Source organism: Virgisporangium aliadipatigenens, assembly GCF_016863615.1.
GTDB classification, from domain to species: domain Bacteria; phylum Actinomycetota; class Actinomycetes; order Mycobacteriales; family Micromonosporaceae; genus Virgisporangium; species Virgisporangium aliadipatigenens.
The window spans coordinates 167,594-280,507 of sequence record NZ_BOPF01000012.1 but is presented as its reverse complement, the minus strand read 5'-3'; the positions used below and the strand labels follow the sequence as shown (position 1 = coordinate 280,507).

Sequence of the window (112,914 nt, the reverse complement as noted above, 5' to 3'; positions counted from 1 at the left end):
GCAAGTGCCGACGTGCGCCAGCACAAGGACGGAAAGTAGAACCAGTTTCCCCGAAGTAGACTCGCCGCCAGGGATTCACCCGCCAACACGACTTCGCCGTGGAACGACGGACGATAGATACGCTGCTTGGCGTGGTCGACGAGGGTTCGCACCGGCTTTCCCGACTCGTCGACAATTTGCACCCCAGGGTGGATGATCGTTGCGTCGGGATGCCGGTTCAGAAGGTCGAGGATCGTATCGACATAATTCGGCAGCATGATGTCGTCCGAGCCCATCATGACCATATGTTCCCGCTTTACCGAATCCAGGCACTTCTGGAAGTTCGCGGTGATACCCAGATTCTTTTCGTTTCGCTCGTAGCGCACCCTCGGATGCCCAAGGGACGCGAACCAGGTCGGCAGTTCCGGATCCTGTCCGTCGTCGATGACCGTGAGATGCCATTGGTCGCTCTTCTGCGACAGCACGCTCCGCACCGCAGCCTTGAGCAATTCGATATTGCCATAGCAGGGCAGTACGATGTCGAGACCAGTCATTCCATCCTCAGTCCGATTCGTCGCCGGTCCCCGCGGCGATAGGCAGCAGCTTATCGTAGACCGACTTTCGCAACGCCAGTCACCGATGGGGCACCGCCCGTCCCCGGCGGCACGGCCGCAACCAGGTCGCGGACGGTCTCAATAACTTCGGGATGGCGCAACAGATCCTCGCGGGACACGTCGAACCGCCGGAACGGACACCTGCGCAGCGGTTTGCGACCGCGGCAGGCCGAGCCGGGAAGCCGCGCAGAGATAGTCGAGATACCGGTCGAAGTGACCGACCAGTTCGACGCCGAGGTCCGCCTCCACGCCGAGGGCGTCGAGCGTCCTGCGGACCGCGTCCTCGTATCGTCGCGACAGATCAGCAGCGACTTCCGACAGCGGGGTGGCCATCGTGTGTGTGACATCCGGCTCTGAGGCGACGCGCCTTCCCAGCTCATGCGCCATCCGATCGACCGCGAGCCGATACTGATGACACAGGGTGACGACATCGACCGGCTCCGGATCGAACATCACCAGCGCGGGACGGCTGCCACCCGTTGTGGCGATCCGGTGAACCATCTCGATGGCGAACGCGTTGCCCGCGCAGAACCCGGCCACGGCAGCGGTGTTGCCGACCAGCCGATGTGCGACCAGGTCACCGACCCAACGGTCGAGATAGGATTCCGGGTCGACGATCGGGCCCGAGCCGTCACGCAACACCTGCCAGCTGTCGAAGTTCATTCATGACCTCCTGGGTTCTCGCGGGGGTGCGCCCACCAATCGAGCGGGACCAGCCGGCGAGTGATGTGGTCGTCCACAGCCACCAACCGAAATTCCGAGGTGTAGGTGGATCCGGCCGAGTCGGTCATCCACAGTTCGTCCGGACCCGGCAGCATCTCGCTCAATGACAACGAGCCGGACCCGTCCGGACGCTCTGTGTCGCGGCGCGCCGCACGGATGAGGTTGCGCACCAAGAGGGGGGCCCGAAGATCGACGTAGAAGGGCTTGGCCTCTGCGGAGCCACGGACAAATCAGTGTCGCGGCAGGCCCGCGTCCAACAGCTTGCTGCCCAGGACCTCCGCCGCCCGTGGTGCCGTCAACTCGATTGAGGGGACCACCCAGTTCCGCCGCTGAATCACCAGCTCGTCGAGAAGCATTCGGGGCGTAAAAGGCGCCGGGGCCATCGGATGGAACCGGTTGACCACCAGCGCGGTCAGCTGATCTCCGAGTACTTCGAGGATTGGAAGTTGTCCCGCACCGGCGGGTCCCCTTACCACCAATCCTTCCTGGTCGTCTTCGTGCACTGTAAGCACCACGGCGGGTAACGAGGGACGTCCGGACGGAGGACCCGTGTCCAGGCCGGTGGACAACGCGACATAGCGGTCGGGAAGATAGACCGCACGTGGCGGATACGTACGTGGGCTCACCTCCGGCGAATCGACCGGCGGGAGGTTCACCACTCGCCAGGCTCCGGCAAGGTCGCCGGCCACTCCCGCCGCCAGTCCCGCCGGATCATCGGATTGGGTGTGGAAGACCCGGCTCTCCAACGTGTTCAGTGCCACGTGCAACTCGCCGAGGACCCACCTGGGGCGGCCGCCATGGATACCGAGAAGGAGATCGGGGCTGTGGCATCGGGCTCCCTGCCAGGACGGGCGACGTGGCGGGAAGAGTACAGCGGCTCGCCCCGCTACCGCCCCGGTGTCGAGCGTGATGGTGCGCCCGGGTCGCGAAGGTAGAAGTTCCGCCCAACGTAACTGGAAGTCTTCCGTTACGTTGTCGATCGCCGTGCCGGGACGTCCGGCGAGGGTATCGGCGACCGCGACGTACAGCTCACTGAGCCGTATGTCAGATCGCTGCCGCCGCAGTTCGCTGAAACGCAGCAGTAGTTGTTCCCGGACCGCCTCGGCGACCTCGGCGGCCAGCCAGCGTGCGCTGTCCAGGACGAGGGCCCGCCAGGCTCCAGCCGATGCCCACGGCCGCGACCGCCAGCCACGGCACCACACCGTCCACTGTGGACACCGCCAGGTACAGCCCGGTCGCCGCCGTCACCACGGCCGGCCCGAGCGACACCGCGCGCCCGAGGAGGAGCCGTGCCGCGATCGCGCCGAGCGCCGCCGCGCCGACGGCCGCCGGCACCACCAGCAGCCGCACCGGCGCGACCCACACCGGGTACCACTCGGGGTCGTCGATCAGCCCGCCCTGGGTGGCCCGCATCGCCACCGCCTGCCCGGCGAGCCCCGCCACGAGAGCGGCCACGGCCAGGCCGGCGAACCACATTCCGGTCCGGCTCGGCAGGGCCGACCAGCCCCGGGGCCAGCCCGACGGCGGAGACGGTGCCGACGATCAGCGGCACGGCGACCCCGAACACCACCGCGTAGGCGGACGGGTCGGCCGGCGCCCCGGAGACCGAGCCGCCCACGAGGACCGCGACGAGCGCGGCGATCCCGCAGAACGTCGTCGCGAAGGGTGAGCCGGTCCGCTCCGATGCGGTCACATCCGTCAATCTACCGTGCATCACGGCAGGAACGACTCCGCCCGCAGCGCGGCCAGCGCGACGCGCGGCAGGTCCCGAGCCGCCGGGAAGCAGAGGTAACGCGGCCGCCACGTCGGCCGGTACTTGGCGTTCGCCCGGTACAGCGACTCCAGCTGCCAGTACCGCGACGCCACGCGCAGCGCCCGCGACCAGAGCCGCAGCACCGGCCCCGCGCCTAGCTCGTCCGCGCGGGCGAACACCGACCGCATGACCGCGAAGTTCAGCGACACGCGCGTCACCCCGAGCGCGGGCGCGGCCGTCAGGGCGGCCACCACCATCGACTCCACGATGCCGTTGCCGGCGGAGCGGTCGGCACGCATCAGGTCGAGCGACAGCCCGTCGTCGCCCCACGGCACGAACTGCAGCACACCACGGATGCGCCCGTCCGCCGAACGGCACGTCACGAGCACACAGTCCACATCGGACGGTCCGCCGACCCGGGACAGCGCCATGGAGAAGCCGCGTTCGACGGGGCCGTCGCGCATCGCGTCCGCGGCGGCGACGATCTCGGCGACGTCGGTGAGGGCACCACGCCGTTCGACGGTGCAGGTGAAGCCGGCCCGCGCGACCCGGCGCACGGCCTGGCGCACCGAACGCATCTCCCGGCCGTCGAGGGTGAAGCCGCGGGTGTCCAGCACCGCCTCGTCGCCCAGTTCGACGGCGTCGAGGCCGAAGCGCCGGTAGGCCAGCCCGGCGAGGCGGCCGCAGCCGAGCACCGCCGGCGTCCAGCCGTGGCGTTCGCAGTCGGCGAGCCATGCGCCGATCGCGGGCGGCCATGCCTCCGGGTCACCGATCGGGTCGCCGGCCGCGAGGCTGACCGCGCCCACCACGCGGTAGGCGACGGCGGCCTTCCCGGACGGGGACCACAGCAGCGACTTGTCGCCGCGCAGCGCGAAGTAGCCGAGCGAGTCCTCGCCGTGCGCGGTGAGGAGTGCGCGCAGTCGACGTTCTTCCGCGGGGGTGTGACCGGGACGGCGGCGGCCGGGACGCAACAGGCGGACCACGCCCACGGCGGCGGCCAGGAGCCCGAACGTCCCGGTCGTCACCGAGACCGCCGCGGCGCCAAGCGGATGCGCGAACCGCAGCGGCCCGTCGAGGCCGACCATGCCGAGCAGCACGTGCCGCGCCCAGTCGCGCAGCGGCGGGTGCCCGACGAGCCGGTTGGCGCGCACGGCGATCTCCAGCATCCCGATGGTGAAGCCGGCGCCGACGATGCCCGCGACCGCCAGCGCCGCCCGCACCGGCCCGCCCGGGTCGCCGACCGCGCGGAAGCGGTCCCGCGTGCCGACCAGCAGCGCCAGGAGCCCGGCGGAGACCGCGGCGCCGTCGAGGTCGAGGCCGTGGGCGAGTTGCAGGACGATCCCCGCTCCCGCCACCACGACCCCCATGTGGAACGCCGTGCGCCGGCCCCTGCGCAGCCCCGCACCGAGGTACACGAGCAGGACACCGGCCGCCATCGAACCGGCCCGCGCGGTCAGCATCCCGGCGACCGGCACGACGTGCGCGAGCCGATGGGCCGGCGGGAGGAGGTTGCGCAGCACCTCGAGGATCCCGCCGGCCTGCACCAGCCGGGCGATGGCGAGCCGGGACAGCGGCGGCCTCACCGGTGCGCGCGCCACAGCCGCAGGTGCAGCAGGCCGAGGCTGATCGCGGCGAGCCCGGCGTACCACCACCACGCGTGCACCGCGTCCCACGTGGCATGCAGCGCCACCACGAGAGCGAACGTCCCCGCGAACCCGAGGAACGAGCGCACCGTCCTTTGTAGACCGAAGCGCCACAGGGCGGCCACGGCGAGCCCGGTCCACGCGGCGTGCCCGGCCGGGGCGAGGATGCCGCGCTCGATGAGCAGGTGGTCCATGGCGGCGAGGTTCCCGTGCGACTGCAGCAGGGTCACGAACGCGTACCCCATCGTCTCCAGCACCGCGAAGCCCACGCCGATCGCCACCCCGATCAGGAGGCCGTCGCTCTCCCGGTGCCGCAGGTACCGCACGAACGGCACCACGGCCAGCGGCAGCAGCAGCTTCGCCGACTCCTCGAAGAGTCCGACGAACGGCGTCGGCACGCCGCCGAGGACCCGCGCGGTGCCGGTCTCCAGCACCCCCGCGACGACGGTGCCGACGACGCCGCCCCACAGCGCGTACAGGGCGACCGCGCGGGCGCTGACCCGCACCGGTCCGGCGAGGCGCGACACGTACACCGCGAACGCCAGCGGCGTGGTCGCGGCCCCCACCACGAACAGCGCCGGCAGGTAGAGCGGATCGCCGGTGGCCACGAGCGCCTTCCACACGATCCAGTAGAGAACGAGTCCGGTGGCGAGCACGCCGAGGATCTGGGGCCGCCGGTGCGGAGTGAACGTCTGAATGCTCATGCGACACACGATGCGCCGAGGAACATGACGCTTCGATGAAACGGCTACGGATCCAGCCTGTATCCCGCGCCACGAACCGTGCGGATGCTCTCCCGCCCGAACGGCCGGTCCACCTTCTCCCGCAGGTGCCGCACGTACACGTCGACGACGTTGGAACCGCCGTCGTACGCGAAGTCCCACACGTGCTCGATGAGATGCGTGCGCGACAGCGCCTCGCCCGGATGCCGCATCAGCTCGTGCAGCAGCGCGAACTCCTTCGCGGACAACACGACCGGCGTCCCGCCCCGGTGCACGGTGCGGGCGGCCGGGTCGAGCGTGAGGTCGCCGACGGTCAGCGCGGCGGGCCGTTCCGCCGGCCGGCGCCGCACCAGGGCCCGCACGCGGGCCAACAGCTCGTCCAGCGCGAACGGCTTCGTCAGGTAGTCGTCGGCCCCGGCGTCGAGCCCGCGCACCTTGTCGGCGGTGGCGTCGCGGGCGGTCAGCATGAGCACCGGCGTCCAGACCTCCGCGGCCCGCACCCGTCGACACACCTCGAACCCGTCCGGCGCCGGGATCATCGCGTCGAGCACGACGGCGTCGTAGGGCACCTCGGTCATGCTCCACACCGCGTCGGTGCCGTTGGCCACCGCGTCGACGGCGTAGCCCGCGCGGCGCAGCCCCCGGGTCAGCATGGAGGACATCGCCGGGTCGTCCTCGACCACGAGCACGCGCACGGGTGTCAGCATAGGTCTCCGCGGCGCCGGTCGCGTTCGATGCGGGCGGCCATGCGCGCGAGGTCGGCGTGCAGCCGGTCGAGGTCGCCGCGCAGCTCCTCGGCGGCGGCCCCGGCGCGACGTAGCCCGTCGACACTGCGGCGCGCGTCCCGCTCGAGGCGGCGCCGCGTCCGCCGGGCGGCGAGCAGCGCCCCGCCGGCCGCGACCAGCGCCGTCCCCGCGACGATGAGAGTCCACATGCCGCCCAGCCTGCGCGCCCGCACATGACAGGATCGTGAAGGGCGCCTCGCCGATCTTGCAGTTGTGGTGGCGACATACCACCACCGGAGCGGACACGCCGGGCGCCACAACTGCAAGATCGACGCAGAGGGGGCAGGGTGCGGGCGCGGATCACCGCCCTTTACGTTCTCGGGACGTCGCTCGTGCTCGTCGTCTGTCTCGCGCTGCTCTACCTCGCGCTGGACCAGCGGCTGCGGGACTCGTTCGACCGGGATCTCGTGGGGCGCAGCGACGACCTCGCCGCCGGCGTGGCCGCGGGTGACCTCGCCGCCGTCGCCGCGGACCCCCTCGCCCAGCTCTACGCGGCGGACGGGGCGGTGCTCGCGGGGACCCCGCGCCGGCTGTTGACGCCGGAGCAGGTGCGCGCGGTCACCCGACCGGAGACCGCCGACCACGGGAAGCTGCGGATCCGGTCCCGGCCCGTGGACGGCGGCCGCGTACTCGCCGTGGCCGTCGAGGCGGACACCGCCGACCGGGTCAGCACCGACCTGCTGCTGCTCCTCGGGTTCGCGGCGCCGCTGCTGGTCGCCGGGCTCGCCGTGGCCGGGTGGCTGGTCGTGCGGGCCGCGTTGCGCCCGGTGGACGCGCTGACCCGGGAGGCCGCCGCCATCTCCACCCTCGACATGGAACGGCGGCTGCCCACCGTTCCCGGCGACGACGAGATCGCCCGCCTCGCGTCCACATTGGACGCCATGCTGGAGCGGCTGCGCGTGGCGTTCGCGCGGGAACGGGCGTTCGTCGACGACGCCAGTCACGAGCTGCGCACGCCGATCGCCGTGCTGCGCGGCGAGTTGGACCTCGCCCTCGACGCGCTCGACGACCCGGAAGAACTCGCCCAGTCGCTGCACGCGGCGCGGGAGCAGACCGCCCGGCTGGCCCGCCTGGCCGAGGACCTGCTGCTGCTGGCCCGCGAACGCGCCGGCACCCTGGCCGTGAACCGCCTGCCGGTGGACCTGTACGACCTCGCGCTGACCGAGGCGAACACCACGGCGAAGGTGCTCGGCCTGAGCGTGCGCGTCGACGGCACACCGGAACTCGTCGAGGCCGACGCCGACCGGCTGCGCCAGGTGCTGTCCAACCTCGCCGCCAACAGCGCGACCGCCGGTGCCTCCCAGGCGCGCGTCTCCGTGCGCGGGACGACCCTGGAGTGGGCCGACGACGGTCCGGGTTTCCCGGCGGGACTGCTGAGTTCGGCGTTCGACCGCTTCGTGCGGGGCGACCCGGCGCGAAGCGCGTCCGCCGGCGCCGGCCTCGGCCTGTCCATCGTTCGCGCCGTGGTGCTCGCGCACGGCGGCACCGTGTCGCTGCGCAACGGGCCACCCCTCGGCGGCGCCGTCGTCACCGTCACGCTCCCCCGCGACTGAGCCGGGCGATCGACTCCACCAGGTCGACGCCGGCCGCCATGGTGGCGTTGCCGTGACTGAGGACCGCCACGACCAGGTCCGTCGAGGGCCCGGTGATCCGTCCGACGCTGTTGACGATCCACCTGCCGTTCTCGGTCGAACGGGCGAGCCAGCCGTTCTTCAGTGCCACTGTGTCCACTGTGGACGCCGCCGCCGAGACACCCCAGTCCTGATCGGAGTCCACTGTGGACATGAGGCCCAGCAGTTCGGCCGAGCCCGCGGGGCCCAGCGGCCCGGCCGGGTCGACGACGGCGTCCAGCAGCCGCACCTGGTCGGCGGCGGTCGTGGTGGTGAGCCCCCAGCTGCCGCTCGCCCCGAACACGGTGCCGGTGAGCCCGAACGGCGCCATCAGCGCGGTGACCCCGGAGGCGCCGCCGAGCACGTCCCACAGGGCGCGCGTGGCGTCGTTGTCGCTGCTGCGGATCATCGCCGCCATGAGCCGACGCTGCGCCGCCGTCACGTTCCCGCGCAGCAGCAGGGCGGCGGCCAGCGCCACCTTGACCACGCTGGCCGTCTCGAACGCCACCCCGTCCCGGTACCCGTAGCTCCGCCCGGTGCGCCGGTCCAGCACGGCGACCGAGAAGGGTGCGCCGGTGCGCGCATCCAGTTCGACCAGAACGTCGGTGCGGGAACGCGCGGTCACCGCGCGAACGGTACGCACCGCAAGCCCGGCGGCGCTGGTAACGGGTGCCGCGGCGGCGACGGCCGGTCCCGGGACGGGCGCGACGAGCACCGCGACGACCAGGGCCAGGATCCCGAACCGACGCATGCCCGCAACGCTCGGCGGCCCACCTGTGCGTAGCGTCGGAGGAGCTCAGGAACCCGGTGAGAGTCAGCTCGACGTCGCCACCACGTCGGCGAGCGAACGCGGCGGATGCCCGGCCACGCGCGCCACGTCGTCGGTGACCGGCAGCAGCTCACCGGCGGCGATCGCGGTGTACGTGCTGACCCACGCGTCGACCTGCCAGGACGGCGCCCCGTACACCGCCCGCGACGCGTACGCCTCCTCCAGGGTCTCCGGCCGGTAGGAGTGCGGCCGCCCGGTGACCCGGGTCAGCACCTCGGCCGCCTCGGCGAGGCTCAGCGCCTCCGGGCCGGTGAGGTGGTACGTGGCGGCCGCATGCTCCCGCGGCGCGCGCAGCACCGCGGCCGCGACGTCGGCGACGTCGTCCTGCGCGACCCCGGCCATCCGCCCGTCGCCGGCCGGCCCCCGGATCACTCCGTCCTCCCCCGCCATCATCGGCAGGAAGTCGAGGTACAGGTTGTCCCGCAGGAACGTGTACGCGACGCCGCTGCGCCGGATGTGCTCCTCGGTCGCCCAGTGGTCCCGCGCCAGCGTGAACGTGGCCTCCGGCGCCGCGCCGTAGAACGACAGGTACACCAGGTGCGTCACCCCGGCCGCGACCGCACTGTCCACGAAGGACAGATGCTGGCCGACCCGGTCCGGATGCTCCGCCCCCGACACCATGAACGCCGTCGCCACCCCGTCGAGCGCGGCCCGCACGGCCGGCCCGTCGTCGTAGGAGCACACGGCGACGGTGCTGCGCGGCAGGTCGGGTGCCCGCGCGGGGTCGCGCACGAGGAGACGCTGCGCGACCCCGGACTCGGCGAGTCGACGGGCGACCCCTCCCCCGATGCGTCCGGTGGCCCCGGTGACGGCGATTTCGCTCATCGGTACAGACTGTCAGGCCACCCAGATCCCCGCGCCCGGAAGCTCGTGGAAACGGCGCAGCGACGCCACCCCGGCGACGATGCCGGTCCACGCCGGGTACGGCGGCTCGCCCGCGAACCCGCTCTGCACCAGCGTCAGCTTCGTCTGTCCCGCGGACCCCTCCAGCTCCCAGGTGCCGACGCCCACCGGGCCCCAGTCGATGGAGATCCGCTCGTCCGGCACGAGGTCCACGATGATCGCCGCCGGCCCCTCGGCGTCGAGGCCGCCCATCTGGAAGCGCCCGCCGACGTGCGGCTCGATCCCGACCGGGTACCCGAACCACTCGCTGACCTTGGCGGAGTCCAGGATCGACGCGTAGATCTCGCTCGCCGGGGCGGCGATCGTGACGGTCGCGGCGAGGTCGCGGGAGGTGAAGTCGGTGCGCGGCGTGATCGGCCGCCCCTCGACGTGGTCGACCAGGTTGGCCAGGGCCAGCGACCAGAACGTCTGCAGCACCCCGCGGATCGACGCGCCGGTGAGCGCCTCGTTGAAGTCGAAGTGGCTCTGCGCCAGCGTGACGAGCGTGCTCTCCGGCCCCTCGTCGGTGAGGGTCAGCTCGGTGGTGGTCGCCACGCCGTCGAGGGTCCACTCGAAGCGCAGCGTGCGGTCGTCGGCGTGCAGCAGGCGCTGGTGCGGCGCGTCGCCCTCGGGCGTGTACCGCCCCCAGAACTCGTACCGCCCGGGCAGGTCGACCTCGGCGTGCTCGGCGAACCAGGCGCGCAGCTCGGCGGCGTCGGTGAGCGCGTGCTGCACGGCCTTGGCCGACGCGGCGGCACGCACCTTGAGGATCATGGGCTCGGTCATGACGGGTTTCCCTTCGGGTAGCAGGCGACCGCGAGCTTGAACGCGTCGCCCTCGGCACCGCCGTAGCGGGTGAACAGCTCTTGCAATGCGTGCTGCAGGTCGGACAGGAACTCCTGGCGCTGCTCGGGGCGCACCCGGATCTCGCCGGAGATGCCGATCGACGGCAGCTCGGGAACGGCGCGGTCGAGGCCGGCGACGTCCTGCTGGACCTCCTCCATGAGGTCGAGCAGGTGGCCGAGACTGGCCTCGTCGCGTTGCCGGCGCAGGCCGCCGATGCGCCCGACCAGCCGCGGCGACATCCAGTACGAACGCGCGCTCGCCTGGTACACGCCCTCGTGGATGCCGCGCACCTTGCGCTCGCCGACCTGGGTGGCCAAGCCGGCGTCCACGAGCCGCTTCACGTGGTAGTAGACCCGCTGCGGGGTCTGGTCCAGCCGGGCCGCCACCTCCGTGCACGAACGCGGCTCGGCCAACTGCCGCAGCACCTCGATGCGCTGCGGCTTCAGCAGGGCCTCCGCCTGCTCGATCCGTTCCAGGTAGAGCACGTCTTTCACGAAAAAGATGCTGTACGTAAAAAGAAGTTTTGTCAATGGCGGATGCGCGTGCCGTTTCGCCCCTGACGGGTGATACGTGGGAGGATGCACAGACTGGCCGGATCAGCGGCAATTCCGAGTCGACCGGTCAACTTCCGTATACTCGCCCGCGTGGGTCGATCGAGTACGGCGCGCGAGAGGTTACTGGACGCCGCCGGCGAACTGATGCAACACCGCGCCTACGGCAGCCTCGGCGTGGCGGAGATCTGCACCAGGGCGGACGTGCGCAAGGGCAGTTTCTACCACTTCTTCGAGTCGAAGCAGGCGCTCACCCTCGCCACCATCGACGCGCACTGGCAGGCCGAAGGGGCGCTCTGGGACGCCGCGCTCGACGTCGAGGCGCCCGCGCTCACCCGCCTCGGCCGGCTGCTCGCCACGCTCATCGCCGAGCAGCACCGCGCGCACCGGCGGACCGGGGTCGTTCACGGGTGCCTGTACGCCAATCTCGCGCTGGAGCTCAGCACCCAGGACCGGCTGGTGCAGACCCGCCTCGAGGAGATCTTCAACGAGCAGATCGCTCTGGTGCAGGCCGTTCTGGAGGACGCCGGGGCGGAGCACGCGGTGCCGCCGGAGAGCGCCGACCGGGCGACCGCCCGAGCCGTGCTGGCGCAGTACGAGGGCATCGTGATGTTCGCGAAGCTGGCCAACGACCCGGCCGTGCTCGACGACATCTGGGAGCAGACCATGCGGATCATCGGCGCGAAGATCCCGCTGACCCTGGGCTAGACACCCCGATGGGCGGTGGCCCACACGCCACCGCCCATCGGGTTCACGCGATCAGATCAATCAACTACGGCTGTCGCAGCAGTTCCAGGATCTGGTTCAGCAGGTCGACGAGCGTGGCCAGGATCGGCACGCCGTCGAGCAGGCCGGCCACCGCACACAACAGGTTGCCGAGCAGGTTACCGGCACCGGTCACCGCGACGATGTCCAGGATGACGCGGTTCAGGTGCACCTCCAGGCCGAGGAGGTTGAGGTCCAGCGGCCCGAGGACCAGGTTGAGGATGTCGCACTCGACCGCGGCGGCCGTGACATCCCCGCTGCCACCGGACTCCTCCAGGTTGAGCGGCAGGGTGGTCACCTGCGTGGCGGTGCCGACCGGGTTGCCGGCCGAGTCCACGAGGTTCGCGACGAGCGTGCCCGTCGCGACGACCTGGTCACCCTGCTGGGAGAAGGCGTCCGGGACGAACGTTCCGGTCACGGTGCCCTGTCCACCGCTCGCGTCGGTGAACGTGCCCTGGACCGTCGACGTCATCGTGCCGGCGGGCTCCTGCTGCTGTTGCTGCACGGGGGCCACCGGAGCGGCACCGGCCGGGGCGGCCATCGTGCCGACACCTGCGAGGGCTAGTGCGCTCGCCACGAGGACGTTACGCAGAGTCCCTTTGCGCATGGATCACTCCCTTTGTTTGGGGGACTTGAACGGGATAGGCGTGCCCCCGAGTAACGGGATCAAACGACTGAGCGTGCACAGAGGTATTCAGATACTGAAGAACATGGACAAGATAGTTAGGTTTAGGCGAACGAAGTTCATCGACGTCTACAGTGGACGCTGTGTAGCCGACCCATCACAAAAGTCTGTCCACAGTGGAGGGCGCTCCGATGGCAGCGGATCCGTTCTCGGCCGAGTTCCCGCAGGACCCGCACGCCGGGTGGGCCGCGTTGCGCCGCGCCGGGCCCGTGCACCGGTTCCTCGTCGGCGGCGAGCCGATCTGGTACGTGACGCGGTGGGAGGAGGCGCGGCAGGTGCTCGCCGACCCGACCCTCACGAAGGTGCAGCCGACGCGCGGGGACTCCGACTTCGACGCCGCCATGCTCTTCGTCGACCCGCCCGACCACACGCGGCTGCGGCGGCTGGTGGCGTCGGCGTTCACGGCGCGGCGCACGGAGGGCCTGCGGCCGCGCATCCACCGGATCGCCGACGACCTGCTCGACGCAGTGCACGGGCGGGACGAGGTCGACCTCATCGACGCGTTCGCGTTCCCGCTGCCGATCCAGGTGATCTGCGAGCTGTTGGGCGTCCCGGCCGAGGACCGCGACTCGTTCCGCATCTGGTCGAACGCCCTGACGAGCCCGACCGCCCTCGACGCCCGCACGGCGGGGCAGCGCATGCGGGAGTACGTCACCGCGCTGATCGCCCACAAGCGCCGCCGTCCCACCGACGACCTGCTCGGCGCCCTGCTCGCCGAGGCGGACGACGGCGACCGGCTCTCCGACCGGGAACTGACCGCGATGGTGTTCCTGCTGCTCGTCGCCGGCCACGAGACCACGGTCAACCTGATCGCCAACGGCGTGTACGTCCTGTGCACCCGGCCCGAACTGCGCGACCGGTTGGCGGCCGACCCGGCGCTGCTGCCGTCGGCGGTGGAGGAGTTCCTGCGCTACGAGAGCCCCGTGGCGACGAGCACGTACCGGCGCACCACCCGACCGACGAGGATCGGCGGGGTGACCGTTCCGGCCGGCGAACAGGTGATGGTGTCGCTGCTGTCGGCCAACCGGGACAGCGCCCTCGCATCGGACCCCGACGGGGTGGACCTGTCCCGGCGGGCGCAGCATCTGGCGTTCGGGCACGGGATGCACTACTGCCTCGGGGCGCCGCTCGCCCGGCTGGAGGGCCAGGTGGCGCTCGGCACCCTGCTCGAACGCCACCCGAAGCTGACCCTCGCCACGCGTGACCTCACGTGGCGGGGCGGCCTCCTGATCCGCGGCCTGACCCGCCTGCCGGTCCGGCTGTGACGGGTGGCTAGGAGATGTGGAACGGGTCCCCGTACACCCGCCAGTCCAGCGGCGTGTCGAGGTCCAGGTTGCCGGCCCGCAGCCAGACCCGCTGCGCGGTGTCCACCCGGCTCGTGTCGCTGTGCGCCTCCTCGGTCTTCATGGCGGCCACCCGCGCGTCGAGGAACGCGTTCAGGAACGCCGTCTCGTCACCGCCCTGCGACGGCGGCCGCGCCACCCGCAGCGCAGCCGCCCGGATCCCGCCGAAGGAGACGGCGTCGCTGCCCGGCCCGTGCATCACGATGGCGTCGTAGTAGGCGAACTGCCCCAGCGCGCGCAGCCCGTCGGCCTTGGCCTGCCGCACGGCCGGGTCGAAGTAGACCTCGTCGCGCACCTCGTCCTGGGTGGCCCGGAAGACGGGATCCTGCGCGGCGGTGCGCCAGTCGGCGGGGTAGTTCGGGTCGAGGCCGGCGTGCGAGTCGGTGCCGTTGACGGCGCGCAGGGCCGGCAGGTAGCCGGCGAGAACGTTGCCGGGCTTGCGGGCCGTGTAGCGGTTCACCACGTCGAGCATGTCGCCGGTGCCGGAGCAGAAGCCGATGATGCCGGCGGTGTAGCCGCGCCCGTCGTCGATGTCCTCGATGTAGCCGTACTGCGCCCGCCAGTCCAGCGAGGAGTTCTCGGCGCTGGAGACGATCTGCATCGCGATGTCCTTCTTCACCGGATCGGTCAGGTCGACCCGGGTGCGCGGACTCGTGGTGGCGCCCGGCGTCGGCGACGGCGTGGTGCCGGTCGCGCCGAAGACCTTCAGCTCCCAGAGGGAGTAGCCGTAGGGCGTTGCGCGGCCGGTGCCGTGCACCCGCACGAAGCGGGCCGACGCCGACAGGCCGGTGAGGTCGTCGGTGCCGCCGTCGCCGTTCGTGACGGTCCTCGCGACGTTCCAGGTCGATCCGTCGGTCGAGGTCTGCAGGGTGAACGCCGTCGCGTAGGCCGCCTCCCAGGACAGCTGCACCCGGCTGACCTGTGCGACGGCGCCGAGGTCGACCTGGATCCACTGCGGGTCGACGCCCTCGGCGCTGGCCCACCGGGTGGCGGTGTCGCCGTCGACGGCGTTGGCCGCCGCGAACGCCGTCCCCTCCAGCGAGGACGCGGTGGCGGGGCGCCCCTGGGAGAGCAGCGCCTCGTCGGCCGCCTGCGCGGCGTACACCAGGGCACCGGCGCCCACGAGGACGACCGCGGCGGCGGAAGCCGCGACCAACCCGAAAGTCCTTCTCATTCGCCGGACATTAATCGACGCTCACGAAAACCTCAGTGCCGTACGTCCGGATTAACGGCGTTTAAGCCGCACCTAAGCTTTCGGGCTGGTTCGCCCCGCTGAATCCCCGACGCGGCGGCCCGATCTCCCGGGTAGCATCGCGCCCATGACCTGGCGATGTTGATCCAGCGCTGAGCCCCGTGGACCCCCTACCGGACGAGCACCTCCGCGTCCGGTCGGTTCACCACGGGAAGGCCCTCGATGGCACGTCGTCTTGCCACCACGCTCTACGTCTACACGTTCCTCAGCGAGTTCGTGCTGCTGTATCCGGTGTACGCGCTGCTGTTCGCCGACACCGGGCTGTCCGACGCGCAGATCTCGTCGCTGTTCGTCATCTGGTCGACCTGCGGCATCGTGCTCGAGGTGCCCACGGGTGCGCTCGCGGACGCGTTCTCGCGGCGGCTGGCGGTCGTCCTCGCGCCGCTGCTGACCGGCGCCGGGTTCGCCCTGTGGGTGTGGGCGCCGGCGTACTGGTCGTTCGCGCTCGGGTTCGTCCTGTGGGGGCTGGGCGGCACGATGTCCTCCGGCGCCCTCGAGGCCCTCGTCTACGAGGAACTCGAACGACACGGCCACGAGGACTCCTACGCCTCGATCATCGGCCGTTCCGAGACGGTGAACGGCATCGCCCTGCTGTCCGGGACGGCCGCGGCCGCTCCGGTGATGGACGCCGGTGGCTATCCCGCGGTCGGGGCGGCCAGCGTGGCGGTGTGCCTCCTGGCGGCCCTGGTCGCAACCCGCTTCCCCGATGGGGCCGCGGCCAAGAAGGCGGCCGACGACGAGCCCGGCATGATCGACACACTCAAGGACGGGCTGCGGATGGCCCGCCGGGACGCGCGCGTGCGGCACGCGCTGCTGCTCATCCCCGGGATCGCCGCGATCTGGGGCGCGCTGGAGGAGTACACGCCGCTGCTGGCCCGCGACACCGGCGTCACCACGGCGACCGTTCCGCTGCTGCTCCTGCTGATCTCGGGCGGGATCGCCGTCGGCGGGCTGCTCGCCGGGCCGGCCGCCCGGCTGTCGACCCGGGCCGTGGCGTTCGTCATCGCGGGCGCGGCCGTCGCGCTGGGGCTCGGCGCGCTCTCCGGCCGTCCGTCGGGGATCGTCGCGGTGGGTGCGGCGTTCGCGGCGTTCACGGCGGTCGGGGTGGTCGCGGGGACGCGGCTGCAGCAGGGGATCACCGGCCGGGCGCGGGCCACCGTCACGTCCCTCGCCTCGGCCGGCACCGACGTCGGCACGATCGCCGTGTACGGGCTCTACGCCGGCCTCGCCCCGCTCGGGCACGCGGCGGTGTTCGCCCTGCTGTCGGTGCCGTACCTGGGCGTGGCCTGGTGGCTGGCCCGCCACCGCGCGGAACTGAGGCCCGAGCCGGTCGAGGTGTGACGCGAGCCCGCCCGGGCACCACCTCGAGCGAGGCCTCCGCCCAGCCGAGCCGGCCGCGCGCCGGCGAGGCGCCGCGGCCAAGCCGGCCTGCGGGCGGATCCTCAGGCCATGGAGGTGTAGGCGAGCACACCCCGGCGCACCGCCGACATCGCCTGCCTGGCCGACTCGCGCAGCGCCGGCGCCGCACCGGACGCCTCCGCGAGCTGGCCGAGCAGGTCGATCACCTGACGCGCCCAGCGGACGAAGTCGCCCGCCGGCATGTCGCCCTCGAGCCCGTGCGCGGAGGCGAGCACCTTGGCCAGGGACTCGCCCCGCGCCCAGCGGTACATCGGCCACACGAACCCGAGATCGGGCTCACGGGTCAGCGACAGCCCGCGTTCGCTCTCGTCGGCCTCCAGCTTGGCCCACATGCCGAGGGTCGCCGTGACGGCCTCGCCCAGCGGGCCGTGCGGCACCGACGCCCGGTCGTCGGACTCGCGCCGCGACTCGTAGAGCACGACCGACACGGCGGCCGCCAGTTCGGCCGGGGCGAGCCCGTCCCACACCTTCTGCCGCAGGCACTCGGCGACCAGCAGGTCGGACTCGGTCCAGATGCGGGCCAGCATGCGGCCGGCGTCGGTCACCTCACCCGAGCCGGACAGGTAGCCGCGCGCCGTGAGCAACGCGCACACCCGGTCGAACGTGCGCGCCAACGACCCCGTGCGGCTGGCGACCCGGGTCCGCAGCCCGTCGGTCTCCTTCGCGAGGCGCCAGCGGCGTTCGGCCCAGCGGGCGTGCTCCTCGCGGTCGCCGCAGCCGTGGCAGGGGTGGCGGCGCATCCGGTTGCGCAGGTCGAGCAGCTGCTCGTCGTCGGCAGCCCCGCGCCCGGCCTTGCCCCGGGCCCGGCCGCGCCCGCCACGGTCGGTCAGCCGCGCGGGCCCCGCTCCGGCGGTCGCGGCGCGCATCGAGGCCGCCAGGTCCCGCCGTGCCTGCGGCGAACGGTGGTTGAAGTGCTTCGGCACCCGCACCCGGCCGACCGGTTCGACCACGGCGGAGAAGTCCGTCGCCGGGATCCGGCCGGCCCAGCGGTCCTCGGTCAGGACCATCGGCCGGGGCTCCCCGAACCCGCCCACGCCCGGGTCGAGGATCACGGCGAAGCCGGCCCGCCGCCCGGTCGGCACCCGCACCACGTCCCCCACGCGCAGCCGGTGCAGCGAGTCCAGCGCGGCGGCGCGCTGCTGCGCCGCGCCCTGGCGGGCGAGGGCCTTCTCCCGGTCGGCGATGGCGATGCGCAGCCCGAAGTACTCGCCGAAGTCGCCGAGATGGCAGGTCGCCGACCTGTCGTACTGCGCCATCGCCTCGGTGTTGCGCTGCACCTGGCGCGCCACGCCGACGACCGAACGGTCCGCCTGGAACTGCGCGAACGACGACTCCAGCAGCTCGCGCGCCGCCGCCGAACCCACGCTGCCGACGAGGTTGACCGCCATGTTGTAGCTGGGCCGGAAGCTCGACTTGAGCGGGTACGTGCGGGTCGAGGCCAGGCCGGCCACGTGGCGCGGGTCCACCTCCGGCGCCCACACCACCACGGCGTGCCCCTCGACGTCGATGCCCCGCCGCCCGGCCCGCCCGGTGAGCTGCGTGTACTCGCCGGGCGTCAGGTCGACGTGCGCCTCGCCGTTGTACTTGACCAGGCGCTCCAGCACCACGCAGCGGGCCGGCATGTTGATGCCGAGGGCGAGCGTCTCGGTGGCGAAGACCGCCTTGACGAGCCCCCTGACGAACAGCTCCTCGACGACCTCCTTGAACGCCGGCAGCATCCCGGCGTGGTGTGCGGCGAGGCCGCGTTCGAGGCCGTCGAGCCACTCCCAGTAGCCGAGCACCTGCAGGTCCTCGCCGGGGATGTCGCGGATGCGCTCCTCGACGACGGCGCGGATCTCGGCCCGTTCCTCCGGACCGGTGAGCCGGAGCCCGGCGGACATGCACTGCTGGACGGCGGCGTCGCAGCCGGCGCGGCTGAAGATGAACAGGATCGCGGGCAGCAGGCCCTCGCGGTCCAGGCGCTCGACGGTGTCGGCCCGGGCCGGGACCACCCGGCGGCGCGCGTTGCGACCACCGGCCCCGCGCCGGTCGGTCTCGCCCCAGGAGAGCCGCCGGTGCAGCTCGCGGGTGTGCCGCAGCAGCTCGGGATGCACCTCGTGCATCTGCGCCGCTTCCTGGTCGTGGAACAGGTCGAACATCCGCTTGCCGACCAGCATGTGCTGCCACAGCGGCACGGGGCGGTGCTCGCTGACGACGACCTCGGTCTCGCCGCGCACCGTCACCAGCCAGTCGGCGAACTCCTCCGCGTTGGACACCGTCGCCGACAGCGAAACCAGCGTCACCGACTCGGGCAGGTGGATGATCACCTCCTCCCACACCGCGCCCCGGAACCGGTCGGCGAGGTAGTGCACCTCGTCCATGACCACGTAGGAGAGGCCGCGCAGCGCCGGCGAACCGGCGTAGAGCATGTTGCGCAGCACCTCGGTGGTCATCACGACGACCGGCGCGTCGCCGTTGATGGCGTTGTCGCCGGTGAGCAGGCCCACCTTGGCCGCGCCGTGCACCTGCACCAGATCGTTGTACTTCTGGTTGGACAGGGCCTTGATCGGCGTCGTGTAGAAACACTTGCGGCCCTGTCGCAGGGCCAGGAAGACCGCGAACTCGCCGACGACGGTCTTGCCGGCACCGGTCGGCGCGCAGACCAGCACGCCGCTGCCGCGTTCGAGCGACTCGCACGACTCGCGCTGGAAGTCGTCGAGGTCGAACGGCTGCGACTCGGTGAAATCGGTCAGCGCCGGGAAGCGGGCGGTCTCGTCGGCCCTCCGCCGGGCCTGTTCGTACCGCTCGGCAGGGCTGGTCATGACCACCAGGCTACGAGAAACACCCGGTGAAGCGCTCCCCGGTATCTTGGGGCCGGTGATCAGCGGCACTCTGAGCGGCGTCCTGTTCGACTTCCACGGCACCCTGGCCCAGGTGGAGGAGCCGTCCGCGTGGGTGGTCGCGGCCGCGGCCGCCTGCGGGCACGACCTCTCCTTCGAGCGTTCGGGGGAACTGGCGGAGCGGCTCATCGTGGCCGGACGGGCCGGTGGACCGTTCCCGGAGAAGGTCCCGGCACACCTGACCCGGCTCTGGGACGACCGCGACCTCGACGCGGCGACGCACCGCGCCTGTTACACCGGGTTGGCGGCCACCGTGGAGACGGGGATCGAGGGGCTGCCCGACGCCCTGTACGACCGGCTGCTGATCGCCGAGGGCTGGGTGCCGTACCCGGACGCGGTGCCGGTGCTCTCGACGCTGCGCGATGCCGGCATCAAGGTGGCGCTGGTCAGCAATATCGGCTTCGACCTGCGCGGCATCTGTGCCGGCATCGGGCTCGACCCGTTCGTGGACCACTACGCGCTGTCGTACGAGGCGGGGGTCTGCAAGCCCGATCCGGCGATCTTCCTGGGCGCCTGCGCGGCGCTGGGCGTGCCGCCCGCCGAGGCGCTGATGGTCGGCGACACCCCCGCCGACGCAGGCGCGGTGGCCGCGGGGATCCGGGCCCTGACCCTCCCGGTAGACCCGCCCGGCAAGCCCCACGGCCTGGACGCCGTCCTCCGCCTGGCCGGACTCCACTAGCCCGCCGGTTCGTCGCCGCCACAACTGCAAGATCGGCGAGGCTCAGTCGGGTCGGCGGTCGCTGACCGAGCCGCCGAGCGGGAAGTCCAGGGTGCCGCTGCCCGGCTCCAGCGAGTCGCGGATGGCGTTGACCAGCGCGATCTGCGCCTCGGCGGGACCCCGCATCGCCCGGTCGAACGCCGCCGCGTCCAACGGGTCGCCGATGGTGTCCCGGGCGGCCACGCCGAGGAAGCCGCCGACCGCCCGCCCGAACGCGTCGATCTCCCGCGCCACCCGCACCGGCGCGACGAGGCTCGCGCAGGTGAGCGCGGCGCTCCAGCGCGCCCAGTCGTAGTTCCAGCCGGTCCGGCCGTCGTGCGCCCGCTTGATGATGATCACGAACGTCGCGTACTCGCGCAGCAGGTCCTGATAGGCGGCCAACTGCCGGTCGCGCACCCAGTGCCGGTCCTGCGCCCGCCGGGTCAGCAGCGCGCCGAGCACCACGCCGACGCCGGCCGACAGGGCGCCGCCGGCCGTCGTGAGCGCCGTTTCCAGGACAGCCATGCGGTGATTGTGGTCCATCGCGCCACCGCGAGCGCGAACGGCACCGGGCCGAGGGCGTTCACCAGGCCGCGCTCGTCCGGCTCAAAATGCGCTTCCGATCATCTGATGCGCTGGCACGATGGCCACATGGATCCGACCGAGTTTCGTCGTCAGGTCGTGCGGAGGCTGCGATACGGCCTAAACGTCGTCGCCCTTGAACGCGACCTCGTACCACCTGAGGGACCATTCGACGTGGCCCTGACTAACGGACTCGCAGCGATCGTTGCCCACGATCATCCAGGCAAGGAGAAGGACAGTAAAGGCCGGATGCTACCGGCGAGCGCACTTCTGAAGATCCTCGAAGATGCCGGTGCACCCGTCGACTTTCCTGCACTTCGCGAAGCCCTTGTCGATGTCACACAACCGATGCGCCACGCGCGCGCGGACGATGAATTTCTTCTACCCACCCAGCGGCACCTTCGCGCCCTCGTCGACCTTGATTCGCACGCAGCACTGCTTGTTCTGGATCTTGCACGAGTCGCGGGCAGAGTTGAGACCCTGGTCATGAATCTTTACGAGGACGCGGCGGGTGAAGCCACGGGTATCGACTTCATGTCACCCGAAGACCGGCTTCTTCGTCCTGACCTCGAGGCCTGCGACGAATGCGGGCGTATGACGTTCTGGCCGGATGGGCACGATGAGTTCGGCGGAACTAACTCGACCGGCCGGTGCGTCGCGTGCGGCTATGAACGCACCGCCGAAGCTGCGGAGAAACTAGCCCTAGAAGCCGAATACGAACGCTATATGGCCAAGGACTGAGGTGCCATCAGAAGATGCCCACCGGACGCTGCGCCGCCTCGAACGGCACGGCCTCGTCGCGCGGCGAGGCGCTGCTGCCCGTGCTCGCCACGATCACCGCGTGGGCCGAGGCGAACGGCGCCTGATCCGGACTACGGATCTCTGCGTATGTCCCCGCGGCGGGGCCGGCCCCCATTCTCGGTTCCCTACCGATTGGAGGGCATCGACATGCCGAACACCCACACCTGGGCCGAGCGACGCAGGAAAGTCCTCGGGCTGCTGAGCGTCACTCTCCTGGCCCTGACCGTGCTGGTCACCACGGCGAACGCCGCGCAGGCGGGCCCGGGGCCGTTCTACTACATCGTGGCCGAGCACAGCGGCAAGGTGCTCATGCCGGAGAACCACTCGAAGGACCCCGGCGTGCGCATCGTGCAGATGCCGAGGGGCGGCTTCGGCGCACAGCACTGGAAGGTGCGCCACGTGGAGAACCTGTCGAACGGGCAGACCATCCGCAAGTTCGAGAACCGGCACAGCCACCTGTGCATCACGATCGTCGACCACGAACCGGGCCTGCTCACGCAGGACCAGTGCGAGACCGGCGGCTGGTACCGCGAGTGGACCGTGTCCAACTGGAACGACCTGTGGGCCGAACGCCCGGTGAAGATCTGGTCGCACGAGTCCAACCTGTGCATGGACATGTACGGCGGCTGGGTCGACGACTACACGCCGGCGGCGCAGTACTGGTGCCACAGCGGGCCCAACCAGACGTTCCGCGTGGACTACGTCGAGGGCACCTGACAACGGCGTCGCCTGGTCCGGGTGCGGGAACCGCGTCGGACCGGGCGGCGCACTACGGGCGGATCACGTAGAAGAGCGAGCCCTGCTGGCGCACCGGCCAGCCGTTCGGGGCGTACCAGCCGCACACCTCGGCGGTGGAGGCGCACACGACGGCGTCGACCGTGGACGGGTCGGCCGGTGGGCGTTTGGGCAGCTGAGACTGCATGGAGACGAGTTCGCGGCCGTCGAGGACGAGCCACCACGGGTACTCGTAGGCGTCGTTGTTCTGCACGATGCCGATGCGCCGGGCGCCGCTGTCGCGCACCGCCTGCCCGACGAGGCGGTAGTCGTCCGCCCAGTCCTCCCGCACGACGAAGAGGCTGTGCCAGCGGTCGAGCACGAACACCGACTCGGCGCCGACGAGCCGGCGCGGCCAGCCGTAGACGGCCGACCCCCACCCGGCGACCCCGCCGAGCGCGATCACCACCGCAGCGACGCCGGCGAGCGCCCGCCGCCCGCGCGACTCCCCGACCCCGGCGGCCGCGTCGTCCGAGGCGGGCGGCGCGGGGTGGCGGGCGAAGAGCCGTTCCAGCCACAGCCCGGCCAGCGGCACGGCGAGGATCAGCAGATACATGGTCAGCCGGTTCCCCCACGGCTGCCACTTCATCGTCGCGACGTGCACCAGCGCCCCGAACACCGCCAGCGCCGCCGTCCCGCGCCGCACCGCCGCCACGCCGGGCCCGCCGCCCGGCCGCAGGAGGAGGGCCACGGTGCCGGCGACGACCAGCAGCGCCTGCAGCGGCTGGGCCGACTTCCCCTCCGACGGGTACCAGGTGACGGCCGGGAAGGTCTGGTTGTCGAACGTGATCGCCGGATCCGACGGGTCGACGCCCATGGCCCGGCACATCCCGCCGACCGCCCGTCCGGCGGCCACCCCGAGCGGCAGCACCGGCGTGTCGAACATGCTGTGCGCCTGCCGCAACCCGTTGCACACCAGGGCGGCCGGATCGTGCCGTTGCAGCGTCAGGGACTGCCGCACGTACTCGTGTCCGGTGGGATTGCCGAACTCCACGTAGTTCCGCCACATGAAAGGCCCGGTGAAGGCGGCGGTGACCAGCGCGACGGCGAGGCCCGCGGCGGCGACCCCGGCGCTCGTGCGCACGCGGCCCGACGGCCACCCGCGGCGCAGCCACGCGACGAGCCACCACGCGACCAGAACCCCGACCAGCACCAGCGTCTGCGACTTGGTGACGCCCGCGAGCCCCGCCGCGACGGCCACGAACACCACGCGCGTGGGACCGGAGATCCCGTCGAGGACGAGCGTGGCCGCGGCCACCACCCACAGCGCCACGATGATGTCGGTCTGCGTGCTGCTGGCCTCGAGCACGACGGTCGGCGCCGTCCCGGCCACGAACGCCGCGATCAGCTGCGCCCGCCGCCCGCCGCCGAGCTGCGCCGCCACGCGTGAGACGGCGAGCAGGCAGAGCACGCCCGCCCCCCACGCGACCCCCGCGTAGAACCGGTCCCCGCCGGTGAGCACCCGCAGGTGGACGAGCAGGTATTCGGCGCCGGGCGGGTAGGCGACCTGCCGGGCGATGGCGATCGCGTAGGGCTCGACGGAGTGCTGCGCCACCCAGTGTTCGATGCGGGGCAGGTGGTAGCTGAGCGAGTCGTAGGTGTTCGGGGCGGAGAGGAGCGCGAGGAGCAGTTCGACCGAGACCAGACCGGCCAGCGCGACCACGCCGACCCGCTCGGCGCGGCCCAGCCCCGAGAGGCGCCCGCGGAAGGGCGGAAGGGACGGGCGCCCGCGCGCCACGGCCCCGGCCGCCGCTACGACGCACCCGCCGAGCCACACCGCGAGCACTCCGCCGAACGTCAGCCGCGTCCAGTGCGACAGCGCCTCCACCGCGACGACGGCGGTCCCGCCGACGAGCAGCGCCGCCCGGACGAGCGCGAGCCGGGTGGGCCCCGGGACGGGCCGCCGCGGCCGCACCGCGAGGGCGGTCAGTGCGAACGCCACCACGGGCAGCGCGACAAGGGCGGCCATCCCTCTCCCGTCCCCGATGTTCCCCGTGCGGTCGAGCCCGGATCATACGGTCCGGTGATCAGCCGGCCGTGCGCAGGCCGTCGACGAAGAACGCGAGGTGCCGCCGCCATGCCCCGGGCGAGGTGCGGATCACCTGGGACATCGCCTGGACCAGCGCCCCGAAGTCGTCCGGCGCGAAGTCCGCGCGCAGCTGCCCGCTCTCCTTGGCGCGGGCCAGGAGCCGCTCGACGTTGCCGAACGTGCGGTGGCACGCCTCCAGCAGCTGCGGCGAGACGGCGACCCGGCCGGCGAGGGCGTCGTTGAGGCTGCGGTCCTCGGCGTGCAGCGCGAAGAGCCCGTCGAGGAACGCGACCAGCCCGGCCCACGCGTCGGCGTGGTCGAGCGCGGCGACGGCGAGGTCGTCGAGGACGGCGAGCCGCATCGGCAGGAGCGCGTCCTGCAGCGCGTCGCGGGTCGGGAAGTGGTTGTAGAGCGTGCCGATGCTGACGCCGGCGCGGCGGGCGATCTCGTCGAGCGGGGCGTCGAGGCCGCGTTCGGCGAACAGCTCGGCCGCGGCGCCCAGGAGGCGGTCGCGGTTGCGGGCGGCGTCGGCACGCAGCGGCTTTCCCATGCGGCCATCCTACGAAGTTGAGTATGCCCTCAGGTTACTGCTACGGTTCGGCCAACCTGAGGCACCCCTCAACTTAGGAGGCACACCATGCCGACCACCGTCGTTCTCGGCGCCGGACCGGGCCTGGGCATGTCGATCGCGCACCGCTTCGGCCGGGAGGGGCACCGCGTCGCGCTGGTCTCCCGGGACGCCACCCGGCACGCCGGCTACCTCGCGTCGCTCGCCGCCGCGGGCGTGGACGCCGAGGCGTTCGTCGCGGACGTCCGCGACCGGGCTCAGCTACTGTCCACTTTGGACACTCTGACGGAACGGCAACACGCGCCCGAAGTCGTCTATTACGGCCCCTCCGGGCTGGATCCGGAGACGCCGCCGACGATGCGCGACATCACGCGGATCGACGCAGACGACGCGCGGGACGCGCTGAGCTGGCTCTACCCGGCGATCGACGTCGTCGGCGCGGTGCTGCCCGGCATGGTGGCGCGCGGCGGCGGCGCCCTGCTCTTCGCCGGCGGCGTGAGCGCGGTGACGCCCATGCCGATGCTCGGCGCCATGGCGCTGCACTCCGCCGCGCTGCGCAACTACGCCCTCACCCTGAACGCCGCCCTCGCCCCGCAGGGCGTCTACGCCGGCACGCTCACCATCGGCGGCCTGATCGCACGCGGCGACATCCACGCGCTCGTCACCTCCGACCCGCGCTACGGCGTGCCCGGCACGGTGCCCACGCTCGACCCCGACGCGCTGGCCGACACCCTGTGGGACCTCGCCACGAAGCGCGATCGCCCCGAGGCCGTCGCGAACGTCGTCCCCTGACGTTTCGCGCCCGCGCACCGGGGGCAGTTCTCCCCCGTGGTGAGCAGATTCGCGCAGTGGACACTCGACGTGCACGACGTGGAACGGATGGCTGCGTTCTGGGCGGAGGCGCTCGGATACCGGATCGATCCGGGCGCCGACGGGGACGCGCACCTGCTGCCCCCGGACGGGGTGGGAATGACGGTGTGGTTGCAGCCCACGGACGTTCCCAAGGAGGGGAAGAACCGCGATCACCCGGATCTCGTCGTCGACGGCGACGTGGACGCGGAGGTCGCGCGGCTGGTGGCGCTCGGCGCGAGACAGGCGGACGTCGGCCAGCGCGGCGACGAGGGGTTCGTCGTGCTGGCCGACCCCGAGGGCAACGAGTTCTGCCTCCTGCGCCGGTAGGCCCCTGGACGCTCAGCGCGGCTGGTCGGCGTCGGCGGCGAGGATCGCGGCGAACCGCTCGGCGCCGAGGTCCAGCTGCCGGTTGATGTGCGCGCGGACGGCCGGCGGCAGCGGGGTGTCGGGACGTTCGAGGAGGTCCCGCAGGACCGGCAGCGCGCCGGTGTACTTGCGCGCGGCGCGGGGCACCTTGGGGCCGACGGTGTGCACGATGCCGACCCCGTTGTCGGTGAAGTCGGAGAGCTTCAGCACCCGCGCCCACGGCTCGTCGGCCAGGGCGGTGGCCAGGTGGGTGACGTAGCGGCGGTTCGCGGCCTGCGGGCCGGGGTCGTCCTGCGGGGACGGCTCGGGGTTGGTGACGGCGCCGACGAGGCGGGCGACGCGGGCGTTGTAGCGTTCGGCGATCGCCGCGAAGGCCGCCTCGCGCGGGGGCGGGCCGTGGTTCGCGACCCCCGCCACGGCCCACGGCTGGTCCTCGACCGCGTCGTGCAGCAGCGCGGCGACCAGCACGTCCGGGTCGGTCACCCGGTAGTGGCACAGGATGCGCAGGCACACCCGCAGCAGGTGGTTCGCGTACGGCTCGCGGACGCGGCGCTGGTCGGCGTGGAGGCGTTCGGCCCAGTCGGCCGCGGTCCGTACGGTGTCGCCGGCCGGCAGGCGGTCCAGCTCGTCGTCGAGCCGGCGGCGCAGGCCGGCCTGCCCGTGGATCTCGGTGATGGCGTGCAGCGGCATGACCCGCAGGTGCGCGATGTCGAATGTCATGCATCCATGATGATCTCGGTTCGGCTCCGCGAAAACTATCTCTTGGCCGCCGAGCTATAGGCTCAGCCTATGGAACGGGTCTCCACCGAGGCGCTCAGCGCGTTCGCCGTCTTCGCCGAGCACCTGAACCTCACCAAGGCCGCGGCCGCGCTGCACATCTCCCAGCCGTCGCTGCACGCCAAGCTCGCCGCCCTGGCCCGCCAGCTCGACCGCGCCCTCTACGAACGGGTCGGCCGCCGGCTCGTGCTGACACCGGAGGGCGAGGCGGTGGCGAGGTTCGCCCGCGACCGCGACGAACGCCTGCACCGGTTCCTCGACGAACTGCACGACCTCCCGACGACCCGGCCGATCGTGCTCGCCGCCGGCCACTCGGCGTATCTGCACATCCTCGGCGAGGTGATCCGCTCGACGCTGGCGGCCCGGCCCGGTTCGCTGCGGTTGATGCACACGCACCGGCACCAGATGCTGAGCGCGATCCGCACCGGCCGGGCGCATCTCGGGGTCGCCACGCTGGACACGCTGCCCGACGACCTCGAACACGTGCCGGTGGCGACGTACGGCTCGGTGCTGCTCTGCCCGACCGGGCATCCCCTGGCGGAACGCGACAGCGTCACCCTCGCCGACCTCGCCGGCGCCGAACTGGTCGTCCCGCCGCCCGCCCGCCCGCTGCGCGTCACGCTGGAGAAGGCGCTGCGCGACGCGGGCGTCGCCTGGACCGTCGCCGTCGAGGCCGAGGGGTGGCCGCTGACCGTCCACTTCGCGGCGCTCGGCGTGGGGCTGGCGGTCGTGGCCGGCTGCATCGAACCGGCGCCGGGCCTGGTGGCGGTGCCGATCGACGACCTCGTCGGCGTCACGTACCACGCCACCCACCGCCCCGGCGCCCTGGACGACCCCCGCGTGGCGGCCCTCCTGACGGCGATCCTGGACCACACCGCCGGCTCCGGGGCCGGCCGCCCGCGCAAGATCCGGACGAGTGGCACGCCGGCCACGTAATGCGGCGCGGATGAGGGGCCGGCGTTCCACTCGCGGCGATCATGGGACGCCGCCGGCGACCCGGGTGCGCGACTACGATGACCGGATCGACTACGACGAGCTGTATCGCGATGCCGCCGGGAGCGGTGGGCCGCCCTGGGAGATCGGGGGGCCGCAGCCGGCGTTCGCGCCGGTGCTCGCCGGGGAGGTCAGGGGGCCGCGGGTGCTCGACCTCGGCTGCGGCACCGGTGAGCTGGCGCTCGCGCTGGCCCGGCGCGGGTTCGAGGTGACCGGGGTGGACATCTCGCAGGTGGCCGTCGGGCGGGCCCGGGCGAAGGCCGCCGCCGAAGGGCTGGGCGTGCGCTTCGAGGCGCGGGACGCGACCGCGTTGTCGCCGCAGGACGGGCCGTTCGACTCGATGTTCGACTCGGGGCTGCTGCACAATCTCGACCGGTTCGGCGGGGCCGCACGGTATCTGGCGCTGCTGCCGCGGCTCGCCGCGCCGGGCGGTGCGCTGTTCCTGCTCGCGATCGCGCCGGAGGCGGAGCAGGGGTGGGGGTTGTCCGAGGGGTACCTGCGGGCGGCGTTCGACGCTCCACTGTGGACGGACACCAGGGTCACGCCGGTCGACGTCGCCGCGCACTGGGACGGGCGGGCCCACACCCTGGCCGGCCACCTGCTGCGGACGGTGCGCGCCGCCGCATGACCACCGTCGCACCGCCGCCGGCAGCCGTCCGCCACGCCACCACGGCCACGTACGCCGCGTTCATCGGCTCCGGCTTCGCGTTCGCCAGTTGGGCCGCCCGCATCCCGCAGGTCCGGGACCGGCTCGAACTGGATCCGGCCGCGCTCGGGCTGGTGCTGCTGGCCATCGCCGCCGGTTCGGTGCTGGCGCTGCCGCTGTCCGGGCCGGTCGTGACGCGGGTCGGGTCGGCGCGCACGGTCGCCGCGATGGCGGTTCTGGCCGGCGTCGGGCTGACCACCGCCGCGCTCGGCTCGCTCGTCGGCGTCGCACCCGTGGTCGTCGGCCTCTTCCTGCTGGGCTTCGCCGAGGGCGCCTGGGACGTGGCGATGAACGTCCAGGGCACCGTCGTCGAGCGACATCTCGGCAAGTCGATCATGAGCCGGTTCCACGGCGGGTGGAGCCTCGGCACGGTCGCCGGCGCGCTGGCCGGTTCGGCCATGGTGTGGCTGCGGGTGCCGGTCGCCGCGCACCTGAGCGCCGCCGCCGTCCTGGTCGTGGCGGGCGTGGTGTGGCACACGCGGCACTTCGTCCCGGATCACGACGACGCCGCGGCGGCCGGCGGCGACAACCCGCCGCCCGGTGGCGCACTGGCCGCCTGGCGGGAGCCGCGCACCCTGCTCATCGGCCTCTTCGTGCTCACCTTCGCGTTCGCCGAGGGGGTCGGCAACGACTGGATCAGCGTCGCCGCGATCGACGGCCACCACCTCTCCCCCGCGCTCGGCACGCTCGCGTTCGCCGGGTTCCTGACGGCCATGACGGCCGGCCGCTGGTTCGGGCCGGCGCTGCTGGACCGGTACGGCCGCGCGCCCGTCGTGCGGGTCCTGTCGCTGATCGGCATCGTCGGGGTGCTGCTGTTCGTCCTCGGGCCCGCGCCCGGCTACGCCTACGCCGGCGCGCTGCTGTGGGGGTTCGGCACTTCGCTCGGCTTCCCGGTCGGGATGAGCGCCGGCGGCGACGAACCGCGCCGGGCCGCCGCACGGGTGAGCGTCATCGCCTCGATCGGCTACTGCGCGTTCCTCGCCGGGCCGCCGGCGATCGGGTTCCTCGGCGAGCATGTCTCGGTGCTGCGGGCCACCGCCTCCGTCGCGGTGCTGCTCGGGCTGGCCGTCGTCATCGCCGACAGCATCCGCCCGCCCCGGTAGGCGCCGGAGCGGGCCGGGCCGCTCAGGCCTTCGGGGTGGTCAGCAGCAGGCCGAGGCACATCTCGTCGCTCGTGCCCTCGCCCCAGACCACGTAGCGCGCCGGCAGTTCCTTGAACTGCGGGAGCTGCTTGCGCAGCGCCACGTCGTGCGTGCAGGTCACCGTGAGCGTGTCGCCGGAACGCAGTTCGACGGGGGCCGCCAGTGGGCGCAGCGACTGGTCGTCGAAGTTGTACTCCGGGATGTCCAGCAGCACACGCGCCTGCGGCGTGCCCGGGTTCAGTTCCACGGTGATCTTGCGACCGAGCAGGTGCATGTGTCCGGCGGAGGCGTACACCAGGACGTTGCCGCGGACCGGGTAGGTGCAGCTCTGCGTGCTGCCGGCGGCCGGCTTGCCGGCGGCGCAACGCTGGGCCAGCCGGCCGACCGTGCTCCCCGCCTGCGGGCCGAACCGCTTGCTGACGTCCTCGACGGCGGCCGCCCGGTCACACAGCGGGCCGGACTCGTCAGCGGCGCACGGGAGTTCGACGGGGGCGACCAGGCGCTGGGTGGTGATCGGCCGGAGGTCGGGCGACTCGCTCAGCCGCAGGCGCACGCCCGAACGGTCCGACGCCGTGCCGTCCTTCGGCAGGGCCAGGGTGTTGTAGTGGATCTGGATGACGATCCGGCCGCCGGCCTTCACCTGGTGCCCCACCCTGGCGTCCAGCAGGGTCTCGTTGGCGCCGGGCGCCCAACTGCCCACCCACTCCGCGTCGTCGACCCCGGCGTCGCCGAAGCAGCGCCAGCCCTCGCCGTCGGACTCGGCGTCGATGCGCGTGATCTCGGGAACGCCCTCCGCCGGCACCTGGAACAGGATGGCGTGGTGCACGACGTCGGCGTTCTGCGGGAGGAACTGGCTCCCGGTCAGGAACGCGGACGCGCGCAGGCCCGGGTCGAGGATGAAGCAGCGGTACTCGTCGGTCGCACCGGCGGGCGCCTGCGGGGTGTACGGCCGGGCGATCGACAGCTCGACGAAGCGTTCGCCGGCGCGCAGCGGCGCCGCCGCCGGGATCGCGCCCGCCTCGTGGCCCTGGTGCCCGGCGGGCTGGGCGGGCTCCTTGCCGTCCGATCGGCCGCACGCGGAGGCCGCGAGCAGCACGATCGCCCCGATTGTCGCGACGGTACGGAATCGACGTGTGATGCGCACGTGCGCCTCCCCCGAGGTGGTGTGACCGTTACACCACCCAACGTACGCATTGATCCGCGTCAAATTGCGATCATCGGGGATAAATCAGGTTCTCGACACTTCCCGTCGAACGGGGCGGCCGATCACCCGCACCTCGTCGACGGCGAGCAGCTGCCCGTCGGCGGCGAGCAGGCGTTCGCGGGCGTCGGCGGGCAGGTGCACCGTCGAACCGGTGGCTAGGGGCAGCACGTGCAGGGTCAGCTCGGCGCCCGGCCGGTAGCCGGCGTCGCGCAGGCTGACCGTCCACGGCGCACCGTCCCAGAACCGGTCGGTGACCGGCCGGCCGTCGAGGCGGAGTTCGGCGACGTCGCCGGCCCAGGCGATGCGCAGCAGCGCGTCGAACGCGGGGTCGGCGGCCCAGTCCGGCGGCGACAGGCGGTGGACGGCGGCCAGCTGTTCGAAGACCTCCGGGGCCGGCGCGGACTGCCGGCCCTCGTGCTTGCCGTAGGAGACCGGCACCGTGCCCGCCGCCGGCCGCACCTCCCGCACCCCGACCGCACCGTCCACAGTGGACCCGTCCACCGGGGACGCGGCCGCCCCGCCCGCCGAGGACGCGGCCGCCCCGCCCGCCACAGAAGCAGCCGCCCCGCCCGCCGGGAAAGAGGACGCGGCCGCGTTGCCTGCCACGGGAGCGGCGGCGGGCTCGAGGGGCAACGGGACGAAGGCGCCCGCAGACGGGTCGTAGACGGCGGCCTCGCCGCCGTGCACCGACACCCGCCCGTCCGAGCCCCAGGTCAGCTCCGCCGGCGACAGGAAGAGCCGCCGGGCGGGGCCGTCCTCGCAGACCCAGACCTTCGGGGCGCACTCCGGCGCGAGCACGAGCACGTCCAGCCGACCACCGTCCGATGTGGACAGTCGCACCGGCTCGGGCCACGGCCGGACCGCGCGCACCGTCACGCCGTCGCCGTCCAGGCTGTCGGCGACGGCCAGCTCGACGTCGATCCCCTCCTCGGCCGTGAGCACCAGGGTCGGCACCGCGCCGGGCAGGAACGTCAGCGCCGAGGCCGTCGCCCACTCCAGCCGCACCCCGCCGGCCTCGAGGCGGAGCGGCCAGCGCGCGAGCGTTCCCGCGGGAATGTCCACCGGGTGGGACGGGAACAGCAGCTCCGCGCCGTCCAGCGTGATCCGGAAACGGGCGTCGCGGTAGTGCGGCAGCGGCTGATGCGGCTGGTGCCACGCGATGAACAGGAAGCCCCGTTCGCCGTCGGAACGCAGCGCGTACCGCAGCGTCGACGCGTCGTCCACACCGGACGGTCGCACCGCCGGCAGGCTGGAGGGCATCTCGGCGAGCGACGCCCCGAACGCCGCCAGAAAGGCGTGCTGCCGCCGCAGTTCCGGGTGCGAACCACCCAGGGCACCGGACTCCCCCACCGGCGCGTGGAAGTCGTAGCCGAGGCGCGGCATGTCGTTCGGGTAGCCGGTGGCGTGCGACTCCTGCGCCCCGCCGGGCAGTGCCGGGTTGGTGCCGCCCGCGTACATGTAGTAGCCCTGCCAGGCCGAACCGTTGCCGATCTTGCAGTGCGCGACGGCGGCGACGTCGAGCCCGGCGGGGCGCGGCCGGCGGTGGTACGCGGTCGCCATGCCGCCGCCGAGTTCGCAGGTGGCCGGCGGGAAGTGCGGTGACGGCGTGCGCGGCTGCACGGCCGCCAGGCGCGCCTCGTGGGCCCGCCGCACGTCGGCGCCGATGCCGGGGTCGTCCCACACATGCGAGAAGAAGTAGTGGTCGCGGAAGGTGGGGTCCCACGGGGCGTCGGCGTCGACCCAGAATCCGTCGCCGTAGCCGCCGAAGAGCGGGAGCACCTCCTCGTCCGGCAGGTCGGCGCCGCCCCACGCCGTCGCCGTCCACAGTGGAGCGCTCAGGCCGGCCGCGCGCGCAAGCCGCTTCAGCGACACCAGGTGTGCCGGCTGGTCGTACAGCTCGTTCTCCAGCTGCACCGCCAGCACCCGGGCCGGATCGCAGCGGCCGTCCAGCGCGGTCGCCAGTTGACCGAACCACTCCGCCACCAACGCGAGATAGGCGGGGTCGTCGGTGCGGTGCCGGACCGGCGCGTCGCGCACCCAGTCGGGGAAGCCGCCGTTGCGCGTCTCGCCGTGGCACCACGGGCCGATGCGCAGCACCACGTCGAGGCCGGCCGCGACGCACTCGTCGACGAACGCGGCCACGTCGAGGTTGCCGTCGAAGCGGGGCCTGCCGCGCTCGGGCACGTGGTGCAGCCAGAACACGTACGTCGCGGCGACCGTGACCCCGCCGGCTCTCAGCTGGCGCAGGCGGTGCGCCCACCGTTCCCGCGGGATCCGGCTGTAGTGGATCTCGCCGGAGACCGGGATCAGCGGAACCCCGTCGCGGGTCAGGTAGCGGTCGGTCAGCGACAGCCCCGGTCGGACGTCCTCGGCGTTGCTCATCCGGGGGCGGCGCAGCGGCGCGGCCCACGGCTGGTGCGAGACGAACAGCGGCACGAGGAGGCCTCCTCAAGGGCAGGAACCTGTGATCGGTCACAGAGGCACGGACCCGCAAGATACCCCGACGTAACGGGCCGGAATCAAGCCCTTGACATCTCGGTTGAGCGGGATCACTGTAACCGGTCACAGGTACCTCGGCCGTGCACGCGCGGTCCCACCCCCTGAGGAGACCGATGAAGAGATTGGTGGCGCTGACCGCGATCCTGCTGCTGGCGGCGACCGGATGCAGCGGAACCGACGACAACGAGGGTGAGTCCGGCGGCAAGGTCGAGCTGACCTACTGGAGCTGGGCGCCGAACATGGACAAGGTCGCCGAGGTGTGGAACGCCGCCCACCCCGACATCCACGTGACCGTCAACAAGCAGGACGGCGGCGACCCGGCCGTCACCAAGCTGCTGACGGCGATCAAGGCCGGCAGCGGCGCACCCGACGTCATGCAGGCCGAATACCAGAAGATCCCGACCCTCGTCGCGGCGAACGCCATCGCCGACATCGCCAAGGAGGCCGGGTCGCTCAAGTCCAAGTTCCCCGACTCGGCGTGGAACAGCGTCACGCTCGGCCAGTCCGCCGTCTACGGCGTCCCGCAGGACTCCGGGCCGATGATGTTCTTCTACCGGGCGGACATCTTCCAGCAGCTCAACCTGCAGGCGCCGACGACCTGGGAGCAGTACGCCGACGTGGCCCGCAAGGTGCACGCCGCCAACCCGAAGCAGTACCTGGGAACGTTCTCCGCCAACGACCCGGGCTGGTTCTCCGGCCTCTCCCAGCAGGCCGGCGCCTCCTGGTGGGGCGTCAAGGGCGACGCCTGGTCGGTCAACATCGACGACGCCAACACCCGCAAGGTCGCGCAGTACTGGGGCGGCCTGGTACAGGAGGGCGCCGTGCTCAACACGCCCATGTACACCCCGGAGTGGAACGCCGCCCTGAACGACGGCACCCAGGTCGGCTGGCTCGGCGCGGTGTGGGGCCCGGGAGTGCTTTCGGGCAGCGCGCCCGCGACGAAGGGCAAGTGGAAGGCCGCGCTCCTGCCGCAGTGGGACGCCGCCAAGCCCGCGAACGGCAACTGGGGCGGTTCGGCCACGAGCGTCACGACGCAGACGAAGCACCGCAAGCAGGCGGCGCAGTTCGCCGGTTGGCTCAACACGGATCCGGCCGCGCTCAAGGCGCTCGCCCAGACCGCGAACGTCTACCCCGCCGCCACCGACGCGACCGCGACGGCGCTCACCACCCCGCCGGCGTTCTTCGCCGAACAGACGGACTTCTACGCGCTCGCCGCGCAGGCGGCCAAGGCGACCAACCCGTTCACCTACGGGCCGAACGTCAACGTGGCGTACAACGCCTACAACGACGCGTTCGGCAAGGCGGCGGAGTCCAGGCAGGCGGCCGCCTTCACGGCCGCGCTCGGCACGATGCAGACGACGACGCTGGACGACCTGAAGAAGGCCGGCTTCAAGACGGCCTGATCCGAGAGCCGGACCGATCCACGGCCGGCGGGTGCGGCACGGCCCCCAGGCGCCGCACCCGCCGACCGGATTCCACCCGCCAGGCGCGGCGCGCCCGGCCGCGACACCGAAAGGGGCGCCATGCTCGCACGGGCCAGAGCGCCGTACGCCTTCCTGGCACCAGCGCTCGTCCTCTTCGCCGCCTTCCTCGCCGCGCCGATCCTCTACACCGCCTATCTCAGCCTGTGGAAGGTCAAGGTGAGCGGCCTCGGCCTGGGACCCGACGCGCGCACGGAAGTGTGGGCCGGCCTCGGCCAGTACGCCGACGCGCTCTCCGAACCCGACTTCCTCGCCAGCGTCGGCCGGGTCGCGCTGTACGGGCTGATCGTGGTGCCGGTGATGCTCGGCGGCGCGCTGCTCTTCGCGCTGCTGCTGGACGCCGGGCGCACCCGCATCGGCCCGTTCGCCCGGATCTCGATCTTCCTGCCGTACGCGGTGCCGGCCGTGGTGGCGTCGCTGCTGTGGGGGTTCCTGTACCTGCCGCGGGTGAGCCCGTTCGTCTGGGTGCTGGAGCACTCCGGCATCGGCGCGCCCAACCTCTTCTCGTCGCAGCTCGTCCTCTACGCCGTCGCGAACGTCGCGATCTGGGGCGGCACCGGGTTCAACATGATCGTCATCTACACGGCGCTGCGCGCCATCCCGAGCGAGCTGTCCGAGTCGGCCCGCATCGACGGCGCGTCGGAGCTGCAGATCGCGCTGCGCGTCAAGGTGCCGATCGTGCGGCCGTCGCTCATCATGACGTTCGTCTTCTCGCTGATCGCGACCCTGCAGGTCTTCGCCGAGCCGATGAACCTCAAGCCGTTGAGCAACACCATCTCCACCACGTGGAGCCCGCTGATGACGGTGTACCGGGACGCGTTCACCCGCAACGACATCCACTCCGCGGCGGCCACGTCGATCATCATCGCCGTCGCGACCTTCGCGCTGTCGTTCGGGTTCCTCAAGCTGGTCGGCAACCGGGCGTTCGGGCAGGAGAGCTGAGATGAGCACTACCCGGGGGAACGGTGCCAGCCCGGCCGCGACCGTGATTCTCCTGCTCGGCGCGGCCTACTGCCTCGTGCCGGTGCTGTGGGTGCTCGTCGCGTCCAGCAAGAGCCTCGACGAGCTGTTCTCGACGTTCACGTTCGCGCCGAGCACGCACCTGCTGGACAACCTGGCCGAGCTGAGCGCCTACCGGGACGGGCTGTACTGGCGCTGGATGGCCAACACGGCCCTGTACGCCGGGGTCGGCGCGCTCGCCTCGACCCTGGTGTCGGCGATGGCGGGATTCGCGCTCGCGAAGTACGAGTTCCCGGGCAAGAAGAGCGTCTTCAACCTGGTGCTCTCGGGCGTGCTGGTGCCGGGCGTCATCCTGGCGATCCCGCAGTACCTGCTGCTGGCCGAGGCCGGCCTGACGAACACCTACTGGTCGGTGCTGCTGCCCAGCGTCATCAGCCCGTACGGGATCTATTTGTGCCGGATCTTCGCGGCGGCGGCCGTTCCCTCGGAGGTGTTGGAAGCGGCCCGGATCGACGGCGCGGGTGACTGGCGGTCGTTCGCCCGGGTGGCGCTGCCGATGATGCGCAGCGGGCTGGTGACGGTCTTCCTCTTCCAGTTCGTCGCTATCTGGAACAACTTCATGCTGCCGTACATCATGCTCGGCGACGACCACCTCTACCCCATCACCGTCGGCCTCAACGGCCTGCTCAACCAGGGTGCCAACCAGCCGGCCATGTACACGTCGGTGATCACCGGTTCGCTGGTGTCGATCGTGCCGCTGATCGCCCTGTTCCTCACGCTGCAGCGGTACTGGCGGGTGGACCTGGCGGCCGGTGCCGTCAAGGCCTGAAGGGCAGGTGACGCCTACTATGATCTCCTCCGTGCCGACCTCGCCCGGTACGGGACGCAAGCGGCCGACCATCCGGGACGTCGCCCGCGAAGCGGGAGTCTCGTACGCCACCGTCTCCCGTGTGCTCAACGGGCGGGAGTGGGTCAGCCCCGAGTCCCTCAAGGCCGTGCAGGACGCGATCGCACGCACCGGCTACCGGGCCAACCCGCACGCGCGTTCGCTGGCGACCGGGCGTTCCGGCTCGGTGGCGTTCCTGCTCACCGAGCCGCAGCACCTGCTCTTCGAGGACCCGAACTTCTCCGTGCTGCTGCGCGGCGTCGCGCAGGCGCTGTCCGACCGCGAACTGACGCTGATCCTGATGATCGCGGCCACCGAGAAGGAACGCGCCCGGGCGCTGGACTATCTCGGCGGGCGGCACGTCGACGGCGTTCTGCTGGTGTCGCCGCACTCCGGGGATCCGCTGCTGGCCCGGCTGGTGCGCGCCGAGGTGCCGATCGTGGCGTGCGGGCGGGTGCTCGGCCACGAACAGGCGATCAGTTCGGTGGCCGCCGACGACCGGGGTGGCGCGCGGGCCGCCGTCGAGCACCTCCTGTCGGTCGGCTGCCGGCGCATCGCGGCGATCACCGGCCCGCAGGACACCTCCGGCGGGGTGGACCGCCTCGGCGGCTACCTCGACGTGCTCGCCGCGAACGGCATCGAGGCCGTGCCGGAGCGCATCGCACACGGCGACTGGTCCCGGGAGAGCGGCGCGGCCGCCATGCGCCTGCTCCTCGACCGGGCGCCGGACATCGACGCCGTCTTCGTCGCCTCCGACGCGATGGCGGCCGCCACGCTGCCGGTGCTGCGCGCGGCCGGCCGCCGCGTGCCGGAGGACATCCGGGTGGTGGGCTTCGACGACACCGGCGTCGCCGCCACGACCGATCCGCCGCTTTCCACCGTGCGGCAGCCGTACGACCGGATCAGCGAGGAGATGGTCCGGCTGCTGACCGACGTCATCGGCGGGCGCACCCCGTTGGCCGTCACGGTTCCGACCACTGTTGTCCTGCGGCAATCTTCACCGGGCTAGCACTGTGTCGCCCGCTTCCTGATTGCTCTCGGCACCAATCGGCTACCGCCAACCCCCGGCGGGAGTCGTACCGACTTTCCGGTCCGAAGGAGCGACATGTCCAGAATCCTGCGAGCGCTCGCGGTCTGCGCGCTCGCCACCCCGATCGTGCTCACGACGGCGGCCCCCGCCCAGGCCGCCACGCTGAGCATGCTCGGCGCCGACGTCTCCACCCTGCAACGCGCCCTCGACCTCGGCGCGAGGTACTACAACGCCTCGGGCAGCGCCGCCGACCCGTACGACATCCTCAGGTCGGCCGGCGTCAACTACGCCCGGCTGCGCATCTGGAACAACCCGGCCAGCGGCTACAACAACAAGGCGAAGGTGCTCCAGCAGGCCCGCGCCATCAAGGCCAAGGGGCTGAAGCTGCTGCTGGATTTCCACTACTCCGACACCTGGGCCGACCCGGGCAAGCAGTTCAAGCCGGCGGCGTGGGCCTCGCACAACCTGAGCGCCCTGCAGTCGGACGTCTACACCTACACGCTCGACGTGTGCAACGCCCTCAAGGCGCAGGGCACGACGCCGGACACGGTGCAGGTCGGCAACGAGATCAACGTCGGCATGCTGTGGAACGACGGCAAGGTCGTCAACAACAACTTCGCCCCGCTCGCGTCGCTGCTGAAGCAGGGCTACAACGCGGTCAAGGCGTGCAACGCGAGCACCTCCGTGCTGGTCCACACGGCCAACGCGGACAGCCTCGCGCACGCGCGCTGGTTCTACGACGGGATCCGGGCGCAGGGCGTGCAGTGGGACATGACGGCGCTGTCCTACTACTGCGCCTGGCACGGCACGCTCACCAACCTGTACAACGTCATCACGGACATGCGCACCCGCTACGGCAGGCCGGTCGTGCTGGCCGAGACGGCGTACCCGTTCACCGGCGCCGACGCCGACTCCGAGCCGAACGTCATCAACGCCACCTGCGACGGCATCCCGCTCACCTGGGCCGGGCAGGCGCAGGAGTTCGCCTGGGTGCAGAACACCGCCCGCAACGCCGGCGCGGTCGGCGTCTTCTACTGGGAGCCCACCTGGTACGCCGTTCCGGGCAACGGCTGGGACCCGGCGAACATCAACGGCACCGGCAACGGCTGGGACAACATGGCCGTCTTCGACTGGTCCGGCCGCGTCAACCCGAACATCCGGTGGACGCCGTGAGGACGCTTCTCGTAGCGGCGCTGGCCGGCGCGACACTGGTCAACCCGGGCTTCGAGGACGGCGTGGGCCAGGATCCCGCCGGCTGGCGGGAGACCGGCCGGGCCGAAGCGAGCGTCGTGGAACCCGGCGGGGTCGACGGCGGCAACCGGCTCACCCACTGGTCCGACACCGACTACCGGGTGACCACGAGCCAGCGCGTCACCGGGCTGCGCCCCGGCACGTACACCCTGCGCGCGTCGGTGCGCTCCAGCGGCGGCCAGCGGGTCGCCCGGCTGACGCTCACCGGCTGCGGCGGCGCGGACGCGGGCGTCGACCTGCCCCGCACCGGACCCGAGTGGTGGGTGCGGGTGGCCGTGCCGGTCCGGGTGACCCGTGGCGCCTGCACGATCGGCGTGCGCTCCGACGCGTCCGGCGGCCAGTGGTCCAATGTGGACGGTGTGTCGTTCGAACGCGGCGACTCCGGCGCACTGCCGATCCGCGGCGCCGACGTCTCGCACCTCACCAAGAACGAGGAGCACGGCGCGGTGTACCGGGACGCGGGCGGCCGGCGCGTCGACCCGCTGCGGCTGCTCCACGCGAACGGCGTCAACCACGCGCGGCTCAAGGTCTGGGTCGACCCGGCCGACGGCTACAACGCGAAGGCGGACGTGCTGCGCAAGGCGGTGCGGGCCAAGGCCGCCGGGATGAAGCTGCTGATCGACTTCCACTACTCGGACGCGTGGGCCGACCCGGGCAAGCAGAACAAGCCGGCGGCCTGGGCCGGGCTGCCGTTCGACCGACTGACGCAGGCGGTCTACGACCACACGTTCGACGTGCTGTCGGCGTTGCGGGCGCAGGGCACGCCGGCCGATCTGGTGCAGGTGGGCAACGAGATCAACGGCGGCATGCTCTGGCCGGACGGCCGCTGGGACAACTGGGACGGTTTGGCGGCGCTGCTCAAGGCCGGCGCGCGGGCGGTCACGGACTCCACGCCGGGCGCGCGGATCGTCCTGCACCTCGCGGAGGGCGGTAACAACGGCGGCCACCGCTGGTGGTTCGACAACGCCGTGGCGCGGGGTGTGCCGTTCGACGTCATCGCGGTCTCGCACTACACGTACTGGCACGGCCCGCTCGGCTATCTCCAGGCCAACCTGCTGGACCTGAGCGGCCGCTACGGCAAGCCGGTGCTGGTGGCCGAGACGGCGTACGGCTTCACCACGGCCGAGGGGGACCACGAGAAGAACATCTTCACCGCCGACCTGGCCGCCACGGCGGGCTGGCCGGCGACCCCGCGCGGTCAGGCCGAGGCGCTGCGGGACCTGTTCACCACGGTGGCCGCGGTGCCGGGCGCGCTCGGCGTCGTCTACTGGGAGCCGACCTGGACGGCCGTCGAGGGCGCCGGCTGGGACCCGGCCGACCCGGGTTCGGGCGACGGGTGGGAGAACCAGGCGCTGTGGGACTACGACGGGCGGGCGCTTCCCGCGCTGTCGGTGTTCCGCCGCTCCTGAGTTCCGCCGCTCGTCAGGGCACGGCCCGCCCCGGGGTTTCTCCCGGGGCGGGCCGCATTCTCAGACCAGGCGGTGGCCGCCGTCGACGTGCAGCGTCTCGCCGGTCAGGAAGCCGTTGCGCAGCACCGCCAGGAACGCCTCGGCGACCTCCTCGGGGCGGCCGACCCGTCCGGCCGGGAGGCGGGCGGCCATCGCGCCGAGGCGTTCATGCTTGGCGGGGCCCGCGAGGGTGTCCCAGATCGGGGTGTCGACCCAGCCGGGCGAGACGACGTTCACCCGGATCGGGGCCAGTTCCACGGCCAGGCTGCGGGCCAGCGCCGGCAGCGCGCCGTTGGCGGCGGCGAGCACGGAGGAGTTCGGGCTCGGGCGGTAGGCGGCGATGCCGGAGGTGAACGTCAGCGAGCCGCCGGGCGCCAGGACCGGTGCCGCGTGCTTGGCCACCAGCCAGGGGCCGAGGAGCTTCACCGCCAGGACCGCGCGGGCGTTCTCCAGGGGGAACTCGCCCAGGGGCAGATAGGCGCCGGTGACGTCGGCGGCGGTCACGACCACGTGGTCCAGTTCCCCCGAGGCGTGAAAGAGCGCGCGGACCTCCGCCTCGTCCGCGACGTCGACCCGCGCGGTCCGCAGCCCGGTCCGGGACGCGGCAGCGAGGCGGTCCCGGGAACGGCCCGCGACGGTCACCTCGGCGCCCTCCGACAGCAGGCGCTCCGCGAGCGCGAGGCCCATGCCCGAACTGCCGCCGACGATCAGTACCCGTGTGTTCTTCATGGCGACGAGCCTGGTCGCGACGCCCGCGCCGGGGAAGATCGCGGCGGGCCTGGCCCCGGGAGGACCAGGCCCGCGGTGGCACACTCGGCGGGTGGATCAGCTCGGACCGTTCCTGCGCAGCCGGCGCGCCCGCCTGAGGCCCAAGGACGTCGGGCTGCCCGCCGGGGTCGGCCGGCGCCAGACCCCCGGCCTGCGCCGCGAGGAACTGGCGGCCGTCGCCGGCGTCAGCGTCGACTACTACATACGCCTGGAACAGGGCCGCGACACCAACCCGGGCGCGGCGGTCCTGGCGGCGCTCGCCGACGCGCTGCGGCTGGACCAGGACGAGCGGGAGCACCTGTACCGGCTCGCGCAGGCCGGTGCCGGTCTGCGACCCGCGCCGCGAACGCCCGCGCCGGCGGCCCGCCCCGGACTGGTGCGGCTGCTTTCGACGGTGCGCCCGACGCCGGCGTACGTGCTGAGCCCGGAGAGCGACATCCTCGCCGAGAACCCCGCCGGCGAGGCGCTCCTGCACGGGCTCGCCGACTGGCCGCGCGAACGCCGCAACATCGTGCGGTACATGTTCCGCGCACCGGCCGCGCGGGACCTCGTGGTGCCGTGGGAGGCGATGGCCCGCGACTGCGTGGCCCACCTGCGCACCGTGGCCGGCGGCCGGGCCGACGCCCTCGTCGCCGAACTCTCGACGCACAGCCCGGACTTCGCGCGGCTCTGGAGCGACCACGAGGTGCGGGTGAAGAGCGGCTACCGGCGGACGTTCGCGCATCCGGTGGCGGGGCGGCTCGACCTCACCTCGGAGGTGCTGTCCGTGGCGGACGGCCAGCGACTGGTCGTTTTCCAGCCGACCGAGCCGGATTCATTGACGCATTGACATTTATCACTGTTAGATCCTGGGCATGCGTAAAGGATTCCTCGGCCTGGCGGTCCTGGCATTGGTCCTCTCCCTCACCGGGACGGCGCACGCCGCCGAGTCCAACGGAGGCGTGCGCATCATGCCGCTCGGCGCCTCCATCACCGACGGGTTCAACGTGCCGGGCGGCTACCGCATCAAGATGTGGGAACTGCTGACCGCCGCCGGCTACCGGATCGACTTCGTCGGTTCGGGCTCCAACGGGCCGGCCTCGCTCGGCGACCACGACCACGAGGGGCACAGCGGCTGGCGGATCGACCAGATCCACGCCCAGCTCAACGGCTGGCTGCGCAGCTACGCGCCCCGCTCGATCCTCATCCACCTCGGCACCAACGACGTGAACCAGAACTACGACCTGCCCAACGCACCCGCGCGTATGGGTGCGCTCCTCGACGCGATCCGGGCCGCCGCGCCGACCGCGCAGGTCTTCGTCGCCACGCTCGTGCCGGAGAGCGATCCGGTGGCGGAGGCGCGGATCCAGGCGTTCAACGCGGCGCTGCCGGGGATCGTGGCGCAGCGCGGCCCGCTGGTCCACCTCGTCGACATGCACTCCGTCGTCAGCCAGTCCGAACTGGCCGACGGCATCCACCCGACGGCGGCCGGCTACGACAAGATGGGCGTCCGGTGGGTGGAGGCGATGCGCGCCGTGCCCGCCAGCCTCGACGCGCAGGTACTCCCGCCGGTCGGCAGCCCCGTCATGATCGCCAACCCGCAGTCCGGCAAGTGCCTCGACGTGCCGCAGACGTCCACAGTGGACGGTACCCAGTTGCACATCTACGACTGCCTCGGCAGCACCATCCAGACCTGGACCCGCACCGCCGCCGGCGAACTGCGTGTCTACGGCAACAAGTGCCTGGACGTGGACCACAGCCGGCCGGCCGACGGCACGAAGATCCAGATCTGGACGTGCAACAACTCCGACGCGCAACGGTTCACGTTCACCGCCGACGGGGCCATCGTCAACGTGGCGACCGGCAAGTGCGTCGACGTCGCGTGGAGCGGCGTCGAGAACGGCACGCTCGTGCACCAGTGGACCTGCAACCCGAGCGGCGCCCAACGCTGGACGGTCCGATGATTCCATCAACCACTACTGGGTAGGTCAGCGGATCATAATAGCCAGATCACGCCTGACGGGAGCGATGGATGAGCGAGCAGCGGCACAGGGTCGTCGTCGTGGGGTCCGGCTTCGGCGGCCTCTTCGCCACGAAGGCCCTGCGCAAGGCGCCGGTCGACGTGACGATGGTGGCCCGCACCACGCACCACCTCTTCCAGCCGCTGCTGTACCAGGTGGCCACCGGCATCCTCTCCGCCGGCGAGATCGCCCCGGCGACCCGGGAGATCCTGCGCCGCCAGGACAACGCGGAGGTGCGCCTCGGGGAGGTCGTCGACGTCGACCTGGCCGCCCGCACGGTCACCGCCACCGCGCCGGAGGCGACGTACACCGTCGGCTACGACACGCTCATCGTGGCGGCCGGAGCCACCCAGTCGTACTTCGGCCACGACGAGTTCGCCGAGCACGCGCCCGGGATGAAGAGCATCGACGACGCGTTGGAGCTGCGCGGGCGCATCTTCGGGGCGTTCGAGATGGCCGAGCTGGAGGACGATCCGGCGATCCGCGAACGCTGGATGACGTTCGTGGTGGTGGGCGCCGGACCGACCGGGGTCGAGATGGCCGGCCAGATCGCCGAACTCGCGCACCGCACGCTCCCCGGCGAGTTCCGCCGCATCGACCCGCGCGAGGCGCGCATCATCCTGCTCGACGGCGCCGACGCGGTGCTCGGGACGTTCGGCGACAAGCTCTCCACCAAGAGCCTGGTGCAGCTGCACAAGCTCCGCATCGAGGTCGAGCTGGGCCAGATGGTCGTGGGCGTCGACGCGACCGGCATCGAGACGAAGGACAAGAACGGCAAGCACCACCGCATCGAGTGCATGACGCGCATGTGGGCCGCGGGCGTGGCCGGCGCGCCGATCGGCAGGCGGCTGGCCGAGGCCGCCGGCGCGGAGACCGACCGGGCCGGGCGGGTCAAGGTCCTGCCGGACTGCACGCTCCCCGGGCATCCCGAGGTCTTCGTCGTCGGCGATCTGATGGCGCTCGACAACCTTCCGGGCGTGGCGCAGGTGGCCATCCAGAGTGGACGGTACGCGGCGAAGCAGATCGTGCGCCGGCTCGACGGGAAGGATCCGTTGCCGCCCTTCAAGTACTTCGACAAGGGCAGCATGGCCACCATTTCCCGGTTCAACGCCGTGGCGAGCGTGGGCAGGCTGCGGATCGCCGGGTTCATCGGGTGGCTGTTGTGGCTCGCCGTGCACCTGCTGTACCTGGTCGGGTTCAAGAACAGGCTGACGACCGTCCTGCACTGGTTCGTCAGCTTCCTGGGCCGGGGGCGGTCGGAGCGGGTGGTCACCGTGCAGCAGGTCCTGGCCCGTACCGCGCTGCGCCGGGCGGAGAAGCCTTAGGAGCTCGCACGGGTGTGAGTTCACTGCGGACGTGTGTGAGCTCACGGATATCAACTAGCTTGTTGACCTCCGTGAGCTCACACACGTCCCGGCGGCTTGCCCCAGAGCGGCGCGGTCACGTGAACGCGCTAGCCGAGATGTTTGCGCAGCGCGTCGAGCCGGTCGTCCCAGTCGTTGGCGAGCGCCGCCAGGAACTGCTGCGCCACCCGCATCGGGGCCGAACGCAGCCGGTAGCGGACCCGGCGGCGTTCGCCCGGCTCGGGGGTGACGAGGCCGGCCTCGGTCAGCAGCGCCAGGTGCTTGGCGATCGCCTGCCGGGTGATGGGCAGGCGATCCGCCAGGTCCGTGGCCGTCGCCGGCCCACCGGCGGCCAGCGACGCCAGGACGGCGCGCCGCGTCGGGTCGGCGAGGGCCGCGAAGACCTGCTCGGCAACCGATTCGGTATCACGCTGCATCGAGGTATTGGACCAGTTCGGCCAGCTCGCTCGTCCAGCCCCTCGTGTTGCCGTCGTACGCCTTGGTGTGCTCGTCCTCGCTGAGCTGCCCGAACCCGGTCTCGACGACCAGGAGCCGGGTGCCCTCGCCCTCCGGCTGCAGGGTGAACTCCACCCGCGTGCGGCGGGGGTCGTCGGCCGGCAGCCCGTAGATCGGCCAGCTGAACGCGAACACCGTGGGCTCGTCGACCCGTTCGACGGTCAGCTCGGCGCTGTCGCCGCTGCTCCACGTGAGCCGGGCGGTGCCGCCGGGGCGCAGGTCCACGGTGGCGTCGTTGCCGAACCAGGTGCCGAGCCCCTCGGCGGTGGTGAGCGCCGCCCACACCTTCGCGGGCGGGTGGGGCAGCTCGAGGGTGCGTTCGATGCGGTCGGGGAATCCCATCACGGCCTCCTTTATAGCAACTCTTTGGTTGCCACAGACGTTATGGCAATCAACCGGTTGCGTCAAGGAGCGGGCCCCTCAGAGCAACTCGCGCAGCTTCGCGGCGAAGCCGTCCGGGTCGCCCTTCGCCCACGGGCTGTCGGTGAACCCGCCGTGGTGGCTGGGGAACGTCACCGGCTCCAGGCCGAGGCGTTCGGCCACGCCGAGAGCGCAACGGTGCGCCAACTCCCCCACCGATTCGGCGCCCACCGCGATGATGACGCGGGTCGAGGCGGCCTTGAGGGCGTCGACGTCGATCTCGTAGTGCGTGCAGCTGATGAGGTTCTGGCCGAGCAGCGGGTCGTTGCGACTGCCGTCGTCCTCGGTCGGCATGCCCATGTCGGCGGCGGACGGGCCGGCCAGCGGGCCGTCCGGGAACTCCCCCTTGTGCATGGTCAGCGCGATGAAGCTCGCCATCGCCGGGCCGAAGCCCTCCTTCGCGTACAGCTCCCGGGTGCGCTCGATCGCGGCGAGCGCACGCGCGCTGTCCGGAACGTTGCGCGCCGCCGGCGGCTCGTGCGCCACCAGCACCCGCACCTGCTCGGGGTGCTTCGCCACGAACGCCAGCGCGTTGACGGCGCCGCCGCTGCTGGCGAAGACGTCGACCGGCCCACCGATCGCGTCGACCAGCCGGTGCAGGTCGTCGGCGTGCTGCTCCGGCGTCGACGGGCTGTCCGGGTCGGCCTTGGCGCTGCGCCCCGTGCCGCGCGGGTCGTAGCGCACCACGGTCCGGTCGGTGAACCGCGCGGCGAGGTCGGCGAAGCCGTCCGCGGCCATCGGCGACCCGATCGCGAGCAGCGTCGGGTGTGTGCTGTCGGGCACCGCCTGAACGTCGTAGGTCAGCACGGCGCCGGTCACCTCGAGGGTGCGGGTGTCGGTCATGGTCTCAGCCTCCTGTGTAGGTTCTACGTGGGGTTGACCGTCCTCGTGGCCGAAACTCATCGCACCGGCGGCCATACTTTTGTCGCATCGGAAGCCGACGAAGGTGGGCAGAAGCGCCAGGCGTCACCCCGGCAGGGTGAAACGGTGACCGCCGACCGCGCCGACCTCTCCACCGCCGGCCCGCGCATCCACGCGCTCGACACGCTGCGCGGCTTCGCCCTCTGCGGCATCCTGATCGTCAACATCTACCAGCAGGTGGTGTTCCGCGGGGCCGCCGCCGGCTCCGCACCGAGGATGCCGCTCGCCGTCCAGCTGCTCTTCTACGAGCGGTTCTACCCGATCTTCTCGATCCTGTTCGGGGTCGGCTTCGGCATCTTCCTGCGCCGTGCGGCGCTGCGGACCGACCGGCCGCGGCTGGTGCTGGCCCGCCGGCTCGGCTGGCTGTTCCTGATCGGGCTGGCGCACTTCGCGTTCCACCCGGGCGAGGCGCTGACCGCGTACGCGCTCGCCGGTCTGGTGGTGCTGCTGCCGTTGAGCCGCGCCGGCGGGCGGGTCGCGCTGGCCGTGTCGCTGGTGCTGCTGTTCGTCGGGGCGCAGCTGGTCGTCGGCTACGGGCCGATCCCGGGGCTGCTCGCGCTCGGCTACGCCCTCGCGATGCTGGAGGTGCCCGCCGCGCTCGAGCGCCGTACGGGCCGCGTCGCCGTCGGCTTTCTGGTGTTCGGGACACTCGCCGTCGCCTGGATCGCGTTGCGCCTCGCCGACGTCGCCATTCCTTTCTGGAACGTCGTGGGCGGGCCCGGCGGCGGCGTGAGCCTGCTCGGCCCGCTGGCCGGCGTCGCGACGGGACTCGCGTACTGCTGCGGCCTGCTGCTCCTGCTGCGCACCCCGGCCGGTCCGGCCCTGTCGGCGGTGCTCTCCCCGATGGGCCGCATGGCGCTGACGAACTATCTCAGCGCCACCGCGCTCTTGCTGACCCTCGGGCCGCCGCTGGGCATCGACAGCACGCGGGACCTGCCGCGGATCGTCGGCCTGACGGTGGGGATCCTGGTGCTGCAGGCGGCGTGGAGCGCGTGGTGGCTGCGCCGGTTCCGCTACGGGCCGGCGGAGTGGGCGTGGCGCTGCCTCACGTGGTGGCGCCGCGCCCCGATCCGCCTGCCGTCGCCCGCGCCGGTCAGCTGATCCGCGCGCTCCAGTTGGCGAGGTCGTTCTGGGTCCAGCGCAGCCGGGAACCGCAGGCGAGGTCGATCCAGTAGTACGAGGCGCCGGTGCTCGCGGAGGCGTTCTGGTAGGTGCCGTTGACCCGCACCTGGATGCCGCGCGCCTCGAACGTGCGACCCGCCATCGTGGCGCAGTAGTAGCCGAGGCCGGTCGACGGGTTGCGGGTCACGTAGGGCTCGAAGACGTCCCACCCGTTCTGGCCGATCTGGCTGGTGCCGGACTTGGCCCAGAAGGTGTCCCAGCGGCCGTTCTTGAAGTTGTACAGGTACGCCGTCCAGGTGTTGGTGGCGGCGTTGGTCTTCTGGATGTCGATGCTGTACGCCGGCAGGCCGTTCACCGGGGTGGTGTACGTCGAGACGAAGTTCGCGTTGAGCGGGACCTCCTTGCCGACGCCCGGGTTGTCGGTGCACCAGTCCCAGGCCCACAGCGCCGGGGCGTCCCAGGTGTACGCCGTGGTGATCTCCAGGCAGGCACTGCTGGGCGGCATCAGGGTCGGCGCGTACACCACGTCGCCGACCCGGGTGCGGTCGCCGGTGCCGTAGAAGACGGTGTGCGTGGCGCGGATGGCCGTGGACTGCGACTGGCGGCTGAAGTAGGTGCCGGCGGCCGGATGTTCCTGGGCCGCCACGGTCACTCCACCGGCGCGGGCCAGCGCGCGTTCCCGGTGCGCCGCCTGGGCCTCGACCGAGGCGCGAATGTCGGCCCCGGTGCGCCCGGGAACGACGCCGCCGAGGGGGGCGTCGCCGGCGCCGGCGACCTCCGGCCTGGGCAGCGTGGGACGGGTGTCGGCGTGGGCGGCCGCGGGTCCGACGCTCGTGGCGGCGGCCAGGCCAACGGTGAGGGAGAGGAGTCCGGAGGTGAGTCTGCGCAGAGCTGACGACATGTGGGCCCGCCCTTCTGGGACTGCACGGTGCGCGCGACGCTATCGACGAGCATCGTTACATGTCAATGTTTCAGTACTGCGCACACGGGAACGCCGGCCACCGCAGCGCGGCGACCGGCGTTCCCTCTCCCACCCCGAAATGGATCGTCCTACAGGTCGGCCGGCCCCTTCGCGTCGGCGGCGCCGGTCGCCTTGTCTCGGCGCGCCGCGGCCCGGTCGTCGCCCGTGGCGTCGCGACTGGTGCCGCCCGCGCTGCGGGCCGCCGCACCGGCCGCGGCCGTGTCGCCCACGACGCCGCCGCGGATGCGGTTGTTCGTGGCGACCCGGGCGGCCGGGTTGTTGCCGCTCACCTGGAGCTGGCCGTTGATGATGTTGTCGTCGAGGGTCACGCCGCCGGTGGTGTTGGTGATGCTCACGTCCCGGTTGAAGTAGCCGCCGGAGGCGCAGCCGTCGAGGCTGCCGTTCGGGCCGAGCTGCACGCCGCCGCGGTTGCCGGCGAACGTCGAACGGCCCTGCACCGCGCTGCCGCACACGACGCTGCCGGTCGAGTTGTTCAGCACCGACAGCGTGCCGTCCACGAACGAGTCGTGCACGTCGGTGTAGTACGCGCCGTTGGTGCTGACGTTGCCGGTCACCCGGGTGAGCCGGTCCAGCCGCACCTCGCCGACCTGTGCGTTGACCACACCGTCCACTGTGGAGTTCTCCACGAAGAGGAAGCCCTCGACGGTGGCCGAACCCTTGGGGCGCAGCGTGACCCCGCCGCTGCTGCTGTCCTTGATGAACACCCCGAACCCGCCGGCGGCGAGGACGGTCCCGCCGCTGATGGTGGTGTTCGTGGCGTCCAGGTAGCCGTCGTTGGCGATTTCGACCTCGCCGCGGATGGTGCCGTTCTGGACGACCAGGCTCGCACCGGCGGCGACGCGGACGTTGCCGGTGATGGTGGTGCCCGCGAGCGCGCACGACTCGCCGGCGGGGACGACGAGGTCGTTCGGCACGGTGACCGCACCGCCCTCGCCGACGCAGTACGTCACCAGGGCCGCGTGCGCGGCGGTCGGTGCGATGAGGACGGAAGCGGTGGCCGCCAGGACGGCCAACGACACGACGGTCTTTCTTGGCATCATGGTCTCCCCAGTGATGTTCAGGTACCGATGGACGAACGGGCGGCGGCGCGCACGATCGCGCCCTGCTCCCGGCGGGTCAGCACGCCGTTGGTGACGAGCGTGCCGGTGACCGCCTCCACGTGGCGGACGAAGGCGGCGTGGTCCGGGTAGCTCGCCCGCTCGGCGATGAGGTCGTTGATCGTGCAGCCGTTGCCGGTGTCGACGTTGGCCACACCCGTGTCGAAGCCGTCGATGACCACGGTCGGCCGGTCGTCGGAGTTGGGGCAGGCGTCCCCGCTGGGCTCCACGACCGTGAACGTCACCGACTTCTCGGCGGCGACGTTGCCGGCGTTGTCCGTGGCGCGGTACCGGACGGTGTGCGCACCCCGGGCGGTCACGATCACGGCGGCGGTGTAGAGCGTCCAGCCGCCGCCGTCGACCGCGTACTCGACCGTCTTCACCCCGGAGCCGTTGTCCGTGGCGGTGACGGTGACCGTGGCACGGTCCAGGTACGCGCCGTTCGCGTCCCGGTTGCCGGTGACCGTGGCGGCGGTCTCCGGCGCGGTGGTGTCCTCCACGGGCGGCGCCACGACGGTGAACGACACACTGCCGGTCGCCGACGTGTTGCCCGCGTTGTCGGTGGCCCGGTAGCGCACGGTGTGCGCCCCGAGTGCCGTCACGACCACCGGTGCCGTGTAGGTGACGAAGGCGCCGTTGTCCAGGGAGTACTGCACCGAGGCGACCCCGGAACCGCTGTCCGAGGCGGTCACCGTGACGGTGGCGCTCGCGACGTAGTTCCCGCCCGCGTCCCGGTTGCCGGACACCGTCGCGGTGACCGTGGGCGCCGTGGTGTCCTGGGCGACGACCGTGAACGACACGCTGCCGACCGGCGACGTGTTGCCCGCGTTGTCGGTCGCCCGGTAGCGCAGGGTGTGCGCCCCGGGACCGGTCACCACGACCGGCACGGTGTACCGCGCGAACGCCGCGTTGTCGAGCGAGTACTCCACAGTGGACACCCCGGCACCGCTGTCCGAGGCGGTCACGGTGACCGTGGCGCTGCCGACGTAGTTGCCGGAACCGTCGCGTTCACCGGCCACGCTCGCGCTGACGGTCGGCGCCGTGGTGTCCTGGGCGACGACCGTGAACGACACGCTGCCGACCGGCGACGTGTTGCCCGCGTTGTCGGTCGCCCGGTAGCGCAGGGTGTGCGCCCCGACCGTCGACACCACGACCGGCGCCGTGTAGGCGACGAACGCCCCGTTGTCCAGCGAGTACTCCACAGTGGACACACCCGAGCCGCTGTCGGACGCCGTCACCGTCACGGTGGCGCTGCCGACGTAGTTGCCGCTGCCGTCCCGGTTGCCGGACACCGTCGCGTTCACGGTCGGCGGGGTCGTGTCGGACGGCGGTGCGACCACCGTGAAGGAGGCCATGCCCTCGGGAGACACGTTGCCCGCGTTGTCCGTGGCCCGGTAGTGGAACATGTGCGCGCCGAGCGACGACACGACCACCGGCGCCGTGTAGGCCGTCCAGGCGCCGCCGTCGAGCTGGTACTGCACGCTCGCCACCCCGGAACCGCTGTCGGACGCCGTCACCGTCACGGTGGCGCTGCCGACGTAGTTGCCATTGGCATCCCGGGTGCCGGTCACGTTCGCGTTCACGGTCGGCGGGGTGGTGTCGGAGGGCGGTGCCACCACCGTGAACGTGCTGGTCCCCTCCGGCGACACGTTGCCGGCGTTGTCCGTGGCGCGGTAGCCGACGGTGTGCGCGCCGAGCGCCGAGACGACCACCGGTGCGGTGTAGGGCGTCCAGGCGCCGCCGTCGAGCCGGTACTCCACAGTGGACACACCCGACTGGGCGTCGGAGGCGGTCACCGTCACCGTGGCGCTGCCGACGTAGTTGCCGTTGGTGTCGCGGGTGCCGGAGACCTGTGCGCCGACCGTGGGGGCCGTGACGTCCGGCCCGCCGTTGGTGACGATCAGCTCGCCGACCATGCCGCTGTGGCCGGGCAGCGAGCAGAAGTAGCGGTACTTGCCCGGCGTGAGCGTCACCGTGGCGGTGTGCCGCCCGTTGTTGGCGTCCAGCGGGTTCGCCAGGATGTTCAGGTTCACGTCGTGGTTGTAGCCCTCGGCCGAGGTGTCGAAGGTCAGCGTGTGCGACATGAACATGTCGTTGCCGGTCGCCTCGCTGTTCTCGAAGACGATCGTGGTCTCCCCGGCGACGGCCTGCGTCGGGAAGCTGAGGTAGCGGGTGATGTCGTCGTCGGCCGTCCAGGTGAGGGTCTGGACGGCGGCGGCGGCCCGGGGCCCCGGGGGCGACGCGATCGCCGCCACCCCCGGAACCATCGAGACCAGCAGGAAGAAACCTGCTAAGGCATAACGGAATCTCACAGTGTGCGCACCCTGATGTTGCGGAACTCGACGAGGTCGGAGTCACCGTGGTTCTGCAGGCCGACGAAGCCGCTGAGGAACTGCCGCTGGTCGGTCGGCGGGTCACCCGCCCGGGAGGACTGCTTGCCCGGCGTGTTGTCGAACTCGTTGATCACCACGCCGTTGCGGATGATCGTGTAGTGCTGCCCGACGACGCGGATCTCGTACTCGTTCCACACGTTCTTGGGCGTGACACCGGCCGCGCTCAACGGGTTGGGATCGAAGTTGTAGATCGAGCCCGTCTTCTGCGGCTCACCCGTGTCGCCGTCGTAGATCTGGATCTCGTGCCCGCAGTAGATGGCGACCCAGGCCTGCGACGTCCGCGCCGAACCGGTGGTGCTGCACGCATCCGTGCGCTGCTCCAACGGCGTGCGCGGATCCGGGAACCGGGTGAAGGCGCCGGTGTTGGCCCGACCCGTGCCCGGTGCGATGTCCTTGAACTGCAGCTTCAACGAGAAGTCCCCGAACTGCTGCTTGTAGTACCACAGCATCCCGAGCCCGCCGAACGACCGCATGGACCCGTCCGGCTGCACGGTGAACCCGCCGGCGGGTGCCATCGTCCAGTTCCGGAACGACTGCTGCGTCCCGTCGAAGAGCGGTTCGTAGCCGCGATGGCCGGCCCGGCCGATGTCCGACGACGCGGCCGCGCGGACCAGGTTGCCGCGTTCGCGACCGGTCAGCACGCCCTCCTTCTCCAGGCGGTCGGCCACGGCGGTCACGTGCCGCACGAAGCTGTCGTGATCCGCCCAGGTGCTCTCGTCGTCGATCAGGTCGTTGATCGTGCAGCCGCCGCCGACGGTGTCGTTCTGCACACCCGTGTCGGTGCCTCCGATGTGGACGGTCGCCCGGCCGTCGGAGACGAGGCAGCCCACGTTGACCGAACTCTGCACGGTGGCCGTCTCGCCGTCGGCGTAGGTGACGGTGAGCTTGACCGTGTACGTGCCCGGCTTGGTGTAGGTGTGCCGCGGGTCGGCCTCGGTCGACGTGGTGCCGTCGCCGAAGTCCCAGCGCCACGAGACGCCGCCGGACTTCGTCCCGTTGAACTGCACGGTCAGCGGCTTGTTCTGGATCGCCACCTGGGTGACGGCCGGCGCCGGCGTCGGCGCACCGCCCTTGTAGGTGACCCGGCTCATCTTCTGCCACGCCTGGAGGCTGAAGAAGCCGCCTCCGTAGTCGAGCAGGTACAGCGCCCCGTCCTTGCCGAACTTCGCGTCCATCCAGGTGTAGATCTGGGTGTCCGAGGTACCCCCCGGGATGATGGCGCGCAGCGACTCCGCGAACGCCGGCGGCTGCGCGGTCGCCACGCCCGCCTTGTCGACGGTGACGGCGATCCGGTTGGCGGCGTTGCCCTCGTCACCGATGAACCACTTGCCGTCCCAGTACGACGGCCACGCGACGCCGCTGTTGGTGTCGACCTGGCTGCGGTGGTACGTCGGGCCGCTCATCACGGCCTGGTTGCCGCCGCGCAGGTACGGCTGGGTGTAGGTGGCCTCGGACGCCTTGTACGACGGGATGCCGTCCGGGCGCAACGGGAAGACCGGGCCGCCGCCGTCCGGCGAGTACCAGATCATGTTGTCCTTGACCGGCGGCAGGTCCACCAGACCGGTGTTGCGCGGCGAGTTGTTCTTCGGCGCGTTGCAGTCGTACCAGCCGGTCAGCACCGTGGCGTCGGTGTTGCTGCGGTCGCGGTACGGCTGCCGGTTGCCCATGCAGTACGGCCAGCCGTGGTTGCCCGCCTCGGTGATGATCGTGGCGGTCTCGTACTTCGCCGGTCCCCGTTCCGGGTCGGGCGACTGGGCGTCGGGGCCGACCCAGGCGGCCGTCAGCCAGTTGTTCACCGGGTCCCACTGCAGGCGCGCGATGTTCCGCACGCCCATCACGTAGATCTCCGGGCGGGTCTTCTCGGTCCCGACCGGGAAGAGGTTGCCCTGCGGGATCGTGTACGTGCCGTCGGCCTCCGGGTGGATCCGCACGATCTTCCCGTTGAGGTCGTTGGTGTTGCCGGCCGTGCGGCGGGCGTCCTGGAACGACACGCCCTTGTAGTCCTGCGTCCAGTTGTTGCCCGAGTAGCCGCCGGAGCCCTCGGAGGAGTTGCTGTCACCGGAGCCGACGTACAGGTTCCCCTTGTTGTCGAACGTCATCCCGCCACCGGCGTGGCAGCACGAGTGGATCTGCACCGGCCACTGGATCAGGTCCTTGCGGGTGGCCTGGTCGAGGGAGTTCGTCGCCTTGTCGTAGGTGAACCGGGAGATCGTGCGCTGCCCGATGCGGGTGTCCCGGTCGATCGACGCGTGCGGCATCCAGTACGTGTAGATCCAGCCGTTCTGCGCGAAGTTCGGGTCGGGGACGATGCCGAGCAGCCCCTCCTCGTTCTTCACCAGTTCGCCGCCGCTGCCGCGGTTGCCCATGACGGGCAGCGTGGTGAGCAGCTTGGTGGTCTTCGTGGTCGGGTCCCAGCGGTGGATGGTGCCGCAGCCGAGGCCGACGTTGGGGTCGTTCCAGTCGGCGATCGGGCCGCTCGGGCAGGCCGCCTTGCCGACGTAGAAGATGCCGCCGTCGGGCGCGACCGTGAGCCCGTGCGGCTCGCCGATCTGGTCGAGCTGACCGGTCTGGTTGGGGGCGGTCAGGCGTTCCACCTTGTAGTTGCTGGCGATGGTGGCCTGGCAGTCGCCGCGCTCGACGCCGGAGGTCCAGCGCAGCGCCCCGGCGAGGTGCTTGGTGAAGTCGGCCTCGTCCCAGCTCTCCGCGGTGTGACCCATGCCGGTGTAGAAGGAGCGGCCGCCCTCGTAGTCGCGGCACCAGGAGACCGGGTGGAACGCCCCGTTGGCGCCCGATCCGGCGTTGTAGTGCCGTTCCTCGACCTGCGCCACGGTGTGCACGGTGCCGACCGGGTTGGGATCCCAGTTGTACCAACGGTCCGAGCGCGTGATGGTCAGCGGCAGGCCCTCGGTCGACGGGTGCTGCCGGTCGAGGATGTCGACGACCGCCCGGTTGACGGCGGGCGACGGCGGCGGCTCGACGGATCCGGTGAACAGCCGCAGGTCGGCCAGCTGGATGATCGGCTCACCGGCGTTGGCCGTGATGTTCAGCCGGTAGTGCAGGTAGGCGCGCGTGTTGGCGAAGTTGAACCGCCGCGTCTGGAACGGGTGGTCCGGGAACGCCTCGTTGGTGCGCCGGTCCAGATCCGTCCAGTCGGTGCCGTTGTCGGAGCCCTGCAGCGTCCAGTCCTTCGGGTTGCGGCCGATGAAGTCGTTGGCCGACGTGAGCGCGTAGCCCGTGACCGCCTTCGCGGCCGGCAGCCGGAACGCCGCCCAACCCGTGTTGGCGAACACCAACCACTTGGTGTTCGAGTTGTTGTCGATCAGCTTCTCTTTGGTCTCGTTCGGCGGGTTCTCGCCGCTGGCGGTGACCGCGGAGACCGGTTCCGGAGAGGAGATCGAGCCGACCGGGCGGGTGCCGATGAGGCCGGTGAACCACGTCGAGTCCGGCTGCGCCTTGGCGGCGTCGCCGACCCCGAGGAAGCCGCCGCCGTTCTTCATGTAGTCCTGCAGCGCGCTCTCGTGCTCACGCGTGAGCGCCGCGCCGTTCGACGAGAGGAAGACGACGGCGCGGTACTTGGCGAGGTTCTCGGCGGTGAAGACGTTGGGGTCGCTGGAGTCGGTGACCGTGATGCCGGTCGCGCCGGCCAGGTCACGGATGCGTTCCGCGGCGCGGGCGACCGGGTCCTGCTGCTCGGCGGCGGGTCCGTGGAAGACGAGGACGGACAGCGGCGGCGCGTCGGCGGCCGCTGCCGGGGCGGCCGGTGCGGCGGACACCGGCAGTGTCGGGACACCGGTCACCAGTGCGGCGACCGCGGCGAACGTTACCTTTGCCCGCCACGACCTTCGCCGTCCTGTGGGCGGCAGATCCATGTTCGCAGGCTCCTTCCGGTCTGGGGTCAACCGTGGACGTGCGGCTGCGCCTGGGCCGGCGCCGCCGCGGGGGTGTGCACGTGTCCGTTGAAGCGGTCGATGGCCTCCTGCGCGCCGGCGGGCATGCTGCCGTCCGCGTTGCGCACCAGGAAGAGGCCGACCATCCCGCCGTCGGAGTGGTTCTGGACGTGGCAGTGGTACATCCACACACCGGGGCCGACACCCTCGCCGGCCAGTACCTGGAAGCCGAACGAACTGCCCGGGTTGATGTCCTTGTTGTCGATGACCTGACTCGGGTCGGTCGGGCCCTCGAGCATTCCCGTGCGGTTGTCGGCCCACCTGTGGGCGTGCAGGTGGAACGTGTGGAAGAACTCGCCGTGCGCGATCACCAGCCACTCGACGCGTTCGCCGAGGTTGGCCTCGAACATGGGCGTGTTCGGTGCGAGCCGGTTGTTGATCTGCGTTCCGTTGAAGACGACGGTGTACTGCCGGCGCGGCAGGATGTCGCCGCGCCGCCGGACGATCAGCGCGCCGTACAGCCCCCGGATGAGGCCGGCGGTGCCGTGGTCGTTGCCCATCGCGTGGTCGTGGTAGTGCCAGTAGCCCGCGCTGCCCGGCATCCACCGGCGCCCCTCGGCCTGGAACATCTCCCGCGACTTCCACACGTAGGTGCGGGTCTCACCGGGGTTGTTGAAGGAGCCGTTGAGCGGGGCGCCGTCGTTCTCCACCGTGTAGTCCACGCCGTGCGGATGGATCGACAGCCGCTTGTCGGTGGTGTTGACGAGGGTGATCTCCATCGTGTCGCCCTCGTACATCTCCAGGATCGGCCCCGGCACCGTGGCCTGTCCGGGGGCCAACCCGTAGCCGATCATGTTGGTGCCCGCGATCGCCTCCGCGTACATCGTGATGCGGTGCGTCGCGCCGGCGGCCCGTTGCGCGGGAACCTCCGCGGCGGCCTGCCCGGTACCACGCAACCCGAGCATCGCGGCCGGCACACCGACGCCGAGAGCGCTGCTCGCGAGGACGTGACGACGCGACACCAACCGTTTGAACAGCCCGGACGGTAACTGCTGGCCCAATGCATCCCCCTTCGGGATAGCGGGTCCCTGTGGGTGTGGGGCAGAACTTATGTTCAGCGCGAACAAAAGTAAAGACGCTCGTAAATAAAGTTCGAGATCGATCGCGCGCAAGTTCTACTACGGATGTTGAAACGCCGAGGTGGCAGCGCTCCGGTACTGTGCGCGCGTGCATGATCCCGTAGAGAAGTTGCGCGCCGACGGGTGGGCCGTCGCGACGCACGAGGGACGCTGGTTCCCCTTAGGACTGTTCGCGGCGGTGGCCGAGGCGCTGGACACCTGCACCGCCGACTTCCCGGAGAAGGAAGAGGCCCTGTCGATCCTGACCCGGCCGGGGCGCGACGACACGAAGTTCCGGGTGGTGCTGCTGCTCCTGGAGCGGGCGCCGCTCGCCGTGCGGCTCACCGACGTCGACCTCAACCGGGACGCGGACGGGTTCGCCGACCCGAGCTTCGAGGAGGCGATCGACCGGATGCGGGCCGCGGCGGACACCGGCCGCGTCTTCGTCGAGGAGGCGCCCGCGCCCCGGGAGGCGCCGCCGCTCGACGGACTTTCCGATCAGGAGACGGAAACCCTGCTGCAGGTGGCGCTGGCGACGTTCCCCCTGAGGGAACGGGACGTGGCGGCGGTGGTCGACGGCTACCCGGCCGGGACCACGGCGGGCCTGGTGGAAAAGGGTCTGCTGGAGCAACGGCCCGACGGCGTCGTCGTCCCCCGGCACATCGCCGAGGCGCTCGCACCCCGGCAGGGCGAACGCCGCGACGACCGCCACGAACGCGCGATCACCATGCACTACGGCAACATCCGCAGCGGCGACCGCTCCTACCGCGACTACGTCGCCGTCACCCGCCACCTGGCCCAGGTGGACGGCATGGGCGACCTGACGAAGTTCGCGCTCGACGTGACCAAGCGCAGCCGCGACCTCGCGGGGGCGGCGCTGCTCGGCGAGGTCGTCGCCGTGGTGCCCGCCGGCAACGGCCACTACCTCCCCCTGCGCGAACGCCAGATCACCACGCTCATCGCCCTCGGCTTCCCGAAGGCGGCGCGCGAGGCCGGCCGGCGCACGCTGCGCGACGTGAGCGCCTGGGCCGAGACGTACCCCGAGCGCGACCCGGCCCGCTTCTGTCTCGGCGCCGCGCACAACATCTACGGCGTCGCGCTGCTCAACGACGGCGACCCGGCCGCCGCCGAACCGATCTTCACCCGGACCGTCGACATCTACCACGAGCTGTGCGCGGAACACCGCACCTCGATCGAGGCGCACCGCCGGCTCGGCTGGGCGCTGGAACACCTCGGCGACGTGTACCTCAACCTCGACGGCGTCGACGAGGACGACCTGCTGCGCACCCTCGCCGAGTGCGTACACGTGCGCAGCCAGCTCTTCGAGGCCTCGCCCGACCCGGACACGGCGCTGGCCGCGTCGAACGCCCTCAAGCGGCTGGCCGAGCACTCCGACCCGGACAACGCCGCGCGCTTCCGCGGCACCCGGCTCGCCATGCTGACCGCGATGGCCGCCGCCCACCCCGACGACGAGGACCTGCTGGCCGAGCTGGCCGACGCCCGGTAACTCCGCACGCCGGCGCTTCCTGGAGGGGTCGAGCGCCGCGATCCGCTCCGCGTGCCCTCCGGTGCGGCCGGCGCTCCGCTCGCTCAGCGTCGTTGCGGCTGCGCTGCCGCGTCCGCGTCGTCAAGTACCGGGGCCGTACGCCGGTCACGAGCCGGCTTTGAGCTGCGGATGTCCCCGGTACTTCCGGACCACCCCGGGCGCCTACCGGAGGGCGGCGCGCTCGTCGACGTGGTGCGTCGGGTCGCCGAGGAACGCCTCCGCCGCCACCGGACCGTACGCGAGGTTGAGCGTGTCGAGGCGGTAGCTCCACGCCCCGCCCCGCGCGGCCGGCCAGGAGAAGCGGTAGTTGACCTGCCAGCGCACCCATTCGCCGGGGGCGAGCCGGACCGCCGGTGGGCGACTCCTCCGGCGCGGCGCGCCCCACGACGTCGCCCGCAGCTCCACGCGCAGCCGCCCGTCGGCCTCGCTCAACCGCACCGCCGACGTGTAGGCCCCGGTCACGCCCGTCGGGGGCCCGTCGCGAAGGGACTCCCGGGGCGTGAAGCCGTCCGCCTCGTCCATCAGCACCTCGTGGACCGCCGGACCGGTCAGGGGCGGCAGCACGAAGCCGACCGGGACGGCGTTGCGGCGGGCGGCCGCCGGGCCACCCCGGGACGCCTTGGTCCACGAGGTGCGCACCCACTGCGTGACTGCATCCACGCCACCGAGCATCGCACGCCGCCGGGGCGTAGGGATTTCGTCAAGAGGCCTGCCCGGGTGCCGGGCCGCGGGCCTTCACTTGCCGCATGAGTGACCTGATGTTCGTCCTGCTGACGATCGCGACGTTCGCGCTCCTGAGCCTCGCGGTCCGGGCGGTGGAACGGCTGTGAGCGCCGAGAACCTCGCCGGCCTCGTGCTCGCCGTCGCGTTGACGGCGTTCCTGGTGGCCGCGCTGCTCTTCCCGGAACGGTTCTGATGGGGCCCGGGGTCGCGGGCGGGCTCTTCGTCGGCTCGCTCGCCCTCGCGATCGTGCTGGTGTACCGGCCGTTCGGCGAGTATCTGTACCGGTCGGTGACCGCGCCGGCGCACACCCGCGTGGAGCGCACCGTGTACCGGCTCGTGGGCGTCGACCCGGAGCGCGAACAGTCGTGGGGCGGCTACGCCCGCGCCGTGCTCGCCTTCTCGGCGGTCTCCACGATCGCGCTGTACCTGTTCCAGCGCGTGCAGCAGCACCTTTGGCTCAGCCTCGGCAACGCCGCGGTGGAGCCGGCCCGGGCGTGGAACACGGCGATCAGCTTCGTCACGAACACGAACTGGCAGTCGTACTCGGGTGAGTCGACGATGGGCCACCTCGTGCAGATGGCCGGCCTGGCCGTGCAGAACTTCGTCTCCGCGGCCGTCGGGACAGCCGTGGCCGTCGCGTTCATCCGCGGCTTCGCGCGCACCAGGACGGACCGGCTGGGCAGCTTCTGGGTGGACCTGACCCGGATCGTTCTGCGCGTGCTGCTGCCGGTCGCCGCGCCCGCCGCCGTCGCGTTGATGGCCGCCGGCGTCGTGCAGAACCTCGGCGCCGGCACCGACGTCGGCACGCTCGCGGGCGGCACGCAGACCGTCACCGGTGGGCCGGTCGCCGGCCAGGAGGCGATCAAGCAGCTGGGCACGAACGGCGGCGGCTTCTACAACGCCAACAGCGCGCACCCGTTCGAGAACCCGACCGCGTGGACGAACTGGATCCAGCTCTTCCTGGTGCTGCTGATCCCGTTCTGCCTGCCGCGGGTGTTCGGGCGCATGGTCGGCGACAAGCGGCAGGGGCTGGCGATCGCCGCCGTCATGGCGACGCTGGCGATCCTGAGCGTGGCGGCGGTGAACGCGTTCCAGCTGAACCCGTCCGGCACCGTGCCCGCGGCGGTCGGCGCGGCGACGGAGGGGACGGAGACCCGGTTCGGGGTGTCCCAGTCGGCGACCTTCGCGGCGCTCACCACGCTCACGTCGACCGGTGCGGTCAACTCGTTCCACGACTCGTACACCGCGCTCGGCGGCCTGGTGCCGATGGTGAACATGATGCTCGGCGAGGTGGCGCCGGGCGGGGCCGGCTCCGGCCTCTACGGCATGCTCGTGCTGGCGGTCATCACCGTCTTCGTGGCGGGGCTGATGGTCGGCCGCACGCCGGAGTACGTGCGCAAGAAGATCGGCGCGCGGGAGATGACGTTCGCGTCGCTGTACCTGCTGACCACACCGGCGCTGGTCCTCGTCGGCACGGCCGTCGCGATGTCCTGCGCCGACGCGCGCGCCGCCATGGCGAACGACGGCCCGCACGGCCTCTCCGAGGTGCTGTACGCCTTCACGTCGGCGTCGAACAACAACGGCTCCGCCTTCGCCGGCCTGGGCGTCGACACGACCTTCTACAACACGGCGTTGGGGCTGTGCATGGCGTTCGGGCGGTTCCTGCCGATCGTTCTCGTGCTGGCGCTGGCCGGCTCGCTCGCCCGCCAGCACCCCGTTCCGGCCTCGGTCGGCACGCTGCCCACGCACCGGCCGCTCTTCGTCGGCATGGTCACCGGCGTGACGGTGATCGTCGTGGCGCTCACGTTCCTGCCGGCGCTCGCGCTCGGCCCGCTCGCGGAGGGGTTCCGATGAACCATCTGTTGTACGCCCTGCGCAAGCTGAACCCGTTCGTGCTGTGGCGCAGCCCGGTGACGTTCGTGGTGGAGGTCGGCTCGGCGTTCACAACCGTGCTCGCCGTGCTGCGGCCGAGCGTCTTCGCCTGGGCGGTCACGATCTGGCTGTGGCTCACCGTCGTCTTCGCCAACCTGGCGGAGGCCGTCGCCGAGGGGCGCGGCAAGGCGCAGGCCGACTCGCTGCGCAGGGCGCGCCGGGACACGACCGCGCGGCGGCTCGTCGGGGACGGGGAGGAGGAGGTGCCGGCGAGCGCGCTCCGGCCGGGCGACACCGTGGTGGTCGAGGCCGGGCAGATCATCCCGGGCGACGGCGACGTCGTCGAGGGCATCGCGAGCGTGGACGAGTCCGCCGTGACGGGCGAGTCGGCACCGGTGATCCGCGAGTCGGGCGGCGACCGCAGCGCCGTCACCGGCGGCACGAGGGTGCTGTCGGACCGCATCGTCGTGCGGATCACGCAGAAGCCCGGCGAGAGCTTCCTCGACCGGATGATCGCCCTGGTCGAGGGGGCGAACCGGCAGAAGACCCCGAACGAGATCGCGTTGACGATCCTGCTCGCCTCGCTGACCCTCGTCTTCCTGCTGGCCGTGGCGACCGTACAGCCGCTGGCGATCTACTCGGCGGCGGGGCGCCCGTCCACTGTGGACGGTGTGACGCTCACGGCGGACGGCGTCACCGGCATCGTGCTGGTGTCGCTGCTGGTGTGCCTCATCCCGACGACGATCGGCGCGCTGCTGTCGGCGATCGGCATCGCCGGCATGGACCGGTTGGTGCGGCGCAACGTGCTCGCCATGTCCGGCCGGGCCGTCGAGGCGGCCGGCGACGTCGACACGCTGCTGCTGGACAAGACCGGCACCATCACGCTGGGGAACCGGCAGGCGAGCGACCTTCTCCCGGCCGCCGGCACCACCGCGGCGGAACTCGCCGAGGCCGCGCACCTGTCGAGCCTCGCCGACGACACCCCGGAGGGCCGCAGCATCGTGACCCTCGCGAGTCGGGACACCGCGGCGGTGGACGCCACCTATGTGCCCTTCTCCGCGCAGACCCGGATGTCCGGCGTCGACCTGCCGCGCCGGAGCATCCGCAAGGGCGCGGCGAGCGCCGTCCTGAAGTGGGTGCACGACAACGGCGGCAGCACGAGCGAGGCGGTGCGCTCCACTGTGGACACGATCGCGACGCACGGCGGGACGCCGCTCGTCGTGGCCGAGCACGTCCCCGGCGGGCCGGCCCGCACGCTCGGCGTCATCCACCTCAAGGACGTCGTCAAACCGGGCATGCGGGAACGCTTCGACGCGCTGCGCCGGATGGGCATCCGCACCGTCATGATCACCGGCGACAACCCGTTGACCGCCCGCGCGATCGCGGCGGAGGCCGGCGTCGACGACTTCCTCGCCGAGGCGACACCCGAGGACAAGCTGGCCCTGATCAGGAAGGAACAGGAGGGCGGCCGCCTCGTCGCGATGACCGGCGACGGCACCAACGACGCGCCCGCGCTCGCCCAGGCCGACGTCGGCGTCGCGATGAACTCCGGCACGTCGGCCGCGAAGGAGGCCGGCAACATGGTCGACCTCGACTCCGACCCGACGAAGCTCATCGAGATCGTGGCGATCGGCAAGCAGCTGCTCATCACGCGCGGGGCGCTGACGACGTTCTCCGTCGCGAACGACATCGCCAAGTACTTCGCCATCATCCCGGCCATCTTCGCGGCGGTGTACCCGGGCCTCGACGCGCTGAACGTCATGCGCCTCGCCAGCCCCGCGAGCGCCGTCCTGTCGGCGGTCGCCTTCAACGCGCTCGTGATCGTGGCACTGATTCCGCTCGCCCTGCGCGGCGTGCGGTACTCCCCCGGCGACGCCGCTTCCCTGCTGCGCCGCAATCTGCTGGTCTTCGGCCTCGGCGGCCTCGTGGCGCCGTTCGTCGGGATCAAGCTCATCGACCTCGTCGTCCAGTTCGTCCCCGGGATCGTGTGATGCGCAACCATCTCGCGGCGCTGCGCGCGCTGCTCGTGTTCACCCTGCTGCTCGGTCTCGCCTACCCGCTGGCGCTCGTGGCGGTGGGCCGCATCCCGGGCCTGTCCGGACCCGCCGACGGTTCGCTCGTGACCCGCGACGGCCGCCCGGTCGGGAGTGTCCTCATCGGACAGTCCTTTGTGGACGGTGCCGGGAACCCGCTGCCGCGGTACTTCCAGTCCCGCCCGTCGGCCGCCGGTGAGGGCTACGACCCCACGGCCACCGGAGCCGGCAACCAGGGCCCGGAGAGCCTGAAGCTGCTCAACGAGGTGTGCGCCCGCAGTCGGGCGGTCGGCGAGCTGGAGGGCGTCGACGGCGGCCGCCCGTACTGCACACCCGGCGGCGTGGGCGCGGTGCTCGCGGTCTTCCCCGATCACGCGGTCAGCCTCAACGAGGCCTGCCCGGCGACGCCGTTCGTCGCCACCTACGGCGGCGTGCCGGTCGAGTGCGCGCGGCCGGACGGCGACTACCGCGCGGGGATCGTGACGCCGGTGCGCGGCAGTGCGCCGGAGCGTCCCGCCGTTCCCGCCGACGCGGTCACCGCGAGCGGCAGCGGCCTCGACCCGCACATCAGCCCGGCCTACGCGCACCTGCAGGCGCGTCGGGTCGCCCGGGTCCGCGGCATCTCCGAGCAGGAGGTGGAACGCCTCATCGAGCGCCACACGACCGCCCGCGCACTAGGCTTCCTCGGGGAGCCGGGTGTCAACGTTCTGCTGCTCAACCTCGCGCTCGACGGGAGGTAGCACATGACGCGTGGCGAGCTGCGGGTGTATCTCGGCGCGGCGCCCGGGGTCGGCAAGACGTTCAAGATGCTGGAGGAAGCACACCGGCGGACCGCGCGCGGCACGGATCTCGTGGTCGCCTACGTCGAGACCCACGGGCGGGCGGCGACGGCGGCGTTGCTGGCGGGGCTGGAGGTTTTGCCGCGCCGGGAGGTGGCACACCGCGGCACGCGCTTCACCGAACTGGACCTCGCCGCGGTGCTCGCCCGCCGGCCCGAGGTGGCCCTCGTCGACGAACTCGCGCACACCGACGTGACCGGCGGCAAGCGGTGGCAGGACGTGGAGGCGCTCCTGGACGCCGGCATCTCCGTGCTCACCACGCTCAACGTGCAGCACCTGGAGTCGTTGAACGACGTCGTCCAGCAGATCACCGGCGTGCCGCAGCGGGAGACGGTGCCGGACGCGGTGGTCCGCCGCGCCGAGCAGATCGAACTGGTCGACATGACCCCGGAGGCCCTGCGCCGGCGGCTGGCGCACGGCAACGTCTACCGCCCGGAGAGGATCGACGCCGCGCTGACGAACTACTTCCGGGTCGGCAACCTCACGGCGTTGCGCGAACTGGCGCTGCTGTGGCTGGCCGACAAGGTCGACGACCAGCTCGACCGCTACCGCGCCGAACACGGCATCGACGACACCTGGGAGACCCGCGAGCGGGTGGTCGTGGCGCTCACCGGCGGCCCCGAGGGCGACACCCTCGTGCGCCGGGCGGCCCGGATCGCGGCCCGGGCCAAGGCGGCCGACCTGCTGGCGGTGCACGTGGTGCGCGACGACGGGCTGACCGGCGCCGACCCGGCGCACCTGGCCCGCCAGCAGGTTCTCGTGGAGCGCCTGGGCGGCACCTACCACCAGGTCGTCGGGAACGACGTCGCCGAGGCCCTGCTCGACTTCGCCCGCGGCGCCAACGCGACGCAACTGGTGCTGGGTGCCAGCCGGCGCGGCCGGGTCGCGAGGCTGTTCGCGCAGGGGGTCGGCACCACGACGGCGGCCCGGTCCGGGTCGATCGACGTTCATCTGGTGACGCACGAGGAGGTGCACCGGGGTCGGCTGCGCACCCGCCGGGCCGGTGGGCTGACCGCGCGGCGGCGGATCGCCGGGTTCGCGCTGGCGGCGCTCGGGCTGCCGCTGCTCACCTGGGGGCTCTCCGCCGCGCGGGCCGACCTGTCGCTGCCGAGCGACATTCTGGCGTTCCTCATGCTGACGGTGGCCGTGGCGCTGGCCGGTGGGCTGCTGCCGGCGCTGTGCGCGGCGGTGGGCAGCTTCGCCGTCCTGAACTACTACTTCACTCCCCCGCTGCACCACTTCACCGTGGCCGAGCGGGAGAACCTGTTCGCGCTCACCGCGTTCGTGCTCGTCGGCGTGGCGGTGTCCACCGTGGTCGATCTGGCCGCGCGCCGGACCCGGCAGGCGGCGCGGGCGGGTGCCGAGGCGCAGCTGCTCGCCACGCTCGCCGGCGCCGTGCTGCACGGCGACCGGCCGCTGACGGCCCTGCTGGAACGGGTGCGGGAGGCGTTCGACCTGGAGGCGGTGACACTGCTGCAGCGCCGCGATCCGGAACGCCACCCCACCGACGCGCGGCAGCGGGAAGAGGCGTGGCAGGTCTCCGCCGCGTCGGGCGGGCGGCCGTCGCTGACGCCGTCGGACGGGCAGACCGAGGTGCCGGTCGACGACGGGCTCTCGCTGGTGCTGCGGGGCCGGCCGTTGGCGGCGGCCGACCGGCGTCTGGTGGAGGCGTTCGCCACGCACGCGGCGATCGCACTGCGCCAGCAGCGCCTCGGCGAACAGGCGGCCGCCGCGCACGACCTCGCCGAGATCGACCGGCTGCGCACCGCCCTGCTCTCGGCCGTCTCGCACGACCTGCGCTCGCCGCTGGCCTCGGCGAAGGCGTCGGTGGGGAGCCTGCGCAGCACCGATGTGGCGTTCTCCGAAGAAGATCGTCGGGAACTGCTGGCGACGGCGGAGGAGTCGCTCGACCGCCTCGACCGGCTCGTGGACAACCTGCTCGACATGAGCCGCCTGCAGGCCGGCGCGCTCGCCCTCGACATGCAGGAGGTGGGCCTCCCCGACGCGGTGGCGCGGGCCATGGACGACCTGGGCGACGACTCGCGCGCGGTGCGCCTGGCGATCCCGGCGGACCTGCCCGACGTCGCGGCCGACCCGGCGCTGCTGGAGCGGATCGTGGTGAACGTCCTCGCGAACGCGCTGCGCTTCAGCCCGCCGCAGCGGCCGCCGTTGATCGCGGCGGGGTGCCACGCGGGCCGCGTCGAACTGCGCGTGGTGGACCACGGGCCGGGGATCCCCGAGGAGGCGCGCGATCGCGTCTTCCGGCCGTTCCAGCGGATGGGAGACCGGGACAACTCCACCGGGGTGGGGCTCGGGCTCGCGCTGTCCCGGGGGCTGGCCGAGGCGATGGGCGGCACGCTCGAGCCGGACGAGACGCCGGGCGGCGGCGTCACGATGATCCTGTCGCTGCGGGCGGCCCGGTGATCACGGTCCTGCTCGTCGACGACGAGCCGCAGATCCTGCGGGCGATGAGCATCAACCTGCGGGCCCGCGGCTACCGGGTGGTCACCGCCGCCGACGGCACGCGGGCTCTCGCGCTCACCGCCACCGAACATCCGGACCTGATCGTGCTCGACCTCGGCCTGCCGGACATCGACGGCGTGGAGGTGATCCGGCGGCTGCGCAGCTGGACGCCGGTGCCGATCGTGGTGCTCTCCGGCCGCCGCACCGGTCACGACAAGGTGCACGCCCTGGACGCCGGGGCGGACGACTACGTGACCAAGCCGTTCGGCATCGAGGAACTCCTGGCCCGCATGCGCGCGGTGACCCGCCGCCACGGGGTCCGGGAGGAACGGCCCACGGTGCGCATCGGCCGTTGGGAGGTCGACACGGCGGCGCGAACGGTGCGCAACGCGGAATCGGAGGAGACCCGGCACCTGACGAAGACCGAGTGGCACCTGCTCACGATGCTGGTGACGCGACCGGGCCGGCTGGTGGCGCAGCGCGACCTGCTGACCGAGGTCTGGGGCCCGACCTATGTCGCCGAGACGCACTACCTGCGCCAGTACGTCGGCCAGCTGCGCCGCAAACTGGAGGACGACCCGGCGCGCCCCAGGCACCTGCTGACCGAGCCCGGGATGGGTTACCGCTTCCAGCCCGAGCCGTGAAATATTCAGTTGGGTGTGAACAGTCCCTGCACGCCGACCGCGATCGCGATCAGGCCGAAAACGGCCAGCAGCAGGTGCAGGCCGGTCGTGGTGTCCGTGACCGTGGCGCCGTAGCTGGGCGTGATGGGCTCGCGGGGCGTCGTCGAACGCCCGACCAGCCGGTCCCACAGCAGGGCGATCCCGACCCCCAGGCCGACGACCTCGAAGTGGAACAGATGCGGCCCGGAGAACGCGTGCACGATGATCCAGAACCCGGCCGCCACCAGCGCGAGCACGCCGACGATCCACCGTGCCGGACCGGCGCGTTCGCTCAGCCGGCCGAGCGTCGGGCCGACGCGCGGCACGCGCACGAGCAGGCCGGCCGCGAGCAGGAACCCGCCGACGATGTTGGCCAGGTCGAGCAGCAACGCCATGAGCATGGCGCCACTGTAGAGGCGGATCTTGTTCAACGCGCGTCGTAGGCGTCCTGGAGCTTCTGCCGCACGGTCTTGCCACCCGGCGGCGGGCCGGCGGGGATGCCGAGGTGCTCCTCACGCAGTTCGGCCATGAACCGCTCCCACATCGCGGGGCCGCCGTCGCCGAGCGCGATCGCGCGGACGGACAGTTCCCCGGTGACGGGGAGCCACCGGCTGCCCCAGCTGCCGAGCGCGGCCAGCACGGGAACCAGTTCGATGGAGGCCTCGGTGAGGCTGTAGACGACCTTCTGCTTGTGCGTGGGGTCGTCGCGGCGGGTGAGCATGCCGAGGTCGACCAGGGTACGCAGCCGGGCGGCGAGGATGTTGGAGGCGATGCCCTCGATGGAACCGGTGAGCAGCTCACGGAAGTGCCGGCGGCCGCCGAAGATCATGTCGCGCAGGATCACCAGGCTCCATCGATCGCCGAAGACCTCGAGCGAGAGGTTGATGGGGCAGCCCGAACGCACGTCCACGTCTTCACTCCCCTGACCGGTTGCATTCCGGGACCAGCTTACCTAGGGTCGAACTGATTGCATTTTGAAATCGGTCTGGGAGGTTCCGATGGGACGGCTCATCGCCACCGGCATCACGTCGCTCGACGGGTACGTCAACGACGACAGCGGCAACTTCGACTGGGCCGCACCCGACGCGCAGGTGCACGCGTTCGTCAACGAACGGGAGCGCAACACCCGCACCCACCTCTACGGGCGCCGCATGTACGAGACGATGCGCTACTGGGAGACCGCCGGCGGTCCGGACGAGCCGGCGGTCGAACGCGAGTGGGCCGAACTGTGGCGCGGACTGGACAAGATCGTGTACTCGTCCACATTGGACAGTGTGCAGACGTCACGAACGCGGCTGGAGCGGTCGTTCGACCCGGCGGCGGTGCGGGCGCTCAAGGAGGCCGCCACGCACGACCTCGGCATCGGCGGTGCGGGGCTGGCGGCGGAGGCGTTCCGGGCGGGGCTGGTGGACGTGGTGCAGCAGTACGTCAGCCCGGTGGTGGTGGGCGGCGGGACGCGGTTCCTGCCCGAGAAGGTGCGGCTGGAGCTGGAGCTGACCGACGAGGTGCGCTTCGGCAACGGGGTGGTCTTCCTGGAGTACCGCGTGCGGTAGTTATGTGCGCGGGCCGGCCCGATCGGCGAAGGCGACAGCGGGCCTACGCGGAAATCGGCTTGGCGAGCGCGACCTGCATCTTGAGCCGCTGGTACCCGTGCTTCTCGTAGAACCGGTGCGCCGCCTCGCGTTCCGCGCCGGAGCGCACGTACACCGACACCGCGCCGCGCTGCGCCGCCCACTCCTCGGCGCGCCGCAGCAGTGCACCGCCCACGCCGCTGCCCTGGCTGTCCGCCGAGACGCCGAGCCCGGCGAGTTCGACCCGGACGCCGACGATCAGGCTCATGCTCAGCATCACGTGCACGAATCCGCGCGGCTGCTCGTCCACGGTCGCCACGAACACCGCGTGCCCCTCGGGCAGGTCGGTCAGCCGCTCGGCGACCCTCTCGGGTGTGACGCCGTCGTAGTTCATGTCGCCGATGAACGAGGCGATGGCGGCGGCGTCACCCGGCCGCGCCCTTCTTACGTTCACGCGTTCCTCCGCTTGTACGCCAGTCCCGCGAGCACCTCGAAGATGACGCGGTGGGCGTTGTTGACGGTCAGTTCCGCGTGATCATAGGGCGGCGACACCTCGACCACGTCGAGCGCCACCAACGGCGTCTCCAACGCGACAGCGCGCACCGCGCGCAACAGGTCCGCGGCGTGCATCCCCCCGGGCTCCGGGGTGCCGGTGCCGGGTGCCGTGCCCGGGTCGAGCACGTCGATGTCCACCGACAGGTAGATCGCGTCGCAGCCGTCGCTCGCCCGGGCGATGGCGTCGGCCATCACGGCCTTGATGCCGCGTTCCCACACCTCGTGCATGAGGTGCCAGGTCAGCTCCTGCTCGCGCATCCACTCGAACACGTCCGCCGGCGGCCAGTAGCCGCGCAGCCCGATCTGCACGAAGTTGCGGCCGCGCACCGCGCCCGACTCGATCAGCCGGCGCATCGGGGTGCCGTGCGAGGCGAGGTTGCCCTCGACCGTGTCGGCCGTGTCCGCGTGCGCGTCGAAGTGCACCAGACCCAATCTGCCCCACCCGTGCTTGCGGGCCACCGCGGTCGCGGCCGGCCACGTGATCGAGTGGTCCCCGCCGATGATCACGGGGAACGCCCCCGCGTCGACCACGTCGCGCACCTTCTCCTCGATGTTGCGGTGCCCCTGCTCGGTCAGCCCGTGCGGGCAGTAGGCGTCCCCGTGGTCGACCACGTCGAGGTTCTCGAAGATCTCGATGCCCAGGTCCAGGTGGTAGGTGCCCGGGTGATAGGCCAGCGCGCGCAACGCCCGCGGCCCGAAGCGCGCCCCCGGCCGGTACGTCGTCGAGATGTCGAACGGCGCCCCGACGACCGCCACGTCCGGCTTCCGCGCGCGCAACTCCTCGACGGTGGGCACCCAGTCGCACTGGCCGAACGTCGCCAGGCCGCTCATCTCACTCGCCACGTGATCACCCTACGCGTGAGCTAGTGCGCCACCCAGAATTCGTTGTTCTCGGGATCGGCCGTCACGACGTGGTGTTCGCCGTGGTTCACCAGCACCAGGCCGCCGGCCGACGCCGCGGAGACCGCCGTCACCACCTGAGACAGGTTTTATGATCAACCTCCATGAACAGCACCCTCCTGGAAGCCGCCCGGAAGATCGCACCTGTCCTGGCGGACAATGCGGAAGCAACCGCGCGCGCGACGCGTCCCGTGCCGGACAACATCACCGCGATCCGCGAGGCCGGCATGTTCGCGCTTCCGGTGCCCCGCGAGGCCGGTGGCCACGACGCCGATCCGCGCACCCTGGTCGAAGTGATCGCCGAGTTGGGCCGCGGGTGCGCGTCGACCGCCTGGGTCGTCGCGGTAAGCGCCGGAAACAAGAAGCTCTACGAGCCGATGCTGCCCGGCACGGCTCAGGAAGCCCTCCGAGCCGACCCGCACGGGGTCCTTTGCGGTTCCGCCGTGGCCCGCGACATCCGAGCCGAACGCGTGCCGGGCGGCCTCCGGGTCTCCGGGAAGTGGGCGATGGCCTCGGGCTCCGAGGTGGCGTCCTGGGCGGTGGCGGGGGTCTCGCTGGACGACGGCACACCGCCGACGGCCTGCCTCACGCTGCTACCCATGACGGACCTGACCGTCGAACGCACCTGGCGCGCCATCGGCATGGAGGGAACCAGCAGCCACACGATCGTGGCCGACGGCGTCTTCGTCCCCCAGGAGTTCTTCGCCGAACTCGAACCTGGCACGGCCCGAAAGCCGTTGAGCCATGTCGGCGCGCTGGGACTGCTCGCGTCGATGGTCGGAGCCACGCACCGGGCCCTGGACATCGTCGCGACGTCGATCACCGGCGACCGGAAACCCCAGGGCAGCACGTACGCGCGGGTGGTGGATTCGCCCCTCGGCCGACACTGGTTCACCGAAGCGCTCCGCCGCGCCGAGTCCGCCATGCAGCGGGCTCTGCGGGTGGCCGACCTGCAAGCGCTGGACCCGGACGTGACGGCGAGCGAGGAGGAGCGGCTCAGGTCACGGGTGGAAATGGCGACTGCCGCCCAGGAGTGCCGCGAGGCGGTGGAACTGCTCCTGGACCTGCACGGCACCGGCGGGTTCGCGCAGGACCATCCCCTGCAGCGCCAGTGGCGCGACGTCGCGGTCGGCACCCGCCACCCCGTGTTCAACTCGTACCTCCTCGCCGAGCAACGCGGCCGGGTCTACTTCGACATGTCGCCCGCCGCGGGGGCGTCGCAGTGACCTCCGGGGTCACGGGTCGATCGGCGGGTCGTCGTTGGGGGCCTCGGCCGGATTGACCACGTTCAACGCCGCGTCGACCTGGCCCGGCGTCGGCAGATGGTCGAGCGTCTCGGCGACCTCCCGTTCGGCCCACGCGCGCTGCTCCGCCGTGGCGGCCGCGTCCATCGCGATCCCCGTCTGCAGCAGCAGGAAGTTGAACCGGACGGCCACCAGCATCGCGAAGTCGTGGGGGCCGGTGATCCGGGCCGGGCCGCCCTCGTCGACGTACGCGCGGTACAGCACGCGCATCGCGTCGAGGTCCGGTGCCGGCCCGCCGAACCAGTCGAAGAGCACCGCGACCAGTTCCCGCGCGGGGTCGGCCGGGCCGAAGTTGTCCCAGTCGACCACGACCGGCGCGCCGTCCGGGCCGGCGAGGATGTTCTCCGGGTGCAGGTCGCGATGGCAGACGAGCAGCCGGGACGGGTCGACCGGCGTCACGTGCGCGGTGAGCGCGGCGTGGTCGGTGAGGCGTTCGGCCAGCCGCGCGGCCCACGGGGCGCCGGAGGCGACCGCACCGGCGAACGCCGCCACCGGCGGGAACGTGTCGTACCAGGGATGCGGATCGTCGCCGTCCAGCCCGACCGCGCAGCGGTGCAGCCGGGCCAGCGTCGTGCCGACCGCGTGAGCCGTCGCCGCGGTCAGCTCCAGCGGGCGCAGGTCGACCCAGTCGTAGAGGCACAGCCACCGACCGTCCACTGTGGACACGATGGTTCGCCCGTCGACGGCCGGCCGGCGCTGCGGCAGGCGGACCCCGGCCGCGGTGGCCCGGCCGGTGAAGGCCAGCTCCGCCGCGAGGCGTTCCGGCGCGGGCGGGTCGGCGAAGAGTTCCTTGAGCGCGTACGTGTGCCCGTCGACGTCGACCCGCCAGATCCGGCCGAGCGCGCCGCGGGGGCCCTGGGTGAGGCGCGCCCCGTCGCCCCACCCGAAGGCCTCCGCTGCGGCGATCACTCCTTGGCGACCAGGGTCAGCACGTCGTAGCGGGCGACCGACTCGCCGTCCTGGCGGGTGATGTCGGCGTCCCAGCGCACCTCGCCGTAGTCCGCCGACTCGCGCGGCGTCAGCTGCTTGCAGGTCAGCGTCACGGTCAGCTCGTCGCCGAACTTCACCGGCGTCAGGAAGCGCAGGTTGTCGACGCCGAAGTTCGCCAGCACCGGGCCCGGGTCGGGGTCGACGAAGAGGCCGGCCGCGAGGCTGACGACGAGGTAGCCGTGGGCGACGCGTTCGCCGAAGAGCGGGTTGGCGGCGGCCGCGTCGGCGTCCATGTGGGCGTAGAAGGTGTCGCCGGTGAACTCGGCGAAGTGTTCCACGTCCTCCTGCGTCACCCGTCGCGGTCCGGCGACGACCGAGTCTCCCGGCCGCAGTTGCGCCAGAGTTTTGCGGAACGGGTGAACGCCGTCGACGCGCCGCTGCGCACCGGTGACCCAGCGGCCGGTGACGGCGGCGAGCGTGTCGGGATCGCCCTGCACGGCGGTGCGCTGCATGTGGTGCAGCACGCCGCGGATGCCGCCCATCTCCTCGCCGCCACCCGCGCGGCCGGGGCCGCCGTGCACCAGCGCCGGCAGCGGCGAACCGTGCCCGGTCGACTCCTTCGCGTCCCGTTCGTTGAGGACGAGCAGCCGCCCGTGCCACGGCGCCACGCCCAGCACCACGTCGCGGGCGAACCCGGGGTCGGCCGTCACGATCGAGCCCGCCAGGCTGCCCTGCCCCCGGGCCGCGTACTCGATGAGCTGCTCCGTGGACGAGTACGGCATCAGCGTGGACACCGGCCCGAACGCCTCCACCTCGTGCGGCGCCGCGTGATCGGGATCGCCCACGAGCAGGATCGGCGAGATGAACGCGCCACGCGCGGCGTCGGCGTCGAGCACCTCGACCTTCTCCGGATCCCCGAACGCGATGCGCCCCGCGGCGCAGAGCGCGGCCACGTTGCGCCGCACCTCGTCCCGCTGGTCGAGGCTGGCCAGCGCGCCCATGCGCACGGTCTCGTTCGACGGGCTGCCGACGACGGTGCGGGCGAGCCGCTGCGCGACGGCCTCCGTCACGGCGTCGAGCAGCGGCGCCGGCACGAACGCCCGCCGGATGGCCGTGCACTTCTGCCCCGCCTTGACGGTCATCTCCACGACGAGCGACTTCACGAACAGGTCGAACTCGGCACTGCCCGGCGTCGCGTCCGGCCCGAGCGCGGAGAGGTTGAGCGAGTCGGCCTCGGCGGAGAAGCGCACCGCGTTGCGCACCAGCGTCGGATGCGTCCGCAGCTGCGTGGCGGTGGACGCGGATCCCGTGAACGACACGAGATCCTGCCCGGTCAGGTGGTCGAACGTGTCCCCGAGGCTGCCCGCCACGAACTGCAACGCGCCGTCCGGCAGGAGCCCGGACGCCACGATGATCTCGATGAGTGCGGCGGTGAGGAAGGCGGTCGGCGTCGCGGGCTTCACCAGCGACGGCACCCCCGCGAGGAACGCCGGCGCGAACTTCTCCAGCGGCCCCCACACGGGAAAGTTGAAGGCGTTGACCTGGACCGCGACGCCGTGCAGCGGCACGCACACGTGCTGCCCGAGGAACGTCCCGCCGCGCCCGAGCGGCTCGATCGCGCCCTCGACGTACACGCTGTCGTTGGGCAGTTCGCGCTTGGCCTTGCTGGCGTAGGCGAGCAGCACGCCCATCCCGCCGTCGACGTCGAACTTGGAGTCGCCGAGCGTGGCGCCGGTGCGCGCGGAGACCTCGTAGAGGCGCGGGCGGTGCTCCCTGATGTGCTGGCCGAGCGCCTTGAGGATCGCGGCCCGCTGGTGGAACGTAAGCGCGCGCAGGGCGGGCCCACCGGTGCGGCGGCCGTAGTCGAGGGCGGCGGCGAAGTCCACGCCGGTCGAGGAGACGCGGGCGATCTCCGCACCGGTGACGGCGTCGTGGACCGGCCGGCCGTCGTCGGTGGCGACGTGCCATCCGCCGCTGACGTAGTTGCGCAGCATGGGAGAAGTCACGGCGCTACCTTATCGAACGTTCAGGCGGCTGCACCGCGCGTGACAGGATGCTGCTGTCGAAGGAGGCACCGCGTGCTGGATCTGACACCCCGCTCCGAGGATCTGGAGCCGATCGAGCGCGCCTCCGTGGCGGAGCTGCGCGCCCTGCAACTCACCCGCCTGCGGCGGACCATGCGGCACGCCTACGAGAACGTGCCGCTGTACCGGCGCACGTTCGACGCGGCGGGTGTGCATCCGGACGACTGCCGGTCCCTGGAGGATCTCGCGCGATTCCCCTACACCACGAAGGAGGACATGCGCGGGGAGTACCCGTTCGGGATGTGCGCGGTGCCGCGGGAGCGCCTCGCGCGCGTGCACGCCTCCTCCGGCACCACCGGCAATCCGACCGTCGTCGGCTACACGCGGGCCGACGTCGACACGTGGGCCGACGTGATGGCGCGTTCGATCCGGGCGGCCGGCGGGCGGCCCGGGCACCTCGTGCACGTCGCCTACGGGTACGGCCTGTTCACCGGCGGCCTCGGCGCGCACTACGGCGCCGAACGCCTCGGCTGCACCGTCGTGCCCGTCTCGGGCGGCATGACCGAGCGCCAGGTGCGCCTGATCGTGGACCTGCGGCCGGACGTCATCATGGTGACGCCGTCGTACATGCTGACGATCCTCGACGAGTTCGACCGCCAGGGCGTGGACCCGGCCTCCGTCGGGCTCAAGGTGGGCATCTTCGGCGCCGAGCCGTGGACCGCCGACATGCGTTCCGAGATGGAACGTCGTACGGACATGCACGCCGTCGACATCTACGGCCTGTCCGAGATCATCGGTCCCGGTGTGGCCCAGGAGTGCGTGGAGACCAAGGACGGCCTGACGATCTGGGAGGACCACTTCTACCCGGAGATCGCGGACCCCCTGCACGACGATGTTCTTCCGACGGGCGAACGCGGCGAACTGGTCCTCACCTCCCTGACCAAGGAGGCGATGCCGGTCATCCGCTACCGCACCCGGGACCTGACCCGGCTGCTGCCCGGCACGGCCCGCCCGATGCGCCGCATGGAGCGGATCACCGGCCGCAGCGACGACCTGATGATCCTGCGCGGCGTGAACGTCTTCCCGACCCAGATCGAGGAACAGATCCTGCGGGTGCCCGGCCTCGCCCCGCACTACCAGTGCGTGATCGAACGCCCGGCCCGCCTCGACGAACTGACCGTGCGCGTCGAGTCCCGCGCGGACACCCCGCCGGACGGCCTGGCGGCGACGTTGGCGGCCCTCGTCAAGCAGAACGTCGGCGTGAGCGTGCGCGTCGACGTCGTTGCGCCCGGCGGCCTCGAACGCTCGATCGGCAAGGCGAAGCGCATCCTCGACAAGCGCCCGAGGGGCTGAACGTGCCCGCCGCGCGCGTCCGGCTGCTGATCGTCGCCATTCCCGACGGGGTGATGCTGGCGGCCGGCGACCTCGACCGGCGCGCGCCCGTCTCCCCCACCGACCCGGCGCGTTACGTGCGCGGCGACCACCTGCTGCCGAGGCCGTGCGAGGACGCCGGCTACCGCGGCAGCACCCTGCGCACGGGTCACCGGGCCGCCGCCGCGTCGGTCGACACGCGGGGCGACGGCCTGGAACGGGACCAGGTGGTGCACTACGTGGCGACCTTCCAGGACGACGGCGCCCCGAGGCTCGTGGCGGACGTGCGCGCGGCGCTCACCTGCCGCGGCGGCACCTGGATCCGGGTCGGCGAGGTCGGTGCCGGCGACGAGGGCCGTGCCGTGGCCACCGCGCGGGTCGTCGCGGCCCGCCTGGGCCCGATCGCCTGAATATTCCGATGGGGCCGGAGCATCGCGAGCCCTTCGCGCGTGTACACCGCATGACAGCCGAGACGGCGCGGGCGCCCGCGCCCCGTTCCGAGCCGCCGCCCGACGCGTTCGAGACGTTCTACGCGGAGAGCGTCGACCGGGTGTACCGCGCGCTGGCCGTGACGCTGGTCGACGTGGCGCTGGCCCGCGAAGCGACCGACGAGGCGATGACGCGTGCGTACCTGCACTGGTCGAAGGTGTCCCGGCTGAACAACCCGGGCGGCTGGGTGTTCCGCGTCGGGCTCAACTGGGCCACCTCCTGGCGGCGCAAGCTCCGCCGCGAACGACCGCTCGCCGACGACTTCCCCCGGCCGGCCGCCGCGCACCACGACACGGCCGACGCCGCCGTGACCGAGGCGCTCACGGCGTTGCCCGTGCAGCAGCGCGCCGTCGTGGTCTGCCGCGTGCTGCTCGATCTGTCCACTGTGGACACCGCGACGGTGCTGGGCCTGCCGGAGGGCACGGTGCGCAGCCGGCTCTCCCGCGCGCTGGCCGCGCTGCGGGCCGACCTGACCCGGCCGGAGGAGGACCGATGAACGACATCGACGCGGCGGTTCGTGACATCGCCGCGGCTCTCCCCCCGCCCGGGCTCAGCCTGGACAGGGTACGGGCGCGCGCCCGGGCCCGCCGGCGCCGCTCCGTGGCCGGCCGCATCGCCGCGCTGCTGGCGGCGCTCGGGGCCGCCGCGGTGACGTTCCCCCAGATGGTGCCGATCCTGAACGCGGACCCGACACCCACGCCCTCGGCCGCGGCCCCGCACGGACGGCGGATCGATCTGTACGCGGCCGCGGTTCCCGCCGACCCGACCCCGGGACAGAGCCCGCAGCCGGCCGGGCGGACGGCGCTGGCGCAGCTGCAGTCGGACGGCTCGGTCCGGTGGGCGACGCTGCCCTTCGCGCTCGGCGACACCGAGGAGTACGTGTACCTGCCCGACGGGCGCTACGCGATCCTCGACGACACCGCCGGTGGCGCCGCGCTCGTCGTCGTCGGCGCGGACGGCCGCGAACAGCTGCGGCGCCCGCTCACCGGTGCGGACCCGATACTCCTCGCCGCCTCCACCGGCCACGCGATCCTGCGCGACGACTCGGGCGTGCGGCTGCACGACCTCGCGACCGGCGCCGAGAAGGTCATCCGCACGGCCGAGAACGGCGACCTTCCGCTGCCCACCTTCGGCACCGCCGAGGGGAACCGCCTGGCGGTGATCTCGGTCGAGGAGAAGCAGTACAGCTGCCTCGTCGGCATCCGCGACACCGTCTCCGGCGACCGGACCGGCACCGTCTCGGCCGGCGCGCGGTGCGGGATCGTCCGGCCGCTGCTCTCCCCCGACGGCACCAAGCTGGCGGTGCGCGGCACGTTCCTGGGCGATGCCGACCGGCCCGAGCACCGGATCCGCGTCGTGGAGGTGGCCACCGGACGGATCCTGCGCGACGAGGTCGTTCCCGAGCCGGCCCGGGCGCGCCCGGGTCAGGTCGCCTACCGGGGGTTCGGCTGGTGGGACGAGCACCGGCTGACCTACGCGTACGGCGTGGCCGAACAGGGCCGCCCGGACGACGTGCGCGGTGCGCTGAAGAGGTTCGACTTCACGGTGTGAGGTAGCGGAACGGGGCGGCGCGCACGGGGGCGCCGCCCCGTCCGTCGGGCCCGGACGGGGTGAGCGCGGTCTCACCGGGTTGGGGACCTTCGGCCCTGCCCCGCCACCCGCTCCGGCCCTGATCCTTTGATCATGCACATCACCTGGGGGCGCCGAACCGCCGTCATCGCCGCCTCGGCCGCGATCCTCGCCGTGCCCGGCACGGCCCACGCACACGAGAAGTGGTTCGTCGACGACCCGCACTCGTTCCCGACCGACTGGGCGTTCGCGCTGCGGCCGGTGACGCTGTCGCTGATCGTGGCCGTCGTGCTGGTGACCGCGCTCTGGCGGTGGGTGGCGGTGCGCTACCTGCCCACTCCCGAGTTGAAGCCGCTGCGCCGGGTCGGCGACCTCGTGCCGTACGTGCCCCGCCTGCTCGCCGTCCACCTGGGCGTGTCGCTGCTCGCCACGGCGGTCACCGGGCACTTCCTGACCCACGACCTCGACGTGCGCCAGGTGACCGGCGGCGACGCGATCCTGCTGCTGGAGGGCGGGCTCGGGGTGTGGTTCGTCGCCGGCGTGCGGGTGCGGCCGGCGGCCCTGCTCCTGGCGCTGTCCGGGCCGCTCGCGCTGTTGGTGACGGGGCCGGTGGGGCTGCTGTCGGCGATGGACCTGCTGGGCGTGGCGGTGTTCCTCGCGCTGGTGCCGCCGTCGGACGCGCCGTCGGGCCGGGTCGAACCGGACGCCGCCACGCTGCGGCGGGCACTGCTCGCCCTGCGGCTCGGTGCGGGCGGTGCGCTGATCACGCTGGCGTTCGCCGAGAAGCTCGCCAACCCGGCGCTGGCCCGGGAGACCCTGCGCCTCTACCCGCAGCTCGACGTCTTCGCGCTGGTCGGGATCCAGGTGCCGGCCGACACGTTCGTCGCGATCGCCGGTGCCACCGAACTGCTCTTCGGCCTGCTGGTCATCTCCGGAGCCCTGCCGCAGGTTGCGGTGCTCGTGGCGGGCATCCCGTTCAACGCGACGCTGATCCTGTTCGGCGGCACCGAGCTGCTGGGACACCTGCCGGTGTACGGGGTGTTCCTGACGCTGCTCGCCTACGGCTCGCACCCCGACACCGCCCCGCTCGTCCGCCGGCTCCCGCGCCTCACCCGCCGCCGGCTCGTTGCCCGCAACGTCGAGGTCGCGACCTGATCCCCGGTGCTTTCAGGGTTTCTGCCGGCGGGACCGGTGGTTGGCGTGTTTGCGGGCCGCGAACCCGTGCGCCTCGGCCAGATACTCCCGCACCGCCGGCAGCGTCGACACCGGGTTGATCACGCTCAGCCAGTACTGCGAGGCGTAGTACGGGTGCGGCATGAACACGTCCTGCGCCGCCAGGTCGTGCCCGGTCAGGTCGAGCAGCCCGGCCGCGTCCCGCTCGGTCGGCGGCGTGCCGAGCAGGCCCACGTAGGTCGCCTTGGTGACGCCGATGTTCAGCCGGTAGAAGCCCGGCCGGTCCAGCGCAGACACCCGGTCGTAGTGGTCCCCGGTGACGACCGTCGCGAACGGCATCTGCCGCTGCGGGGGCAGGTCCCGTTCGGGGTCGTAGAGGAAGAACGTGTCGCCCTGGTTCTGCATGACGTGCACGCCGTCGAAGGTGTCCCTGATGTACTGCGCCATCTCAGCCGCGTTCATGGTTCAATTTTCTCATTGAAGTCCTATTTGAAGGTTTGAGCCTGGCGGGCTAGGTATACAGCGTGAAAGTCTCAAGTCTGGCGAGAGAGGCCGGAGTCAGCGAGCAGCAGGTGCGCAACTACCTGGCCGCCGGCCTGCTGCCGCCCGCCGAGCGCGCCGCCAACAACTACCGGGTCTTCACCGCCCAGCACGCCGACGCGCTGCGGACGGTGCGGGCGTTCGCGCGGGGGCACGGGTGGAAGGCGGCGCACGCCGTCCTGGGGTCCGTCCACAGTGGAGACATCGCCGCCGCGCTCGCCGTCGTGGACGAGGGGCACGCCGCGCTCGCGCGGGAGCGGGCGACGGTCGCCGCCGCCACGGAGGCGTTCACGCGGGTCGCCGACCGTCCCGCGCCGGCCGTGCAACAACACGTCCGCGTCGGAGAGGTCGCCGCGCGGGTCGGCGTCCGTCCACCCGTTCTCCGGTTGTGGGAACGTCGTGGGCTCCTGCGTCCCGACCGGCAGCCGCACACCGGCCACCGCGCCTACGGGCCGGCCGAGCAGCGGGCCGCGCACCTGGTGGCGGTGCTGCGGGCCGGCGGTTTCGGGTTCGGCATCATCGAGGACGCGATCGCCGCGATGCGCGCCTCCGGCGGTGTGACGCAGGCGCTGACCCAGCTGGCGCGCCGCGACGAACAGCTGCGGCGGCAGAGCCTGCTGCGCATGCGCGGGACGGCCGCCCTGCACGCCTACCTCGCCGCGTACTACTCCGAGGAGTAGCCCTCGTCGCGCAGCGACCTGCGGTAGGCGGCGTCCATGCCCCGGCGCACGAGTCCGTCCGACAGCGCACCGGCGAGGCCGCGGCCGACGGCGCGCAGCGCGCCCCGCTGGTTCGACGCGGCGTGTGCCACCGCGAGGCGCATCAGGTCCGGCACGCCGTCCACTGTGGACGACCTCGCGCGCCACAGCAGCGGGAGGACGGCGTTCCGGCGGATCTCGGTGTGCCGGACGCGCACGATCAGCGCCGCGTGCGGGACCGACCGGCCGACCGGCATCGTGCGCAGCAGGTCGGCGTCGTCGGTGATCGAGGCGGTGCCGTCGACGTGCAGGAGTTCGTCGCGTCCGGGGATCAGCGCGGCGAGCGACACCCGGTCGCAGGCGAGCACGTTGTGGAACGTGTCCGTGCGGCCGTTGCCCCGCCGGTCCGGCACGGCGAGCGTGTGCTCGTCGAGCACGCGCACGAAGCCGGGTTCGTCGCCGCGCGGGCTCGTGTCGGCGTTGCCGTCGGCGTCCCACGAGGAGATCGCCACGAACGGCGACGCGGCGAGGAAGTCGGCGCCCGGCGGGGTCGGCTCGGGTTCCCACAGCTTCGAGCGCAGCACGCATCGTCCACAGTGGACGAACACCTCGCGCACCTCGACCGCGTCGCCGGCGCGTACGACACCGTTGAGCCGCAGGGTCTCCCGCACGCCGGGCAGCAGGAACACGAAGGAGACGGAGCCGACGGCGCCCGGCGGGAGTTCCAGCCGGATCCGGGTGGGGGACTCCGCGTGGACGGCGCCGACCAGGGTCGTTCGCGGGGTGCCGGTGCCGTCGCGGTAGCCGAGCCAGGCGGCCGGCGATGCCGCCAGCACGCGGCGGCTCCCGTCGTCCAGCGCGTGGATCGTCTTTCCCAGGACCGCCGCGCGCGGTGCGCCGACGACCGCTTCGAGCCCCGCCACATCCCCGATCATTCGCACGACCCGAACCGTAGCCACCCGTGGTGCCGCCGGACGGCCGACGATGTCCGTGAAACGGCCACGCTCAGGGACGTTCCCCCGAGAGAGAGGAAGGGAGGCGGCGGGTGACCCGCCGGAACGCGTCCGTGAACGCGGCGGCCTTGCGGAACCCGACGCGGCGCGACACGGTGCCGACCGGCACGCCCTCGGCGAGCATCGGCACGGCGGCCCGGATCCGGGCGTGGGTGCGCCACCGCCCGAACGTCATCCCGGTCTCGGCGACGAAGAGGCGGCCGATCGTCCGCACGCCCGCCCCCACCTCCACCGCCCAGTGGGCCAGTTCCCGGCCGTCGCCGGGGTCGGCGAGCAGCCGCTCGGCGATGCCCCGCAGGCGCGCGTCCGCCGGCATCGGCAGCGGGATCGTCAGCGCGTCCGCCGGTCGCAGCACGTCGAAGAGCACCGCCTCGGCCCGTTCGCGCGCCGCGCCGACGGGGCCGTCCAACTCGGAGAGGTGCCGCACGAGCGCGCGCACCAACGGGCTCACCACGAACGCCGTCGGCTCCCGCCAGTCGGGCACGCGGCGGGCCGGGTCGAACAGCAGCGCGCTGCCGAGCCCGGCGCGCAGCACCTCGACGCCGTGCGGCGCGCCGCCCGGGACCCACATCCCGTGCCCGGGCGGCACGATCCAGCTGCGCCGTCCACTGTGGAACGTCACCGTCGCGGTCTCGGACCAGGACAGCATCGGCCCGTCGTGGCGATGCGTCGGCAGCCGGTCCAGCGGCAGCCCGTCCACGACAATGACTCCCACGGCGGGCCAGGCTACTCCCCCGTGGTCACCGGCCGCTCCGGGCGCGGAACGACGGGGGCGCGGCGCTCAGGCGGTAGTGCCGCTGCCGGAGACCTCCGACATGTCAAGGATCCTCGACGTAACTGTGCGTATCCATGACTATGCTGCTCGGCGTGGTGGACATCAGCGAGATCGGCATCGAGGACGACGACTACGACGCCGCGCACACGGCCGTGCACGCCAGCCCGCTGATGCGGCGCCTGGCCGCCGAGGCGATGGGCGAGGACTACCCGGCGGAGGTGGATCCGTCCAGCTCGTGCTCGTGGTGGCTGCTCGGGCGGCTCGTCGCGGCGCTGCGGATGCCGCCGGGCGGGCGGCTGGTCGACCTCGGCTGCGGGCGGGGCGGCCCCGGCCTGTGGCTTGCCCGGGCGCTGGGCGCACAGCTGCACGGGGTGGACTTCAGCCGGGCGGCGGGCGAGATCGCCGCGGCGCGGGCCGCCGACTTCGGGCTGGCCGGGCGGGCCCGCTTCGAGAAGGGGACCTTCGAACGGACCGGGGTCGCCGACGGGTGGGCCACCGGTGCGGTGAGCGTGGACGCGCTGCCGTTCACGCCCGACCGGCCGGCCGCCCTGCGGGAGGCGCGCCGGATCCTCGCCCCGGGCGCGCGGCTGGCGTTCACCGCGCGGATCACGCCCGGGAGCGAACGCGGCGACTGGCCCGCGATGGCGCGCGCGGCCGGGTTCGAGGTGGAGGACGCCGTCGTCGACGAGGGGGCCGACCCGTACTGGCGGCGGCTGCACGCCTCGTGGCTCGCCCACGCCGACGCGCTCATCGCCGAACTGGGCGAACGCCCCGCCGGCAACCTGCTCACCGAGGCGCGCGTCTTCGACCGGGACCGCGCGTCTCTGCCGCCGGCGACGCTGCTGGCGCTACGAAAGGCCGGGTGAGCGACCGGCGACCACGCGGCCTTCCGACGCCGACGCGCGGCTGCCGTAGGCGGTGCGGCGCAGGTTCTCCGCAGCGGTCTCCAGGCCGGTCGGGAAGAGGTCGTCGGCGAGGCGCACGGTGCGGCGGTCGAGCAGTTCGAGCCCGTCCGCGAGGCGCCCCACGGCGTGCGGGGGCAACTCCAGCACGTCGGCCGTGGCGTAGCCGTCGGCGTCGCGCCGCAGGTAGCCGGGTGCCTGTTCGGGTCCCAGCCGGATCGATTTGCCGGTGAACACGAAACCGAGCCGGCCCACGATCATCGCCAGCGGTTCCAGGTTCGCCTGGTGGACGTAGGCCATCACGGGCTTCGGCGCGTCGTGACTTACCGCCGCGACGGCGACCGCGCTGAGCGCCGTGCCGAGTCCGGTGCGCCGCAGATCCGGGCTGACGTGCACGCCGCCGTACTCCCACCGGGGTACCTCGTCGAGGTTCTTGCCGTCGGGCTTGACGTAACAGATCCCGACGAGCGCGCCACGCCGGGCGAGCGCGAAAAGTTGACCGGCGGCAACAAGTTCGTCGAACGCGTCCCGGCCGATCGGAAGCATGAATTCGCCCAGGCTCGCGATGTGCAACGCGAACGCGGAACCGGCTTCGGACGCCGTGACCCGAACGATGGTCGGAATATCTCGCATATGGCCGGAGGATAATCGCGTGCCGCACGCGAAACGGAAGTCCGACGACGCCGGAGCGCATTCTTTAGGTGAATCCCCAGGCGCACCATCACGCTTCGCGTTCACTCGAACACGTTTCACGTGCGGGCCGGAAATCGGCACGTCTTCGGGTGAACCAGACCGCCGCGGCGTCCGTATGTGGTCCTCACCAGAGGTGAAGGGAACGACATCGCCGTGAGACACACCCCCCTGTGGCTCAGCCGACGGCTCGACGCGATGCACAGCGGCACCCGCCGCAAGGTGGCCGCGGGTCTCGTCGCGGGTGCCGTGCTGTGCGCGGTCGCCGCGACGACCATCGGCCTGAACGTCGCCAACGCCGAGAACGACGACCTCACCGGCGCCAGCGTGAGCGACGAACTGCTGGCCACGATCACGTCGGCGGCCCGCTCCTGCCTGATGCTGACGCCGGCCCGCGTGGCCGGTCAGCTCATGGCCGAGTCCGGACTGGACAACAGCGCCCGCTCCACCGCCTCCGGCGGCGAGGGCATCGCCGGCATGGACAACGCGGACTGGAAGCAGTGGTCCCCGTGGCCGAACGCCAGCCGCAGCGACCAGAGCGCCAACGTTCTCGCCCTGGCCCACCAGATGTGCGACCTCAGCGGGCAGCTGCGCGTCGCCAAGGTGCAGGGCGACCCGTGGCGCCTATCGCTCGCCGCCTACCGGGCCGGACTGAAGAAGGTGACGGCGGCGGACGCGCCGAAGGCCGACGGCAACGACTACGTCGAGAAGGCGGCCGGATACGCGGCGTACTACGGGAAGTTGCCGCAGTTCGGCAACCCGGACGCGCGGCAGACCAACACCGGCACGCCGACCGAGGTGAAGCCGATCCCGGACCAGTTCGTGGCGCCGGTCGTCGAGGCGGGCAAGGCGTGCCAGCAGGTGACGTCGGCCGCGGTCGCCGCCGTCGTGATGGCCGCCTCCGGCTTCAACGCGAACATGCTCGGCGACAGCGGACAGCAGGGCATCGCGCAGTTCCGCACGGACGTGTGGAAGCAGTACGCGCCCGAGGGCGCCACCGCCTGGAACGCCACCACCGCCATCCCGGTCGTCGGCAAGGCGCTGTGCGGCATGATGACCGAGTTCACCACGCTGCAGGGGGACCCGTACTCGCTCGCGCTCGCCGGCTTCCACCAGGGGCCGACGGCGGTGCGGCAGGCCGGCGGCACCATCGACGCCGCGACGAAGGCGTACCTCGAGAAGATCGCCTCGTACACCAGCTACTACGCGCTGGACACCCGCATCGGCGGCACCGGCCAGGCGCCGCCGTCGCCGGGGACCTCGCCGAGCCCGTCGGGCGGCACCAGCCCGTCACCGAAGCAGTCCCCGACAGCCGGGCCGAAGACGTCGACCGGGGCGCCCCCGCCGCCGCCGGCGCCGCTGGCGGGCGTCTCGCTGGTGCAGGACTACACCGGCAAGTGCCTCGACGCCCAACAGGCCACCGACGGCGTCTACGTCGTCATCAAGCCGTGCAGCAGCGGCAACGCCGCGCAGCGCTGGGACATCCGCAACGACGGCACGATCCGCAGCGTCCTCACCGGGCTCTGCCTCGACGTCGCCTGGGCGGCCACCAACAACGGCGCGCCGATCCAGACCGCCAACTGCAGCGGCAATCCCGCGCAGCAGTGGAAGCGCGACTACGACGACATCATCTCCGTCAACGCCAGCAAGTGCGCCGACACCGCCAACGACGACAAGGGTGACGGCACACCGGTGCAGATCCAGCAGTGCGTGGGCAACACGCAGCAGAAGTGGCGCAGCCGCAAGTAGCCGTGCCTCCCGCCGGGGCCCTGCCGATCACCACGCGATCGGCAGGGTCTTCAGGTATCCGGTGAGCAACTCGGCCATCACGCGGTGGTCGTTCGCGGACGGGTGCCGGTCGCAGGCTCTCCGGCGTCCACCGTCCGCCCGGGTTGATCGCCGTGGAGAAGTCGTTGATGCCCGGCCCCACCACGACCACCTGCGGGCGCCAGCCGCGCGTCGGCCACGTCGCGGGGTCCACCGCCTGCAGCGCCGTTTCGTCGTAGGTGCGGAAGTCGACGTCGAGCGCGGCCACCAGTTGGGTGAACATGCGCCGCAGACTCACATGCGTCGATTTCCGCCGCGACACCTCGCGCCGCGCGGGGCGGCTGACCGGCGGCCCGGGCCGAAACGTTCAGTCCACTGTCGACGGTCGCGCTCGGCCCGATCGCGGATCCGAGGAACACTGCGGGATCGTCGATCCGTTCGACGCTGGTCCGACGTTCCTGCCTACGGTGCCGTAGGCTGGTTGACGACCGCCCCCACAACAGGCCGGGAGAGGGGGGAAGGTGCCACTCGGTACCGCGTACTCCCGACTCCGTCCCGGTGACCATTTGTGCTGGTCATACGGCACGGACCGGGGCCGCGACGACGCCGTGGCGGGCTACGTGCGGGCCGGCCTGCGGGAGCGCCAGCGGGTCGTTTACTTCACGGAAACGTTGTCGCCCGACAACGTTCTGGAGGAGCTGGATCGGCGCGGGATCGGCGTCGCGTCGGCCGTCCACTCTGGACAGTTGCGGGTTCACTCGGCCGACGACACGTACCTCGCCGGTGCGGCGTTCGTGCCGGAGGCGGTGATCGCCGGCTGGGACGCCGAGGTCGAGCGCGCCCGCGCCGACGGCTGGTCCGCGCTGCGCGTGCTCGGCGACATGTCCTGGGCCGCGCGCGACATCCCGGGCGCCGACCGGATCGGCTGGTACGAGGCCCAGGTCAACCGCGTCTTCGCCGGTGGCGAGTCGCTCGCGATGTGCCTGTACGACCGGCGGCTGTTCGACACGCGCACGCGGTACCGGATCGAGTGGGCGCACCCGACGACCGCGGGCCCGGACACGCCCGCCCCCAACGGGTTGCGCATGCTGCGCACCGGGACGCCGCGCGGCGTTCGGGTGGAGGGCGAGGCCGACCTGTCCAACCGGCAGGCGCTGCGGGCCGTGCTCGACCACCTCGCCGAGGACGCGTCCGGGACGGATCCGCTCGTCGTCGACCTCAGCGGCCTGACCTTCGCCGACCTGGCCGCCACGCGCATCATCGTGCAGGCCGCCGCGCACGCGCCCGGCCGGATCCGGGTCGTCGGCGCATCGCCGACGCTGCGCAACCTGTTGCGGTTCAACGGCGGCGATTCCGCGTAGCCCCTCCGGCGTCGGCGGCACTACGCGCTGGCGAGCGCCTCCCGGTGCTGCTGCGGGCTCATCCCGAACTCCCGCGAGAACGCCGCGCTGAGCGCGAACGCCGTCCCGTAGCCGACCCGGCGCGCCACGGAGCCGACGGTGGCGCCCGGCTCGCGCAGCAGGTCGGCGGCGAGCGCGAGCCGCCATCCGGTCAGGTACGTCATCGGCGGCTCGCCGACGAGGTCGGTGAAGCGGCGGGCCAGCGTGGCGCGGGAGACACCGGCCCGGGCGGCGAGCGCGGCGACGGTCCAGGGGCGTTCCGGCTCGGCGTGGATGACGCGCAGCACCCGCCCGACGATCGGGTCGCCCTGCGCCCGGTACCACTTCGGCCCCGGGGTCAGCTCGAAGTACCGGCGCAGCACCGTGATGAGCATGAGGTCCAGCAGCCGGTCGAGCACGGCCTGCTGCCCGGGCGCCTCGTGGGCGACCTCGCCGGCCAGCAGCGGCACCAGCGGGCTGTCCAGCGCCGCCGCCGGCAGGACGAGCAGCTCCGGCAGGGCCTCCAGCAGGCGGCGGCTCACCTCGCCGCGCATGTGGTACGTGCCGACGAGCATGACGGTGCCGCCGTCGGGGTCGTTGCCCCACGTGCGGGTGCCGAGCATCATCTCCGCGCTGAGACTGCGCCCGTCCGGGGTGGTGCAGCGGTCGCCGGGATGGATCACCACGTGCGGCGGCGTGGCCGGGTCGTCGGCGACCGTGTACGGGGCGGGGCCGCGGGCGAGCACGACGTCGCCGGGCCCGGCCCGCAGCGGGGAGCCGTCGTCGGGCGCGATCCAGGCGTCGCCGCGCACCACGGTCACCAGCGCGAGCGCCGCCTCGTCCTGGATGCGGATCGACCACGGCGGGCTCATGACGGCGCGCACCAGGAAGGCGTTGCGCGCCCGGGGGCCGTCGAGCAGCGCGGCCAACTCGTCCATGACCGGAGCCTAGCGATACCCTGTGGAACAATCCTCCACCTCATGAGGGAGCGCGCATGGCCGACAACGGCGCCCGCCGGCCCGACGGCTCCGGTTCGTGGGCCGAGCGTCTGTCGGCCGACCGGGCGGCGCTGACCGCCGGGAGTCGTTCGCAGCTGCTGGCGGCCAAGCTGCGCCAGCGCATCACCGAGGGGGTCTTCCGGCCCGGTGAGCGGCTGTCCGAGGAGGCGCTGAGCGAGGCGCTGAACGTCTCCCGCAACACCCTGCGCGAGGCGTTCCGGCAGCTGGCCGAGGAGGGCGTGCTGGTGCACGAGTTCGGCCGCGGCGTCTTCGTGCGCACGCTGACGGTCGAGGACCTGCGCGACATCTACGCGCTGCGCCGGGTGCTGGAGCTCGCGGCGGTGCGCAACCTGCCGAACGCCCCCGGGCACGCGCTCGAGGAGATCCGCGAGGCGGTCGACAGCGCCGACGAGGCGGCCGCCCGGCAGGACTGGACGGCGGTCGGCAGCGCGAACATGCGGTTCCACCAGGCGGTCGTCGAGCTGCTCGACAACCGGCGGGCCCGCGACGTGGTGCGCCGGCTGCTCGCCGAGCTGCGGCTGGTCTTCGTGGTGATGGACGACCTGCACGACTTCCACGAGCCGTACCGCAAGACCAACCGCCAGCTGTACGAACTGCTGCTGGCCGGCGACGTGGCCGGTGCGGAGAAGGCGTTCACCGCGTACCTCGACGCGGCCGAGGCGCAGCTGCTCGCCGCCTACCGGCACTAGCGATCCATCGAAAAATCTTGACCCCACCCTCTTGACGGACACCATTGTTGAACAAAACACTTTGAGAACGAAGTGGCAATCGGTGGAGGTCGTTCGGGAGAGGGGTGCGTCATGACGGCGGAGTCGGCAGTCGGCACGAGGCGGCGGGTCATCGTCGCGAGTCTCATCGGCACGTCACTGGAGTGGTACGACTTCTTCCTGTACTCCTCGGCGGCGGCACTGGTCTTCGGCACGCTGTTCTTCCCCACGTTCGACCCGGTGACCGCCACGCTGCTCGCCTTCGCCACCAACGCGGTGGCGTTCGTCGCGCGGCCGCTGGGCGGCATCGTCTTCGGGCACTTCGGGGACCGGATCGGCCGGCGGGGAGTGCTCGTCGCGACGCTCGTGCTGATGGGCGCCGCGACGATGCTCATCGGGGTCCTGCCGACCTACGCGCAGTGGGGCGTGGCGGCGCCGGTGCTGCTGGTGGCGCTGCGGTTCCTGCAGGGGCTCGGGCTCGGCGGCGAGTGGGGCGGAGCCGTCGTGATGTCGCTGGAGCACAGCGGCGAGGACAACCGCGGGCGCAGCGCCGCGTGGCCGCAGGTGGGCGTTCCGGCGGGGAACCTGCTCGCCACCGGCGTCCTGTGGGTGATGAACGCCGTGCAGAGCGACGCGGCGTTCAAGGCGTGGGGCTGGCGGGTGCCGTTCCTGCTGTCGGGCGTGCTCGTGCTCGTCGGGCTGTGGATCCGGGTGGCGGTCACCGAGTCGCCGAAGTTCGCGCAGATGAAGGCCGCCGGCGCCACCGCCAGGCTGCCGCTCATCGAGGTGCTGCGCAGGCACCCGCGCGGGCTGCTCGTCGCGATGGCCGCCCGGATCGGCACCGACGTGGCGTTCTACACGTTCTCGCTGTACGTGTACACGTACGTCACCGGCACCGTGGGACTCCCCCGGCAGGCGGCCCTCACGGCGGTTCTCGTCGGGTCGGGGTTGCAGCTGCTGCTGATCCCGTTCTTCGGCGGGCTCTCCGACCGGGTCGGGCGCCGGCCGGTCTACGCGGCCGGGGCGGCGGCCGCCGCGGTGTGGGCGTTCGTCTTCTTCCCGTTGCTGGACACCGGCAACCGGCTGGTGATCATCGGCGCGGTGGTCGTCGCGCTGGCCACCCACGCGGCGATGTACGGGCCGCAGGCGGCATTCGTCGCCGAACTCTTCTCCACCCGCCTGCGCTACTCCGGCGCGTCGATGGGCTATCAGGTCGCCGGCATCCTCGGCGGCGCGCTGGCCCCGATCGTCGCGGTGAAACTGGTGCAGGAGACCGGTTCCACGACCGCGGTGTCGCTGTACGTCTGCGCGATGCTGGTCATCACGGGGATCGCCCTGTGGTTCGCGCCGGAGACGTCCCGGGCACCCGTCGAGGACGCGCCCGAGGCGGAGAAGGTGGCGGCCTGATGCGCACGTTCCGGATCGTCGCGGCCGTCGCGCTGGCGTTCGTGGTGACGAGCGTGGGCATGTGGGCCGGGTTCGGCAAGACGAGCGGCGGCGAGGTGGCCGTCGTGCGCAACGGCGGGATGTTCGACAACAACCGGATCCGCATGGTGATCCAGCCGGCGTCCGGGGTCACCTGGATCGGGCTCTGGTCGAGCATGCACCGGTATCCGGCGCAGCAGCGCTACTACACGATGACCGCGGACCCGCAGCGCGGCGGCCGTCCCGGCATCGACCTGGCCCGCTCGCCCTCCAAGGACGGCGTGGAGATGGGCATCGAGGCGACGATGTACTTCACGCTCAACCTCGACCCGGGCGTGCTGAAGACGTTCGACGAGAAATACGGGACGCGGCAGTACCGCTACGGGAACGACGACCTCAAGTACGCGTGGGAGGGGGTCGACGGTTGGAACGCCTTCTTCGACGGCGCGGTTCGCCCGGTCATCGACAACGCCCTCCGCTTCCACATCGGCACCGCCACCTGCGCCGAACTGGTCTCCAGTTGCGCGCTGCTGCAGAACTCCGCCGCCAACCCGGAGGGGCAGAACGCGACGGTGTCCCGCATCGAGTCGGCCATCAACGCCGGTCTCGGCGCGGACATCGAACGCAACCTCGGCGGCCCGTTCCTGCAAGGGATCCGCTTCAACCTGGTGCGGGTGACGCTGCCCGGGCCGGTGCAGGAGGCGGTGACGAAGGCGCAGGCCGCGTACGCGGGCGTCAGCGAGGCGCAGGCGAAGGTGGCGCAGGCGCAGGCCGAGGCGGAGGCGAACAAGAAGCGGCAGGAGGGCTACAACGCCTGCCCGGCGTGCGCCCAGATCGACATGATCAAGGCGCTGCCGCCGGGCGTGACGACGTACGCCCCGGGCTCGGGCGTGAGCGTGGGATGAGACCGCACTGTCACGCCGGTGCCCTGATCCAGCGCCACCGCTTCCGTTAGGCCGCGTCACGTCCCGGCACCTCGACCGGTTTCCCTTGCCGGCCGGGGTGCCGGGACGTCGCTCATCCCGGGGCGTCGGTGGTCTCGACCCGCGCGATGAGCAGCTTCAGCCGCCCGATCTCCTCGGCGAGGGCGGTGCTGCCGGCAGCGGTCAGCGTGATCCAGGTCCGGCCGCGCCTGCCCTCGTAGCCCTTCTCGACCTCGACCAGGCCGGCGGTCTCCAGCACGGCGACGTGCTGGGAGAGGTTGCCGGCGGTCAGCTCCAGCCGGGTGCGCAGGTAGCCGAACTCCACCCGCCGCGCCTCGTGCGTGATGGTCAGGATGCCCAGGCGGACCCGCTGGTGGACCACGTCATCCAGCCCCGTGACCGGATGGGGGTCCGGCGCGTCCAGGGCGTCGGCCTCGGCGGTCATCGCTGCCGCCGGCGGGCCACCGCGAAGCCCACCGCGCCCGCCAGGAGCACGACGCCGTTGAGGATCTGCTGCGGCAGGAAGCCGCCCAGGATCGAGTTGTAGCCCCAGGCCGGGTGCCACTGCGCGGCCACCGGCACCAGCACGATCACGAGGTAGCCGAGGGTGAACACCAGCAGCGGGAGGTTGCGTTCCAGCCGGGCCAGCACCAGCAGCGCGACCCCGATGGTGCCCGCCGGCGCGACCAGCCGGTCCAGCAGCATCACCCAGTACGGGAACGGCTCGGTCGGCACCGGATGGCTGCCGAGGTAGGCGCGCCAGCCCAGCCACGCCGCGGCGAACACCACGGTCAGCGCCGCGCCGGTGAGCACGTAGGGCAGCACGCGGACGCCCAGCCCCCGCGCCCGGGCGGTCCGCACGGCGTAGACGGCGATCGCCCCGTACGCCAGGAGCAGTGCCGGCGGCCAGTAGACCAACGCGCCCGCACGGTGGATGTGGCACGACTGGTGCCCGTCCGGTTGCGTGATCCAGTCGGCGGCGCTGCCGCAGTCGGCGTGCAGGGAGTACGCGTCGATCGGGATCGCCACGAACGTCACCACGGCCAGCACCAGCAGCGCGACCCAGGTGATGCGTTGGTCCAGACGTACCCGGTGGGCGAGGGCGCGCACGTCGGAGAGCAGCCGGCGGGGGTCACCGCCGGCGGGTACCGCGTCAGTGGTCATGCCAACAGGTTTGCATCACAAACTCGTTGGCGCAAGTGTCAATGTCGGCGCTGCCTACTGCTTGTAGGTCTCGAGGAAGCGGCGCAGCCGTTCGATCGCGTCGTCGAGCACGTCGACCGGCGCCAGGAACACCAGCCGCAGGTGGTTGGGCGTCGGCAGGTTGAACCCGGTGCCGTGGGACAACAGCAGGTGCTGCTGCTCCAGCAGGTCCACGATCAGCTGCTCGTCGTCGTGGATCTTGTACAGGTCCGGGTCGAGCCGGGCGAAGAGGTACAGCGCGCCATCCGGCTTGACGCAGGTGACGCCCGGGATCGAGGTGAGCTTCTCCCAGGCGTGGTGGCGCTGTTCGTACAGCCGGCCGCCGGGCTGCACCAGGCGGGTGATGCTCTGGTAGCCGCCGAGCGCGGTCTGGATGGCGTGCTGGCCGGGCACGTTCGGGCACAGGCGCATGTTCGCCAGGAGCTGCAGGCCCTCCAGGTACTCGGCGGCCCGGTGCGACGGCCCGCTGATCGCCAGCCAGCCGGAGCGGAAGCCGGCCGCCCGGTGGGTCTTCGACAGGCCGCCCATGCTGAACACGAGCAGGTCCGGCGCCAGGGACGCGACGCTGATGTGCTTCGCGTCGTCGTACACGATCTTGTCGTAGATCTCGTCGGCCAGCACCAGCAGCCCGTGCCGCCGGGCGACCTCCAGCAGGCCCAGCAGGGTCTCGCGGGAGTACACCGCGCCGGTCGGGTTGTTCGGGTTGATGATCACCAGCGCGCGGGTCTGCGGCGTCACCCGGGCGGCGACGTCCTCCAGGTCCGGCTGCCACCCCTGCGACTCGTCGCAGCGGTAGTGCACCGCCTCGCCGCCGCACAGCGACACCGCGCCCGTCCACAGTGGATAGTCGGGGCTCGGCACCAGCACCTCGTCGCCGGGGTCGAGCAGGGCCTGCAACGACATGCAGATCAGTTCGGAGACGCCGTTGCCGAGCAGGACGTCGTCCGGCTGGACGTCCTGCACCCCGAGCGTCTGGTAGTACTGCGCGACGGCGACCCGCGCCGAGTAGATCCCGCGCGCGTCGCTGTACCCCTGCGCGTCGGTGAGGTTGTGCACCATGTCCGCGACGATCGGCTCCGGCGTGTGCAGACCCCACGGCGCCGGGTTGCCGATGCTCAGCTTGAGGATCGCGTGACCGGCGCTCTCGAGCTCCTGGGACCGGCGCAGCACCGGCCCGCGGATGTCGTACCGGACACTCTTCAACCTGCTCGCCTGCTTCACGCGCGCTCCCATCGGTCGCCGTCGGACACCTGGCCGCCGCCCACGTTATCGGTCCCGGCCGCCGGCGCCGCCGGGCGCGTCCAACGCCGCGGTCAGCCGGGCCACCGCCGCGGGCAGTTCGTGGTCGGCGAGGTTGCCGTAGCCCAGCACCAGTGCGGCGTCCAGCGCGCGGTTGTCCACCCGGTACTGGCGCGCGGCCACGATCCGCAGCCCGGCCCGCGCCGCGCGGCGCACCACCGCGGCCGCGTCCCCGCCGCCGGCGGGCCACAGCAGCAGGTGCAGGCCGGCGGCCGCCCCGGTCACCCGGTGATCGCGTGCCAGGGCGGCGATGAGGGCGTCGCGGCGTGCGCGGTAACGCTTGCGGGCCGCGCGCAGTTGCCTGTCGTATCCGCCGGAACGGAGGAACTCGGCCAGCGCCAGCTGATCCAACACGCCCGGTGCGCCGGCCCGCGGCAGCGCCCGCATCGGACCGGTCCACCGGCGCGGGGTCACCAGCCAACCCAGGCCGAGCGCGGGCGACAGCGTCTTGCTGAGCGAACCGGCGAGCGCCACCCGCTGCGGATCGGTGCCCTGCACGGCACCCACGGGACGGCGGTCGTAGCGGAACTCCGCGTCGTAGTCGTCCTCCACGATCAGCCCGTCGACGCGGCGCGCCCAGGCCAGCAGCGCGGCACGGCGTTGCGGGGCGAGGACGACGCCGGTCGGGAACTGGTGCGCCGGGCTCACCACCACGACCCGCGCGCCGGTGCGCTCGAGCGCCGCCACCCGCAGTCCCCCGTCGTCGACCGGCACCGCCACGGTCCGCAGCCCGGTGGCGGCCACCGCCTCGCGCAGCCGCGTCCAGCCGGGGTCCTCGACGGCGACGCTGTCGTGCCCGGCCGCGCGCAGCGCCCCGCAGAGCCGCACGACCCCGTCGGTGACGCCGGCGCAGACGGTCAGGTCCTCGGGGTCGACGTCGGCGCCGCGCACCCGCCCCAGGTAGTCGGCGAGCGTGTGCCGCAGTGCCGGTTCGCCGCCCGGGGTGGGGTGGCCGAAGCGGTGGTACGGGAGTGCGGCGGCCGCCCGGCGCATCGCACCGAGCCACTTCTCCACCGGGAACGCGCGCAGGTCCGGCAGGCCCGGCGCCAGGTCGATCCCGCCCGGTGCGGGTACCGGTGCCGGGCGGGCGCGGGCCCGTTCGACCGAGGGAGAGATGGCCACGCGGGTGCCGGAACCGACCCGCGACGTCGCGTATCCCTCGGCCACGAGCTGTTGGTAGACCTCGACCACCGTCCACCGGGAACATCCGAGGTCGGCGGCGAGGAGGCGGCTCGGCGGCAGCGCGCTCCCGGCGGGCAGCGTGCCGGAACGGATCGCGGCGCGCAGGGCGCCGCTGAGGCGGGCGTGCAGCGGCCCCGGCGGCTGCGCCTCGAGGTCCACCCAGAAATTGGCCTGGTTTTCCGCCACGGCATTGGACCGTACGCCATACCGATCGCCGCGGCACGATATGGATCATGCGACAGCGACACATCGGCGACGGCCGCACGACCCTGACCGTGAGTGAGATCTGCCTCGGCACCATGCTGTTCGGCTACCGCACCGACGAACGCACGTCGTTCGCCATCCTGGACCGGTTCCTGGAGGCCGGCGGCACGTTCCTCGACACGGCCAACAACTACGGCCAGTGGCACGGCGACGCCGGCGAGAGCGAACGGGTCCTCGGCCGCTGGATGCGTTCCCGCGGCGTGACCGACCGGATGGTGATCGCCAGCAAGGTCGGCGCGCGCACGTTGAAGCCGGGCGACCCGTCCCCCGAACACTGGCAGGGACTCGGCGCCGCGCACGTGCGCGAGGACCTGGCGACGAGCCTGCGCCAGCTGGGCAAGGAGCGCATCGACCTGTTCTACGCGCACATCGACCACCGGGAGACGCCGCTGGCGGAGACGGTCGACGCGCTGGCCTCGGTCGCCGAATCGGGCGACGTGGGACTGCTCGGCTGCAGCAACACCACGCTCTGGCGGATGGAACGCGCCCGCGCGCTCGCCGGCGACCGGCCGACCTACTCGTGCCTGCAGCAGCAGCACACCTACCTGCTGCCGCTGCCCACCCCGCGCCAGTCCAACCTGATCACCGAGGAGACGCTGGACTACGCGGCGACGGAGGGCATCCACCTGTTCGCGTACTCGCCGCTGATGCAGGGGTACTACGCGCGCGGCGGGCAGCCCCGGCCCGAGTACGCGCACGCCGCCAACACCGAACGCCTGCGCGTGCTCGGCGAGGTGGCCGACGAGGTCGGCGCGACGCGCAACCAGGTGGTGCTGGCCTGGCTGCTGGCGTCCGAGCCGAAGGTCATCCCGATCCCGGGGGCCAGCTCGGTCGAGCAGCTGGACGAGATCCTCGGGGCGCTGAAGCTGGACCTCTCCCCGGAGATCATGGCGCGGCTGGACGAGGCGGGCCGCACGGCACCCACCCCCTGACGTCGGCGATCAGGCGCCGCGCAGCCGCCGGGTCCAGCGGCGGTACTGGCGCCGCCCGATCAGGTGCCACAGGAGGCGGCCGGGTGCCGGCACCTTCGCCAGGAAGTAGGCCCGCTCCTGCGGCGTGGCGTCCTCCAGGATCGCGCCGAGCGCGATGAACACCTGCGACCTCGGCACGTTCTCCAGGCCGCGGCGGCCGACCGCCTCCCACTCGTCGGGCGTGAGGTGCTCCTCGACGATCGGCATCACCAGCTTCTCCTCGTCGTCGAGGTGTTCGGCCAGCACGGCCACGTGCTCGTCGAACGCCTCGACCAGCGCCTCCCGGTCCTCCGCCCGCGCGCCGTGCGCCCAGCGGCCGGCGTGCGCGAGCACCACGGCCAGCGTCGCGTCCAGCACGTGGTGCTGCTCCTCCATGCGCTCGACCAGGTCCTCCCGGGCCCCCGCCCGGGCGTGCAGCAGCGGCCAGATCATCGCGTCCTCGGTGGCGTGGTGGTGCTCCAGCCCGCCGACGTACTCGCGGATCACACCGGCCACCACCCCGGCCCGAACGGCGTCACCGCCCGGGGTCGCCGCGACGGCGGCCCGCAGCTGCGCGGCCTCGCGCCGGAACACCCGGTGGATCATGTTCATTTCCTGGGCGTACGGCAGGGTCGTGAGGGGCACGGCGATCACTCCTGGTCAGGTCCGGGACGTACGCCCCACTCTGGACCGGCCCACTTGCCGCCGACTTGCAGCGCGGCTCATTTCCGGTGCATCCGGTAGTGCAACACGAGGAACGGCAGCCCGAACAGCGCGAACGCGTGCTCCGCTTTCATGCCCTCGGCCTCGACGAACACGTCGAGGCGTTCGGCGAAACCGGCGACCGCGAGCGTGGTGAGCCGTCCGCTGTCGGCGTCCACAAAGGACAGATAGTGCCCGGGATGGCCGCCGCCGCTGCTGGTGAGCGTCAGGCCGCCGTCCGGGCGCGCCACGGGACGCAGGGTGGCGGTGAAGTTCGCCTGCGGCAGCGGGAAACCGACGCTCACGTAACCCCGGCCGTCGTGCCGGTAGGTGGTGTAGACGCCGACGTAGATGGGTTCGTCGGTGTCGACGAACGAGCGGATCCAGCCGCGCACGGCGATGACGCCGTCCGGCGCGTGCGCGATGGTGTCGATGCGGCTGCGCACGCCGCGCTGGGTCTCCCGCTGGTTCATCGGCACGTTCGCCTGGCCGAGCGGCCGCGCCACGAACGTGCGGTACAGCAGGTACCCCGGGCGCACCCACAGCCGCCAGCGCGGCACGATGTCCAGCGTGAACCGCGTGGTGTGCTGGTAGAACTCCCGGATCCGCGGGTCGACGGCGGACGGGTCGAAGTCGGGACCGGCCAGTTCGTCGAGGGACGCCACGATGCCGACGTCCGCCGCGTCGGCGGTGTACTCCCCGCCCAGCACCTCGGCGAGGTCGCGCACGTAGCCGGTGCCGACGTAGCCGGTGCGGGCCGGCAGCGGCACCACGAACGGCAACGAGGCCGCGTCGACCTCGTACGCGAGCAGGTCCACCTGCGGCGTGCGGAAGATCGCGGCGGACATCACCCGGAAGCCACCGACGGCGAACGCGGCCACGAGCGCCGCCGGATAGTCGGCCGCCACCCAGCCGACGACCAGTCCCACGACCGGGCCGAGCAGCACCTTCTGCGGCCGGATACCGAGCAGGCCCGCGATGGCGCCGCTCACCAGGCCGACGAGCAGCGGCCCCAGCCCGAACGTCCCGAGCAGCCACCCCAGGGGCGCCGCCAGCGCGGCACTCGTCGCGATCCGCGACCACAGCGGCGGGACCTCGTCCGGCCGCTGCCGCCGGCGCGCCACCGCCTCGACCGCGCCGAGGAGCACGCCGCCGCCCAGGATCCCCGCCACGAGTGCACCCGGGCCCGACCCGGCCGTCACGGCGGCGCCGGCCACGGCGCCGATCACCGCGGCCACGGCCGTCGAGCCGATCCAGGCGCGTTCCACCCGCGGATCTTAAGGCGTGTCCTAGGCGTAACGTCGATCCACGTGTGTACCGTGCTGCTCCGCCACCGACCCGGCACGCCGTGTCCGCTGCTGCTCGCCGCCGTGCGGGACGAGTTCCTCGGGCGGCCGTGGGACCCGCCCGCGGCGCACTGGCCGCAGGAGGCGCCGGGGATCATCGGCGGGCGGGACCGGATCGCCGGCGGCACCTGGCTCGCGCTCGACCCCGGGCGCCGCGCCGTCGCGGCCGTGCTCAACGGCGGGCCGTTGCCGCCCGCGCCGCGTCCCTCCCGGGGCGAACTCCCGCTGGCCGCGCTGACCGGCCGGTTGCCGGCGGACCTGACCCGCTATGACGCGTTCCACCTGATCCTGGCGACCGACACGGACCTGCGGGTGTGGTCCTGGGACGGGACGGAACTCCTCGACCGGGAGGTCCCGCCCGGCGACCACATCGTCGTCAACGACGGCCTCGACGCGGCGTCGGACCCGCTCGTGCCGCACTTCTTCCCGCTGCTGCGCAAGGCCGACGGCCGGGACGACTGGGTGGAACTGCTGGCCGGCGACGGGCTCGCCCCGACCGACCCGCGCGCGTTGATCCTGCGGATGCGGGCGCCGGACGGCCGGGACTACGGATCGTCGTCGGCTGCTCTCATAGCGCTCGGGGAGCGTGTGCGCTACGACTTCGCGGTCGACCCCGGACCCTCCGCGCGGTGGGACCGGATCATCTGAACGCGTCCCCGGGGTCCTACCGATCACCCGAGAGAAACGGACACCCGGACAGTTTATGCTTTCGATGTTCTATATCGGCACCGTTCCACTCCGGACAGAGGACGCATACGTGGCGAACGACGAGCAGGACGCGCCAAAGCTGGACACCTCCATCCCGCAGACCGCACGGATCTGGAACTACCTGCTCGGCGGGAAGGACAACTTCGCCGCGGACCGCGCCGTCGGCGAGCAGATCCTGGTGGGCCAGCCGGCCCTCGCCGAAAACGCGCGCCTGAGCCGCCAGTTCCTGGTCCGCGTCGTGCGCTACCTGGCCGGCGAGGCGGGCGTGCGGCAGTTCCTCGACGTGGGCACGGGGCTGCCGACGGCCAACAACACCCACGAGGTGGCGCAGTCCGTCGCGCCGGACAGCAAGATCGTCTACGTCGACAACGACCCGCTGGTGCTCGTGCACGCCCGGGCGCTGCTGACCAGTTCGCCCGAGGGCGTCACCGACTACGTCGACGCGGACCTGTACGACACGAAGACGGTGCTCACCGAGGCGGCGCGCACGCTCGACTTCTCGCAGCCGGTCGCGATCCTGTTCATGGGCGTGCTCGGGCACGTCAAGGAGGACGAGACCGCGCTCGGCATCGTGCGCTCCCTGCTCGACGCCGTCCCGTCGGGCAGCTACTTCGCGATGTACGACGGCACCGACCTCTCACCCGAGGTGGTCGAGGCGGCCCGGCTGTGGAACCTCTCCGCCGTCCCCCAGTACCACCTGCGCAGCCCGGAGCGGATGGCGCGGTTCTTCGAGGGCCTCGAACTGGTCGAGCCCGGGCTGGGCCCGGTCACCAAGTGGCGGCCGGAGGTCGAGATGCACGAGATCGACCAGTACGGTGCGGTGGGTCGCAAGCCGTAGCGGACCCGCGAGGGAACAGCTTCGAAAGGCACATGCGTGAGCACCGCTCAACCCGAGGACGGCGGTGGGCCGATCGTGCGCCGGATGCAACTCGGCGCGCGGTTACGCAGCCTGCGCGAGTCGAAGGGCATCACCCGCGAGAAGGCGGGCTACACGATCCGCGGTTCCGAATCGAAGATCAGCCGCATGGAGCTGGGCCGCGTCGGGTTCAAGGAACGCGACGTCACCGACCTGCTGCTGCTGTACGGCGTCGCCGACCAGCGGGAGCACGACCGGCTGCTCGCCCTCACCCGGGAGGCCAACGCGCCCGGGTGGTGGCAGCCGTACAACGACCTGCTCGCCCAGTGGTTCCAGATGTACCTGGGCCTGGAGGAAGCGGCGTCGCTGATGCGCACCTACGAGGTGCAGTTCGTGCCGGGACTGCTGCAGACCGAGGCGTACGCCCGCGCCGTGATCATGCTCGGGCACGGCCAGGCCGACACCACCGAGTTGACCCGCCGCGTCGAGCTGCGGATGCGCCGCAAGCAGATCCTGGACCGGCCGCACAAGCCGCGCCTGTGGGCCGTGCTCGACGAGGCCGTCCTGCGGCGGCCGATCGGTGGCACCGCGGTGCTGCGCGAGCAGATCGCCGCACTGATCGAGCTGTGCGACCATCCGGGGATCCGGTTGCAGGTGCTGCCGTTCCACAAGGGCGGGCACGCCGCGGCCGGCGGGGCGTTCACCATCCTGCGCTTCCCGCTCGCGGACATCCCGGACACCGTCTACATCGAGCAGCTCACCACCGCGCAGTACCTCGACAAGCGCGAGGACGTCGACCGCTACAGCGCCGCCGTCGCCAAACTCTTCATCGAAGCCGAACACCCCGACGACACTCCCGCCATCCTCCGCGCGGCATTGAAAGACTTGTAGAGCTTCATTTCGCGGGCCCGCCGGGGGCGCGACCGTCGCCTCCCGGGCCGCACCACTGGCCCCTACGGGCCTACGCTTCCACGCCCGCGCCCAGTCGCGGCGCCTCCGGCGGCCCGATCCCCGACCGCCGCCGTGCGCGCGGCCGCCAGGGGCGGCACGCGGACGTGGAGCGAAGCGACCCGGCGGGAGCAGCGGTCGTGCGCCCGGCGGACCGACGCAATGACGCTCTTGATCCTGCGCTTGCTTCCCGTCGAAAACCCGCGCGGTAAGCGCTTTCCCTTGACTTCGGGTGGACGTATTCATAGCCTTCACGCGATTGCAACGTTTCACTCCCCACCCCGCTTCGCCGAGGAGTCTCCCCGCCATGAGATCCCGGATCTTCCGCGCCACGGCCTGTGGCCTGGTGTTACTGCTACCCGCGCTGCCGGCCTCCGCCGCTCCCGCCGCGCCCGAGGGACGGCACGGCGTCGCCCTGGAACGCCTCGACCGCGGCCTCGTCGCCGCGCGGACAACCGACGGCGTCTTCCTCAGCTGGCGCCTGCTCGGCACCGAGGCGACCGGCCACTCCGCGACCGGCCTCACCGGCGTCGACTTCGCCGTCTACCGCGACGGCCGGCGCATCGGCACCGTCACCGACAGCACGAACTTCCTCGACCGGGGCGGCAGCGCGACGGCCTCCTACCGGGTGGCGTCGCTGGTGCGCGGCCGGGAGACCGGCCGCAGCGCGCCGGTGAAGGCCTGGCGCGCCGGCCACTACGACCTGCCGCTGCGCAAGCCCGCCGACGGCGTCACGCCCAAGGGCGACCCGTACACCTACTCCGCCAACGACATGAGCGTCGGCGACGTGGACGGCGACGGGCAGTACGAGTACATCGTCAAGTGGGACCCGTCGAACTCCAAGGACGTCTCGCAGGTCGGCTGGACCGGCAACGTCTACGTCGACGCCTACGAGCTGGACGGTACCCAGCTGTACCGCATCGACCTCGGCGTGAACGTCCGCGCCGGCGCGCACTACACGCAGTTCCTGGTGTACGACTTCGACGGCGACGGCCGGTCCGAGATGATGTTCAAGACGGCGCCGGGCACGAAGATCACGCGCTACGGCCGCGACGGGAACGCCGTCTCCGAGCGCTACATCACCATGCCCCGCGAGGACGAGCGGGCCGGCTACCGGCACACCGACGACTACCGGCTCAGCGCGGCCGGGTACTTCGAGCACCTGGTGACGATGTTCCAGGGGTGGAGCGGCCATCCGGAGGTGCTGGCCGGGCACTGGCCGGCGACGCTGGAGCAGGCGTTCGGGATAGCGCCGCGGTACCCGTATCCGCTGAGCCGTGCCGACGCGGAGGCGCTGGCGAACCACTTCGTCGACGTGTACGCGCCCGCCCGCAGCACCCGCAACCAGCTGCGCCTGTTCGAGGGGTTCGTCGTCGACGGGCCGGAGTACCTGACCGTGTTCGAGGGGGCGACCGGGCGGGAGCTGCAGACCGTTCGGTACAAGCCGGGGCGGCACGACGACGGGCTCATGTGGGGCGACTACGCGATGGCCCGCATCGAGCCGGGCAACCGGGTCGACCGGTTCCTCGCCGGGGTCGCGTACCTCGACGGCAGGCGGCCGTCCGCCGTCTTCGCCCGCGGCTACTACACGCGCACCACGCTCGTCGCCTACGACTGGGACGGCCGGCGGCTGCGCGAGCACTGGTACGTCGACAGCGGCTGGGCCCCGATGACGAACCCGTTCAACGACTCGCCGCACGGGCGGGACGGGACCGATCCGGAGTTCCGGACGCTCACCACGCAAGGGTTCCACTCGCTGAGCGCCGCGGACGTGGACGGCGACGGCCGGCAGGAGATCGTGTACGGCTCCGCGACGATCGACGACGACGGCAGCCTGCTGTACTCGTCGTTCGCGACGTTGCCGGAGGGCAGCGCCGCACCCGGCCAGAACGTCCGCCTCGGGCACGGCGACGCCATGCACGTCACGGACATCGACCCGGACCGGCCGGGCCCGGAGATCTTCGCCGTGCACGAGGGCGCCACCTTCGCGCCGTACGGCATGTCGATGCGCGACGCGCGGACCGGCGAGGTGCTCTTCGGCGTCTACTCCGGGCGGGACACCGGGCGCGGCATGATCGGCGACGTGCTGCCGGAGACGCCCGGCATCGAGGGCTGGGCCAGCCTGCCCGGCGGCTCGGACTCGCTCGGCCTGTACAGCGCCGAGGGCGTGGTGACCCCGGGCCCGATCCCGGGCACCAACATGAGCATCCGCTGGGGAGCCGACCTGACCACGCAGATCGTCAACGGCAACCTCGAGGCGACGCCGACGGTCGACGACTGGCGGCGCGGCACCCTGCTGAGCGCCACCGGCACCCTCGCCAACAACGGCACCAAGGGCAACCCGAGCCTGGTGGCCGACATCTTCGGCGACTGGCGCGAGGAACTGCTGCTACGCACCGCCGACAGCACGGCGATCCGGATCCACCTCAGCACCGAGGTGACGAACCACAAGCTGTACACGCTCATGCACGACCCCCAGTACCGGGTCGAGGTGGCGCGTCAGCAGACGACCTACAACCAGCCGTCGTACCCGAGCTTCTACCTCGCCTCGGACACGAACTGGGCAAGGGTGCCGCTGCGGCGGTGAACGTCGCCGGCCCCCGCCGTCAGCTCAGCACGGCGACCATCGACCGCTTGAGGTAATGGTCGTCGTGCGCGCCGCTCCACGTCACGATGTCGATCCAGTCCATCGTCCGGCAGTGGTCCGCGACCTCGTCGGCCGGCGCCCGATCGACGACGGCGAGCGCGCCGACCGTGCGCAGTCGGTGCGCCGCTTCCTTGGCGTCGTGCACCGCCGTCCATCCGTCGTCGCCGACGATCGTCGCCACGGCGATGTGCTTGCCGACAATGGTGGCGACCAGGATTCCGCGCGGGGCGCCGGTCGGCACCACCACATCGGCGTTGCTCCGACGCAGCGCGGCCCGGACATCCAGCTGGTACGCCAACGACACTATCGATTGTCCGCGCTCGCGCGGGATCGCGGTCCACACCCGCTGCTGCACATCGGCGGGGAGCTGCCGGAGCAGGGCGAACAGCGTCTCGTCCGCGAGGCCGGCGACCAGCGGGGCCAGCCGCTCGGGCGGCACCATCGGCAGCAGCTCGGCCGCGCGATCCGCCGGCACTTTCCCGATGACGACGAGCAGCCTGTCCGCGGACAGGGTGGCGAGGATTCGTTGACGAATGTCGGGCCGCATGGGAATCAGGACGCCGGCCAACTCGTCGGGCTCGAGTGCCGCGACGACGGAAAGCTGCTTCTCCACGGGCAACGCCATGAGGAGGTCGGCCGCTTTCCTCGCCGGCAGGCTCCGGATTATCGCCACAAGTTGGACTACGGGCGTCACGCCGCCGGGGAACATAGGAATGGTTTAGCACCGGAAGCCCGCGCGCCATAGAGGCTCGGCGGAATTTCGGCTCATACGTTTTCTATTGCCGATCTTAGCTGAATCGATTCATCCAACTTCTCCTGAACATGCGCCGAGTAGATCCTTGACGACACCGTGCCACTGGACAACAATCACCACCCGACGACTGCGTGGCCAACCATTGCCGTTATGTCGTACGGCGCTGGGATCGGTGTCTCAAAGGGCCCCGGAATCAGCACTCCCGCAGCTGCCGAAGAATCCCGCGCCCGCATTTCTTAATTGACGGTTCACGTCAAGATCGGCATTGAAGGAGTCTTTAATGGCCACCTCCTACACGCCTCAGGTCGAGGGCACCGGAGTCAAGGTCACCATCCAGCGAATCGGCGGGCACCTGGCCGGCATGGTCATGCCGAACATCGGCGCCTTCATCGCCTGGGGTTTGATCACCGCGTTCTTCATCCCCAAGGGCTGGACCCCGAACGCGGACATCGCCGAACTCGTCGGCCCGATGATCACCTATTTGTTGCCGATCCTCATCGGATTCACCGGCGGCCGACTGGTGCACGGCCAGCGCGGCGGCGTGGTCGGTGCCGTGGCCACGATCGGCGTCGTGGTCGGCGCGGAGGTGCCGATGTTCCTCGGCGCGATGATCATGGGTCCGGCCGCCGCCTACCTGGTCAAGCTCTTCGACGGGCTGATCGAGGGCAGGATCCGGCCCGGCTTCGAGATGCTGGTCGACAACTTCAGCGCCGGCATCATCGGCGGCGGGGCGGCGATCTTCGGCCGGTGGGCCGTCGGTCCGGCGGTCACCTGGATCGCCGACCGCGCCGAGCAGGGCGTCAGCTGGCTGATCGACAACCACCTGCTCGGCCTGGTGTCGATCGTGGTCGAGCCCGCCAAGGTGCTGTTCCTCAACAACGCCATCAACCACGGGGTGTTCGGGCCGCTGGGTGCCGCCGAGGCGGCCGAGAAGGGCAAGTCGATCCTGTTCATGCTCGAGACGAATCCCGGTCCGGGGCTCGGGCTGCTGCTGGCGTTCTTCTTCTTCGGCCCGCGCGCGCTGCGCCCCACCGTCCCGGCCGCGATGATCATCCAGTTCCTCGGCGGGATCCACGAGATCTACTTCCCGTACGTGCTCATGAAGCCGCGGCTGATCCTCGCCGTGATCGCCGGCGGCGCCGCGGGCGTGAGCACGTTCATGGTCACCGGCGCGGGCCTGGTCGCGACCCCGGCTCCCGGCAGCATCTTCGCGTACCTGGCGGTGGCGCCGAAGGGCGGCTGGTTCGGCGTCATCCTCGGCGTGGTGATCGCCGCGGCCGTCACCTTCGTCGTCGCGTCCGTGCTGCTGGGGTTCGGTCGCGGCGAACGGGTACGGGACGAACGGCCCGAAGCGACGACGGAGGAGGAGCACGCGCGGGCTCAGACGGCCGCCGCGATGCCGGCACCGCGCCACCGGCCTACCGGCGCAGGGTGGCGAGCGGGGTGATGTGACCGATCGGGCCGCCCTGCACCACCGCGCCGCCGGCGGTCACCCAGGCGTGCGCGGCCAGCGGGGCGGTGCCGGTGATGCCGAGGTGGAGTTCGCACGCGATGCCCCGGCGGCGCAGCAGTGCCCGGGTCGCCAGCGCCCGGGGCAGGCAGACGGGATGCCACGGCAGCAGGTCCGCCACCCGGTCCACGATCCCCGCGACGCGTCGGGCCCGCCGGACCCGCTCCGGCCGCACGGTCTCTTCCGTCTCGGCCGGGGTCGCCCGGCCCAGGGTGCGCATCAGGCGCCGCTGGCCGAGCGACCGGACCGCGAGCGTGGCGCCGGTCAGCGCGACCGCCGCCTCACCGGCGAGGAGCAGGGTGCGCGTTCGAGGCATCCCAGAATTCTGACATAACGTCCTAAATCTGGCCCTAGGCTTTGTCCCGTGCGAGCATCCACGGCGTTCCGCGGCGACATCGAGGGCCTGCGCGGGGTGGGGCTCATCGTCGTCGTCACCGCGCACATCTGCGTGGCGGTGCTTCCCGGCGGATTCGTCGGCGTCGACCTGTTCTTCGTCATCTCCGGCTTTCTCATCACCGGCATCCTCGTCGGCGAACTGGCCACCACCGGACGGATCGACGTGCTGCGCTTCTACTCCCGCCGCGCGAAACGGATCCTGCCGCCGGCCGGCGCTGCGAGTTCGGTTCGGCGCGCGGCACGTACACGGTCGCGCTGGTCGGCGACTCGCACGCCGCGGCGTGGCTGCCCGCCGTGCGCGCCGTCGCGGCGCAGCGGCGGTGGCGGGTGGTCACGTACGTGAAGGGCTCGTGCCCGTTCGCCGGGGAGACGTTTCCCGTCCCGGGCCCGCGCGCCCAGCCGGACTGCCGGCGGTGGAGCGCGAACGTGCGCGCCGCGCTCCTCGGCGACGACCGGCCCGACCCGGTGCTCACCACCAGCGGCCGTTACCCGCTCGCGTTCGGCGAGCCGGTGCCGGCGCCGGCGTTGTTCGTCGACGGGCTGCGGCCCACCTGGTCCGAGCTGGCCGACGCGGGGCTGCCGGTCGCGGTGCTGGTGGACACCCCGGTCATGGCCACGAACGTCGCCGAGTGCGTCACGGCCAACCGGGACCGGCTGACCCGGTGCGCCACGCCCAGGGCCCGGGCGACGAACCGGGCCGCGGCGGCCGCGCAGCTCGAGGCGGCGCGCGGGCTGAACGGCGTCTCGCTGGTGGACCTCACCGCCGCCGTCTGCCCGGCCGACCCCTGCGCGCCGGTGATCGGCGGCGTCCTGTTCTACCGCGACAACAACCACCTGACGGGGACCTACGCCCGAAGTCTCGCCCCCCGCCTGTCCGCCGCACTCCCCCAGCCGCCGGCCTGACCGACCGCATCGGTTTCAGAGGTAGCCGAGATCGGCCATCGCCTCGCCGTGGGCGCGCTCGATCCGGCGGGCCAGGTGGGCGGGGAGGTCGTCGCGCCAGCCGCCGACGGCGCCGCGGCGGAAGAAGGTCGTGGCGGCCGCGGGGCGTTCCGGGAAGCCGTGCGCCGCCTCCAGTCCCCGCAGCCGCGCGAAGCGGGTCGCCGCCACCGCCGCCGCGACCCGGTCGGGAGTCGTCGCGAGTCCCGCCGTCGCGGCCATCCGCGCGAAGCCGGCGACCGGGTCGGCGTGCAGGTCCTCGTAGCGGACCACGGCCACCGGGAAGGGAGCGTGCGCCGTCCAGCTCGTGACGTGTCAGCTCCAGGTGCCGAGCCGCTGCCGGGCCTGGGCCGTGATGCCGTCGCCGCCGGAGTCGAGGATCGTGTCGCGGTCCGCCAGTTCGGCCACGGCCGTGGCCAGCGGGCGTCCGAAGAAGTGGGCCCAGGAGACCGCCACGTCGCGCGGGTCCCGGACCAGGTAGATCGCGGCCCGGGTGGCATTCGGGGGAACGACCGGAGCACCGCCGGGCGCGCCGCACAGGACGTCGTGCGCCTTGCGGAACCGCAGCCGGTCCAGATCGGCGTCGAACGCGGCCTCGCACGCCGGCCGCACCGCGTCGACCTCCGACGGCAGCAGGTCGCTGGAGGGGAAGCCGAGATACGGGTCGAGCACCATCCGGCTGCCCGCGATGGGCCCACCGCCGAGCGCGTGCAGATCGACGTCGGCGGGACCGTCCGGGGCCAACCGGTCGAGCACGGCGCGCGTCCAGGTGTTGCCCGAACGCGGATACGAGGCGAGCCACACGGTGTGCGGCGCGGCCACGCTCATCGACCCTCCACTGTGGACATTCCTGGCACGGTGGAAGCGACGGCGTCGGCCAGCGCGGTGAGATCGTCGCGCAGCGGGTCGCGGCGGAGTTCGAGCACCGGAACGGCCGCCGCGAGGCGGGTGCACCACGCGAAGTGTGCCGCCGTCGCGCCGAACGCCGGCACGAGCGGCCGACCGGCGGTCAGGTGCGCGAGGGCCCGCACGGCGGCCGGCCCGTTCATCGGCCGGGCGACCGGGTCCCGCGCTCCGCCGCCGTGGCGCAGCACCACGACGGCGCCCAGCGGCGCGGCCGGCGCGGCGGCGAACCGGTGCCGCCGCTTGGCCAGGCGTGGCCGGATCACCGCCCCGCCGCCGAGGCCCAGCCGCCGCGCGATGTCCGGCCACAGCTGCACGCCGTCGTCGGCCGGTTCCGCCACGGGTCCGGTGGTGGTGTGCGCGATCGGCAGCGCGCCGTCGGCGAGCACCGCGTGTCCCCGAACGCCCAGCGCCCCGGCCACCGCGGACTTGCCGGTCGCCGCGTCGCCGGTCAGCGCCACGGCGCCGTCATGCCGTTCGACCGAGAAGAGCCCGACCGTCGGCAGGTGGAACCGGTACCCGTCGGCCCAGGCGCGGCACAACGGTCCACTGTGGACGGCCGCGGGGATCCGCTCCGGCGCGGGCCCGACGGTCACCGGGATGCCGAGCACCGTCCACGCCGGCCGCACCGGCGCCGCCGTCACGGACCGACCCGCACCAGGTCCACCTCCGCGAGCTGTCGCAGGAACTCCAGCACCTCGGCCCGGCAGGTCTCGTCGTCGACCTCGAACTCGTCGGCGAGTCGGGCGCACAGTTCGCTCAGCGCGCGGGGCTCGGCGATCAGCTCCCAGATCCTGGTGCCGACGGCGTTGAGCCCGAAGTACTCGCCGTGCTCGGGGCTCAGCATCACCAGTTCGTCGCCGACGTCGGCGGTCAGCGGCGCGTCGGCGCGAACGATGGTCACGGCGCGGGAAAGCTGTTCGTCAGACAACACCCTTAAATCCTGACATATAACGCGAATCGTGCGTCAAGATTACGGCATGCGAACTTCGGGCGAGCCGCGGTGACCGCCGTCGCCGGCCTCGTCCGTACGGACGGCGCACCGGTGCGCGCCGCCGAACTGCGCCCCGTGCTCGACCTGCTCGCGCCCCTGGGCGGCGACGGCGAGGGCACCTGGGCCGGGCCGGTCGGCGCGACGGCGGTGGCGCTCGGCGCGACGCGGCGCCGGCGGGTGCCCGAGGACGACGGCGACGACCAGCCGGTGTGCGCCAGCGTCGGCGACGTCGTGGTGGTCGCCGACGCCGTGCTGACCAACCGGCCCGCGCTGTGCCGCGCGCTCGGCCTGCCCGACGACCGCAACCTCGCCGACGCGCACCTCGTCCTGCACGCCTACCTCCGCTGGGGCGACCGCTGCTGGCAGCGACTGCGCGGCGGCTTCGCCGGGGCGATCGCCGACCGGCGCCGCGGCGGTGTCCTCGTCGCGCGCGACCATCTCGGCACCCGGCCGCTGCACGTGTACCGCGATGGCGGCCGGGTCTGCTTCGCCAGCACCGCGGTGGCCGTCACCGGGTTCGACGGCGTGCCGGTCGCGCCGGACCTGGAGCGCGCGAAGGAGTTCCTGGGACTCGTCGCGAGCACGCGCCGCAGCTGGTTCCGGGACGTGTCGCCGGTGCCGCGCGCCACCGCGCTGTGGATCACGCCCGACGGGGTGCGCGAGCGGACGTACTGGACGTTCGAGCACCGGCCGGTGCGGCACGGTTCCGCCGCCGAGCACGCCGAAGAGCTGCGCGACGCGCTGGACGAGGCGGTGCGGGCCCGCGTGCGTCGCCGGCGCGGGCCGGTGGGCGTGCTGCTCAGCGGCGGCCTCGACTCGACGTCCGTCGCCGCGACCGCGGCCGGGGCGCTGGCGCCCGAACCGGTGCGCTCCTACACGTCGGTGCCGCCGCCGGGCTGGAGCGGTCCCGCCTTCGGGTTCGAGCCCGACGAGAGCGGGCTGGTGCGGGTGCTCGCCGCGCGGTATCCCAACCTGGTGCCCGCGTTCGTCGACGGCCGGGGCGAGGCCGTCGTCGACGGGGACCCCGACCGGTTCGCCGCAGGGGCGTCGCCCGTGCGCAACACCCTCAACATGACCTGGCTCCGGGTCGCCGAACGGCGCGCCGCCGACGACGGCGTCTCCCTCCTCCTCACCGGCGCGCTCGGCAACATCGCGTTCTCCGCCGACGACCCGCGCTGGCTGGTGGCGCTGCTCGGCGCCGGCCGCCCCGTCGAGGCCTGGCGGGAGGCGCGTGCCTGGGCGGCCGCCCGCGACGGGTCGCTCGCGCGGCTCCTGCGGACGAACGTCGTCCCGCAGCTGGTCCCGCAGCCCCTGCGGCGGTTGGTCTCCGCGGCCCGCGGCCGGCCGGACCTGATCACCCGAACGCTGGCGCGCTCCGGGCTGCGGCCGGACATCGTCGCCGACCCGCGCCTGCACCGGGCGTTGCGCGGCCAGTTCCCGGGCACCGCCGGCCATCACCCGCGCCGCTACCCGACGTTCGAGTTGGACGCGGTCGCGTCGGCCGCCGAGAACATCGCCGTGCGCGAGGCCCGGGGCGGCTGGTGGCAGTCCGACCCGACCGTCGACGTCGAACTGCTGACCGCGTGCGCCCGCCAGCCGGCCTGGGCCCGCCGGCACCGGGGCATCGGCCGGAGCGCGCTGCGCATGGCGATGGCCGGCCGGCTGCCCGACGAGATCCGCCTGCGCAAGGCGCGCGGTGCGCAGGTGCCGGACTGGTTCGACCGGATCGCCGACGCCCACGCCGAACTCGCCGCGGAGCTGGCCCGGGCGCGGGGCCACCCGACGACGGCCGCGCTGGTGGACCTGGACCGCATCGCGCGGCTGGTGCGTGAGCCCCCCGCGCCGGAACGGGCGGCCGACGCCGCCTGCCGCGACGCCCACGCCTTCCTGCTCCCCCGGGTCCTGGCCCTCAGCCGGTACCTGCGCTGGTTCGACGGCTACGCCACCCGTCGAACGGCCGCCCGACGCCCCGCGGCGCTGGCCGGACCGCACTGAGCACGCCGAAATCCGCATCTCACGTGGAAGAACGCATGCAGCAGCACGAGGACGAACGCCGTCCGGCCCGCCGGACCTGGCGGGCACCGGCGCTGACCCGACTGCGCGCCGACGCGACGGCCGCCGGCGGCGTCGACACCCCCGACAACACCGCGGTGCCCAGCAGCAGCGTGGACCTGTCTTGACGGTCGCGGCGCGGCACGAGGTTCTCGACGCGTCGGTGGAACGCGGCGCGGTGCCGGACGACGTTCCGGCACCCGCCGTCGACGCGCCGTGGCTGCGGGCCACCGCGCGGGAGGCACTGGTGCGGATACCCGACGTCGGCGCCTTTCACGTCCGGGACGGCCGGCGGGTGGTGGTCGATCCGGTCGAGGGCGTGCCGCAGGCGGTGCTGGACACCGTTCTGCACGGCACGGTCACCGCGCTGGTGCTGGCGCAGCGCGGCACGTTCGCTTTGCACGCCTCGACGGTGCGCGTCGGCGACGGGCTGGTGGCGACGGCCGGGCCGCGCGGCGTCGGCAAGTCCACCACGGTCGGCCTGCTCGCCGAGCGTGGCCACCCGATCGTCACCGACGACGTCACCGCCGTCGAACCGGGTGCCGGTGCCGCCGTCGTGCGGCCGACCGGGAAGCGGCTGCGACTGTGGCCCGAGACGGCCCGGCGCCTCGGCTACGACCCGTCCGACGGGGAGCTGTCCTGGCCGGGCGAGCAGAAGTACGCGTTCGCGGTGACGGAGCCGGCCGGCGGCTCACACCGGCTCGACCTGGTGGTCGCGCTGCGCGCCGTGCCCGGCCTCGACCGGCCGCGGGTGCACCGCCTCGACGGGGCCGCGGCCGCGCACGTGCTGGCGGTCGAGACGTACCGGCCGTTCCTGCGGGCGTTGCATCCGGAGGCGTACCTGCGCTGGCTGGCGGCGCTCGCCCGGACGGTGCCGGTGCTGCGGCTGGAACGCCCCGCCGAGGGCTGGTCGGGCGAGGAGGTCGCCGCGGCGATCGAACGTGCGGCGGCCTGAGCCTCCACTGTGGACGTTCAGGCGTCGCGCAGCTCGGCCGGCGCGCGCATGTGCCACGCGTCGGTGACCAGTTCGGTCAGGCGGGCGACGTCGACCATCGGCAGCCGCAGCATCACCAGCGGGAAGCCGTCGTACCCGGGTGTGGTGAAGAACAGGTCGGGCTCGCCGAGCAGCAGCGCCTGCTTCTCGGCCTCGTCGCCCACGTACAGCACGGCGACGTCGGTGCGGATGACGCGCGGCTTGCCGGGCAGGCGTTCGGGATACGACCACACGAACCCCTTGTTGCCGACCCGGAAGTCGAAGCCGTCACTGTCGATCTCGGTGACGTGGGGCAGCGCGAGCGCGAGTCGGCGCACGTCGTCGGCGTCGGCCATGCGCACACCCTATCGGCCGTAGGATCCGGGGATGCGGTTCGTCATCGGTGCCGACGTGGCGTTGCGGCTCGCCCGCGAGGAGGCCACCATCCCGGACGCGCACCGGCTCGTGGCGCCGACGCTGCTGCGTTCGCAGGTGCTGGCGCTGCTCTACGCGCAGGCGCGGCGCGGCGAGGTGACCAGGAAGGAGGCCGACCGCCGGCTCGACTACCTGCGCGGGCTGCGCATCCGGCTGCTCGGCGACCGGGTGTCGCAGGCGCACGCCTGGCGGATCGCCGACGAACTGGGCCGCCCGGACACCTACGACGCGGAGTACCTGGCGGTGACCCGGCTGCAGGCGGACGCGTTCGTCACGCTGGACGCCGACCTGGCCCGGCTGGTCGGCGACCTGGTCCCGGTCGCGCCCTACGAGGCTCTGCTCGCGGCGCCGTAGCCGGGGCGGCACCGGCGCGGCGCGCCCTTCTGATGCTCCCTTAGGTTAGCCTTACCAAACTGCCGAAGGGAGCGCTTCTCATGTCCTCCGACCTACGCGTCGTCCGCACCGACCGCGTCGACGTCGACGCGCTCGCCGACGTGTACCGCAAGGTGCACGCCGCCGAGCTGCACCTGGTCGACCACACCGACCCGAGCCCCGAGCAACGTCTACAGTGGACGGTCGAGGCACCGGGCTTCGCCGCCGCGGTCGCGCTCGACGGCGACCGCCCGATCGGCACGGTGATGGGCTGCCCGTTACCCGCGGAGACCCTGTGGTGGCGCGACCTCACCTCGGTCTCCGACCCCGCACTGGTCCGCGAGTGGGACGGGCGCACCTTCGCCGTCTGCGAGGCGTTCGTGCTGCCGGAGTACCGGCGGCAGCAGGTCGGCGTGCGGATGTTCTCCGACCTGCTGGCCTCCCGACCGGAGGAGCGGGTCACGCTGGCCGTCGCCGACACCAACACCGCCGTCTGGCGGGCGTTGCGCATGCTCAAGTGGGAGCACGTCGGCGACCTGATCCCGTTCCCGGGCTGGCGCCCGCACCAGATGCTGGTCCGCCCGTTGCCGTGGAGACCCGCTTCCTAGATCTCCGTACGGGCCGCACCGATCACCCACCGGCGGCGGGCGCCGAGGGTCACGACGCGTTCCAGTACCCGAGCGTGACGACGCGGCGCTTGTCGAGCCCGAGGCCCTTGCGCAGGTG

At 72.3% G+C, this 112,914-nt stretch carries 110 protein-coding genes and 2 pseudogenes (2 of these 112 only partly in view); 56 read left to right on the top strand and 56 right to left on the bottom strand.

What is annotated here, in order from left to right; translation table 11 throughout:
* From Val02_RS18660 to Val02_RS18625, 8 genes are all read right to left on the bottom strand, one after another.
* Positions 1–533, bottom strand: the 5' portion of a protein-coding gene (locus tag Val02_RS18660; protein WP_203900369.1) for a glycosyltransferase family 2 protein. Its footprint begins 364 nt before the window's first position; only the first 533 of its 897 coding nucleotides appear in the window; the start codon lies at positions 531–533; its stop codon lies beyond the left edge, outside the window.
* Between the two features lie 138 nt (positions 534–671).
* On the bottom strand, positions 672–1,256 hold the full coding sequence (locus Val02_RS18655; RefSeq protein WP_203900368.1) for a hypothetical protein: 585 nt from the start codon (positions 1,254–1,256) through the stop codon (positions 672–674).
* A 290-nt stretch (positions 1,257–1,546) separates the two neighbouring features.
* Positions 1,547–2,077, bottom strand: coding sequence for a hypothetical protein (locus Val02_RS18650; protein WP_203900367.1), 531 nt, complete (start codon positions 2,075–2,077; stop codon positions 1,547–1,549).
* Between the two features lie 283 nt (positions 2,078–2,360).
* Positions 2,361–2,792 carry a hypothetical protein gene (locus Val02_RS18645; RefSeq protein WP_203900366.1) on the bottom strand — a complete coding sequence of 144 codons (432 nt, stop codon included), beginning with the start codon at positions 2,790–2,792 and terminating at the stop codon, positions 2,361–2,363.
* A gap of 237 nt (positions 2,793–3,029) precedes the next feature.
* The gene (locus tag Val02_RS18640) at positions 3,030–4,652 is read right to left on the bottom strand and encodes a phosphatidylglycerol lysyltransferase domain-containing protein (RefSeq protein ID WP_203900365.1); all 1,623 of its coding nucleotides are present in this window, start codon (positions 4,650–4,652) and stop codon (positions 3,030–3,032) included.
* On the bottom strand, positions 4,649–5,416 hold the full coding sequence (locus Val02_RS18635) for a PrsW family glutamic-type intramembrane protease (RefSeq protein WP_203900364.1): 768 nt from the start codon (positions 5,414–5,416) through the stop codon (positions 4,649–4,651). The genes Val02_RS18640 and Val02_RS18635 overlap by 4 nt, the downstream gene beginning before the upstream one ends.
* 44 nt (positions 5,417–5,460) lie before the next feature.
* A complete protein-coding gene (locus tag Val02_RS18630) occupies positions 5,461–6,129 on the bottom strand; it encodes a response regulator transcription factor (RefSeq protein ID WP_203900363.1) in 669 nt (222 codons plus the stop codon).
* 5 nt (positions 6,130–6,134) lie between these two features.
* Entirely contained in the window at positions 6,135–6,368 is a 234-nt protein-coding gene (locus tag Val02_RS18625; RefSeq protein WP_203900362.1) for a hypothetical protein, read from the bottom strand.
* Between the two features lie 138 nt (positions 6,369–6,506).
* Between Val02_RS18625 and Val02_RS18620 the strand changes: the two genes are divergently transcribed.
* Entirely contained in the window at positions 6,507–7,772 is a 1,266-nt protein-coding gene (locus Val02_RS18620) for a sensor histidine kinase (protein ID WP_239153141.1), read from the top strand.
* Here Val02_RS18620 and Val02_RS18615 read toward each other — a convergent pair.
* From Val02_RS18615 to Val02_RS18600, 4 genes are all read right to left on the bottom strand, one after another.
* Positions 7,753–8,580, bottom strand: a complete 828-nt coding sequence (locus Val02_RS18615; protein WP_203900361.1) for a serine hydrolase — start codon at positions 8,578–8,580, stop codon at positions 7,753–7,755. The two genes, Val02_RS18620 and Val02_RS18615, sit on opposite strands and share 20 nt — an antisense overlap.
* A gap of 63 nt (positions 8,581–8,643) precedes the next feature.
* Positions 8,644–9,483 carry an SDR family oxidoreductase gene (locus tag Val02_RS18610; protein WP_203900360.1) on the bottom strand — a complete coding sequence of 280 codons (840 nt, stop codon included), beginning with the start codon at positions 9,481–9,483 and terminating at the stop codon, positions 8,644–8,646.
* Positions 9,484–9,495: 12 nt separating this feature from the next.
* Positions 9,496–10,326, bottom strand: a complete 831-nt coding sequence (locus tag Val02_RS18605) for an SRPBCC family protein (RefSeq protein WP_203900359.1) — start codon at positions 10,324–10,326, stop codon at positions 9,496–9,498.
* Complete coding sequence (locus Val02_RS18600; protein WP_203900358.1) at positions 10,323–10,880, bottom strand: winged helix-turn-helix domain-containing protein; 558 nt, start codon at positions 10,878–10,880, stop codon at positions 10,323–10,325. Before Val02_RS18600 ends, Val02_RS18605 begins: the two co-directional genes overlap by 4 nt.
* A 150-nt stretch (positions 10,881–11,030) precedes the next feature.
* Between Val02_RS18600 and Val02_RS18595 the strand changes: the two genes are divergently transcribed.
* The gene (locus tag Val02_RS18595; protein ID WP_203900357.1) at positions 11,031–11,645 is read left to right on the top strand and encodes a TetR/AcrR family transcriptional regulator; all 615 of its coding nucleotides are present in this window, start codon (positions 11,031–11,033) and stop codon (positions 11,643–11,645) included.
* A gap of 64 nt (positions 11,646–11,709) precedes the next feature.
* Here the strand turns inward: Val02_RS18595 and Val02_RS18590 are convergent, their stop codons facing one another.
* Complete coding sequence (locus Val02_RS18590) at positions 11,710–12,309, bottom strand: hypothetical protein (protein WP_203900356.1); 600 nt, start codon at positions 12,307–12,309, stop codon at positions 11,710–11,712.
* Positions 12,310–12,518: 209 nt separating this feature from the next.
* Here Val02_RS18590 and Val02_RS18585 point away from each other — a divergent pair, with 209 nt between their 5' ends.
* Positions 12,519–13,652: a cytochrome P450 family protein gene (locus Val02_RS18585; protein ID WP_203900355.1), complete on the top strand. Its 1,134-nt coding sequence runs from the start codon at positions 12,519–12,521 to the stop codon at positions 13,650–13,652.
* 7 nt (positions 13,653–13,659) lie between these two features.
* Here Val02_RS18585 and Val02_RS48230 read toward each other — a convergent pair whose 3' ends face one another.
* Positions 13,660–14,904, bottom strand: a complete 1,245-nt coding sequence (locus tag Val02_RS48230; protein ID WP_203900354.1) for a chitosanase — start codon at positions 14,902–14,904, stop codon at positions 13,660–13,662.
* Positions 14,905–15,144: 240 nt separating this feature from the next.
* On the opposite strand from Val02_RS48230, the gene Val02_RS18575 reads away from it, so the two are divergent.
* Positions 15,145–16,323 carry an MFS transporter gene (locus Val02_RS18575; protein WP_203900353.1) on the top strand — a complete coding sequence of 393 codons (1,179 nt, stop codon included), beginning with the start codon at positions 15,145–15,147 and terminating at the stop codon, positions 16,321–16,323.
* A 101-nt stretch (positions 16,324–16,424) separates the two neighbouring features.
* Here the strand turns inward: Val02_RS18575 and Val02_RS18570 are convergent, their stop codons facing one another.
* Positions 16,425–19,202 carry a DEAD/DEAH box helicase gene (locus tag Val02_RS18570; RefSeq protein WP_203900352.1) on the bottom strand — a complete coding sequence of 926 codons (2,778 nt, stop codon included), beginning with the start codon at positions 19,200–19,202 and terminating at the stop codon, positions 16,425–16,427.
* A gap of 70 nt (positions 19,203–19,272) precedes the next feature.
* Between Val02_RS18570 and Val02_RS18565 the strand changes: the two genes are divergently transcribed.
* Positions 19,273–19,959 (top strand): HAD family hydrolase, encoded by a 687-nt coding sequence (locus Val02_RS18565; protein WP_239153162.1) that lies wholly within the window; start codon positions 19,273–19,275, stop codon positions 19,957–19,959.
* Between the two features lie 42 nt (positions 19,960–20,001).
* On the opposite strand, the gene Val02_RS18560 is transcribed toward Val02_RS18565, so the two are convergent.
* A complete protein-coding gene (locus Val02_RS18560; RefSeq protein WP_203900350.1) occupies positions 20,002–20,502 on the bottom strand; it encodes a hypothetical protein in 501 nt (166 codons plus the stop codon).
* 126 nt (positions 20,503–20,628) lie between these two features.
* Between Val02_RS18560 and Val02_RS18555 the strand changes: the two genes are divergently transcribed.
* Both Val02_RS18555 and Val02_RS18550 read left to right on the top strand, forming a co-directional pair.
* Positions 20,629–21,300 (top strand): hypothetical protein, encoded by a 672-nt coding sequence (locus tag Val02_RS18555; RefSeq protein WP_203900349.1) that lies wholly within the window; start codon positions 20,629–20,631, stop codon positions 21,298–21,300.
* 207 nt (positions 21,301–21,507) lie between these two features.
* A complete protein-coding gene (locus Val02_RS18550) occupies positions 21,508–22,077 on the top strand; it encodes an RICIN domain-containing protein (RefSeq protein WP_203900348.1) in 570 nt (189 codons plus the stop codon).
* Positions 22,078–22,129: 52 nt separating this feature from the next.
* Here Val02_RS18550 and Val02_RS18545 read toward each other — a convergent pair whose 3' ends face one another.
* The gene (locus tag Val02_RS18545) at positions 22,130–24,103 is read right to left on the bottom strand and encodes a hypothetical protein (protein ID WP_203900347.1); all 1,974 of its coding nucleotides are present in this window, start codon (positions 24,101–24,103) and stop codon (positions 22,130–22,132) included.
* 58 nt (positions 24,104–24,161) lie between these two features.
* Positions 24,162–24,713 carry a TetR/AcrR family transcriptional regulator gene (locus Val02_RS18540; protein WP_203900346.1) on the bottom strand — a complete coding sequence of 184 codons (552 nt, stop codon included), beginning with the start codon at positions 24,711–24,713 and terminating at the stop codon, positions 24,162–24,164.
* A gap of 87 nt (positions 24,714–24,800) precedes the next feature.
* Between Val02_RS18540 and Val02_RS18535 the strand changes: the two genes are divergently transcribed.
* Both Val02_RS18535 and Val02_RS18530 read left to right on the top strand, forming a co-directional pair.
* A complete protein-coding gene (locus tag Val02_RS18535) occupies positions 24,801–25,523 on the top strand; it encodes an SDR family NAD(P)-dependent oxidoreductase (RefSeq protein WP_203900345.1) in 723 nt (240 codons plus the stop codon).
* Between the two features lie 39 nt (positions 25,524–25,562).
* Positions 25,563–25,910, top strand: coding sequence for a VOC family protein (locus tag Val02_RS18530; RefSeq protein WP_308440007.1), 348 nt, complete (start codon positions 25,563–25,565; stop codon positions 25,908–25,910).
* 12 nt (positions 25,911–25,922) lie between these two features.
* Here Val02_RS18530 and Val02_RS18525 read toward each other — a convergent pair whose 3' ends face one another.
* Positions 25,923–26,669 carry an HD domain-containing protein gene (locus Val02_RS18525; protein WP_203900343.1) on the bottom strand — a complete coding sequence of 249 codons (747 nt, stop codon included), beginning with the start codon at positions 26,667–26,669 and terminating at the stop codon, positions 25,923–25,925.
* Between the two features lie 69 nt (positions 26,670–26,738).
* On the opposite strand from Val02_RS18525, the gene Val02_RS18520 reads away from it, so the two are divergent.
* From Val02_RS18520 to Val02_RS18510, 3 genes are all read left to right on the top strand, one after another.
* Positions 26,739–27,662, top strand: coding sequence for a LysR family transcriptional regulator (locus tag Val02_RS18520; protein ID WP_203900342.1), 924 nt, complete (start codon positions 26,739–26,741; stop codon positions 27,660–27,662).
* A gap of 64 nt (positions 27,663–27,726) precedes the next feature.
* Complete coding sequence (locus Val02_RS18515; RefSeq protein ID WP_239153139.1) at positions 27,727–28,347, top strand: class I SAM-dependent methyltransferase; 621 nt, start codon at positions 27,727–27,729, stop codon at positions 28,345–28,347.
* Positions 28,344–29,528 (top strand): MFS transporter, encoded by a 1,185-nt coding sequence (locus tag Val02_RS18510; RefSeq protein ID WP_203900340.1) that lies wholly within the window; start codon positions 28,344–28,346, stop codon positions 29,526–29,528. Before Val02_RS18515 ends, Val02_RS18510 begins: the two co-directional genes overlap by 4 nt.
* Positions 29,529–29,550: 22 nt before the next feature.
* On the opposite strand, the gene Val02_RS18505 is transcribed toward Val02_RS18510, so the two are convergent.
* Positions 29,551–30,711, bottom strand: coding sequence for a monooxygenase (locus tag Val02_RS18505; RefSeq protein ID WP_239153137.1), 1,161 nt, complete (start codon positions 30,709–30,711; stop codon positions 29,551–29,553).
* Positions 30,712–30,795: 84 nt separating this feature from the next.
* Positions 30,796–33,207 (bottom strand): beta-galactosidase, encoded by a 2,412-nt coding sequence (locus Val02_RS18500; RefSeq protein WP_239153135.1) that lies wholly within the window; start codon positions 33,205–33,207, stop codon positions 30,796–30,798.
* A 176-nt stretch (positions 33,208–33,383) separates the two neighbouring features.
* Between Val02_RS18500 and Val02_RS18495 the strand changes: the two genes are divergently transcribed.
* The 6 genes from Val02_RS18495 to Val02_RS18470 all read left to right on the top strand — a co-directional run bounded on the left by Val02_RS18495 (position 33,384) and on the right by Val02_RS18470 (position 40,287).
* Positions 33,384–34,673: an ABC transporter substrate-binding protein gene (locus Val02_RS18495; protein ID WP_203900339.1), complete on the top strand. Its 1,290-nt coding sequence runs from the start codon at positions 33,384–33,386 to the stop codon at positions 34,671–34,673.
* Between the two features lie 120 nt (positions 34,674–34,793).
* Positions 34,794–35,693, top strand: a complete 900-nt coding sequence (locus tag Val02_RS18490) for a carbohydrate ABC transporter permease (protein WP_203900338.1) — start codon at positions 34,794–34,796, stop codon at positions 35,691–35,693.
* A 1-nt stretch (position 35,694) separates the two neighbouring features.
* Positions 35,695–36,540: a carbohydrate ABC transporter permease gene (locus Val02_RS18485; RefSeq protein ID WP_203900337.1), complete on the top strand. Its 846-nt coding sequence runs from the start codon at positions 35,695–35,697 to the stop codon at positions 36,538–36,540.
* 31 nt (positions 36,541–36,571) lie between these two features.
* A complete protein-coding gene (locus tag Val02_RS18480; protein WP_239153133.1) occupies positions 36,572–37,606 on the top strand; it encodes a LacI family DNA-binding transcriptional regulator in 1,035 nt (344 codons plus the stop codon).
* 96 nt (positions 37,607–37,702) lie between these two features.
* Positions 37,703–38,800, top strand: a complete 1,098-nt coding sequence (locus Val02_RS18475) for a glycoside hydrolase family 53 protein (RefSeq protein ID WP_203900335.1) — start codon at positions 37,703–37,705, stop codon at positions 38,798–38,800.
* Positions 38,797–40,287: a glycoside hydrolase family 53 protein gene (locus Val02_RS18470; RefSeq protein WP_203900334.1), complete on the top strand. Its 1,491-nt coding sequence runs from the start codon at positions 38,797–38,799 to the stop codon at positions 40,285–40,287. The genes Val02_RS18475 and Val02_RS18470 overlap by 4 nt, the downstream gene beginning before the upstream one ends.
* 60 nt (positions 40,288–40,347) lie before the next feature.
* On the opposite strand, the gene Val02_RS18465 is transcribed toward Val02_RS18470, so the two are convergent.
* Positions 40,348–41,055 carry an SDR family oxidoreductase gene (locus tag Val02_RS18465; RefSeq protein WP_203900333.1) on the bottom strand — a complete coding sequence of 236 codons (708 nt, stop codon included), beginning with the start codon at positions 41,053–41,055 and terminating at the stop codon, positions 40,348–40,350.
* A gap of 91 nt (positions 41,056–41,146) precedes the next feature.
* On the opposite strand from Val02_RS18465, the gene Val02_RS18460 reads away from it, so the two are divergent.
* From Val02_RS18460 to Val02_RS18450, 3 genes are all read left to right on the top strand, one after another.
* On the top strand, positions 41,147–41,923 hold the full coding sequence (locus Val02_RS18460; protein ID WP_239153131.1) for an MmyB family transcriptional regulator: 777 nt from the start codon (positions 41,147–41,149) through the stop codon (positions 41,921–41,923).
* A gap of 25 nt (positions 41,924–41,948) precedes the next feature.
* A complete protein-coding gene (locus Val02_RS18455; RefSeq protein WP_203900331.1) occupies positions 41,949–43,037 on the top strand; it encodes a ricin-type beta-trefoil lectin domain protein in 1,089 nt (362 codons plus the stop codon).
* 68 nt (positions 43,038–43,105) lie between these two features.
* Positions 43,106–44,419, top strand: coding sequence for an NAD(P)/FAD-dependent oxidoreductase (locus Val02_RS18450; RefSeq protein WP_203900330.1), 1,314 nt, complete (start codon positions 43,106–43,108; stop codon positions 44,417–44,419).
* Between the two features lie 128 nt (positions 44,420–44,547).
* Here Val02_RS18450 and Val02_RS18445 read toward each other — a convergent pair whose 3' ends face one another.
* The 3 genes from Val02_RS18445 to Val02_RS18435 all read right to left on the bottom strand — a co-directional run bounded on the left by Val02_RS18445 (position 44,548) and on the right by Val02_RS18435 (position 46,216).
* A complete protein-coding gene (locus Val02_RS18445) occupies positions 44,548–44,874 on the bottom strand; it encodes an ArsR/SmtB family transcription factor (RefSeq protein WP_203900329.1) in 327 nt (108 codons plus the stop codon).
* A complete protein-coding gene (locus Val02_RS18440) occupies positions 44,864–45,295 on the bottom strand; it encodes an SRPBCC domain-containing protein (RefSeq protein WP_203900328.1) in 432 nt (143 codons plus the stop codon). Before Val02_RS18440 ends, Val02_RS18445 begins: the two co-directional genes overlap by 11 nt.
* Positions 45,296–45,373: 78 nt before the next feature.
* Entirely contained in the window at positions 45,374–46,216 is an 843-nt protein-coding gene (locus Val02_RS18435; RefSeq protein ID WP_203900327.1) for an alpha/beta fold hydrolase, read from the bottom strand.
* A gap of 144 nt (positions 46,217–46,360) precedes the next feature.
* On the opposite strand from Val02_RS18435, the gene Val02_RS18430 reads away from it, so the two are divergent.
* Positions 46,361–47,395: a DUF418 domain-containing protein gene (locus tag Val02_RS18430; RefSeq protein WP_203900326.1), complete on the top strand. Its 1,035-nt coding sequence runs from the start codon at positions 46,361–46,363 to the stop codon at positions 47,393–47,395.
* On the opposite strand, the gene Val02_RS18425 is transcribed toward Val02_RS18430, so the two are convergent.
* The 5 genes and pseudogenes from Val02_RS18425 to Val02_RS18405 all read right to left on the bottom strand — a co-directional run bounded on the left by Val02_RS18425 (position 47,388) and on the right by Val02_RS18405 (position 56,797).
* Positions 47,388–48,317, bottom strand: coding sequence for a hypothetical protein (locus tag Val02_RS18425; RefSeq protein WP_203900325.1), 930 nt, complete (start codon positions 48,315–48,317; stop codon positions 47,388–47,390). The two genes, Val02_RS18430 and Val02_RS18425, sit on opposite strands and share 8 nt — an antisense overlap.
* A 149-nt stretch (positions 48,318–48,466) precedes the next feature.
* Positions 48,467–49,435 carry a hypothetical protein gene (locus tag Val02_RS18420; RefSeq protein ID WP_203900324.1) on the bottom strand — a complete coding sequence of 323 codons (969 nt, stop codon included), beginning with the start codon at positions 49,433–49,435 and terminating at the stop codon, positions 48,467–48,469.
* Between the two features lie 239 nt (positions 49,436–49,674).
* A pseudogene (locus Val02_RS18415) lies at positions 49,675–51,762 on the bottom strand (OmpL47-type beta-barrel domain-containing protein); the annotation flags it as partial.
* Between the two features lie 41 nt (positions 51,763–51,803).
* Positions 51,804–55,757: a ThuA domain-containing protein gene (locus tag Val02_RS18410; RefSeq protein ID WP_203900322.1), complete on the bottom strand. Its 3,954-nt coding sequence runs from the start codon at positions 55,755–55,757 to the stop codon at positions 51,804–51,806.
* Between the two features lie 26 nt (positions 55,758–55,783).
* Positions 55,784–56,797 (bottom strand): multicopper oxidase domain-containing protein, encoded by a 1,014-nt coding sequence (locus Val02_RS18405; protein WP_239153129.1) that lies wholly within the window; start codon positions 56,795–56,797, stop codon positions 55,784–55,786.
* A 205-nt stretch (positions 56,798–57,002) separates the two neighbouring features.
* Between Val02_RS18405 and Val02_RS18400 the strand changes: the two genes are divergently transcribed.
* Complete coding sequence (locus Val02_RS18400) at positions 57,003–58,400, top strand: hypothetical protein (protein WP_203900321.1); 1,398 nt, start codon at positions 57,003–57,005, stop codon at positions 58,398–58,400.
* 201 nt (positions 58,401–58,601) lie between these two features.
* Here the strand turns inward: Val02_RS18400 and Val02_RS18395 are convergent, their stop codons facing one another.
* Positions 58,602–59,099 carry a hypothetical protein gene (locus Val02_RS18395; RefSeq protein WP_203900320.1) on the bottom strand — a complete coding sequence of 166 codons (498 nt, stop codon included), beginning with the start codon at positions 59,097–59,099 and terminating at the stop codon, positions 58,602–58,604.
* Positions 59,100–59,265: 166 nt separating this feature from the next.
* Between Val02_RS18395 and kdpF the strand changes: the two genes are divergently transcribed.
* From kdpF to Val02_RS18365, 6 genes are read left to right on the top strand one after another with little or no spacing between them, the layout of a single operon-like run.
* On the top strand, positions 59,266–59,355 hold the full coding sequence (kdpF, locus tag Val02_RS18390; protein ID WP_203900319.1) for a K(+)-transporting ATPase subunit F: 90 nt from the start codon (positions 59,266–59,268) through the stop codon (positions 59,353–59,355).
* Entirely contained in the window at positions 59,355–61,016 is a 1,662-nt protein-coding gene (kdpA, locus tag Val02_RS18385) for a potassium-transporting ATPase subunit KdpA (RefSeq protein WP_203900318.1), read from the top strand. Before kdpF ends, kdpA begins: the two co-directional genes overlap by 1 nt.
* The gene (gene kdpB / locus Val02_RS18380; RefSeq protein ID WP_203900317.1) at positions 61,013–63,025 is read left to right on the top strand and encodes a potassium-transporting ATPase subunit KdpB; all 2,013 of its coding nucleotides are present in this window, start codon (positions 61,013–61,015) and stop codon (positions 63,023–63,025) included. The genes kdpA and kdpB overlap by 4 nt, the downstream gene beginning before the upstream one ends.
* On the top strand, positions 63,025–63,807 hold the full coding sequence (locus Val02_RS18375) for a potassium-transporting ATPase subunit C (RefSeq protein ID WP_203900316.1): 783 nt from the start codon (positions 63,025–63,027) through the stop codon (positions 63,805–63,807). Before kdpB ends, Val02_RS18375 begins: the two co-directional genes overlap by 1 nt.
* Before the next feature lie 3 nt (positions 63,808–63,810).
* Positions 63,811–66,330: a DUF4118 domain-containing protein gene (locus Val02_RS18370; RefSeq protein WP_203900315.1), complete on the top strand. Its 2,520-nt coding sequence runs from the start codon at positions 63,811–63,813 to the stop codon at positions 66,328–66,330.
* Positions 66,327–67,013: a response regulator gene (locus Val02_RS18365; protein ID WP_203900314.1), complete on the top strand. Its 687-nt coding sequence runs from the start codon at positions 66,327–66,329 to the stop codon at positions 67,011–67,013. The genes Val02_RS18370 and Val02_RS18365 overlap by 4 nt, the downstream gene beginning before the upstream one ends.
* 5 nt (positions 67,014–67,018) lie before the next feature.
* On the opposite strand, the gene Val02_RS18360 is transcribed toward Val02_RS18365, so the two are convergent.
* Positions 67,019–67,432, bottom strand: coding sequence for a hypothetical protein (locus Val02_RS18360; protein WP_203900313.1), 414 nt, complete (start codon positions 67,430–67,432; stop codon positions 67,019–67,021).
* 26 nt (positions 67,433–67,458) lie between these two features.
* Positions 67,459–67,941: a winged helix-turn-helix transcriptional regulator gene (locus Val02_RS18355; RefSeq protein ID WP_239153127.1), complete on the bottom strand. Its 483-nt coding sequence runs from the start codon at positions 67,939–67,941 to the stop codon at positions 67,459–67,461.
* Between the two features lie 88 nt (positions 67,942–68,029).
* Here Val02_RS18355 and Val02_RS18350 point away from each other — a divergent pair, with 88 nt between their 5' ends.
* A complete protein-coding gene (locus Val02_RS18350; protein WP_203900312.1) occupies positions 68,030–68,584 on the top strand; it encodes a dihydrofolate reductase family protein in 555 nt (184 codons plus the stop codon).
* 43 nt (positions 68,585–68,627) lie between these two features.
* On the opposite strand, the gene Val02_RS18345 is transcribed toward Val02_RS18350, so the two are convergent.
* A complete protein-coding gene (locus tag Val02_RS18345; RefSeq protein ID WP_203900311.1) occupies positions 68,628–69,056 on the bottom strand; it encodes a GNAT family N-acetyltransferase in 429 nt (142 codons plus the stop codon).
* On the bottom strand, positions 69,053–70,000 hold the full coding sequence (gene speB / locus Val02_RS18340) for an agmatinase (RefSeq protein WP_203900310.1): 948 nt from the start codon (positions 69,998–70,000) through the stop codon (positions 69,053–69,055). The genes Val02_RS18345 and speB overlap by 4 nt, the downstream gene beginning before the upstream one ends.
* Before the next feature lie 161 nt (positions 70,001–70,161).
* Here speB and Val02_RS18335 point away from each other — a divergent pair, with 161 nt between their 5' ends.
* Positions 70,162–71,283, top strand: coding sequence for an acyl-CoA dehydrogenase family protein (locus Val02_RS18335; RefSeq protein WP_203900309.1), 1,122 nt, complete (start codon positions 70,162–70,164; stop codon positions 71,281–71,283).
* 9 nt (positions 71,284–71,292) lie between these two features.
* Here Val02_RS18335 and Val02_RS18330 read toward each other — a convergent pair whose 3' ends face one another.
* Entirely contained in the window at positions 71,293–72,270 is a 978-nt protein-coding gene (locus tag Val02_RS18330) for a phosphotransferase enzyme family protein (RefSeq protein ID WP_203900308.1), read from the bottom strand.
* On the bottom strand, positions 72,267–74,297 hold the full coding sequence (gene paaZ, locus Val02_RS18325) for a phenylacetic acid degradation bifunctional protein PaaZ (protein ID WP_239153126.1): 2,031 nt from the start codon (positions 74,295–74,297) through the stop codon (positions 72,267–72,269). Before paaZ ends, Val02_RS18330 begins: the two co-directional genes overlap by 4 nt.
* A 72-nt stretch (positions 74,298–74,369) precedes the next feature.
* Between paaZ and paaK the strand changes: the two genes are divergently transcribed.
* From paaK to Val02_RS18300, 5 genes are all read left to right on the top strand, one after another.
* Positions 74,370–75,668, top strand: a complete 1,299-nt coding sequence (paaK, locus tag Val02_RS18320) for a phenylacetate--CoA ligase PaaK (RefSeq protein WP_203900307.1) — start codon at positions 74,370–74,372, stop codon at positions 75,666–75,668.
* A 2-nt stretch (positions 75,669–75,670) separates the two neighbouring features.
* A complete protein-coding gene (locus Val02_RS18315) occupies positions 75,671–76,096 on the top strand; it encodes a hypothetical protein (RefSeq protein WP_203900306.1) in 426 nt (141 codons plus the stop codon).
* 50 nt (positions 76,097–76,146) lie between these two features.
* The gene (locus tag Val02_RS18310; protein WP_203900305.1) at positions 76,147–76,671 is read left to right on the top strand and encodes an RNA polymerase sigma factor; all 525 of its coding nucleotides are present in this window, start codon (positions 76,147–76,149) and stop codon (positions 76,669–76,671) included.
* Entirely contained in the window at positions 76,668–77,726 is a 1,059-nt protein-coding gene (locus tag Val02_RS18305) for a YncE family protein (protein ID WP_203900304.1), read from the top strand. Before Val02_RS18310 ends, Val02_RS18305 begins: the two co-directional genes overlap by 4 nt.
* 132 nt (positions 77,727–77,858) lie before the next feature.
* On the top strand, positions 77,859–78,899 hold the full coding sequence (locus Val02_RS18300; RefSeq protein ID WP_203900303.1) for a hypothetical protein: 1,041 nt from the start codon (positions 77,859–77,861) through the stop codon (positions 78,897–78,899).
* A gap of 12 nt (positions 78,900–78,911) precedes the next feature.
* On the opposite strand, the gene Val02_RS18295 is transcribed toward Val02_RS18300, so the two are convergent.
* On the bottom strand, positions 78,912–79,379 hold the full coding sequence (locus Val02_RS18295) for a DUF6194 family protein (RefSeq protein WP_203900302.1): 468 nt from the start codon (positions 79,377–79,379) through the stop codon (positions 78,912–78,914).
* A 62-nt stretch (positions 79,380–79,441) separates the two neighbouring features.
* On the opposite strand from Val02_RS18295, the gene Val02_RS18290 reads away from it, so the two are divergent.
* The gene (locus Val02_RS18290; protein WP_203900301.1) at positions 79,442–80,137 is read left to right on the top strand and encodes a MerR family transcriptional regulator; all 696 of its coding nucleotides are present in this window, start codon (positions 79,442–79,444) and stop codon (positions 80,135–80,137) included.
* Here Val02_RS18290 and Val02_RS18285 read toward each other — a convergent pair.
* Both Val02_RS18285 and Val02_RS18280 read right to left on the bottom strand, forming a co-directional pair.
* On the bottom strand, positions 80,122–81,090 hold the full coding sequence (locus Val02_RS18285; RefSeq protein ID WP_239153160.1) for a pyridoxamine 5'-phosphate oxidase family protein: 969 nt from the start codon (positions 81,088–81,090) through the stop codon (positions 80,122–80,124). The genes Val02_RS18290 and Val02_RS18285 overlap by 16 nt on opposite strands.
* Before the next feature lie 70 nt (positions 81,091–81,160).
* The gene (locus Val02_RS18280) at positions 81,161–81,883 is read right to left on the bottom strand and encodes a helix-turn-helix domain-containing protein (RefSeq protein ID WP_203900299.1); all 723 of its coding nucleotides are present in this window, start codon (positions 81,881–81,883) and stop codon (positions 81,161–81,163) included.
* A 134-nt stretch (positions 81,884–82,017) separates the two neighbouring features.
* On the opposite strand from Val02_RS18280, the gene Val02_RS18275 reads away from it, so the two are divergent.
* Positions 82,018–82,809 (top strand): class I SAM-dependent methyltransferase, encoded by a 792-nt coding sequence (locus Val02_RS18275; protein WP_203900298.1) that lies wholly within the window; start codon positions 82,018–82,020, stop codon positions 82,807–82,809.
* On the opposite strand, the gene Val02_RS18270 is transcribed toward Val02_RS18275, so the two are convergent.
* On the bottom strand, positions 82,792–83,478 hold the full coding sequence (locus Val02_RS18270) for a GNAT family N-acetyltransferase (RefSeq protein WP_203900297.1): 687 nt from the start codon (positions 83,476–83,478) through the stop codon (positions 82,792–82,794). The genes Val02_RS18275 and Val02_RS18270 overlap by 18 nt on opposite strands.
* 213 nt (positions 83,479–83,691) lie before the next feature.
* Between Val02_RS18270 and Val02_RS18265 the strand changes: the two genes are divergently transcribed.
* Together Val02_RS18265 and Val02_RS18260 are read left to right on the top strand one after the other, a co-directional pair.
* A complete protein-coding gene (locus tag Val02_RS18265; protein ID WP_203900296.1) occupies positions 83,692–85,284 on the top strand; it encodes a ricin-type beta-trefoil lectin domain protein in 1,593 nt (530 codons plus the stop codon).
* 539 nt (positions 85,285–85,823) lie between these two features.
* Positions 85,824–86,663, top strand: a complete 840-nt coding sequence (locus Val02_RS18260) for an MEDS domain-containing protein (protein WP_203900295.1) — start codon at positions 85,824–85,826, stop codon at positions 86,661–86,663.
* 20 nt (positions 86,664–86,683) lie between these two features.
* Here Val02_RS18260 and Val02_RS18255 read toward each other — a convergent pair whose 3' ends face one another.
* Positions 86,684–87,619: an AraC family transcriptional regulator gene (locus Val02_RS18255; protein ID WP_203900294.1), complete on the bottom strand. Its 936-nt coding sequence runs from the start codon at positions 87,617–87,619 to the stop codon at positions 86,684–86,686.
* Positions 87,620–87,675: 56 nt separating this feature from the next.
* Between Val02_RS18255 and Val02_RS18250 the strand changes: the two genes are divergently transcribed.
* The 3 genes from Val02_RS18250 (at position 87,676) to Val02_RS18240 (ending at position 90,737) form a co-directional block, all read left to right on the top strand.
* Entirely contained in the window at positions 87,676–88,389 is a 714-nt protein-coding gene (locus Val02_RS18250) for a GntR family transcriptional regulator (protein WP_203900293.1), read from the top strand.
* Between the two features lie 111 nt (positions 88,390–88,500).
* Positions 88,501–89,814: an MFS transporter gene (locus Val02_RS18245; RefSeq protein ID WP_203900292.1), complete on the top strand. Its 1,314-nt coding sequence runs from the start codon at positions 88,501–88,503 to the stop codon at positions 89,812–89,814.
* The gene (locus tag Val02_RS18240) at positions 89,814–90,737 is read left to right on the top strand and encodes an SPFH domain-containing protein (protein ID WP_203900291.1); all 924 of its coding nucleotides are present in this window, start codon (positions 89,814–89,816) and stop codon (positions 90,735–90,737) included. The genes Val02_RS18245 and Val02_RS18240 overlap by 1 nt, the downstream gene beginning before the upstream one ends.
* 112 nt (positions 90,738–90,849) lie before the next feature.
* Here the strand turns inward: Val02_RS18240 and Val02_RS18235 are convergent, their stop codons facing one another.
* Genes Val02_RS18235 through pdxR form a run of 4 tightly spaced genes read right to left on the bottom strand, consistent with a single transcriptional unit; the run spans position 90,850 to position 94,625 of the window.
* Positions 90,850–91,200, bottom strand: a complete 351-nt coding sequence (locus Val02_RS18235; protein WP_203900290.1) for a transcriptional regulator — start codon at positions 91,198–91,200, stop codon at positions 90,850–90,852.
* The gene (locus Val02_RS18230; protein ID WP_203900289.1) at positions 91,197–91,919 is read right to left on the bottom strand and encodes a hypothetical protein; all 723 of its coding nucleotides are present in this window, start codon (positions 91,917–91,919) and stop codon (positions 91,197–91,199) included. The genes Val02_RS18235 and Val02_RS18230 overlap by 4 nt, the downstream gene beginning before the upstream one ends.
* A 54-nt stretch (positions 91,920–91,973) precedes the next feature.
* Positions 91,974–93,179 carry a pyridoxal phosphate-dependent aminotransferase gene (locus tag Val02_RS18225; protein ID WP_275415586.1) on the bottom strand — a complete coding sequence of 402 codons (1,206 nt, stop codon included), beginning with the start codon at positions 93,177–93,179 and terminating at the stop codon, positions 91,974–91,976.
* A 45-nt stretch (positions 93,180–93,224) separates the two neighbouring features.
* Positions 93,225–94,625 (bottom strand): MocR-like pyridoxine biosynthesis transcription factor PdxR, encoded by a 1,401-nt coding sequence (pdxR, locus tag Val02_RS18220; RefSeq protein ID WP_203900287.1) that lies wholly within the window; start codon positions 94,623–94,625, stop codon positions 93,225–93,227.
* A 47-nt stretch (positions 94,626–94,672) separates the two neighbouring features.
* Here pdxR and Val02_RS18215 point away from each other — a divergent pair, with 47 nt between their 5' ends.
* Positions 94,673–95,635, top strand: a complete 963-nt coding sequence (locus Val02_RS18215) for an aldo/keto reductase (RefSeq protein WP_203900286.1) — start codon at positions 94,673–94,675, stop codon at positions 95,633–95,635.
* A 9-nt stretch (positions 95,636–95,644) separates the two neighbouring features.
* Here the strand turns inward: Val02_RS18215 and Val02_RS18210 are convergent, their stop codons facing one another.
* Together Val02_RS18210 and Val02_RS18205 are read right to left on the bottom strand one after the other, a co-directional pair.
* A complete protein-coding gene (locus tag Val02_RS18210; protein WP_203900285.1) occupies positions 95,645–96,298 on the bottom strand; it encodes a hemerythrin domain-containing protein in 654 nt (217 codons plus the stop codon).
* A gap of 77 nt (positions 96,299–96,375) precedes the next feature.
* Positions 96,376–97,623 carry an ammonium transporter gene (locus tag Val02_RS18205; RefSeq protein WP_203900284.1) on the bottom strand — a complete coding sequence of 416 codons (1,248 nt, stop codon included), beginning with the start codon at positions 97,621–97,623 and terminating at the stop codon, positions 96,376–96,378.
* Between the two features lie 42 nt (positions 97,624–97,665).
* Between Val02_RS18205 and Val02_RS18200 the strand changes: the two genes are divergently transcribed.
* The 4 genes from Val02_RS18200 to Val02_RS18185 all read left to right on the top strand — a co-directional run bounded on the left by Val02_RS18200 (position 97,666) and on the right by Val02_RS18185 (position 102,800).
* Complete coding sequence (locus Val02_RS18200; protein ID WP_203900283.1) at positions 97,666–98,349, top strand: NRDE family protein; 684 nt, start codon at positions 97,666–97,668, stop codon at positions 98,347–98,349.
* A gap of 109 nt (positions 98,350–98,458) precedes the next feature.
* On the top strand, positions 98,459–99,247 hold the full coding sequence (locus Val02_RS18195; RefSeq protein WP_239153124.1) for an SAM-dependent methyltransferase: 789 nt from the start codon (positions 98,459–98,461) through the stop codon (positions 99,245–99,247).
* Between the two features lie 36 nt (positions 99,248–99,283).
* Positions 99,284–100,156 carry a Sco1979 family transcriptional regulator gene (locus Val02_RS18190; protein ID WP_506022533.1) on the top strand — a complete coding sequence of 291 codons (873 nt, stop codon included), beginning with the start codon at positions 99,284–99,286 and terminating at the stop codon, positions 100,154–100,156.
* Positions 100,157–100,520: 364 nt separating this feature from the next.
* Entirely contained in the window at positions 100,521–102,800 is a 2,280-nt protein-coding gene (locus tag Val02_RS18185; RefSeq protein ID WP_203900281.1) for a rhamnogalacturonan lyase, read from the top strand.
* A gap of 19 nt (positions 102,801–102,819) precedes the next feature.
* Here the strand turns inward: Val02_RS18185 and Val02_RS18180 are convergent, their stop codons facing one another.
* The gene (locus Val02_RS18180) at positions 102,820–103,569 is read right to left on the bottom strand and encodes a magnesium transporter MgtE N-terminal domain-containing protein (protein WP_275415585.1); all 750 of its coding nucleotides are present in this window, start codon (positions 103,567–103,569) and stop codon (positions 102,820–102,822) included.
* Between the two features lie 325 nt (positions 103,570–103,894).
* Here Val02_RS18180 and mtlA point away from each other — a divergent pair, with 325 nt between their 5' ends.
* On the top strand, positions 103,895–105,061 hold the full coding sequence (mtlA, locus tag Val02_RS18175; protein WP_203900279.1) for a mannitol-specific PTS transporter subunit IIC: 1,167 nt from the start codon (positions 103,895–103,897) through the stop codon (positions 105,059–105,061).
* On the opposite strand, the gene Val02_RS18170 is transcribed toward mtlA, so the two are convergent.
* Positions 105,033–105,440 (bottom strand): lasso peptide biosynthesis B2 protein, encoded by a 408-nt coding sequence (locus tag Val02_RS18170; RefSeq protein WP_203900278.1) that lies wholly within the window; start codon positions 105,438–105,440, stop codon positions 105,033–105,035. The two genes, mtlA and Val02_RS18170, sit on opposite strands and share 29 nt — an antisense overlap.
* A gap of 48 nt (positions 105,441–105,488) precedes the next feature.
* Here Val02_RS18170 and Val02_RS18165 point away from each other — a divergent pair, with 48 nt between their 5' ends.
* Positions 105,489–105,863 (top strand): acyltransferase family protein, encoded by a 375-nt coding sequence (locus tag Val02_RS18165; RefSeq protein ID WP_203900277.1) that lies wholly within the window; start codon positions 105,489–105,491, stop codon positions 105,861–105,863.
* Positions 105,776–106,423: an SGNH hydrolase domain-containing protein gene (locus Val02_RS18160; RefSeq protein WP_239153158.1), complete on the top strand. Its 648-nt coding sequence runs from the start codon at positions 105,776–105,778 to the stop codon at positions 106,421–106,423. The genes Val02_RS18165 and Val02_RS18160 overlap by 88 nt, the downstream gene beginning before the upstream one ends.
* 15 nt (positions 106,424–106,438) lie before the next feature.
* Here Val02_RS18160 and Val02_RS48675 read toward each other — a convergent pair.
* The 4 genes and pseudogenes from Val02_RS48675 to Val02_RS18140 form a co-directional block, all read right to left on the bottom strand.
* Positions 106,439–106,750, bottom strand: a pseudogene (locus Val02_RS48675) (sulfotransferase domain-containing protein); the annotation flags it as partial.
* Between the two features lie 24 nt (positions 106,751–106,774).
* Positions 106,775–107,287, bottom strand: coding sequence for a sulfotransferase domain-containing protein (locus Val02_RS48670; RefSeq protein WP_203900274.1), 513 nt, complete (start codon positions 107,285–107,287; stop codon positions 106,775–106,777).
* Positions 107,284–108,006: a hypothetical protein gene (locus tag Val02_RS18145; RefSeq protein ID WP_203900273.1), complete on the bottom strand. Its 723-nt coding sequence runs from the start codon at positions 108,004–108,006 to the stop codon at positions 107,284–107,286. Before Val02_RS18145 ends, Val02_RS48670 begins: the two co-directional genes overlap by 4 nt.
* On the bottom strand, positions 108,003–108,296 hold the full coding sequence (locus tag Val02_RS18140; RefSeq protein WP_203900272.1) for a PqqD family peptide modification chaperone: 294 nt from the start codon (positions 108,294–108,296) through the stop codon (positions 108,003–108,005). Before Val02_RS18140 ends, Val02_RS18145 begins: the two co-directional genes overlap by 4 nt.
* Positions 108,297–108,365: 69 nt before the next feature.
* Here Val02_RS18140 and Val02_RS18135 point away from each other — a divergent pair, with 69 nt between their 5' ends.
* Genes Val02_RS18135 through Val02_RS18125 form a run of 3 tightly spaced genes read left to right on the top strand, consistent with a single transcriptional unit; the run spans position 108,366 to position 111,363 of the window.
* Positions 108,366–110,351 (top strand): asparagine synthase-related protein, encoded by a 1,986-nt coding sequence (locus Val02_RS18135; RefSeq protein ID WP_203900271.1) that lies wholly within the window; start codon positions 108,366–108,368, stop codon positions 110,349–110,351.
* A gap of 35 nt (positions 110,352–110,386) precedes the next feature.
* Positions 110,387–110,536 (top strand): hypothetical protein, encoded by a 150-nt coding sequence (locus tag Val02_RS18130; protein ID WP_203900270.1) that lies wholly within the window; start codon positions 110,387–110,389, stop codon positions 110,534–110,536.
* Positions 110,533–111,363, top strand: a complete 831-nt coding sequence (locus Val02_RS18125) for a phosphoenolpyruvate carboxykinase (ATP) (RefSeq protein ID WP_203900269.1) — start codon at positions 110,533–110,535, stop codon at positions 111,361–111,363. Before Val02_RS18130 ends, Val02_RS18125 begins: the two co-directional genes overlap by 4 nt.
* A gap of 17 nt (positions 111,364–111,380) precedes the next feature.
* Here Val02_RS18125 and Val02_RS18120 read toward each other — a convergent pair whose 3' ends face one another.
* Positions 111,381–111,737, bottom strand: coding sequence for an MmcQ/YjbR family DNA-binding protein (locus Val02_RS18120; RefSeq protein ID WP_203900268.1), 357 nt, complete (start codon positions 111,735–111,737; stop codon positions 111,381–111,383).
* Between the two features lie 31 nt (positions 111,738–111,768).
* On the opposite strand from Val02_RS18120, the gene Val02_RS18115 reads away from it, so the two are divergent.
* Positions 111,769–112,170: a type II toxin-antitoxin system VapC family toxin gene (locus Val02_RS18115; RefSeq protein ID WP_203900267.1), complete on the top strand. Its 402-nt coding sequence runs from the start codon at positions 111,769–111,771 to the stop codon at positions 112,168–112,170.
* An 80-nt stretch (positions 112,171–112,250) separates the two neighbouring features.
* Complete coding sequence (locus tag Val02_RS18110; protein WP_203900266.1) at positions 112,251–112,796, top strand: GNAT family N-acetyltransferase; 546 nt, start codon at positions 112,251–112,253, stop codon at positions 112,794–112,796.
* 49 nt (positions 112,797–112,845) lie between these two features.
* On the opposite strand, the gene Val02_RS18105 is transcribed toward Val02_RS18110, so the two are convergent.
* Positions 112,846–112,914: the 3' end of a siderophore-interacting protein gene (locus tag Val02_RS18105; RefSeq protein WP_203900265.1), read on the bottom strand. It continues 645 nt past the right edge of the window; only the last 69 of its 714 coding nucleotides appear in the window; its start codon lies beyond the right edge, outside the window — the gene reads right to left on this strand; it ends in the stop codon at positions 112,846–112,848.

What these genes read in the sequence shown, in the direction of transcription:
- Val02_RS18655 (WP_203900368.1), bottom strand. Translation starts at nt 1,256, where the DNA reads ATGAACTTCGACAGCTGGCAGGTGTTGCGTGACGGCTCGGGCCCGATC.
- Val02_RS18645 (WP_203900366.1), bottom strand. Translation starts at nt 2,792, where the DNA reads ATGTGGTTCGCCGGCCTGGCCGTGGCCGCTCTCGTGGCGGGGCTCGCC.
- Val02_RS18635 (WP_203900364.1), bottom strand. Translation starts at nt 5,416, where the DNA reads ATGAGCATTCAGACGTTCACTCCGCACCGGCGGCCCCAGATCCTCGGC.
- Val02_RS18625 (WP_203900362.1), bottom strand. Translation starts at nt 6,368, where the DNA reads ATGTGGACTCTCATCGTCGCGGGGACGGCGCTGGTCGCGGCCGGCGGG.
- Val02_RS18615 (WP_203900361.1), bottom strand. Translation starts at nt 8,580, where the DNA reads ATGCGTCGGTTCGGGATCCTGGCCCTGGTCGTCGCGGTGCTCGTCGCG.
- Val02_RS18610 (WP_203900360.1), bottom strand. Translation starts at nt 9,483, where the DNA reads ATGAGCGAAATCGCCGTCACCGGGGCCACCGGACGCATCGGGGGAGGG.
- Val02_RS18605 (WP_203900359.1), bottom strand. Translation starts at nt 10,326, where the DNA reads ATGACCGAGCCCATGATCCTCAAGGTGCGTGCCGCCGCGTCGGCCAAG.
- Val02_RS18590 (WP_203900356.1), bottom strand. Translation starts at nt 12,309, where the DNA reads ATGCGCAAAGGGACTCTGCGTAACGTCCTCGTGGCGAGCGCACTAGCC.
- Val02_RS18585 (WP_203900355.1), top strand. Translation starts at nt 12,519, where the DNA reads ATGGCAGCGGATCCGTTCTCGGCCGAGTTCCCGCAGGACCCGCACGCC.
- Val02_RS48230 (WP_203900354.1), bottom strand. Translation starts at nt 14,904, where the DNA reads ATGAGAAGGACTTTCGGGTTGGTCGCGGCTTCCGCCGCCGCGGTCGTC.
- Val02_RS18575 (WP_203900353.1), top strand. Translation starts at nt 15,145, where the DNA reads ATGGCACGTCGTCTTGCCACCACGCTCTACGTCTACACGTTCCTCAGC.
- Val02_RS18570 (WP_203900352.1), bottom strand. Translation starts at nt 19,202, where the DNA reads ATGACCAGCCCTGCCGAGCGGTACGAACAGGCCCGGCGGAGGGCCGAC.
- Val02_RS18560 (WP_203900350.1), bottom strand. Translation starts at nt 20,502, where the DNA reads ATGGCTGTCCTGGAAACGGCGCTCACGACGGCCGGCGGCGCCCTGTCG.
- Val02_RS18555 (WP_203900349.1), top strand. Translation starts at nt 20,629, where the DNA reads ATGGATCCGACCGAGTTTCGTCGTCAGGTCGTGCGGAGGCTGCGATAC.
- Val02_RS18550 (WP_203900348.1), top strand. Translation starts at nt 21,508, where the DNA reads ATGCCGAACACCCACACCTGGGCCGAGCGACGCAGGAAAGTCCTCGGG.
- Val02_RS18545 (WP_203900347.1), bottom strand. Translation starts at nt 24,103, where the DNA reads ATGGCCGCCCTTGTCGCGCTGCCCGTGGTGGCGTTCGCACTGACCGCC.
- Val02_RS18540 (WP_203900346.1), bottom strand. Translation starts at nt 24,713, where the DNA reads ATGGGAAAGCCGCTGCGTGCCGACGCCGCCCGCAACCGCGACCGCCTC.
- Val02_RS18535 (WP_203900345.1), top strand. Translation starts at nt 24,801, where the DNA reads ATGCCGACCACCGTCGTTCTCGGCGCCGGACCGGGCCTGGGCATGTCG.
- Val02_RS18525 (WP_203900343.1), bottom strand. Translation starts at nt 26,669, where the DNA reads ATGACATTCGACATCGCGCACCTGCGGGTCATGCCGCTGCACGCCATC.
- Val02_RS18520 (WP_203900342.1), top strand. Translation starts at nt 26,739, where the DNA reads ATGGAACGGGTCTCCACCGAGGCGCTCAGCGCGTTCGCCGTCTTCGCC.
- Val02_RS18510 (WP_203900340.1), top strand. Translation starts at nt 28,344, where the DNA reads ATGACCACCGTCGCACCGCCGCCGGCAGCCGTCCGCCACGCCACCACG.
- Val02_RS18495 (WP_203900339.1), top strand. Translation starts at nt 33,384, where the DNA reads ATGAAGAGATTGGTGGCGCTGACCGCGATCCTGCTGCTGGCGGCGACC.
- Val02_RS18490 (WP_203900338.1), top strand. Translation starts at nt 34,794, where the DNA reads ATGCTCGCACGGGCCAGAGCGCCGTACGCCTTCCTGGCACCAGCGCTC.
- Val02_RS18485 (WP_203900337.1), top strand. Translation starts at nt 35,695, where the DNA reads ATGAGCACTACCCGGGGGAACGGTGCCAGCCCGGCCGCGACCGTGATT.
- Val02_RS18475 (WP_203900335.1), top strand. Translation starts at nt 37,703, where the DNA reads ATGTCCAGAATCCTGCGAGCGCTCGCGGTCTGCGCGCTCGCCACCCCG.
- Val02_RS18465 (WP_203900333.1), bottom strand. Translation starts at nt 41,055, where the DNA reads ATGAAGAACACACGGGTACTGATCGTCGGCGGCAGTTCGGGCATGGGC.
- Val02_RS18455 (WP_203900331.1), top strand. Translation starts at nt 41,949, where the DNA reads ATGCGTAAAGGATTCCTCGGCCTGGCGGTCCTGGCATTGGTCCTCTCC.
- Val02_RS18450 (WP_203900330.1), top strand. Translation starts at nt 43,106, where the DNA reads ATGAGCGAGCAGCGGCACAGGGTCGTCGTCGTGGGGTCCGGCTTCGGC.
- Val02_RS18445 (WP_203900329.1), bottom strand. Translation starts at nt 44,874, where the DNA reads ATGCAGCGTGATACCGAATCGGTTGCCGAGCAGGTCTTCGCGGCCCTC.
- Val02_RS18440 (WP_203900328.1), bottom strand. Translation starts at nt 45,295, where the DNA reads ATGGGATTCCCCGACCGCATCGAACGCACCCTCGAGCTGCCCCACCCG.
- Val02_RS18435 (WP_203900327.1), bottom strand. Translation starts at nt 46,216, where the DNA reads ATGACCGACACCCGCACCCTCGAGGTGACCGGCGCCGTGCTGACCTAC.
- Val02_RS18425 (WP_203900325.1), bottom strand. Translation starts at nt 48,317, where the DNA reads ATGTCGTCAGCTCTGCGCAGACTCACCTCCGGACTCCTCTCCCTCACC.
- Val02_RS18420 (WP_203900324.1), bottom strand. Translation starts at nt 49,435, where the DNA reads ATGCCAAGAAAGACCGTCGTGTCGTTGGCCGTCCTGGCGGCCACCGCT.
- Val02_RS18410 (WP_203900322.1), bottom strand. Translation starts at nt 55,757, where the DNA reads ATGGATCTGCCGCCCACAGGACGGCGAAGGTCGTGGCGGGCAAAGGTA.
- kdpA (WP_203900318.1), top strand. Translation starts at nt 59,355, where the DNA reads ATGGGGCCCGGGGTCGCGGGCGGGCTCTTCGTCGGCTCGCTCGCCCTC.
- kdpB (WP_203900317.1), top strand. Translation starts at nt 61,013, where the DNA reads ATGAACCATCTGTTGTACGCCCTGCGCAAGCTGAACCCGTTCGTGCTG.
- Val02_RS18375 (WP_203900316.1), top strand. Translation starts at nt 63,025, where the DNA reads ATGCGCAACCATCTCGCGGCGCTGCGCGCGCTGCTCGTGTTCACCCTG.
- Val02_RS18370 (WP_203900315.1), top strand. Translation starts at nt 63,811, where the DNA reads ATGACGCGTGGCGAGCTGCGGGTGTATCTCGGCGCGGCGCCCGGGGTC.
- Val02_RS18360 (WP_203900313.1), bottom strand. Translation starts at nt 67,432, where the DNA reads ATGCTCATGGCGTTGCTGCTCGACCTGGCCAACATCGTCGGCGGGTTC.
- Val02_RS18350 (WP_203900312.1), top strand. Translation starts at nt 68,030, where the DNA reads ATGGGACGGCTCATCGCCACCGGCATCACGTCGCTCGACGGGTACGTC.
- Val02_RS18335 (WP_203900309.1), top strand. Translation starts at nt 70,162, where the DNA reads ATGAACAGCACCCTCCTGGAAGCCGCCCGGAAGATCGCACCTGTCCTG.
- Val02_RS18310 (WP_203900305.1), top strand. Translation starts at nt 76,147, where the DNA reads ATGACAGCCGAGACGGCGCGGGCGCCCGCGCCCCGTTCCGAGCCGCCG.
- Val02_RS18305 (WP_203900304.1), top strand. Translation starts at nt 76,668, where the DNA reads ATGAACGACATCGACGCGGCGGTTCGTGACATCGCCGCGGCTCTCCCC.
- Val02_RS18300 (WP_203900303.1), top strand. Translation starts at nt 77,859, where the DNA reads ATGCACATCACCTGGGGGCGCCGAACCGCCGTCATCGCCGCCTCGGCC.
- Val02_RS18295 (WP_203900302.1), bottom strand. Translation starts at nt 79,379, where the DNA reads ATGAACGCGGCTGAGATGGCGCAGTACATCAGGGACACCTTCGACGGC.
- Val02_RS18285 (WP_239153160.1), bottom strand. Translation starts at nt 81,090, where the DNA reads ATGATCGGGGATGTGGCGGGGCTCGAAGCGGTCGTCGGCGCACCGCGC.
- Val02_RS18275 (WP_203900298.1), top strand. Translation starts at nt 82,018, where the DNA reads ATGACTATGCTGCTCGGCGTGGTGGACATCAGCGAGATCGGCATCGAG.
- Val02_RS18270 (WP_203900297.1), bottom strand. Translation starts at nt 83,478, where the DNA reads ATGCGAGATATTCCGACCATCGTTCGGGTCACGGCGTCCGAAGCCGGT.
- Val02_RS18255 (WP_203900294.1), bottom strand. Translation starts at nt 87,619, where the DNA reads ATGGACGAGTTGGCCGCGCTGCTCGACGGCCCCCGGGCGCGCAACGCC.
- Val02_RS18250 (WP_203900293.1), top strand. Translation starts at nt 87,676, where the DNA reads ATGGCCGACAACGGCGCCCGCCGGCCCGACGGCTCCGGTTCGTGGGCC.
- Val02_RS18245 (WP_203900292.1), top strand. Translation starts at nt 88,501, where the DNA reads ATGACGGCGGAGTCGGCAGTCGGCACGAGGCGGCGGGTCATCGTCGCG.
- Val02_RS18240 (WP_203900291.1), top strand. Translation starts at nt 89,814, where the DNA reads ATGCGCACGTTCCGGATCGTCGCGGCCGTCGCGCTGGCGTTCGTGGTG.
- Val02_RS18235 (WP_203900290.1), bottom strand. Translation starts at nt 91,200, where the DNA reads ATGACCGCCGAGGCCGACGCCCTGGACGCGCCGGACCCCCATCCGGTC.
- Val02_RS18230 (WP_203900289.1), bottom strand. Translation starts at nt 91,919, where the DNA reads ATGACCACTGACGCGGTACCCGCCGGCGGTGACCCCCGCCGGCTGCTC.
- Val02_RS18215 (WP_203900286.1), top strand. Translation starts at nt 94,673, where the DNA reads ATGCGACAGCGACACATCGGCGACGGCCGCACGACCCTGACCGTGAGT.
- Val02_RS18185 (WP_203900281.1), top strand. Translation starts at nt 100,521, where the DNA reads ATGAGATCCCGGATCTTCCGCGCCACGGCCTGTGGCCTGGTGTTACTG.
- Val02_RS18180 (WP_275415585.1), bottom strand. Translation starts at nt 103,569, where the DNA reads ATGTTCCCCGGCGGCGTGACGCCCGTAGTCCAACTTGTGGCGATAATC.
- mtlA (WP_203900279.1), top strand. Translation starts at nt 103,895, where the DNA reads ATGGCCACCTCCTACACGCCTCAGGTCGAGGGCACCGGAGTCAAGGTC.
- Val02_RS18170 (WP_203900278.1), bottom strand. Translation starts at nt 105,440, where the DNA reads ATGCCTCGAACGCGCACCCTGCTCCTCGCCGGTGAGGCGGCGGTCGCG.
- Val02_RS48670 (WP_203900274.1), bottom strand. Translation starts at nt 107,287, where the DNA reads ATGAGCGTGGCCGCGCCGCACACCGTGTGGCTCGCCTCGTATCCGCGT.
- Val02_RS18130 (WP_203900270.1), top strand. Translation starts at nt 110,387, where the DNA reads ATGCAGCAGCACGAGGACGAACGCCGTCCGGCCCGCCGGACCTGGCGG.
- Val02_RS18120 (WP_203900268.1), bottom strand. Translation starts at nt 111,737, where the DNA reads ATGGCCGACGCCGACGACGTGCGCCGACTCGCGCTCGCGCTGCCCCAC.
- Val02_RS18115 (WP_203900267.1), top strand. Translation starts at nt 111,769, where the DNA reads ATGCGGTTCGTCATCGGTGCCGACGTGGCGTTGCGGCTCGCCCGCGAG.
- Val02_RS18110 (WP_203900266.1), top strand. Translation starts at nt 112,251, where the DNA reads ATGTCCTCCGACCTACGCGTCGTCCGCACCGACCGCGTCGACGTCGAC.